Source organism: Cohnella kolymensis (assembly GCF_000829465.1).
GTDB lineage: Bacteria > Bacillota > Bacilli > Paenibacillales > Paenibacillaceae > Cohnella > Cohnella kolymensis.
Genome location: NZ_JXAL01000004.1, coordinates 1 through 105,035 on the forward strand (window position 1 = coordinate 1; position 105,035 = coordinate 105,035).

The following is a 105,035-nucleotide window of genomic DNA, read 5'->3' on the forward strand; positions in this document are numbered from 1 at the left end:
ACTGTTTATCCGGTCTTAGCATTCGTTTCCGAATGTTATCCCGATCTTGTGGGCAGGTTGCCTACGTGTTACTCACCCGTCCGCCGCTAAGCATCAGAGAAGCAAGCTTCTCATCAACTCCGCTCGACTTGCATGTATTAGGCACGCCGCCAGCGTTCGTCCTGAGCCAGGATCAAACTCTCCATAATAGAGAGCCATGAAGGCTCAAAATGCTGACTTAAAAAAGTAAATCGTTGTCTATCGTCCCAAAGGACGACAGGAACCGTATTACGCTCGATGTTCAGTTTTCAAAGAACAATGTTACTGCTTTTTATTACCGTGCCGCTCAAGAGGCGACTTGAATAATATATCACAACCGACTACCTAGATGCAACAACCAATTTATTCCTAATCGGTTGCCGCCTGTTGCTTTACTGCCTCCGCGTCCAACCTTGTTTTCAGCGGCGAGTAATAATTTATCACAGAAACAGAGCCTGAGTCAACGCCAATTTTCTACATATTATTAGCCAAAACTATAGTTGTTTCATCGATGTATAACACAGCTCCATAAGACCCTCGCCGCGATCGCGGGCGGACCTTGCTACCTCCCGGATGCAACCGCGCTTCACAAGCTTTTGCAGCAACAGCGGCAGATCCAACGATAACCCCGATAATTCCGGGTGCTGCCGCAGTTCCGCAACGCTCCAAAATTGCTCACGGCTTTCAATGATGCGAATAAGAAGTGAACAGCACGACTCCATCTTCGTTAACAGCGAAAACTCACAGGCCAGCAGCACCAGTTCAACCCGCTGTTCCAATGTTTCCGAGCTGGTCGTAAGTTCTTCAAACAGCTTGTACAGCCCCGGGTTAACGCGCCGCATTTGTTCCCAGACCGTAAGTTCAGGGTGCAGACCCTGCTCGACCAGCGCGATATCCGCCCAATAATGAAGAGAAGCCATTACGTGAGAGTACGCGTCGAGAGCCTGCCCATCCTTCAGATCCTGTCTGGCCCGCGAATAAGTGCCCACAAAGCGGGAGAATTCGCATAACAACCTTTGCTCGCGTAAAAGCGGTGACCACTCGATCAGCCGGCTGCGCAAATTTTCCAGATAGCCCGTATCATCAATGAGAATATCGCCTTCGAGCAGCCATTGTACGATTTTCCGATTCTCCCCGCTTACAATCCAACGCTCCAGTGTGTCAGGCGTCACCCTGTGGAGTTGTATGCGGGAATCATCCTTAAGCAAATGCTCGGTCTGCTTATCCGCGCTAACTTTCTTCATTACGACTACAGCTAAAAGATCAATACCGTCATTGAAAGGCCGGTAAGAAAATGGATTCGACATCACAAGCAGCCCGACGAGCCCCTGCTCCGCCTTCAACCAGCCGATGTCCATCGATTCCCGATTATCCACACGGACCACCCCATCACATGAAAGCTCGTTACCCGACAGGCCGCATCCCCTGTTGTGGAGTGGTCTGTCCGCCGATTGTAGGCTATAATGAATTTTACGAGTAAGGTCTAGTTCTACAAAAACATCCCATTTCCTGCCTTAGCTGAGAGATGGAATAAGGAGAGGCCGCAGATCGGCCTTACAGAATGATGGGAGAATAAACAAACATGAAATGGAAAGCCAGCAAAATCTCCACCATGCGCACCTGGGGGCTTCTGCTCGTACTGACGGGGATGGGCGTTATGGTGTTCGGTACGAGCGGTATTTTACTATTCGGCAACACCGGGAAAATTATCGCCGCCATTTTTATGGTTCTCGGTATGATCAGCTGTTTTGTCAGCATGGGCATCTACTTTTGGGTGGGAATGCTATCGACCAGCGCCCCTGTCATTGAATGTCCGCACTGCGGCAAACGCACCAAAATGCTTGGCACCACCGACCGATGCATGTATTGTCATACGATTCTGACCAACGACCCTGCGCTGGCCACTGAAAACTCCGAAGAACAACCGTCGGACAGCAGCTCCGCCACGATTCCAAGCGCAAAATGACAAAAACCTCCGCACAGTGACAATAACGTCAACTTGTCCGGAGGTTTTTTGTTAGTCGCTGCTCTGCAGCGTTTTGTCCAGTACGCCCCAAATATCCGATGATTCGAATCCCCGCCGCCAGCTCGCCACTCCGGCCAAATCGTACTTTTTAGCCAATGCGGCACGCGCTTTAATGGAGAAAGCATCCTCGATCCAGATTCTTTTGAGCGTTCCACTCTCGCGGTATTCGACGTAATTCTGTCCGCTTTCCGCTGAGTGTGACGGCTTGAGCTTCTTCTCTTTGATGATCTCATGAGCGGACTCCATACTGAGCGTTTTGGAGCTCACTTTCACACCGCCGTTCCCGTCCGGCTCCTCCGTCCACAAACGCATATATAGAGGTATCCCGAGCAGGAGCTTACCCGCAGGCACGTTATCTTCGCTCAAAATACGCTGTACCGATTTCTCCGCCCAGCCGAGCGAGGATACGGAGCCCGCAACCGGACTTGCCGCCCAATGTTCGTCGTAGGCCATCACCATCATGAAGTCCACGATCTGCCCAAGCCTCTGTCTATCCAGAAACACCGACCACATTTCAGTGGACGACTTCGGGGTGACGTCGATGGAGACGATCAGGTTCTGCTGGTGCAGCAGCGGCGTCATCTCCCGCACAAATTGCACAAGGTTCTCTTTATCATGCGTATACACATTTTCAAAATCGATATTGATGCCCTGAAGTCTGAATGTTTTGGCATAAACGAGCAATTGCTGAATCATCCTCAGGCGAGTCTCGTAAGACCCTAGCGCAGCATGCGTGCGGTCCGGCTCGAAGCCGTTGCTGAACAACCCCCAAACCTGCATTCCTTTCGCACGCGCCCACGCCGAGTAGCCGGCATCCGCATTGCTTTTAATATCGCCGTTACCGTTCAGAAGCTCGAACCACGTGGGACTCACGACATTCACACCAGGCAAATCCCCAATCTTACGCGTATCGGGGTTTGCGCCATACACGGCCTCCCAAGTAAGGTTAATCTTCTTGCCGGTTCCTTTCCATGCCACGAATGGGGCAGTTTCGCCTGCCGAGGAGGTTACCTTCTCGGTTTTCGCTGCATTCACACTTTCTTTAGGCACGTATCCGATATGGCCGGAAGAGGATTGAGCTTTATACCAGCCTTCGCTTTCCCCCCATACCCGCACACCGGCGCCGGAAGCCAAATCTTCGATGATAGCAAATGACTTGTCCGGCCCCTCACGGAGCTTGATTCCCTTTTTCTTATCGCTCGGCACAACGGCACGCGAAATGGAGTCTCCTGGCATCATCAATGTAATAATGCTTGTTGTTTTAGCGGTCTCCGCTTTCACTCCGAACAACTCGGTCAACGGCGCAATCGGTAAATACAGCTCTCCGTTCTTCTTCTCCGCAGCAAACCGCAGCGCGAACGGCTTACGATTCAAGCTTCCTTCCAATTCCCCGGTTTTAAAATGAAGCACTTTCGTGCTTGTGGTGAGAATGATCGATTCCGTCTTTTCCTCGTATCTGACTCCTTCCCCCATCAGCTTCTGAGCGACGGACAACGGAATGCGAAGCCCTTCGGCTTGTCCCAATGCGAACGTCTCGGTCCACTGGCCTTTGACCATGATCGGATGGGGCTTTGATACGTAGGAAGGAACAACATAGGAAGAGTTGGGCTGGCCCGCGATCCACCAGAAGGCGGCAGCACCGGCGATGCAAAATAATAATAAGGCGATGGAACTCCCTTTCCGTCGTCGACGACGGCGAGGTCCGGCTTTTGGAGCCGCACTCACAATTAACTCCCCATTTCAGTCATTCTGGATGTCCGCTGGCTGCGTCTTTCCTTAATCTACGAGCCGAACTCCACAAAAGTTGCGAACGAGCGGTCAAATAAAAAACGCGCCAAGGAATATCGATCCTAAGCGCGCTCATTGCATTAAAAAGAATTTAAGCTTTCATTGCTTTACATGCCGGACATATTCCGTAAATTTCCATGCGATGACCGTGTACGCTGAATCCCGTTGACGCAGCGGCAGCCTCCTCAACCTCTCGTACCGGCTCGTGATCGAAATCGACCATCGTGCCGCAGCTCGTGCATATCGCGTGATAGTGGTCCGACAGATCCGCATCGAATCGGCTCGAGTCATCCCCGTAAGTTAATTCACGCACCAAACCGGCGTCGACAAACACCTTCAGGTTGTTATAAACAGTAGCTACGCTAAGGCTCGGAAATTGCGGAGAGAGAGCCTGATATATATCGTCTGCCGTCGGGTGAACGTATGATTCAATGAGAAAACGAAGTATGGCATACCGTTGCGGAGTCATCCGGACACCGCCGGATTTGAGCTGGCCCACGGCATGCTCCACCCTGGAGTCCATGCTCTTCACAGCCTTTCCTGTATATAGAACCATTTTACGTTTCCACTCCGAACCTTGTCAATGGAGGTTCGGCGTGTCAGGGCTGACGCTTCTGCAGCGACAGATCACCGTGCGTATTCACACGAATACGGTGTGTGCCGTCTCCGAGCGTGCCGCTGACCTCATGATCGCGTACATCCAGCGCCCAATCCGTATTAATATCGCCGAACGAGGAGTTCCCATTCACCGTAACGTCTTCTCCATCAGGCCAGGTCAGAACCACGTCGCCGATCACGCTTGAAACATCCCACGAACCTCCGACCTCCGCACTCGTTACATGAATACGGCCGTTAGCCGTGTGCGCTTTGAGATCCGCATGAACATCGTTCAACGTAATGCTTCCGTTTTTCGTGTCCGCTGTCAGTGAACTGGCAACCTGATCTGCCCGGATACTGCCATTCATCGTTTCCAGCGTTGTTTCCCGTTCAAGCCCGGCAAACTGGATCTTGCCGTTAAATACAGTGACATCCAGCCTCGCATCCACACCGGAGCCCCTCGCGTCCCCATTTTTCACCTCGACAACAATGATCTGCTCGGAGCTCAGCTGCTGCAAATCCACCGCTCCGTTATCGACGGAAATGTCCAACTCGGGCAGCGGGCCCTGGGGCAAGGTAACGGTCAGATTGATTCTCGGTTTATGCATTTTAGCTGCGCCGTAGGGCTTTCCATTTGCAATAATCTGGGCGTGATCCCCGTCTCGAACCTCAACTGCGGACTGCCTCGCGATCTCCGCCGCCTCTTCTGCAGCCGCACCGCTCACATATACGGTTGAATGGATTTCAACTCCGTTCACCGGGCCTTGCTTCACAATAATTCGGCCGTTGCTGTTTTTAAGGCTGATCTTGCGGGTTCTATGATCGATGCCTGGGGTGATCGTACCTTGGTCAAAAGCAACTCCCGATTCGTCGGAGTATTGATGAACGATACCGTCAAACCATTGCGGCAGCCAAGTGAGCTTAAGTTGATTGCCGTTCACTGCGATCACGACGAAGCCGGTCAGAATCGCCGCAGCGATAAAGCCCCCGAAGTCAAAACGCATGCGCTGTGCCGGATCCCGATAAATAAGCTGCATGAACAGAAGCTCGATGCCGAACATTAACAGGAGAACCGGCCACCAAGCACCGATAATCGCCATGGAATCGAGAACCGCAAGATGATCCAATACCAATAGCTCGCCTGCCGCAATCATACCGAGCGCTGCCGTGTATCTGCCGATTCGTATCATGAAGGCACCCCGGTTATTGTTTTGGGCCATGGTGCCCGCGCATTTCCCAGAGCCATAAGCCGGCGCCGGCTGCGATCAGCAGAACCGCTCCGATGATGGAGCCTGAAGAGTTAAAAAGCCAACGGTTCCAACTGATGTCCGTCATCATAAGAACGATGATTGCGGCAGCGCCTAGGAACAGAATGCTTCCCGCGGTAATTCCTTTGGTCCCGCTGCGGACTGCTTCAGGAGGAGCTGCCGTCCAGCCGGATTGCGGCGTCCAACCGCCTGTCGCGGTGAACCGGTCATTCACGTTGTCCGTGCTTTGCAGTGCGTCGAACAAATTATAAAAATAGATGATCGGCAGCAGCAAGCTGAGCAGGACGATAGAAAGCACATTCTCACCTTCGATGGAAACGTACACGATCGCGGTGATATTCAAAGCGATTAACAGCATAAAGACAAGACCTTTAATCATCTGCCCTAAATAAAAATGCCCGATGCCCGGTATTAAGAAAGCGAGCAGACCAGCCAGCCATTTGCTCTTTTTACGCGAGTACCGGCCGGGATCATAAGGATGACCCTGCGGCATGCTGTATCCCGGATAACCGTGTTGCTGCTGTTCATGCGCATCCGGACCGGGAGGCGATTGATAGCTTTGACCGTTCATTCCTCGATCTTGCTCGTTCATCCTGACAACCTCCGATTTTTCATTGTACCGCCGTTACGGACCTGACACCTTCAATCCGATTGAATTCATCGGCGATTGTCAGCAAATATTCCTTCTGAGGCAGGGAAACCGTCAACAGAATATGCTGGTGTCCGACCTTTCCTTGGTCTTCCACCTCGTCCGCATCGAGGAACCGCACCTTCAACAATTTCGCTCCATGCTGCAATAACAGCTGCTGAAAGCTTTCGACAGGCGGCGTCTTCGAATCGGTCGTCACGGTGAAATAGCAATCGCGCCGCTGCTGCATGTATCGCCTTTCCACTATATTTAATCCCCACAGAATGAGCAGCACAAGTACTCCGGACAGCACCGCCGGCATGTAGAATCCCGCGCCGACCGCCAGCCCGACAGCCATGACCACCCAATGGAAGCTGCTGTCGTGAGGCCTTTAATTGATTTTCCCGTAAATAATATCGTTCCGGCTCCCAGAAAACCGACACCCGTTATCACCTGAGCCGCAAGACGGGCCGGATCCAATCGAACATTCGGTTCATGGGCAAATTCGGCGAAACCGTAAATAGAGAGGATCATGATAAGACAGGAGCCGAGGCAAACTAAAGTATGCGTACGCAAGCCTGCCGCATGATTGTTCCGTTCCCTTTCATAGCCGACCAAAGCGCCCAATAATACGGATAATAAAAGCCGGAGAACGATATGCGAGTTCTCGATTACCCATGGATCGCGCATATACATCCCCTTCTTTCAAATGATTTCCACCCATTGTATCATGGGTGATTTTGACCCGACAACGGTTTTCGGACGGAGTATCGACCTGGACTAAGGTCTGAATTGCATGCGAACCATAGTGATATCGAACACCGGCTGGAACGTTTCGGTTCGTATAAACCCGGCGCGCTCATAAAGCTTGATTGCCGGAACATTGCGGATTTCCGCAGTCACATTGCATATTGCCCCGGATGGCAGCTCGGACAGCAAGTGATTTACCAGCTGACTGCCGATTCCTTGGCGAAAATATGCCGGATGCACCATCAAGCGGCACAAAGTGTACTGCATTTCTCCTTCTTGTTCGAAGGAGACTGCGCCCGCGAGCTCCCCGTCCGGAACGCGATAGCCGAAAAAGGTTTCGCCGCAGACTTGCAGGGATTCAACCGTATCCTGCAGCGGCGGCAAATCCAATACGCCGATTAACGCCGCCTCCGCCCGATAAGCCGGGTGCTGAAGCGACCAAACTTCCTCGGCCGTATCCCTGTCCTTGATGTTTAACGTCACGATACCCATTAACGGAGCGATCCCTTCTTATTAGAATGAACAAAACGACACACCCGCCCTAAAGCGGATCTGCCGTTTCCCCATACTCCATTCAACCGTTCAGTCTATCGGTGAGCAGTTTGTTCACCAGACCCGGATTCGCCTTGCCCTTCGTTTCTTTCATGACCTGGCCGACCAGGAAACCGATCGCTTTATCTTTGCCGTTGCGGAAATCTTCAACCGACTGCGGATTGGCCGCGATAACTGCATCGACTATCGAGAGTATGGCACCTTCATCGCTGATCTGCACTAAGCCTTGTTCTTCAACGATCTGCTGAGGCGACTTTCCGGTTTCAACCATTCCCTTGAAGACGGTTTTCGCGATTTTACTGCTAATTGTACCCTTCTCGATCAGTTGAATCATTTCGCCGAGGCCTCGTCCTGTAATCCTCACGTCATCCAGGTCCAAGCCGTTCGCGTTCAAATAACCGAGAAGCTCGCCCATAATCCAATTGGCGGAGGCTTTGGCGTCTGCCGTGTGCTTCAGGCTTTCCTCGAAGAAATCGGCCAGCTTCATCGAGCCGGTAAGCACATCCGCGTCATAGGAGGATAATCCATACTCCTGCATATAACGGGCCTTGCGCGCATCCGGAAGTTCCGGAATCGACGTCTGTACACGGGCTTTCCATTCTGCGTCGATATGCAGACGGACCAGATCCGGATCCGGGAAGTAGCGATAGTCATGAGCTTCCTCTTTGCTTCTCATGCTGATCGTTTTTCCCTGCGCTTCATCCCAGCGCCGGGTTTCCTGAACGACGCGGCTGCCGCTGTCCAGCACTTCGGCCTGCCGTATCTCCTCATATTCCAAGCCGCGCTGCACGCCCCGGAAGGAGTTCATATTCTTCAGCTCGGTACGGGTTCCGAACGGCTCTTGCCCGTAAGGGCGAATGCTGATGTTCGCGTCGCAGCGGAGGCTGCCTTCCTCCATCTTGACATCGGACACGTCGCAATACTGCATGATCGCTCTCAGTTTCTCCAAATAAGCCTTGGCTTCTTCCGGAGAACGGATATCGGGCTCCGATACGATTTCGATCAGAGGTGTCCCTACACGGTTGAAATCGGCCAACGAACCGAAGCCGCCTTCGATATGAGTGAGCTTACCCGCATCTTCCTCCAGATGGAGACGGGTGATGCCGATGCGTTTGGTTTTCCCGTTTACTTCGATGTCGATCCAGCCGTTCAAGCCGATCGGCTGATCGAATTGCGAAATTTGATAAGCTTTCGGTGAATCGGGATAGAAATAGTTTTTACGGTCGAATTTACACCATTCGGCAATCTCGCAATTGAGAGCCATCGCCGCTTTCATGGCGTATTCTACCGCTTGCCTGTTCAATACAGGCAGCACTCCCGGATGCCCGAGACAAACCGGGCAAGTGTGCGTATTGGGCGGCGCGCCGAAAGATGTGGAGCAGCCGCAGAAGATTTTGGATTTCGTATGCAGCTCCACGTGCACTTCCAGCCCGACGACCGTTTCATATTTGGAAACGACAGACATATTATGCTCCTCCTAAGACAACGCCGGACGCGAGTTGTGATGCTCGGTATGGCTTTCATATGCGTGTGCGGCCCGCAGCACCGCCGGTTCGTCGAACGGCTTGCCGATGATTTGCAGGCCGACGGGCATTCCGTCAGCCAATCCGCATGGCACACTAATGGCCGGTAAGCCTGCCAAGCTGACAGGGATCGTACATATATCATTCAGGTACATCGTTAACGGATCATTAATCTGCTCGCCGAGCTTAAAAGCAGTAGTAGGCGCGGTAGGTCCGATGATCAAATCGAATTGTTCGAATACCTGGTCGAAGTCGCGTTTGATTAATGTTCTGGCCTGCTGCGCTTTTTTATAATAAGCATCATAATAACCCGAGCTAAGCGCATAAGTGCCGAGCATAATCCTGCGTTTCACTTCCGCACCGAAGCCTTCGCTGCGGGATCGCCGGTATAAATCCAGCAAGTTCGCCGGATTCTCGGCCCGCACTCCATAACGGACGCCGTCAAAACGCGCCAGATTGGAGGACGCTTCCGAAGACGCGAGCAAATAATAAGCCGCAACGGCATAGTCCGTATGAGGCAGGGATACTTCCTCCCATACGGCGCCCATGGACTCAAACACTTTTAAAGCTTCCAGCACCTTTTCCTTCACTTGAGGGTCGATTCCCTCGCCGAAGTATTCTTTGGGCACACCGATTCTAAGCCCTTTGACATCTCCGTTCAAAGCGGACAAGTAGTCGGGAATATTAACATCAGCGGAAGTGGAATCTCGCTCATCGTGTCCGGCGATCGCTTGCAGGACATAAGCGGTGTCCTCCACATTCTTCGTGATCGGGCCGATCTGATCCAGCGAGGAAGCGAAAGCAACCAGGCCGAAACGGGACACAAGCCCGTAGGTCGGCTTCAGCCCCACGACTCCGCAATAAGCTGCGGGCTGCCGGATCGAGCCGCCGGTATCGGAGCCAAGCGAGAAATAGACTTGTCCTGCTGCGACTGCCGCTGCGGAACCCCCGCTTGAGCCTCCCGGTACCCGTTCAAGATTCCAGGGGTTGCGGGCCGGACGATAGGCCGAGTTTTCGTTGGATCCGCCCATGGCGAACTCGTCCATATTATTCTTCCCGATCGTAACGGATTGCGCCTTGCGAAGTTTCTGCACGACCGTTGCATCATAAATCGGATCGTAATTCTCAAGAAAGCGGCTGCCGCATGTCGTCCGAAGCCCTTCCGTAACCATATTATCTTTAAGCCCGCCCGGCAAGCCGAACAACAAGCCTCGTTCCCCTCCGGAAGCCAGCTGCGCATCCAACTCGGCAGCCTGTTTTCGGGCTCCGTCTTCGTTCAAGGCAAGGAATGCCCCGACTTTATGATCCGTATCGGCAATCCGCCGGAATGAAGCCTCCGTAAGCTCGGAGACGGATAATTCTTTGTTTGCAAGACGGTTATGAATTTCTGATAACCGCATATCGAAAAGCGACATTGTTCAGAGGTCCTCCTTATCGTTATTCCAGAACAGCCGGCACCTTGAACTGGCCGTTTTCCTCATCCGGAGCGTTGCGAAGCACTTTTTCAATCGGCCACGACGGCCTTACCTGATCCTCCCTCATCACATTCGCCATGGGCATAACGTGGCTGGTCGGTTCAATCCCGTCCGTATCAAGTTCATTTAATTTCTCGGCATATTTAAGAATAGCGTTCAACTGTCCGGCGAACTGTTCTTTCTCCGTCTCCGTCAGTTCCAGGCGCGCCAAGTTCGCTACATGCTCGACGTCCTTCAAGTTGATGGTCATGCTTGTCAGGGGCCTCCTTACATCCGCTTATCCAGTCATTCTTTTCATTATATCGGACACGCCCTGGGAACTCAATCAATAGGATTCACATGCCGGATTTCTGGGTAATAATAGAAAATACTATAGTTTAGGAGGGGATGTTATGTCCCATTATCATATAAACAAGCCATCCGTTCCTTTGCGAGATTCCGGCTTTATCGAATTCAAAGTAGATTCGGACACTGCGCGCACCCTGGTGCGTAAAGGCATCAACGATGCTTCTCTATCGGAGGATGTTCCTTTGGGGCTCTATTACAGCGACCAGGAGAAATTATTGCGTCTGATCAGCAAGCTTCAAAAGCGGCTTTCCGAACGCGAAGCGCGCAATGTTCACTGCCGCATTATTTATAACAACGAGCAGCGCGTCGATCCCGAGTATATGGAAGCTTTGGAGCAGGCTTGGTTCCCTGTCGGTAACCTTTTCGGCAGCCTGGGAGGACGCAGCGTTGCGGATTATATTTTACACGGGCTGTACACCACTCATTTGCAGCCTATTGTACAGCCGAACAGCGCGATCGTAGGATATGAGTTTCTGATGCGGCCGCTGCCTGAGCTGTTACCTTTCCGCCCTGCCGAATTGTTCGAGACTGCGCGCACCATCGGGCAGCATTCCTTTCTCGATCGGGCCGCGAGACATTCGGCGATTCGAATGGCATCCTCCCATTTGCAGAACGGCACCAAACGGTTCATCAACTTCCTGCCCTCTTCCCTTCACAGTGAGGAGTGCCTGAAAAGCACTTTTGCCATGATCAGCGATACGGAGACGGATCCCGGCGATTATGTGTTCGAAGTCAATGAAACGGAGAAACTGGACGATCCGGCCTTCAAAAAAAATATTCGAAGTATACCGTGAACAAGGTGTACGCCTCGCGATGGACGATGTAGGCAGCGGCTATGCGACATTGGATGCGGTATCCTTACTGCAGCCTGATTATGTCAAAATGGACCGGCAATGGGTCGACAATTGTGACAGCGATGCGAATAGGCAGCGGTATATCGACGATCTGCTTGAGCGGGTCTCGCGGTTCAATGGCGTCGTTCTTGCCGAGGGTGTGCAACGCGAGGAAGAGTGGACTTATTTACGTAAGGCAGGTGTACCGCTATTCCAAGGCTATCTGTTCGGAAGAGCGGCACCCGTCCCAGCTGCGTCCGGGGTACGGGTTCGATAGTAACGACAAAGGTCCCGGGCCGGTCGCCCGTTATGTTGAAAAACTTATAGGTATGAAAGCAAATAGCGGGCCAAGGGCCCGCTATTTGCTTCATGCTATACTTATAGGCTTGTTAAATCCAGGCCTTTAAATTCACTTGCCGGATAAAATCCTCGCGGGTTTGTACTTCCTTGTTCACTTCTTCCATGACCGGCTCTTGATTTCCGTTCATGATGCGCTTGAACAGTTCCTCGTTGCGGGTAGCGAGCGCGAAGTCGATCAGCGCTTCCCTCTCGACTCGGTCCGCTTCCATCTCCAGCAGCGTCTCTTCCAATTCCACGTCGGAAGCCGGCACATAAAATTGCCGGTTGGCTTTCGGTACACGGATTATATAGTCAAACGCACTATCGTTATTACGATCGTATGCGATCACAAAACCGTATTCGCCCAAAGGCAAATTCTGCTCGAACCGGTCGTCAACGATGACGATTCTTTCCCCTAGCTTCAGCATCCCGATTCTCCCTTTCATGATGCGTATGTGATACTACTTCTATCCTACTAGAAAAGTTTCGCATTATGCAAATAGTTGCGTTCTTTACTATTACAGCTCAAAAATCTTCTCGGGCGAGAGAGTTAACGGGCGGCAGCCGGTGTCAGTGATGAGATATGTGTTCTCGACACCTACAACGCCCCACTCGGGAAAAGTGAATTTAGGCTCGACTGCGATGACCATCCCCGGCTCCAGCGGTTCCTTGAAGCCCTTGGCGAGCACCGGCCATTCGTCAATCTCGAGGCCTATGCCGTGTCCGAGAAATTTCACTTGATCTGGCCCAAAGCCCATGAAATGCTCGGATAGTCCTGCTCCCGCGGCTATTTGTAACGCTTCTGTATAAATGTCTTCGGGTTTGCTGCCCGGTTGAAGCAGTTCTTCGCTGCGTCTTAATATTTTATCGGCTGTCTCATATGCTTTTTTAAGTTCCGGCCGTAATTCTCCTATGACGGCAGTGCGGGTTTGATCGATTACATACCCGTCAATACAGCAGCCGATATCGATCAGAATAGGCTCATCGCGGCGGATCGGACGGTTGCTCACGCTTTGCGGCGCGGCAGGTGTCAGGCCTCGGCCTCCTGCAGGGCCGTCGAAATAAGTAGGTTCGGCGGCAGCTTCTCCGGCCGCGACCATCCCTGTCACCAACTCTTGATTGTAGCCTCTCATCCTCATCAATCCCACATGGCCTCGCCGGCGCATCACAGTCTCGATCACGGACATCAATTCCAGCTCCGTCATTCCTTCTCTAAGAACCGAGAGACCTTCTTGCAGCGCTGCTGCCGCCGCTTCGGCCGCTTTGGAAATACACGAGACTTCATATTCAGACTTGACGCTCCGCACCCGCCGAAGCAGCATGGAAGCGTCCGACCATTCCGCATGCGGGACGGCCCCGGTCAGCCGGAGGTACAATTGTGCAGGCATCACATCCAGATCGGCACCGATGCGAGGGTGTGTGTCGGCCGAGCCCTGACCGAACACATCCGGATAATCTTCGGCCAGCTGCTCGCCGAATTGTCTGAACGACCCGAGCTCTACGGTATGCACCTTGGACTCCTTCAGAGCACGCGTTAAGCTTCTTCGTACATAATAAGTCGGATCCCCTTGCGCGGGAACAAACAAATAACCGGTCTGCATCGAACCGGTCAAATAATAGATTCCTATGTTTTGCGAGATAAGACAGCCGTCCAGTCCTGCCTCTCTCATCAGTTGCTGTGTCCTGTCGCGGCGAATCAACCACTCTTCCGGCGGAGGAATGACTTCCATTGTCGCAGGCACCCCTTTGCTGATTCGCATTTGATACCATTACAGCAAAGTGACGGTTCGCCGTCAACTGTTGTTCACCTAATAAACCAATTCTGCAGATCCTTTCAAGTTCCATTCCACCGGAGCGAGAACGCCGAACAGCCGCGGATACTTCACATGGACGATGAGGACGACACCAGGCCGGTCGAGTGTAATTTCATACTGATATTGCGAGTTTCGATATGTATACGGGTACTCCAGGTTCTCATTCAGAATTTCGAACACCCGGACTTCAACCGGATCACGCAGGAAGCTGCCTGAAACCGGCTTCAGCCCAGCGTCCAGCGCCAGATTGCCTCGAAGGTACTGGGCTGCGGCATTTTCCGCCATTTCCGGATGAACTGACAGCACCCCCATCTCAAGCTTCTCTCTATCTATCTGCTGTGCGGCTGCATGCGCAGCCCGATCGACGGCTCGTTTCGCTTCATGTACCGTACCCATGGCTAACTCTTCATCCATCTGCAGCGCATGCAGCATCCACCAAATGACAATCATGAGCACACTGAGCACCAATTTGGCCATTCCCGCACCAATTCTCCTTAAGGGACATATTCGCTCATTTTCATTCCCCTGCCGGAAATACGCGCATTCGCCGAAGGCGGTTGTATACCGATCAAACGGTCGATGTTGAGCAAGTTTTCGTAAGGGTACGTAATCGACAACCGAATTCCGACACCTCTCGTAACAGGCGCTTGCGCATTGTCCCCTTCTGCGCCGGTGGTGGTCGCAATCTCATAGTTGAGTGAAGCGGCGTTGAAGCCATATTGGCCTAACCGATTCCGAGATTCCGCCACCATCGCCCCGTCGATATATCCGTATTTGCCGCTAGCCCCGATCTCCAGCAAATAGTCCGTCTCCTGCTGGAGCAGCGCTTGACGTATAACCAGTACATGCTTGTAAATAGGAGAAAACATAAGCCAGCAGAACATAGCCGCAAACAAGACAAACACTAACAGCTGTTTCACGGGCTGATCCGGGAAATTTGCTCAGCCATACGGTTTCCGGACGCGGTAATTTGCTCCTTCGTCCCGCCGTTACCCCCCGCAATCTGTGTATACAGGAGCACAACGGTCATGATCAGTAAAACGGTCATCAATATTTGCCGCAAGCAAATTCCTCCCCTAAGGCTGCATGCTGCCGAGTGTAGTGTTGGCCGTCGTGCCGTGCGCTTCAATCCGTGCGCGAGTGCCCGTATTGTCCTGGGCCACGATCGTGTTGAACATCAATGCCACGACGATCAGCATCATGACGGTAATCAAAATATTGCGCATGAAAACACCTCCTTCCTATGGATTAAGAGCATCAAACAGCTTCGCCGCTTCCTGTACCCAAGGGTAAAGAAAGATTTGAAAGGTATAGAGAATCGGAATTCCCGCCAGCACGAACAGCAGATAAGAAGTCGTCTCTTTGCGGCTGTCTTTCGCGAGGACGATTTTGGCTTTATAATCTCTCACCGATTCCCGCAGCAGATCATAAATATCTTCACTCTCATTAAGGCGCAGTGACCGCAAGCTCTCGGCGAAGCCGTACGCTTCATCTGTGCCCAGCCGGTCCTTGAACCGTTTCAGCGCATGGTCCGCATCATGGTACCACTCATTGAGAAGCAGCCCCATTTCACCTCGGATGTGACGAGTCAAATAGAGGCATTTCATCAGCTTTCCATGAAGGTGCAGCCTGGAGCCCGTGTAATAGAGCAGCTGGCTGCTCACCGCCACGATTTCACCCCGGATCCGGTCCGTACGGTAGCGCCGAAAGGATTGCAGCCATACCCGATCATACGCAGCGACAGCTGTAACAGCCAGCAAAAAAAAATAACAAGTTCCAACAGGTCAAAACCGGTATAGATCCGTTTAACCGTAATAAATAAATGACCGCTGCGGCTCCCGGCAGCAGCGCCAGCACAAAGCGCCGATAAGCCAAATAATCCTCTGGAAGAAGACGAATTCCGCAGCCTGCAAGCAGCACCCTGCGCTCTTGAAGAGTGATGCTTTCCTTATCTGTGCGCCACAGTTTGAGAAACCAGGACGGGGTCTGCCTGCGGCGCCAGCCTCTGAAGTTAATCCGCCATCGGTTACGGGGCATGAACAACAGCCTGACGACGACAGAAAATGAGATAAACAAGATCATAAATTGAATGAACCAGCTAACCCCGAACATCAAGCTGCGGCTGTAATCTGTCAAGGCATCGCACCTTCTTTGTGTTACATTTTTTTGCGGGATAAATAGAGACCCATGATCAACGAACCGAACAGCAAAACCACCGCGTTAAGCAACATGCTGCGACCTGCAGAATCCAATATGTAATACATGTAGCTGCCTTCCGGATTCAGTCTGAAGTTGATGCCCATAAACAACGACAAAAATAACACGGGAGTAAAGTTGGCCAGACGGATTTCCAGCAGCCTATGGCGCTCGACATGATTAGCCATCTGGGCTTTACGCATATCGGCTATGATTTCCTTCAGATTATCCGCTACATTATTGCCTTCTTCGAGCGCCACCTTCAGAATGCTGCCGAAATAATCGGCCCACACATGCCCGAAAGCTAGACTAAACCGGCGCAAGCTTCCTTCATCGTCTCCATTGACGGAGAGGCTGCGGTACAGCTGATCGAAAGCCGCCTGCACTTCCCCGGGAAGCCTCCGCTCCTCGACCGTCTTTTGCAAAGCGGTGCGCACGTGTCTGCAGCCGGTGACAAGATAACATTGATAGAACAGCTCCACGGCCGGCAGAAATTCCAGCCTTGTCGCCATCTGGCGGTTCACCAGCGACATTCTGAGCAGCAGATAGGGCAGACTGCCTAAAATAACAAGCAGCAGAAAAACCGATCGTAAAGACTGAAACACCATCACTCCCGCGGAACTTCCCAGCAATCCCAGGCAAAGGGATATTAACGCAAAGCCGTTTGGCGTCATGCGCCAGCCCAACGTCAAGAGCAAATCGGCTACATGCTCGTACGGCCTGCCCAGGCGGCTCATTTGCAATGATACGGCTTGATTCCATGCCGATTCTCTGTACGCATTCAGCCGCCGTTTGCGGGAACGGTTATCCGACCAGGCGGATAATGCAAAACGCAGGCTCACATACAGAAGCAGGAAGAGGAGTGTGATGAGAGATACGACGGCGAGCTTCAGCATGGGTTAATGGCTCCCAAAGCCTGCAGCGTCTGGCCTCCCTCCGGGTCGTGCCGGAATATCCTTTGCGATGCACGGCTTGAGAGCGGCTCGGCAAATATCCAACGGCCGAGAGAATCTTCATAGCGTACGACATCACGAACCTTGATCTCCCCATTCAGCCATTCGTATTCCCCGATCCGCACCAGCTTGCGGAAACCGCCGATCATCCGCATTTCAAAACCGATCTGGGTCACATGCTCGACAATGCGCCGGGTCATCCGGCCGGCATTCATGCCGCGGCCATCCAGCATGCACATGTCGGTAATGGTATCCGGCACATCTTCAAGAGTGTTGGCATGAACGGACGTGATGCTGCCCTCATGGCCTCTGGTGCAGGCTCTCACGTATATATTCGCGTCTTCATCGCGGATCTCCGCATGGCAAATACGCTGCGGCGATTGACGAAGCGCAAGCTTAAAAGCCTGCCTTGGCCCATGAAGGGGGTCGTCTTCATCCGATTCGTATTCGATCACATTCTTGCCCGGAAAGTCCCGTGCCAGCATCAGTTCGAACCGGCCCTCGATCGTTACGATTCTTTCCTCGTCCGGCATTGCCGCGATCAATGCTTTAATGAGGTGCGTCTTTCCGGTATTCGTTGCACCAATGACCACCATATTGAAACGACTTCGAACAATAACTAGAAGCAGCTTGAGCATATCCTCATCGATCGTCCGGTACTCCGGGCGCCAAAGCGTCTCAAGATTGAATCGCTTGACCGTATAGAACCGGATCGTCAACGTCGGCTGCGCGGTAAAACCGAATCCCGTCATCGTCACTCTTGAACCGTCCGATAAAAGCACTTCCGCCCATCTTTTTCGCGGGTTGATCCGATCATTATTGAATAACACCAAATTTTGCTGAATCCGCTCGACGTGGCTTATATCCTGGAATCGGTAAGGCGATGCGGCCGCCCTGCCGTCGCGCACTTCAAAGATCCCCGTACCGACGACCTGCACTTCCTCCAACCCCTCACGGTTGCGCAGCACAAGTTCAAGCACGTTCATGCCGATGACTTCCGCAAACAGCGCTTCCGCCAGACTGCCATAGGGAAGATTGCCGAAAGGCATATGCTGGAGCCTTTTTTTAATTAACCAGTCGGCTATGATCGCCAGCATCTCGGCCCGCTCCTGCGGAAATCCGATGACGGCCCGATTCAGCTTCTCGGCATATTGCCGCCGCTGCTCGTCGCTCCATCCGCGAGGCGTGGCAAGCATTTGTCGGACTTCCTCCGTATACGCTTGCAATGAGGATAATCCGCCGGATAGATGGCGGGCCGATTGAGGCGGTTCAGCTATCGACGCTTGAAGATCCGCCGCATAGGCGGAAGTTGAAAACCGTTTGGAGGCGCCGTCCGCTGTCATTTTTCCCTCCGGCGGTGAACCATAAGTCTTCTCATCCAAGGACGTTCCGTCTTTTGCAGCCTTTCTGCCCAATTCAGCTTCGTAAGCAGCGGTGAGGCGATCGCATCGAATGCAGCCGCATTGCGCTCCTCCGCAGCAAGCCATTCATCCAATCTGCCGCTGTCCAACTGCAGATGCACGCTCTCCATCAACCGCAGCTCTGTAAACTCGGAACATCCGGTTTCCTTGCGAATTTCTTTCACACGAAATCCCCCCGTCAGTCGATGAGTGCCCTGCAGCAGCACCAATTGAAATTGCTCCGGCATTATACCGAACATAGACCCAACCTGACCGGTCCAACGATGTACGTCCTCTTGAAAATGGCTCAGGTTGTCCGTTGTGACTAAAAATTTGTCGTCCGCTTCGCGCATCGCGCAGACAGTAGCCGCATTATCCCAATAAGCGCTGACATCCGCGATGGTGAGATCAAATGCCTCACGCGACGCCGCAAGCAGCTTAAGCATGTCTTCGGCTTCGTAATATTCCGCTTGCTCTCTGGCCATATTGCCGAACAGAACGTTCAGACCGCCAAGTTTGGGCGAACGAAACGCGTACTGACGCAATTTGTCAGCTGTCAGTGTGCCTGCCCGCAGTTCGGGCCTTAGCCCGTCCAGCGTAATATCCGGTTTGTCGACTCCCAAATACAGGTGCGTCTTAGCGCTCTTGAGATTAAGGCATAAATAGCCGACCCGGCGGCCGGTCAAAGCCGCAATGCGATAAGCCGTTCCGAACGCCGTCAATGATGTTCCGATATTCGGCGTTGAACCGGCAAAGGCGGCAAGTCTTCCGGACATTATTCCCCCTCCTTCTGTATTGCGGATGTTTGATAAGCGATAACGAGTTTCGCGGTTCCTCCTTTGCAAGCGGAATCCATTAACAGCCATTGCTCTTCCGTCAGATTTAAATTAATCGAATCAATCGTTCCGTTAGCATCGCGGCGGGATGCATACATTCCTTCCTTGTCATTGTTGGCCAGCGAAAGCAAATTCGGATTCTTCGGGTTGTCGATCTCGAGGTTAGCCGCCGTCTTCACCCCGGCCACCCGAATGGGGTCGGCGAACAGACGCTTGGAAGGAACCGCCTCATCCGACAGATAAACCGCAATCTCATCCCCCGCCCGGATCCCATTCGAAATGGACTTCACATACTCACGCGGAATTTGAAACGTGGACTCCCCGGTACGGGGAAGGAGTCTGTATTTATCCACTTTCCACTTAAGCAGCGGTTCATTGCCGCCGAGCGGGACCGATGTTTCCATACCTACGGTTTCCGTTAGATTCCTGACCATGTCCGGTGTTACCGCCCGGCCGGGAAGCTGAATCACCTTCAGGTGATCCTTGCTTAGAATGGTGCCGGTCTCGATAAACTGCTTCGGTGCGACAACATCGATTGTTTGCTGAAGCTTGATTTGCCGCAATTGCAGTAAATACACGCCATATACTAGCAATCCTGAAATAACCGCGGCCGATATGCTGATTGTGATCTGCCTGCGCCGATTCACCTCATCACCCTCTTTTCCGGAAAATAAAAAAAAACGCAAGCGAGGAGTTATCTCCTTCGCCTGCGTTCTTCGCAGTGAACATGAAGCCTATATTGCTTGTTAACGCCAACTATAGCAAATACTTGTCTGCGTGTAAAGTCCTTTTTTGACATTTTACTGCAGGTTTCGCTTATTCAACTTTACTTTTACGCCCAAAACTAATGTCCGTTCGTCAGGGGACGAATTAAGCCGCTGCCAGCGGTTTAAAGGGTGCAAAAAAGTCGTCAGGGGACGAATTAAGCCGCTGCCAGCGGTCTATTTGCCAATGAACAAGGAACAAGGTGGAACAGAAATATATAGAGACTTATGCGAGGAGTAGGGCAATTCACTTTCAGCTTTCAGCAAAGATAAATACAAAAAACGCAAGCGAGGAGTTTTCTCCATCACCTGCGCCTTTTCAGTTACTCTCAATTATCTTACAAAAGGGTTGCCCTTTTTTTCTTCGCCGATCGTCGTTTCCGGGCCATGGCCGGGCAGAACGATGACGGAATCCGGCAAAACATAGAGCTTCTCGCGAATCGACTTGAACAGCTGATCCTGGTTGCCGCCCGGCAAATCGGTCCGGCCGATCGATCGTTGGAAGAGTACGTCCCCCGAAAATAGTAAATCCCCGCACAACAAGCTGACGCTGCCCGGAGAATGCCCTGGGGTGTGCATCACTTTAAACGTTTCGCCTAAAAACTCCAACGATTGTCCGTCCTCAAAATAATGATCGGGCAAGCTTGTCGTAATCGGCGGAGTCACTTCTGCCCAGCGGGTGGAACCGTTCTTGCCGGCATCCGTCAGCCAATCCTTCTCCAAGGCATGAAGGTATACCGGGCAGCCATATCGCTTGCGAAGCTCATCCACACCGCCGATATGGTCGAAGTGCGCATGAGTCAGCCAGATGGCCTCTACCTTTAACCCTTCCAATTTGCGCATTAACGCCGGATCTGCAGTTCCCGGGTCAATAATGATGGCGTGCGTGCGATCGGAGTTAATGACGACGTAGGCGTTCGTCTGGAGCGCACCGAGTGAAAATCTTTGAAAAGTCAGCATGATATTAAGGCCTCACACCCGCGAAAGAAGATCGCGCAATTCTTTTAAAATAACCGTTTGATATCCGGTATCCTCACCGTAGCGGGCCATCATTTCTTTGCGGGCAGCCGCCAGATTGTCTTGATAATCCGCAGCTTCGCGGTCCGTGTTTCGCTGTTTGAATTCAATCATCACTTCTTGTACGTGTTTCGGCCGGGGACCCCATTGAGCCAGCAGGTGACCGCCGGTGTCGGTAATCAGCACAACCGGAATCGAGCGTCCGCCCATCGTCAGAAATTGATCGATGAAATCGAGATGCTCTTCCATGATGAACACTTCCGTCGGAATGCCCGCTTTCTCCATCGCCTGAAAAACGACCGGAACGTTGCGCACAACGTCTCCGCACCAATCCGCCGCGATGATCATACAACGCAGATCATCTCGATTGTTGAGAGACTCGTAAAACTCCTCCAGACCGGCGTCGTTCCACCGGAATTTTTCATGCCACGAAGCAAATGCCTCTTGATTCTTTGTCATGCCGTCCATGAATTGACGCGGTAAAATGCCCTGATTCACTTTATCCGCCAGCTGCCGGCTCATAGCTCCATCCCTCACTTTTCCTAGATATGTATCCACATTCTAAATGGTCTTGCCTCTCTTGCGCAAATACTGGTAAAGGAAAAAAACGATCAGCAGCGCAATAGCGCCCAGAATGATCGGCTGCACATAAGGTGCGGCTTTCTCACCGATCGTCTCCCAATTTTCTCCGAGTGTCGAACCCAGCCAGACAAACAGGATCGACCAAGGGATGGAAGCGAGTATAGTCAAATAAGTGAATTGCCATAAGTTCATGCGGGCCATTCCTGCCGGAATGGATACGACTTGACGCATGACCGGCACGAACCGCCCGGTGAACACGATGATCGGCCCGTATTTGTCGAACCACCTTTCGGCGATGTCGATATGCTTCGACTTCAGATGCAGGTATTTGCCGAATCTGTCCAGGAACGGACGACCCCCGAATCGGCCGATCGCATACAACAGCCACTGCTGCAGAACCGCGCCGATCGTACCGCACATGACCGCAATCGTAAAAGAAATGTCCCCTTTGGACACGAGGTAACCCGCATAGCCTAACACGATTTCGCTCGGAATGACCTCGATAGCAAGTCCGATAATAATGCCCCAATAACCCAGACTCTCGACCCATAGCAATACCTGGGCTAACCATTCATGCAGCGTATCCATCATGATAAGAACCTGCTCCCTTTGACGTTTTGACCGTATCTATTCTAGCACACGCCGACAGGCTTCTTCCACTTATGCAACAGGCGGCAGGCTTGTCATGACGGGACGGGCCGGCGCATACACTTCGGTAGATGGACAAAGTTGAAGAGGAGAGAGCGGCATGAGTAGAATCGTTGTGCTGAGCCGAAAAAAGATTCAATTTTACACGATTTTGGCGGTGGCTGTTATATTGACGGGTGCTTATATCGGCTGGCGGCAGTCCGATCCGGCAATGGCGCCGGCAGCTGCGGAGCAGAATGCGCGGGTGATCGAGCTTGTCACAGGGGAATTTAACGCAACCTCCGACGGCGGCAAAAAGCTGGAAGCCTATCTCTTCTATCCCGGAACGATCATCTTAGAAAAGGGCGAGCCGGTGGAATTACGGATTAAAGGGGTCAACGGACAGTCTCATCCGTTCGTGATCGAAGGCCTGAACATATCCGGTAAAGTGCTGAAAGGCAAAACGACGGTCGTCCGCTTTACTCCCCAGGAGGAAGGCGTCTACCGGATCGTCTGCACGACGCACACCGACATGAATTCCGGCGGTCCGATGGTCGGTTATCTGGTCGTGGACTAATGTGACGCACCCCCTCTCTTGCGCATAGGGTATGAGGAGAGAGGCACGGTGAACTGTATGAAAATGTTTCAGGAGAAGCATTCGGCACCGCTTCCCACCCCGCGGAGCATTCGCAGAACATGCAGCAACGAGCTGTACCGTACGGCGAAAAGATTGAAGCAGCACATCCCCCCTACGTTACTCGGGCAAGCGGAGGCGTTCTATGTCCGAAAGGTCATTGACAATCTGTCATGGATTGCGCAGAATCACAGCAACCGCAAGCTGCTGGCCGATTGGTGGGATGAGCAGATCAGCGAAGAGATCGCAGCGATGTGGAATGTGGATCGGGAGCGGTTGAAGAAGGCGTTCCGCGACGCATTCGGCGGATGAACGGGCTGGCTTAGGTCGTGACAACGACTGAAGGCCAGCCCCTTTTATTTTGCAACGGTGTCAATTTGACGAGCCGGTGTCGAGCAGCTTCTGTGCCTCTTCTTTCCATTGCCCTTCATCTTCCGCAATCACTTCCAGCAATAATACATGGGCTTCGTCCGTACGCGCCAATATCAGCAAGCATTTGGCGGCGTTGAACTTGGCTGAAGTCGTGAGCGCAAAGCTTTTGCCGTTGGCGGGACGGTCCATGGCCGTCACTTCAAGATCGAGCGCGCGGTATTGCCGGAAGAACGATACCGCAGCTTCCGCCGCCTCGCGTGCCCGCGGCTCATCGCCGGCGGATTGCCGGCTTTCGGCGAAACGGGCCATGCTCGCGATCGCGGCGGTCTGGTTGTCGCGGTTGAACCGCTCCAACCTCAAACCCTCGCGCAAGCCGCTGCGCGCTTGCGCAACATCGCCGAGCTCGGCATAAGCCATGCCGAGCTCGAACCATAGCGGCGGGGCCAGCGGCTCATACCGCAGCCCCGCCTCAAGCATGCTCGCCCGCTCCCGTGCCGGGAGCATCGGGGCGAGCTCCAGGCGAATCCGCGCCCACGCGGGATTCGCATCAAGCGCCGCGCGCAGCTGTGCTGCCCGCGCGGCAGGTGCCGCCGCTGCGCCGGCGGCGCTGCGGGCGCTGGCGGCGGCGTCACCGCGCCAAGCCGCCCAGAGCCCGACCGCAGCGCTGCCTAGCAGCAGCGCAGACAGGGCGGCGCGGCCAGCCGGCGCCGCAGTGCGCGCCGGAGCGCGATGCCCGCCATGCACTGCCGGCGGGACATGCAGCATGACCCATGCAATGAGCAGCAGCCATACGTAAGCATAGGACCAATCAAAGTCCACGGCCGCATGAACCAGTAAAACGGATGCCGGAGCAATCGCAGTCCGATCATAGCGCCACATTTTTACTATAAACACAACCAGCATGAACAGCAGCAGCGCCAACCCGGCCAGCCCCGTATCGAGCAGGATTTCAACATATCCGCTGTGCACTTCATTGCCCACGTAAGGCTGACGTTGATACAATCCGAACAGCATCCGCCAAGTCTCGCCGCCCCAGCCGAGCCACGGTGAATCCTTGAACATCTCCCAAGCATCCGCGTAAAAAAGCCGCCGCGAAGCGACCGTCCCATAATTTGCGGCCACCCGCTCCCCTGCCGCACCGAATACGAGCCAGCCGGCAATCAGTGCCCCAATAGCGGCAGCCAGCCACGGGACAATCCGCCGCACCCATGATCTGCGCCCAAACCATTCATACCGCCAATTACGGTCAAGCAAGATCAGCAGACCGGCAGCCGCTAGACAGCAAGCCGCCGCTGACCAGACGGCTCCGACCTGATGCTCAAGCAAGTAACTCCATGCTTGTTTAGCCGTAACAGCGGACAGTACCGATGCGACACCTGCGGATACGAGCAGCCTCGGGCGTGCCTGACGATCGAGCAGCAAGCAGCTGAGAGCAATTCCAAGCAGCAATGCGAGGATTGCGCCTCGCGATTCCGTTAGCAGCAGCGCAGCTCCGAAGGGAACGATGGAGAACGCGGCCACAAACCGCGCCGAGCCTGATCCCCGTCCCCAAGTCTGCAGCTGCATAAGCAGAAATGCGGCAAGAACGGCACCGTAGGCATTCGGATATTGCATAAAGCCCGCCAAGCGTGCCCCGGTTGCAGACAGCTCCGCATCGTTAAACCTGAGTACGATATCCGGGAACGAAAGCCACCCGAACCAGCCGGCCCAGCCCCCGGCAAGCAGGAGCAAACCGGAAGCCTGAATGGCTGCCCATCCCCATTTACGTCTGTCTTTGTTGTGCCATAATGCTGAGCACAGCACCGAGCAGCAAGCATAAGCCGTCCACCGAAGCGCTGAGTCCGTGCTCCCTTTCACCGACAACGGCTCCGCAGCAAGGTGTATTGCATACAGCAGCGCCATACACAGCGGAAGCAAGCTCCAAAGCGGCACATCCATTCTGCGCTCCCTGAGCAGTCGAACGGCCCACCACACACAGAAAGAGATAAATAGAACGATTTCCAACCGATAGAAATCGGTATCAAAAAACATTCCGCTGCGGTAAGCCGACCATCCTAATACGGACGCCGCGCCGACGAATCCGAGCATCGCCGGTAAATCCTTGCGCAGCCAACTCATGGACCGCTTCCCCCTCACCTATCAACGAGCCTGCCGCAAATAAAAAAAACAGGCCGCAGGTCGGCCTGAATCTACGCTATGTACACGAACGGCCTGAATCGCAATGGTTAGAACGACCGCTTAGTCTGAGCGGGGTTCTGGCGCTGCTGAGCGTGTTTTTCAACCTGCTGCCGTAAAATGAGCGCTCGAAGGGGACGAATCATTTCCGGATCCAGAACATTCATCTTCGCTCCGCAAAGCACCTGGTCTTCTTGTAAGTCCCGCCGCACGATTTGCAACTCGCAGTTAAAGCCGAAGCCAAGCTGCATATGGGCCGTCACACGTGTGTTTCTACTGAGATACGGCGAATCGGGTCCCATGAAACTGACACCTGCAAGGCTGATGTCGTTGATCGCAATTTCCAAAGGCTGCTCGAGCAGGGTCTCATTGCCTGCGTCATCAAGCACACCGAGTATATTCGCCGATCCGGACACCGGCACACGCGGATGCTCCCGTTTCTCCGTGAAACGCTTCTGGAACTCAGGCGGTTGGAGCAGCGCAATCGCACCTTCGTATTTGGCGAAAACAATAGATTGGATGGATTGTCTTCCCGCTGGAGAATAGATCGTTAACTTGACCGTCTCACCCAGCTCGAAAAGCTCAAATTCGGGGAGTTCGATTTCAATGAGCTCTCCCTCGACGTGAGTCAGGATGCCGGTGGATACGAAGTTCTGTTTCTCCACAACGGTTCGGCAGTGAAGCAGCAAACTTAGTGATAGAGGAGAATCCCGGTCTGTGTTGGCCATAGCTTCATGCCACCTCTCAAAACTGCAAAATTTCATAAAAAAAGCAGCTTCCGTTAGAAGCAGCCTGCGATCCGCCAACGCCCAGGTTTAGGACTTTTCGGCGGCCAGGCTGTCATCGTTCTTGCGAACATTAGACCCTATAGCTTTGCGCCCCTGCTTTTCAGCAGGTTTGCTATTATCGTGTCTGCATGACTGTCGGAAATAATTCTATCACAAAACAATAGAGATAGTATCCTAATTTTTCAAGTTATCGACTTTATTCGTCATTTAACGCGCAATTACGACACGATTGCGGCCATTGTTCTTCGCCATATACAAAGCGGTATCCGCGCGGGCGAACAATTCTCTTAAATACTCCTTCGTATCGTCGAATTGAAGACCTTCGCCGGACTCGGAAACAACGCCCATGCTGATCGTCACATTGACTTGTTCCGTACCCGTATCCACACGGTTATCGGCGATGGCGTGCATGATGCGATCGGCCAAAAGATGCGCTTGCTCGCGACTCGTATGAGGTAGGTAAATCGTAAATTCCTCTCCGCCGTAACGCGCGAGTATATCGGTCTGCGCAGTGTGTCACGGACGATATTCACCGTACTGCGAATGACTTCATCTCCGACAAGATGGCCGTAATGATCGTTAATCTGCTTGAAATGGTCGATGTCGAACAGCAGGATCGAGTAGGGGATACGATAGCGCATATTCAAAAGCACTTCATGTTCGAGCTGCTGCATAAGATAACGGCGGTTGAAGCACCCTGTCAACCCGTCGGTGATCGCCATCTGTTCGAGCTTCTGATTGACGCGGAACAATTCGTCCTGGATTGCGATCAATTCCATATTCCGTTCATGCAGCGCTTCATTTTTGCGGTTCATCTCGTCAACCAGCTTGCGCAGCTCCGTGACGTCATGAAATGTAATGATCCGGCCGAGCAGCGTTCGGCGGTCGTCGAGCACGGGAGAGATTTGAATCGAGACATGGCGGCCGTATTCTTGCAGCGAGAATTCCATTTGCATTCTCTCGTTCGGGTGGTGAAGGTACCTGTACAAAAACTCATAGGCTTCACCATGAGTCTGCAAAGGTTCCAGAAACTTGTCCATTTCAAAAGTGTCGCCCTTGTTGATCTGCAGGAACGGGGCAGCGCCGCGGTTAACCTCCAGCACTTTGCCGTTCTCTCTACGACAACGATTCCTGTAGCCATATGCTGAAAAATGTCTTTCTGAGCCAAGCTCAATATATCGAACATGCCGAACCTGGAAATCGCGACCACGAAACAGACATCGGATAATAAAATGCCTAGAGCGAGCAGCCCTGGAATGATCGGCAGGACCACTGGGCCAAAAGAACGTTCACGAGACAAATCGAGCAGGCCGAAGCCTGTGAGCACGAACATACCGATGAGAGCCGTTGCGAGCTGCCTCCGCTGATTCAGCGATTTGACGGTTTTGAGTGCGTGGAACATGCTCATTAAAGCGCTGAAGAAATAGGCGAACTGAACCAGCACAAGCACCCAGAACAAGGGTCCGTAGACGCGGTCGATATAACTGCCGCCGACCGGCGACATGAACAGGTGCTGGGGATTCCAGGCTGCGGCGATGATACAGAGTAAGGAAGGCGCAAAATAAGCGAGGATTTTTCTCGGTGTGAGCTCGTTGACGCGCCCTGTAAGAAAGAAGACAAAGATAAGCCATCCGGGACCCAGCATACCCATCGCCAAGAACGAAATATTGACGAAAAAAAGTTGAATGCCCGGATACTCGGTCAACACGACTGCAAACTGTCCGAGCGGCCAGAGCATCATAAGAAAATGGAAAACCAAATAAACTTTGTGCGTCTGCGTGATCCGATTGAATGCCATAACACATACAAACAAAATAAACAGGAGTGCGAACAACATTAAATCAGGCCAGAGCAATGCCAAAGCATTCACCTTTTCAGAAAAAGTAAAATAAAAGATAGGGACGAGCTATCTTCTAATTTTACCATAATGTTGCACTTTCTAACAGCATTTTAAGGACTTTTAGCTCTTAATATTTAAGACTTTTGACACATTTTCAGCGAGCCCTTGCTCCATAAAGGGCCGGATTCCTAAAAAATCGCGGAATACTTCATATTCACGGGCAGTGTCCTCTTCGCCTGTTTTACGTCCTTTTACCGCGCGGATCAGAATATTTTTGGCGGTATGCTCCATATCGATAAACTCCAGCAATTGGGTCCGGTAACCGGCGACTTCCAGCAAATTGGCCCGCACCGCGTCCGTTACGAGTGCTGTAAAGCGTTCCTTCAATATGCCGTGCTTGAGCAAGGGCTTCAGGGCGGGCTGCGAAATTTGTCTGAACAGCTCGTGCTGACAGCAAGGAACCGATAGGATGACACTCGCGTTCCAGCCGATTGCTTTCAACAGCGCCGCATCGGTTGCCGTATCGCAGGCGTGAAGCGTGACGACCATATCGACGTCCGTCCGCCCTTCATATTTCGAGATATCGCCGACCGAGAATTTCAGATCGTCCCATTGCAAATCTGCAGCGATGCGGGAACAGGTTTCGATGACGTCAGCCTTTAAATCCAGGCCGATAATCCGCACGGGGAACTTCTCTTTGATTGCAAGCAGATGATACAAGGCGAATGTCAGATAAGATTTGCCGCACCCGAAATCGACCACCGTCAGCTGCTTGCCGCGGGGCAGATCGTCAAGCACATCGGATACCATCTCGAGGAACCGGTTGATCTGGCGAAATTTATCGTATTTGGCTTTGACCACTCTGCCCTCTGATGTCATGACGCCAAGCCGAATCAGGAAAGGGACGGGTTCTCCTTCTGGGATGACATAGGCCTTGCTCCGGTTATGCGCCGTTGCCTGCCGGTCTGCCTTCGCGGTAGGAGAACCGCTGATCAGTGTGATTCCGCCTTTCTTATCTGCGAGCACCTGGATGTCCGCTTCGGGGGACTTGATGAGCGCTTGCTTATAAAGCTCCATGGCGTCCAGTAGCTTGCCGGCCGCCTCGTCCTCCGAGATATTTTCATGAAATGCTTTGTTGTCCTGAAGGCGCTCGAATTGATAATACATTCCGGTTTTAAGCGTCACAGGACGAACCGTTAATTTACGTGCGGTGTCCCCGTCCTTGCGCCGCGGTCCGCTGAACGTCGCTTGCAGCAGGCGGCCGTTCGATACGATTTCCTGCACGAAATCCCGCCATTGCTGCGAATCCATTTTACTGCTCATTACACCTTCTCCTTCTTGATGAAAAAGACCTTTCCCTTACCTGCTGCCCTTCCGGTCAAGGAACTCGAGAATCGCTTCGGCGAAAGCTTGCGGCGTTTCCATCATTCCCATATGTGCGGCGTCTTTCAGCGTGATTGCCGTAATGTTATCGTCAGATACCGGGAATCTGTTTTCCGGAGGAATGACGGCATCTTGTTCCCCTGCCAGCAAGAGAACCGGAAGGTCCGATCCTGACAACACCGCAGTTCGATCCGGCCGCTGCCTCATTCCGAGCGCGCAGCCGACCGCAGCTTGCGGTGACGTGGCGTAACCGATCTCCTTTGCCTGATCGACCTTGTGACTCTTGCTCTTCTTATGTTCCTCGCTGAACAATTTCGGGATCAGGCCGTCCACAAAGGCGTTGACCCCTTTGGTTTGAATCGTTTCTACAGCCTTCACGCGATTTTCCTTGGCGGTTTCACTGTCCGCCAGCGAAGTGGAATGCATCAGTCCGAAGCCGAGCAGCCGATCCGGGTACTGTTCCGCAAAGGCCAGCGAGATGTAGCCCCCTAAGGAGTGGCCTAACAGATAGACCTTTTGCAGTTTCAATTCATCCATAAGCTCCGCCGTATCGCCGGCTAACTGTTCCATTGTGTAAACGCCCTCGCTCGCCGAGGACGCGCCATGACCGCGCAAATCCGGAGCGATGACACGATAGCGTGCCGACAGCAAGGGAATCACATCATCCCAATAATGATGGCTCCCGCAATATCCATGCAGCAGAACAATCGGGGTACCGGTACCCGCTTCATCGTATGCAATCATTTTTCCGGTCGATAAATGTACTTTTTTCATCATACCCTCACAACCTTTCCTTTGATCGGGACGGCCATTGACGGACGATGGCTTCCGTAATTTCAGCCGCCATGCCCATTACCCGGTAAAGCGAAGTCGATTGCAAATTCCAATACGGTTTCGGACCCGAGACATTCACAACGCCTGCTATGCTGTACGTTCCGACAGGCGGGAATGCTTTACCGACGGAACGCGCCGGAGTTAGCGGGCCGGTCGCAACCAGATAAGCCCCTACAGCCTCGGGCCGGCCGAGACAAGCGTCCACTGCAACAATTGTACCCATTTGCGCAAGGGATGGAATCATTTGCGGCAGCCGAATCGAGTCGCAAGGCTCCGGCAGTGTGCCGATGACTCGGGTAAACCCGCGGTCCTTGAGCATCGTTCCGACCCAAGGCCCAAGACTGTCTCCGGTAGAACGATCGGTTCCGATGCATAGAAAAGTCAATTCATCCAAAGAGTGCGAAGCCGCCACTTGCGCCATGAAAGACGCCAAGCCCGCAGCATCCGTTCTCTGTGCCAAATACGGATTCCGGTCCGCCATGTATGTCCGCCTCAGCTTTCACACGGTGCGTTTTATTTTCAGGTTACCATTCCGTTAAGCGGAATGCCACCGAACGGAAGCAGGGAAGCTCGGCGCGCGTGCGGTTTTGTATGGTACAATATCGTCAAACCTATATCCGGAGAGGAAGTTTCGCCATGAACTTGAACGAGCCGACCCCGCAAAACATTGAATATATGATCGAAGCCATCAAAACCAAGCTGCGCATGGCTACAGGCGCCGCAATGCAGTCCTCAAGCTTTTCCGTGGACAAATACGAGGATATCAAAGATATTTACGACATGGTTGCCTCCAAACAAAATTTCAGCATCAGCGAAGTGGAAGCTCTCGTATCCGAGCTCGGCAGATTGAGAGCATAATTTCACGGCACGGACGCATGTTCGCGAGATAAGCTTGGCGACCTTATTAACGGGCCTCCGGGCCGTTATTCCGAGCTTGAGGCCCGTTAATGCGAGATTTCAGTTAGTTTCAACAGAATTAGCGGGCTGCAGGCCCGCTTTTTCTTTTGTACCTGCGCCTGAATACCATAGTAAGTGAGCCTGTCAGGCTTGGTGGCGTTTCCATCATTTATTTCGATTACAGTCATGAAAAAGGCTCGCTAACTGCTTCGCCCCCCTCGCTGTTATGATGAGCAAGTAAAATATTCGGGAGGCGAAAAAAGATGTTGATTCATGATTATTCTACCTATAAAATATGGGAAACCATCCAATTAGAGCAAAAACATCGGTTGGAAAAGGTACGCTTATTGAGATCCTTAAGGTTGGACCATGGCAGAGGACGTCCGCGCGGCGTTGCGGCAATTTTTCTAAAACTCATTCGGTGACGGTTACTAAGGACGGTGGTCCGGTGGATTTGCTTTACCTGAAGTCATTTCTGGAAGTGGCGCGCTGTCAAAGCTTTACGAAAGCGGCGGAAAATCTGGGGTACGTACAGTCCAGTGTAACCGCGCAAATCCAGAAGCTCGAAAATGAATATGGCGTCATGCTGTTCGAGCGTTACGGACGATCGATGCGTTTGACATCGGCCGGCGAGCAGCTGCGCGATACTTTCGAGCAAATCGTTAACATGTATGAAGACTCCAAGCGCCTCATATCCCGGCAGGTGAAGGGGCATCTGGAGATCGGCACAATCGAGTCGCTGATGGCTTTCTTTCTTCCTCCATTGTTTCACCGTTTCTTGCAATCCTTCCCGCAAATCAACCTCCAAGTAAATCCGCTCATACATGCAAACATCTTTCAATTGGTGAAAACGGGCGAACTGGATTTAGGCATCATTCTCGATCGGCCTGTCGAGGATGAAGATATCGAAGCGATTCCGATACGCAGAGAACCTCTTGTTCTGGTAGCTGAACCCGGCCACCGGCTGTGCTTGGCAGACCGGGTAGGATTCGCGGAGTTGGATGGCCAGTCGCTTATTGTGACGGAGCAGGGCTGCACTTATCGCGCAGCGTTTCAGCGCCTGCTCGGTGAGCATGGGGTAACTTATCATATTCACCATGAGTTCGGCAGCTTAGAAGCGATCAAGCAGTGTGTCGCATATGGACTGGGCATCGCTCTTGTGCCTCGCATTGCAGTAGCCCGCGAATTAGAGGATAAGCGGCTGGTCGCTCTCCCTTTCACCCATTCCGACATCACCTTCTATACACAAATCGTCCATCACAGGAAGAAATGGCTGAATCAGGCCGTGAGGCATATGATCAAGCTGCTGACGGATGCCGGAACCGGCGGCGAACAAGCGTACAACGAGAAATCCCGCTCCACGAAATCGTGAGGCGGGATTTTTGATCGTTATTTTTCAACATATGTCAGTATCTGCTCCACAGCTTGCTGTTCCGAACCGTTTTTCAAATCAAGCCCTTTAACCACATGCCAGGTTTCCGTATGGACAGCGGTAGACCCGGACTCGACCGTCTGCAGCTCGCCTAAGGTTTCCAACTCGAGCATCGAGCTGTTCGTGTAAAGTTCGAACGAAACGCCGTAATCCGGATAAACGCCTCCGGCAGCCGGTTCATACCGTTTGACAAAAGTATCACCATGATTGCTGTATGCCGCCCAACCCGCTTCGTTGTCACAACCGAATTTGTAAGGAGTCGGTCCCTCCCCTTGATTCACGACAATTGCCGATTCCGTAAAAACGACGCGCGGATCATTCAGACGATTGTATGGCCATAGGACGAAGCGGCGATTCGGAAGCAGCCCGGTGTCGTTCGCGGTCATCGGCACGACTGCCCGGCCTCCTGCACTCATCACGGACAGCGACCATGGTGCGAATGTAATCGGCCACGCTCCGTTGTTCGTAATCCGGTGAATGACTTTCACGTTCAGTCCTGCCGGATCCATCTGAATCTCGATTTCCTTGGTGAGCTGATTCCATCGCTCCGGAGTCGCTTTAAACACTACAGTAGTCTCGCCGTTCTGGTTCCAATCCACCGGCTCGTTATCCGGGTAGGCGTCCGCGGTACCCGCTCAGGGCTTGTCCATAGACGGTGTCCGCCATACAATTTGAAGTTTCCGCCGCCGACGGGATCGAAAACCGGATCTCGCTCTTTGCGGATGTCCTGTTTTTCTTCTTCAAAAAACAAGTTGCTGCCGGCTGCGGAGGAGAGATGAATAATGCGCGGTCCGAACTCCACTGTGACCAAGAGTTCAATGCTCCCGTTGTTGATGGATACGACGCGTCCCCATTTTTCATGATGGATCTCCTTGATAGCTATCGTTGCCATAAGTGCGATTTCTCCTTTCGCTAATGAAAGTACGTCGTCAGATGACAGCAGCCGCCTTCAAGAAACGGTGAAATGCTTCACGTCCTTGGGAATCTGTTTTGTAGACGCCGGCGTCCTGCAGCACAGCATAGAACTTGTCACCCACTGCAGCTTTTATTAACCGCTCTGCAGAAGCTTCAGATTGCGTAGTCCCATGATTATCGACAAGGCCGGCGATCCATGAGGCGTGCTTGTGAAGCGGATGATCTTGCGCAGCCAGTGCCTCCGGATCGTAAGCCGTTCGTCCTGCCAAAATTCCGGCGATCTGGCCGAGTTCCATCTGCAGCCTTCCCGGCAGCACAGCAAGACCCATGACCTCGATCAAACCGACATTCTCTTTCTTGATGTGATGCAGCTCTTGATGCGGATGAAAAATACCGTCCGGGTGACGCTCGCTCGTACGGTTGTTCCGCAGAACAAGGTCTAGCTCATACTCGCCGTTATCCTTCATTCGCGCGATGGGAGTGATTGTATTATGCTCGACATGTTCGTTTCCCTTCTCCGAGAAAGCCAGTATGTCGGCATCCGGATCGCTGTAGCTTCGCCACACGGTCAGAATGTGAGCCGCTGCTCTCAGCAGAGCGGACCGATCCGGAGAGGTTAATCGAATGACGGACATGGGCCACCGAACGATTCCTGCCGCTACGCCCGGCTCGCCGACAACTGTGTGCCAATCATTCACTGGAGCCTTCTCCATGGGGAAGACATGGCGTCCGGCTTGAAAATGATCATGATTCAATATCGATCCGCCCACGATCGGCAAATCGGCGTTGGAGCCTATAAAATAGTGCGGAAATTGCTCGATAAAATCGAAAAGCCGCGCAAAAGTGGCGGGCGAAATCTTCATCGGCGTGTGGCGGCCGCAGAAAACAATGCTGTGTTCATTGTAGTAGACGTAAGGCGAATACTGGAAATACCAGAGCTCCTCTTGCAGTGTCAAAGGCAGAATCCGCAAGTTTTGCCGCGCCGGATGATCGGGACGACCCGCATAGCCGACATTCTCTTTGCAGAGAAGACACTTAGGATAATTGCCTTGCGGCAGCGTTTTGAGCAAGGCGATTTCCTTCGGATCCAATTCCGGCTTGGACAGATTAACGGTGATCTCAAGCTCCCCATCCGGTGTCGCATGCTTCCAATAGCCGTTTCTCTTGATTCGATCCATCCGAATATAGTTGGCATCGATATTCAGCTGATAGAACCAATCGGTGGCGGCCGCAGCCCCGTCGTGCTGCACGAGCTCACGAAACTTACGGTTGGTTTCCGACGGCCGCGGCATCAACAAGCCCATGATGCGGGCGTCGAACAGATCCCGGCGGGTCGAGGTGTCGTCAGGCAGCAGGCCTCTTGCAGCCGCGGCGTCCAGCAGGGGCTCAAGCAGCGGTACCGGGCTATCCGGAAGTTGTTCAGCGTGCACATCAGGCGCCGGTTCCGTCAGCTCAAACAAGTCCAATAGAGCGTTCCGCGATGCGTCGACATCAAGCGGCTCGATCAGTTCATTGGCGAGCGCGAACGCAACGAGCCTTTCAATGTGCAGCGCCAGCTTTGCCCCGGAATCGTCGGCGGATGCGTAAGCTGCCTTATTCATTGTCATAACCTCCCCGCTAGCTCTTGAAACCTTCCGGATGGGTTCGATGCCAGTTCCATGAACTTGAGATGATATCCTCAAGCCTGCTGCGTGACGGACTCCAGCCGAGCTCATCGCGCGCCCGGGCCGATGAGGCCACCAGTACCGCAGGATCTCCGGCACGACGGTCGCGGGTGACCGCCGGAATCGCATGGCCGGTAACGTGCCTCGCCGTTTCTATCACCTGCTTGACGGAATAGCCCAGCCCGTTGCCCAAATTATAGACCGCGCTCTCACCGCCTTGGCGCAGGCGATCGAGCGCAAGCAGATGCGCATCCGCCAAATCGCTCACATGAACGTAATCGCGGATGCATGTGCCGTCTTCCGTCGGATAATCGTCGCCGAAGACGGTTATGTGCTCGCGTTGTCCCAGCGCCACTTCCAGCACGAGAGGAACAAGGTGGGTTTCGGGATGATGATCCTCCCCGATTTTCCCGGACTCGTGTGCGCCCGCCGCGTTAAAATAACGTAAGGAGATGGATTTGATGCCATGAGCCGTATCGAACCAGCGTATCATCTTTTCCATGGCCAGCTTGGTTTCTCCGTACGCATTGGTCGGCACCGTCCGGTCGTATTCGTCGATCGGCACCCGTTCCGGCTCCCCGTAAGCCGCCGCAGTCGAAGAAAAGACGATCCTTTTGACACCGGCTTTTTTCATCTGCTCAAGCAGGCATAATGTTCCATAAACGTTATTGTGGTAATACTTACCGGGGTCTTCCATGCTTTCGCCGACAAGAGAATTGGCCGCGAAGTGGATGACGCCGTCGATGTCGTTCTCCCCGAATACTTGAGCAAGGAATTGTTCGTCCCGCAGGTCGCCGATATAGAGCTTGCCGCCAAGAACCGCCTGTTCATGGCCTTGATAAAGGCTGTCTGCGATAACGACTTCTTCACCTTTTTCCAGTAACGCCGCCACCGCGTGCGAACCGATATATCCCGCTCCACCCGTTACAAGCACTGCCATATTTACGCCTCCCCCGTTAACTTTCGGACACCGTCGCCGATGTCGCAAACATAGAATGCCGGGCTTAATCCTGTCTCCCTTTTATATGTATTGCCTACATCCTGAATGAACCTCTCAACAGAATCCAGATGAACAAGGGATACCGTACATCCTCCGAAGCCTGCTCCGGTCATGCGGGAGCCCAGCACTCCAGGCACAAGCCGTGCGGCATTCACCATCGTATCCAGCTCGATGCCTGTCACTTCGTACAAGTCGCGAAGCGAATCATGAGAAGCATTCATCAGCCTGCCGAAAGCCGCGAGGTCGCCTTCGCCGAGCACCTGAATCGAGCGTGCTACGCGATCGATTTCTTCCACCACATGGCGCGCGCGCCGGCGAACGATATCGTCGGAAATCAAGTGCTCGTTCGCCACATACTGTTCCAAAGTCAACTGACCCAGCAGAGCAAGCTCCGGAAAAGCTTGCTGCAGCTCCTGCACCGCCTGCTCGCATTCGGATCTGCGCTCGTTATATTTCGAATCTACTAAGCCGCGCCGCTTATTGGTATTGCCGATGACCAGCTTGTAATCACCGGATTGAAACGGGACCAGTTTGTACGCCAGCGTATCGCAATTCAACATGATGGCATGATCTTTACGCCCGTTGGCGACTGCGAACTGATCCATGATGCCGCATTTTACCCCGACAAACTCATTCTCCGCATGCTGGCACCAGCGCGCAATTTCCACAGTGTCGGCCGGTTTTCCCTCCAAGCTGAGCAGCGCATAAGCGGTAACCACTTCAATGGACGCTGACGAGGACAAGCCGGCACCGTTCGGTATTTCCCCGTGAAACAGAAAATTGTATCCCCGGCTCAGCCGAATGCCTCTATGCCCGAGCTCCCAGACGATCCCTTTGGGGTAATTAATCCAATCGTCCTGCTCCGAAAAAGCAATCTGATCCATGGCGATCTCTTTGGTCAAGGCAAAATTGGTGGATGCGAATCCTAGCCGGCGGTCGGACCTCGGCGCTATCAGTAACGTCGTCCCGAAAGTGAGCGCGGCAGGAAAGACGGAGCCTCCGTTATAATCCGTATGTTCGCCGATCAGATTGACCCGTCCCGGCGCTTGGAATACGGAAATGTCATCCGCCTTGCCTCCGAACCTCCAGACAAACTCCTGTTTCAAATGAGCGAGCTGTTCCATTACCCTCATCTCTCCCCGGAAGGCCATGTTTCTCTTAAGTATATCGAAAAGGTTATAATCGCGAAATGGCGGAAAGTGCTTTTCATTTTTGCAAGTGAAAACCAAAAAAAGCCCAACCGCCGGATTGGGCCACAAGTCGACTATTTATTGCATCATGCGCGTTCGGTCGAATCGCTATGATCCCTCTGCGGCGCTTCGCCGGGACGGCTGCTGAAATTCAACTGATCGGACACGAGATACAGCGGCCGCCTTTTGGCTTCTTCGTAAATGCGTCCGATATACTCCCCCACTACCCCGAGCAGCGACAAAGTAATGCCGTGGAATAACAGGCTGATCGCGATCAACGAAGTCCAGCCCTGTGTCGTCGTCTCCGTGAAAAAATGCTGAAATAATACGACAATCAAATAAACGAAGCCGGCCGCGGATAAAAGAAAACCGAGAATGCCCGCCAGTTTGAGCGGTTTCGTCGAAAAAGATGTGACCGCGTCGAGCGACAGCCGGATCATTTTGCGCAGCGGGTATTTCGTTTCTCCCGCCGCCCTTTCATCGCGGACATATTCCACCGAGGTCTGACGGAATCCCGCCCAGCTCACCATGCCCCGAATAAAGCGGCTGCGTTCTCGCATCTCGGACAGCGCATCGCACACTTTGCGATCCATCAGCCTGAAATCGCCGGTGTCTACCGGAATATTCACCGAAGTCATAGAGCGCAGAAAACGGTAGAACAATGAGGCTGTCGTTTTCTTAAACCAGGATTCGCCTCTGCGTTCGACCCTCCGCCCGTAAACCACATCAAAGCCTTCCCGCCAGCGTGCAACCATCTCGATAATCAGCTCCGGCGGGTCCTGCAGATCGGCGTCGATCAGCACAACCGCCCGTCCGGCGGCATAATCCATACCTGCAGTGACCGCAATCTGATGCCCGAAGTTACGGGAAAATTCCACTAACTTCACACGCGAATCTTGCTCGCAAAAGCGTCGTACGATGGCGGATGTGCGGTCCCTGCTGCCGTCGTTCACGAATACGATCTCATAGGTTTCGTCGAACGTTTCCAATACCGCCGTCAATCTGCGATATGTAATTTCGATCACTTCTTCTTCGTTGTACATCGGCACGACAACGGAAAGAAAACAATGCTGTTTCAACTTGTAAACCCCTTTCAATGCAGCGCCGGCTCTCGCAGGAATGCTTATTAGAAACCCCAGCTTGGCAGCCAGCGGATGGCATCATTCATCCATGCCCGGGAAATTGTCATGCCGGTAAGCACCGGATAGAACCAGATCAACAGCACCGCCGCTGTGCAGACAACTCCAGCCGTCCACCGGTAGCCGTAACGGCTGCGCTGTTCAACCCAACGGAAATTCCACACAAGGAACAATATAAGCAAAGGTACCATCGGAAAATAGTGATACAAGAAAGTGATGCTTCGCGGCGCGACCATCCAAGGCACATAGAACGATAAAAAAGCGACACTCAGCGTGAGGACGATGCGATCCCTGCTTCGGAATCCGAACCACCAAGCGGTCAGCATGGCCAGAAGCCCGCCCCACCAGACGACCGGATTGCCGATCGCGGCAATGCTTTGAGCTTGTCCATTAGGCAGGTCCTTGCCGCCGTAATACCATACCGGCCGCAGCATCAAGGGCCAGGTGTACCATTTGGATGAATACGGATGCTTTTCTTTCACACCTTTATGATAATGGTACATATCTTTCTGATACTGCCATAAATCTGTATAGTTATCGTCCTTTGCGGTTGCCTCTATGTACGGTTTGTAAGATACGGTGTAGATCCCGACAGGAATCGCAATAAAGAAAATCATGCAGGCCATAAGCGTCAGCACGATCCGCCGGGCAGTTCCGCGCCGGCCATCCCTGCGCGCTTCCCGCCAGCGCCTGAACAGGGCGAAGCCCAGCAGAACGGCCAAGCCCGCGCCGCCGTACAGATAGTTCCATTTCACCGCAGCCGCGGCTCCGAAGAAAATGCCGCTGAGCGCCAGAGGCCCCAAGCTTCTGCGGAAACCCCCGCTTCGCCACTGCATCTCTCCGTATCGGTGCATCGCGTAGAACATGATAATGGTGAACGTAACTCCGAAAATATCAACGTTCGCCATGCGCGAATGAACGAGATGGAAGCCTTCCAGCACAAGCAGCAATGCCGCCAGAAAAGCGTATCTCGTACGCCCGAAATAGCCTTTGGCCACCGCATAAAAAACGGGCACCATCAACGTTCCGAACACCGCCGCCATGAAACGCCAGCCGTAAGGAGTCATTCCGAACAAGTCCACTCCAAGGGATAACAACAGTTTCCCGAGCGGAGGATGAGTGTTCTCGTAAGGCTCCATTTTTTCAATGAACTCATATGCGGTTCGGCCATGATATATTTCGTCAAAATACATGCTGTTGCGGTAATCCGGACGGTACGGAGCAAGCTCTTGCTCGTCAAATACGAATTGGCCGCCGTCGGCTCCGTTTCCTGTTTCCCTCAGCGGTTCAATTTGGGCCGCTGCGAGCGGAGCTGCGCTTTCCTTATTAAAAAAGGCGGCTTCATATAAGCGATACCCGGTTCGTTCGGTAATAAACCTCATGTAACGCGTCTCAACCGGCTTGTCCTCATGCTTCCACGTGAACACGCGGTTTGTGTGATGTTCTACCTTTAAATAGAGTTCCCAATTTTGCCCGTCAGCCGACGATTCGATTTTCGTTTCGCCTTTGGCGCCGGGTCCTTCGTACAGATTAATGCGATCGACATGCTGCAGCCGGCCGAAATCCACAATAAAGCCTTCCCCGGCCTTTTCGGGCTTCCAGAAGGTTTGCGGCGCCGTACGCTCTCCTAAATCGGCAAAAGCCATTAAGCCGGCAATCAGCGTCAACAGCAGCACCAATACAACATCCAGCGGTTTCCATCGCCGATCCCCGCTCTCACCTAAATAGCCGCTTCCCCAATGAATCGGCGATGATCTGTAGGAATCCCTGTAGTCCATATTTGTCCTCTCTCTCCACATGTTGCTGTCCCTATTGTAGACGAAAGCGCTGTCCTCGGAAAGACTACGTTTCATTTTAATAGGGGGGAGGGTAAAGGTAAACAAGGACGGCATAACAAGCCAGACGCCTTATACCGTTTGAAAAGGAGGTAGATCGGAATGTGGGGAATCATCATCAGCATTGTCATGGCCGTTCTGATCGGCATCATCGGTGATTCGCTGGTCCGACACGATATGCCCGGCGGTGTGCTGGGTTCCATGATTGCCGGATTTGCCGGCGCATGGGTCGGGGCTTACCTTTTCGGTTCCTGGGGCCCTGAAATTGCAGGTTTTGCTGTCATACCGGCAATCATCGGTACGATGCTGTTCGTCTTTGTGCTGGGTTTGCTTGGTTCCGTGCTCCGCAGAGCGGCGTGAATCGGCTGACTAAACTATTCTGAAAGACCGAAGGAGGACTTCCCATGGCTCAGACGAGTGAGAACAAAGGTGGAATGTTGAAAGGTGTTTTGATCGGAGGCGCGATCGGCGCAGCTGCCGGCATGCTTTTCGCCCCTAAACCGGGTCGTGAATTGCGCGGAGATATTAAGATGCGCTATATGGACGCACAGGATCGGACGAAACAAGCGCTGACTGATGCAGGCGCCAAGACCTCGGAGATGGTCCAGCAGGTTGGGCAGCAAGCGACGGATATTATGGCTAAAACCCGCTCCGCTGTAACTGCAGCCAAAGACGAAGTGCAGACCTGGAAAGAAGAGCAAAAAAACCCGAAAGACGGTTCAAGCTTTAATTAATCCGCAATTGTAAATCTCTCGGCAACAATAACAGGCCATACCCGGCGATTAATCGCCGGGATTTGGCCTATCTTGTTGACTATGAAAGGGGAAAAGCATATGAAAACGAAACAGTTGATGATGCTTAGCGGCCCGTCGTCCCACGTGAAGGAAGCTTTATCTCAGCTCGGATTCGTTCGGGATTCCGTTATCCATCACTCGACTTTCCGTGCGGAATTGGAATCCACCAAAGGCGCCTACGTTTTCCAACTGCCCTATCAAGAGCAAGACGGAACGATAACGCTGGATGGTGAAGCTTCCTATTTCGACGGGGTTTCCGATTCCGACGTCCCCGAAGAGGTTCGCAACGTTGCTCTTGAGAGATGGTACGCTCTCCGCTCGCGCATTGTCGGTTCGGAGGGTAAAAAAGCGTATTCCCCGGATCGCGGCGACCGCCGCCCATCCGGTCCTACCGCCGCGAAGCCGATTGAGACCGCGAAGAACGGATCGATGGTCCAGGACTTCGAGGATATGGAGCGAATGGGCCGCGACCTGAGCCGGTTGAAAACCGGGCAGCAGCTCAAAGAAGAAGGCCTGATCGACGATCCGATCCAACATTAAATAGATGTACGCAAAGTCCCGCCCGGAGGCCAAACGGCAGCCGGGCGGGACTTTGTCGTGCCCGAGCATACGAGAGGCATGGCATGGCAAGGACTCGGGAAACCCGCGCCCACACAAAAAAAGCCGATGCCCCGGTTGGGGCATCGGCGAGTGAATTTAGATGTACATAACGGCTTGTTCTTCATCCAGCATACTCCGCATCTGTTCGGCTGAAAGACGCGAGCTGAGCAATTCAGGTACATGGATGGGATCCTTGCCTTCTTTCTGAAGCTTTGAACTCTCCAGATGATACCCGTATTCCTTGGAAAGCGCATACATTTTGCAAAACTGCTCCGCCGCATCTACAGCTGCCCCGAGTGACTCGTACTCGGCGAGCTTGTTACCGAAACTCAGTGGGTTGACGCGGGCACCGATCGTCAAATGGTACCCTTCCTGCTTCTCCAATACGAAAATGTCACTTTCAGCGCACCGGATCCGATATTTTACCGTCATCATTTACAACTCCTTTACGGAAATTGGGGATTGCCGGTATAGAATATTACCCCCCACAGAAGGGATGAAACGGGATGCCGCAACATTAAAAAACCATTTGAGAAGCGGTTCGGCGCTGATTGATCGCTCGAGTGAATGCCGCTTATCAAATGGTTTTTATCTTTTTTATTCATCCTCATCGGCGTGTTCGGCCAGAAGCTGCTTGAGCTTGTCGATCGCTCTTTTTTGGATGCGTGAGATGCTCATCTGGGAGACGCCGAGTTCATCGGCAATGGACCGCTGCGACAGCCCACTCTCGAACACCATCAACAGTACTTGCCGTTCCTCCGGCTTCAGCTGCTCCATCGCTTCCTCAAGATCAAGCTTCCTCTCCAGCGCGCTGAAATCGTCGATTGGAGAACCTATCAATTCGCCTAACACGGCCGTATTCTCATCATCCGAGATGGGCGTGTCCAAGGATACATAATGGTATAAGTCCCTGCCCGCTAGAATCTCGAGCGTTTCTTCCGTTTCCAGTCCGAGATACGCCGCAATTTCTTCTACGTTAGGAGAGCGCTCGAGGGTGACCATCAACTCGTCTATGGCCTGCTGCACGACGAGCCCCTTCTCCTTAATCCGCCGAGGAACTTGCACATACCAGGACTTGTCCCTCAAGTAGTTTTTCATGTGGCCGATAATGCTTTTCATCGCATACGGTTCGAACGGCATTCCGAGCTCGGGGTCGAACTGCTTCAGAAGCCGGAACAACGACATTTGCCCTACTTGGAACAAATCGTCGAACAGATCAGGACGATTGCGCGACATTTTGTTTGCCGCCATTTTAACCATCGGTTCATAATTGCGGATCAGCCATTCGGCCAAATCGTTGGCAAGCGTCTTTTGATATTCCAGTAGTACCTTAATCGCGTCGTCGGGCATACGCGCGGATTGTGGTGAACTCATGCGGATTCTTCCGTCGACATCCTTTTCTTGGTCAGCACTACCGCCGTGCCCCCATTATGATGTACTTCAACCCGGTCCATTAGCGCTTGCATCAAATACAGACCCAATCCGCCCGACTGGATTTCGTCAATGGACTTGCCGTGAAGGGAAGGCGATTCTTTGGTATCGGCAGCGGTGAAGCTCATGCCGTTATCCCTTACCGTTATGGTCAATTCTTCGACGCCAACGACGAATTGTATCTCAATCTGCCCATCTTCTCCGCCGTAGGCATGAAGGACGGCATTATTACAAGCTTCGGAAACCGCTACTTTCATATCTTCGATTTCCTCGAACGTAAATCTCATCTTACTTGCGATTCCATACAAGGTAAGCCGGACCAAGTCGACGAACTGGGCTTGTGCCGGTACAGTCAGCGTAACATCTCTATCTTTTGTCATGGATGGGTCTCCTCATTCCTCTCTTTGTGATCGCTTATTCCGCCTTCGCAAGAAACGGAGTAATGCCTGTCATGTCGAACAGCTTGCGAATATTGTTCGGAACATGCTCTACGTCAAAAGGAGCGTTACGCGCGTGGCGTGCCTTTACAACGGATATGAGAATTCCGATCCCGGTGCTGTCGATATATTTCAAATCCCGAAGGTTAAGCGTCAACCTCCTGTCGGACAACTCCATCAAAGGTTCCATGGCTGCTCTCATTTGCGATGCGACCTCAAGATCGAGTTCTCCGCTTACAAAGACGATCGTCTGGCCCTCCCGATTTTCTGTGCGCAGCGAGAATTTATTAGATAACATGAAAATCTCCCTTCTTCCTTCTACATGGAACGGAATTTACTTGGTTTAAAAAAGTGCTCTAAGTTTGTTATAACCCGAATCTTTTCACTTTGAAACATAAAAAATTTATCATAATATGGAAGTTTGGTTTTTTCATGGAAGTGGTAAACGGTATTATTACCGAATTACAAGAAATTGCAGTCACATTTTAGATAGGAGGGGAGTATACCATGGTCGAACGCGATGTGGATATTGAAGAGCGCCGTGTAGAGCATAAGTCGGACTCCAGCTTAGTATTGTCCACTTTTATCAAGTATGCGGCCTACCTCATCATCTTTTTCGGGATTCTGTACTTTGTCGTCATGTATGTCTTTCCGTGGTTTAGGTAAAACAAAAGAGGGAGGCTTCCAGGTTTACTCCTGGGAGCCTTTTTTTGTTCCCTAAATTCCGCCCGGAGGACACACCATGACCTTGCATTTCGGAACGCTGTACTGGCCCACTACCCACCAATCCGCCGTTACCCCGCGCTGCGCGGCACTATAACGACTCATACCGTGATTATCGGCGGGGGAATGTCAGGTGCGGCATGCGGATACATGCTGTCCCGCAGCGGCATTCCGGCCGTCTTGATCGATCAGGGAAGAATCGCTTCCGGCAGTACTTTAGCGAATACCGGCCTGCTTCAATACTCGAACGATCTGACGTTGACCGACATGGCCGAACAATTGGGGGAAGCGGACGCGGTAAGCTTCTATAGAGCCTGTAAACACGCCGCAGAGCGTCTGGCCGATATAGCGGAGAACTTAAACAGGGACGTGCAGTTCAAACGCCGCTGCAGCTTGTATTACACAACCACGCCCGATGATCTGGATATGCTGCGGCGGGAATATGAAATGCTTCACACACATGGATTTGACGCGGAATGGTGGGATGAGAGCAAGATCAAAGCTCATTTCCCGTTCAGCCGCGCCGGCGCAATCGTTACACGCGGAGACGCTGAAGTAAATCCTTTCCGATTCGTGCATGCGATGGCGGAAGACGCTTGTCAGCACGGACTTCGAATATACGAGAATACTTCCATGCTCTCGGTGGAGCCGTCGGCGACGGGATACCGGGTCGTTACGCAGCAGGGCCAGATTGAAACGGAACATGTCATCTACGCAACGGGTTATGTGCCGGAAACTGCCGGCGGCCGCTGGATACGTCCCAAATTGACTCGTTCTTACGTAATCGTGACGGATCCGATCGACTCCTTGTCCGAGTGGCACGAGCGCTTCATGCTTTGGGAAACGGCCCGCCCTTACTTGTATATCCGCACGACACACGATAATCGTATCGTCGCCGGGGGGCTGGACGAAGACTTGCGTGAACCGCTCCTGTCCGAAGATCACCTGCACAATCGTTCAATGCGGCTGCTCGCCGACCTGCACGCTTTGTTTCCGAGCTTCTCCCCGCAGATTCGCTATCAATGGTGCGCCACATTCGGCGAGTCCGCTGACGGGCTGCCATGGCTCGGAGAAGATCCCGACAGGCGTAACCAGCATTATTGCTTGGGTTATGGGGGCAACGGAACGATATACAGCATGCTGGGCGCACACATTATCCGGGATCGGCTGCTCGGTGTCGACAACCCCGCTGCAGCCTTGGTCCGGCCCGATCGCCTGAAGCTGGGCGCCCTCAGCTGATCAAAGAAAAATCCCGGCCGCTGTAATCAGGGTCGGGATAATGATGCGGATCCGTTTAAGCGATGACTTGCCTGGCTCCCGCATGATGCAGCAAAGCTTCAGTATTCGTTCCGACACGGAGCGGCACAGAAGCAAGTACTGGCCCGCTTTCACCGCGTCGTCACCGATTTCTGCGAGCTGCGCAGGGATTCGGATGTCTTCAAGAACCGCTTCTGTCGTATCGTCATCATAAGTGTCATGGGTCACTTGCACAAATGCTGCCGCCGCTGCCCCGCTCCCTGCTTGTCCGTTTCCGCCGGTAAAGGTCGAGGCGAACGGGAAAGCGGCGGCCGGCACAGCGTCGATGCCTTTTCTATCCCCGGTTGTCTTAATCGCATTCAATTCCTCTATTGGAACATCCCTCTGCGTTGACAGCAGAGGGGCTTCTTCCAGATTACCCAGAATAATTCGCAATTCCTCCTGCTCGATGCCCGCTTCGCAGAGCATGCGAACGGCGTCCATCACTCGCTCTTCCTTGTCAAAAATACCTATAATGACCGACATGTCGATCCCCTTTCACGTATAGCCTTGTTCAAGTCTTCCATTAGCTATACCCGCGGCTGGAATATATGAACCCGGCACCCGGCCGGTGTTTCACATCAACCCGGTTCGAATACTTGTTCAGACGCAGGCAGATTTGCCGGCCACTCAAAGGGCGCGACGTTGACGGAGCATATGAAATGAGATCCGTTGCCGTGGTCATCCTCCAAACGGATCGAGCCTCCCATTGCTTTGGCCAGCGCCTGGCTCACTGCCAGGCCCAAGCCGATCCCCCCATACTTCCGGGTCATGGACGAGTCCATCTGGGAAAACGGCAGGAACAGCAAATCTTTTTTCTCTTCCGGTATACCGATTCCCGTGTCCTTCACCGAAGTTTCCAACGTCAACCGCCCGGCCTGATCGGAATAGCAGCGTACAAGGACGTGTACGCCGCCTTTCTCGGTAAACTTGACGGCATTGCCAATCAACCGCGCAAGAATTTTGCGATATCGCAGCGAGTCGCCCACGACAAGTTCCGGAACCTTCTGATCCAATTGCAGCGAGAACTTCAGGGATTTGCGACCCGCTTCCTCTTCGAACAAGCCCATCGCGTCACTCACCGCTTCACGGACACTGAACGGCATTTCATCCAATTCCAAACGGTCGGACTCCAATTGGGTGAATTCCAATATATCGTTCATAACGGACAGCAGGCGGTCCGAATTTTCCCTTATCGCTCGCGCGAAATCGGCTTGTTCTTCAGCCAGCTGCGTCTCCAGCAGCAAATCGCTGATCCCGATCAGACCGTTCATAGGCGTGCGAATTTCGTGGCTCATCACGGCCAGAAATTCACTCTTCGCCCGGGAAGCGCGTTCAGCGGCATTTTTGGCCTCCGTCAGCTGGCGGAGCGTGCCTTTACGCTCCGTAATATCCCGGACCGTACAAGCAAACAGTCTGTCCTGATTAATGACGGCTTCCCCCAATTGAATTTCCGCCTCAAAAGCCGCACCGTCCCGGCGGAGAGCTATCATTTCACTTACAAGTCCGGTCAGATAACGCGTCTCCCACCCGGCCGCCCCGTTGGCAACGGGCGCGGGCCTGCGCATTTCGGCTATGTTGGGCAGCACAATTTCCGCGCTTGCGCCGACCAATTGCTCGGCCGGATAACCGAACAGCCGCTCCATCGCGGGATTCACCGAGCGTATGATATCGTCACCGCCAAATAGGAACATACCGTCGATCGAGGTATCGAATATCATCCGCGACTTGGCTTCTTCCGTAGAAAGATCATAGGTTACGCGAAGCAGCTCTTTGTTGACCGCTTCCAGCTCGGTCTTCTGACGATGCATCATATTCCGCTGCGATTCCAATTCGCGATTGCTTTCATAGAGTCTGACAAAGGCAGCGATTTTCGCTTTTAGAATGGTGGTCGACACCGGTTTCACGAGATAATCGATAGCGCCTGCGGAATATCCTTCGAATTGGTGCACCGCTTCGCGGCTCGTCGCAGAGATAAAGAGGATCGGGGTGTCTTTTGTTTTTTCCCGAGCTTTGATCAGTCTTGCCGTCTCGAATCCGTCCATGCCGGGCATCTGGACATCCAGAACGATGACCGCAAATTCTTCGCGCAGCAAATGACGCAAGGCCGCTTCTCCCGAATCGGCCCGAACCAGGCGATAGCCTTCACCTGACAGAGAGGCCTCCAAAACAAGCAAATTTTCGGCATGATCGTCAACAATCAATAGCGACACTGGCTTGCCATCCCGCACCCCGTCCCCTCCTCTCTTATTCTATCGGGCTTTACGGAATATCCGATGCTGGTCGTTCAACGTTTCGTAACGGTCCGCCATCGGCGTAAAAGATAACGATTCTTTGCCGCCCAGGATCAGATAACCTTTCGGCGACAGGCTGTCATAGAACAGCTGATGCACCTGTTCCCGCAGCTCATTATTGAAATAAATCATCACATTGCGGCACATGATGACATGGAATTCATTAAAGGAACGATCCGTCACCAGATTGTGACGTGCGAACACAATGTTCCGGCTTAAAAACGGCTTTAACATCACAATTCCGTGGTCCGAGACATAGTAATCCGAAAATGTGTGCTGCCCGCCGGCCGCTTGATAATTTTTGGTATATAGCTTCATTCTGTCAATGGGTATGGTTCTTTCGTTCGCGCGCTTCAATGCCGCCTCGTTGATATCCGTAGCATAGATTCGGGATTTTTCGAGCAGCCCCTCTTCATGAAGCAGGATGGACATAGAGTACGCTTCTTCACCTGTCGAGCAGCCGGCATGCCAAATACGGATATACGGCAGCATGCGCAAAGCCGGAAGGACATCCCTTCGCAACGCGAGGTACATTTCAGGGTCGCGGAACATCTCGGTGACTGGAATGACCAGATCGTTCAGCAGCCTTTGAAAGGCCTCAAAATCATGCATTACCCGTTCCTGCAAAGATGAAACATTGGCCGCGCCTTCCAGATGAATCCGATGCCATATCCTGCGCCGGATAGAGGCGTACGAATAGTTGCGAAAGTCATAGCCGTACCTGCGGTATATTCCTTCAAGAAGAAGTGCGATTTCGATTTTCTCCAGTTCGCCGTCCATGAGTTCGTTATTGCTCATCTATAAAGCCACACTCTCATTAAGGACAATAGTTGATCGGTGTTAACCGGCTTTGTGATATAATCCGACGCTCCTGCTTCAATACATTTGTTGCGATCGTCTTTCATAGCTTTGGCAGTCAAAGCGATCACGGGAATTTTGCTCCACTCCGAATGATCCCGCATCCGTCTCATCGCTTCATAACCATCCATTTCCGGCATCATGATATCCATCAGCACCAAATCGATGTCAGGCTCCGCTTCAAGCCTTTTTAAAGCCTCCACACCGTTCTCGGCATACACGACGGTCATTTGCCGATGCTCAAGCACACTGGACAAAGCAAACACATTGCGTACGTCATCATCTACGAGCAGTATTTTTTTTGTTATCGAACGCGGCTTCCGGCCTATGCAGCTTCCTAAGCATGTTACGCTGCCCTTCCGGAAGATCCGCCTCCACGCGGTGCAGGAACAATGCGGTCTCCTCAAGCAGCCGTTCGGGCGATTTGACATCCTTGAGCACAATTCTGCTGGCAAGTTGACGGTACTTACGCATGGTCGCATCGTCTTCCGCGCCATCGTTCCCGCCAAGCAAAATAATCGGTATTCGCCGAAACTCTGCGGACCGCTGAATTTGTTCGAGGAACGCAAGCCCCGAGCCTTCCGGCAGGCTCGCATCCAGGACGATGCAATCGAAAACTTTTTCCTGCAGCTTGCTCCACGCTGAATCCGCATCCGCTGCGGCCGTGACCGCAACGTCATCATGGCCGATCAATTCGCTTAGGCCCCGGCGCTGCTCCTCGTCATGTTCTACTAACAGCAGATGCTTGGGAACGCGCTCCAATACTGCGCTGATATTCTCAAACACCTTTTCCAATTGTTCACCGGTAGCCGGCTTCTGCAGATGATCAATGGCACCCATTCGCAGTCCTTGGGGGCTTTCTTCGGTTACGGAGATCACATGCACCGGAATATGGCGGGTGTCGGGGTCGGTCTTCAATTCGTTCAGAACGGACCAGCCGTCCGTGACGGGAAGCTGGATGTCGAGTATAATCCCTTGCGGCTTCAGCGATCTCGCCAGATTCAAGCCTTCATCTCCCTGAAGAGCGACGACGGCTTTAAATCCGCGGGAATGAGCCATCTCGAGCAGCACCTTGGCAAAATTGACATCATCTTCGACGATGAGCAGCACCTGGTCGCCGTCGGCCAACCGTGCGCGGTCGTCCTGCGGCCGGTTTTCCGCCGATGTGTTCTCTTCCGCCGTTCCCGGCTGGGCACGATCCGGTTTATAGATAAACGGCATCGAGTTCAAGCCGAATGCGGCTTCTGACGAGGCGGCAGCCTGGTCGAAGCCCGTTTCCGGTGTATTGTCCTCAGGCAGTACCGGACGGTCCGCCATGCGCTCCGGAAGAACCAAAGTAAACGTACTTCCTTGGCCTGTCACCGTCTCCAAGTGAATCCAGCCGCCCATCAGGCGGGCCAGCTCCCGGCTGATCGTGAGGCCCAAGCCGGTTCCGCCGTATTTACGGCTCGTTGTTCCGTCAGCCTGGCGGAACGCTTCAAAGATAAGCTCGCTTTTGTCCGGAGCAATGCCGATGCCTGTATCCTTGACGGCAAATGCGACATAAGGCACTCCTTCTTGGCGCAAAGACGATTGCAATTCCTGTTCGTTCGGGCGCCTCAAAAACAGTTGTACGGAACCCGAGTGAGTAAATTTGACGGCATTGGACAACAGATTCCTTAAAATCTGTTTCAACCGGTGTCCGTCCGTCCAGACGACATCCGGGATTTCGTCATCGACCTCAATCGAGAAGGATAATTGTTTCTGAGCGGCGACCGGCGCATACATATGCTCCAAAAATGCCTTAATATCTCCGATCGCCATCCATTCAGGATGGATGTCCATTTTTCCCGCATCCACTTTTGACAAGTCCAGAATCTCATCGATCATCTTGAGCAAATCATTGCCTGAATAATGAATGGTCCGCATGTACTCCCGCTGCTTGTCAGTCAAATTGCCTTCCTTGTTCTCGGCGAGAAACTCGGAAAGAATAAGCAGGCTGTTAAGCGGTGTCCTTAATTCATGCGACATATTGGCCAGGAATTCGGATTTATATTTGCTCGTCATCGCGAGCTGCAACGCCTGCTTCTCGAGCTGCGTGTTCGCTTGCGCAATTTGCCGGTTCTGCGATTCGACCCGGTTGATCTGCTCCTCCAGCGCCAACGTTTTGATTTTGAGTTCCTGATTGGCGTGCTCAAGCTCTTCCTGCTGCACCTGCAGCCTTTGTTCCGAATGCTTCAAGCTGTTTGTTTGGCCTTCCAGCTTATCATTCGTCTGCCTCAGTTCTTCCTGCTGAGTAATCAGTTCCTCAGATTGGGCCTGCAGCTCTTCCGTCATCGCTTGGGATTCGCGGAGCAGCTCCTCAACCCGCTGGCGGGAACGGAGGTTATTAACCATCGTGGCGAATTTCCCGCTCAGCGACTCAAGCAGATCCAGGTCGTCTTTATGAAAGCTTTTGATGGAGGCAAGTTCCACAACACCCATCACTTCATCGTCGAAGAGGATCGGTTGAACGATAATCTGTTTAGGATCGGAGGCTCCGAGGCCTGAAGAAATTTTGATATACCCTTCCGGCACATCTTCAACGACGATTGATTTTCCTGTTATTGCGCACTGACCGACGAGTCCCTCTCCGTAACGAATGGAATTCTGCGTTTCAGGATCGCCGCCGTCCTGCCCGAAACCGGCATAGCTGCCGCACAGCTCCAATCGCCGTTCCTTGGAGTCCCGCACTAAATAGACCGCGGCATAAGAAGCGCCGAGAACCGGTGAGAATTCCGTAACGAAAGATTGCGCGAGGCTTTTCATATCCGACGTCAGCAATTCGGTAACCCGGGCCATTTGCGCATCGATCCTGCTTTGCCTTTGCTGCGCAGCGTACAACATGGATTCCCGTTCATTCTTCGCTTGCATGTCAAGCGCAATCTGCTTGAATAAACTTGCCAGAACGCCAAGCTCGTCTTGGGATTTGATATCGTATTTGGCAAAGCCCCGCAAGCGGCCTTTACTGAATAGTTCCGCCATTCGGCTCAGCAGGCTGAGACCTTTGTTGATGCTCGGGAACACCCAGAGCACAATGAGCAGTCCGAGCAGCAAACCTGCCAGCGTCAGCATCGCCACCATTTGCACGGATCTGTCGTACAGGGCTTTCGCATCCGTCATCTCTTGACTTAGCGCGGTCTGCTGAAATTTAACCAATCCGTCCATAGAGTCGATAACCGCTTGCTGATCCGCGCGCAGCGCATTGGAGTAAAGCGTTCCTGCCTCGTCCAATTTACCTGCATTCACCAGTTGGACGAAATTCCGAAGCGATTGACCGTAGTCGTCGCCGATCTTTATTACTCCGTCATAGATCTGCTGCTCGGCAGGCTCCATTCGCTGGCTGCCCAGCGCTTTGTATTGCTCTGAGGCACGGGTGAGCCTCTGCGTAATTTCTGCGACCCCCTGTTTCGGGTCCTTTTCATGAAGGAGCATGTCGCTGATTATGCGGGCGGAAGAATTGACTTCCGCTCGGACAGCAACGGCCGCTCTGACTTTTTCGAAGCGATTCTCATAGAAATGATTCATCGTATCGTTCATTTGGGTTAATCTTTCATAACCGAAAGATGTGATGCCTACCATTAATCCGAGAAGTAAAGCGAAGCCGATGATGAGCTTTGTTTTTATTTTCATTTACGCATTCTCCCCCGGCAGCACTTCTACACGTACGAGACAGCGGTCATCCGAACGGCCGTCCAAAGGCTTGCAGTCGATCAGCTGTTCCACGCTGTCTTCGTCTGCTTGCGCTTGATGCAGGAATGCGGTCAATTGCTCGATCTGGGCCTCGTCTTCCCCGTGGAAGGGTCCCAGAATCCCGTCCGTATACAAGTATAGCTGGTCACCCGGCGCAAAATTGATTGTCCGCGAGACGACCTCCAAGGTGTCGAACATCCCGAGCGGAGCGGAGCTTGCCGGCAGCTTCTCGGGCGGCAGCTGACCTCCCCGATACAGCAAACCCGGAGGATGCCCGGCGTTCGCATATTCCAGCTTACCGCGCTTCAAATCCATCGTCACATAAATACCGGTGCAATAATAATGAATAAGCTCGTCTTCAATCTGAAGACCCATCAGACGGCGGTTGAGCTCCCGGAAAACCCGTTCCGGCGACCATAATGTCCGCATCGACTCCTTGAGAATGGATGCGATAAACATGCTCACCAAAGAAGACGAGATTCCATGCCCCATCGCATCGATCACCGCGAACGCCCAACGGTTCTGGTCGATTCTGTGCCATGCGTACAAATCTCCCGCCAATTCCTCGGAAGCTTTGAAAAAAGCCCTCGCCCTTACATTGGATTCATCGACTCCGTCAGGCAACACGGATTCCTGCACCTGCCGTGCGAGCCGCAGCTCTTCGCGGACGCGGTGGTCCCGCTCCTTATGCCAGTCCAGCTCTCGCTTCAGTCTGAGGGCCGAGCGGATCCGCGCAAGCAGCTCCGTTTTGTTAATCGGCTTCGTCACGAAATCGATGGCGCCCGCATCCAGCGCTTCCGCGAGCTTACGGGAGTCCCCGATCGCCGTGACCATAATCACGGGTATATCTTTATATAAACTATCCGCTTGCAGCCTGCGGCAAGCCTCAATTCCATCCATTGCAGGCATCATCATATCGAGCAAAATGAGATCCACTCCAGGGTCGGCTATACCGTTAGCTCCGGACTTCAGCTGTTCAAACATCTGTTCGGCGGAATACGCGATGCTGATGTCGTTATAACCCGCTCTCTTCAACATTTCTTGAATGACCATTACATTCATGGCGTTATCATCTACGATCAAAACATTCATTTATTTTCTTCGTCCCCTCATAATTGAGTGTGCAGACAACGCCGGCAACAAACGCGAATAAGGAATGAGCGGCACAGCTGTGCCCTCATTCCTTATTCCCGTATGCTCCCGGTTCAATGCCGGGCCATTACCAATACTTTGCCGCTATCCAATTCCTCTTCGTACATGCTTGCTTCATGCCGATCGAATCCCATGGATTCGATTTTGCTCCGAAGAGCGTCTCCGCGAGTCCGGAAGAGATTGGCGATCGTATCGAACATCCCTTCTTCCGACATGCCGACCGTATTTGCGTCGGTGACGTCGGTTAGCCGGTTCTCCCGATCTTTCTCATGCGCCAATACATAAATCTCTTTCTCCGAATAGCCTTGGCGGTGCAGATCGTTAACGACTCCGACCGCCTCCAAGCCATTGTTGACGAGTTTCGCATAAGCTTTCACGCGTTCTCTCCTCCTATTCTCTTTGTCTATCTCTCTATATAACCTCAAAGGCTTCTATTGAAACGGTGATTTGTTAACAACATTAAACGCCGCAAGGGTCTGCGAACAGTTCTATGGAGAGGAGCTTCCCTCGGTTATCAACGAACACCTTCAGCGCTTCCTCGCCTTTTAATACACCCCAGCCGTCGTCGGCGACGAACGCGGGTTTCCCAAGCGCCTGCTTTAATTTGGATTGTACCATAGGAACGGATTTCCTGTTAATGACGGCGGATCCGGCCTCAGCGGTCACCTGCACGAAGGATACGACTCCGTCGCACATTCCGACACTTTTGCCTTCCCGGTACTTCCAGACTTTGCAGCCCGTCAGGTTGTCTTCCGCGACTTTGAAAGGATTGCCCCAGGCACCTTTCACGCGGGAGGCCTTATCGCCCAGCTGGATCCCGTCCAACTTCCACTGTTGGACGGCAGCGGGCGGTTCGGCCGCTTTTGCAGGCGTCGCTACATTAAAGATGGCCGCCAATACTATCATCACTGTGAGCCACATCAGATCTCACCGTGCTCGTAGGTTTCGGGCCGCTCCGTCTGTTTCCAAATCGGCCGATTCGGCTGTTCGGCCTGCTTCCATCCATACTTGAAGCCCATTGCGACCCGGGACCCTAGCGCGGCCCACTTCACCCAAGAAGGCGATTCCTTTGAGTTCGTATCGATGGCGGCAGCCTTCTGGCGGACAGCTTGCGAGATGTTGTGGGTTGCGACACGAGCCGTTCCCGTTACCTGGCTCAGAATCTGACCTACGTCCTGCACAACTTCGAATAACGGATCCGTTCTGCGCAGCTTGCCGGTTATATCAGTCGCTACGAAATTAACCGTTTCCGCCAGCTTCTTCACTTCACCTTGTAATCCTTCTACCGTTTCCTTCACTTCCTGCATTGCGGATTGCGCGGTGACCAGAGAGCGCTGCGCGGTCCTAAGAAGTGAAATCAAAAATGCGCACAACACCACGAACGCTACCGCTGCAATTGCAATACTCCATGTGACGACATCGTTGTTATCCAAGTGCAGCCCTCCTATTCATAACACGTTAATCGTTACGTGTATCGATACGTTACCCGCCGGCACAGTGCTGCGAAACAATTTGCCGGGAAAGATTCACTGTCGAAAATAGCGGGTAAGCAATCACCATCACGGAATTCAGGTCAGCGCAATTGGTGCGGCCGATCCAAATCAAAGGAGGAATTACCATGCTACACTGGGCTCTTGTGTTTCTAGTAGTCGCTATTATAGCTGCGATTTTTGGTTTCGGCGGTATTGTTAGTGCCGCAGCGGGTATCGCTAAAATTTTATTCTTCGTCTTCCTTATTCTCTTTATCGTTTCACTGTTTACCGGACGCCGCAGCAGAGTCTGACGGCGGAAAGCAGGCAATGGTACTGTCTATGTCTCCTCTTCCTCTATGACAACGAAGTAATTGCTGAATTTGGGAAAGAGACAAGGCTCACCTTCCTCTTTCCGGAAACCAAAAAAGTATTGCAAGATCGAGACGCTTCCCTGTGCTTTTCGCATAGGGGAGCGTCGTTTTTTTAAACCCCGGGTGATTGAAACATAGAGTTTTGCGGTTAAAAGGTAGTCAGTTGACCCTGCGGTTAACACCTAATTCGAACGGAGGTTGATCCATTCATGAAAGCATTATCCTTGCCGGAGGTTTAGGTACCAGACTACGCCCGTTGACGGAGCATCTTCCGAAACCGATGGCATTGGTGGGTAACCGCCCATGGTTGGAGCACTTGCTCCTACATTATAAAGAACAAGGCGTGAACGAATTCGTCATCGCCGTCAAACACTACCGTGAGCTGATCGAGAGTCATCTCGGCGACGGTTCCAAATATGGCGTACGCATTGATTATGCGGTTGAGAAGGAATTGCTCGGCACTGCCGGCGCAATCAAAAACGCGGAAGAGTTTCTGTCGGACCGCTTCATCGTTGTGAATGCGGATATCATCCATCAAATCGACCTCGCTTCGGCCATGAAATTTCACGAAAGTCATGGCGGAGCCGTAACGATATGCTTGACTGAAGTGGACGATCCTTCGCATTACGGGGTTGTGGAACAAACCGATGGCGGCCAAATCGTCAATTTCGTCGAAAAGCCGAAAAAAGAAGAGGCGCCGTCCAACCGGATCAACGCCGGTATTTATATCATGGAACGCAGAGCGCTTGACTTCGTTCCTGCAGGTAAGCCGGTATCCATCGAGAAAGAGACATTCCCTTTGCTGATCGAGAACGGCAGCGGAGTCTATGGCCACCCGATCGGCGGTTATTGGATGGATATGGGTACCAAAGAACGTTATCGCCAGCTGCACTGGGATTTGCTTGACCGACGCTTTCCCGTCAGGATTGACGGTAAAGAAATGGAAGATAAGGGAATCTGGCTTGGAGAAAATGTCCGTGTCGGACAAGGTGTGCTCTTCGTCCCTCCCGTTATGATCGGCGACGATGTCACGATCGGCGATCGCGCCATTGTCGGACCTTATGCTGTAGTCGGCAATGGAACCCGGATAGGCAATCAAGTCCGTTTGTCCAACTCCATTCTCTGGGATCGCTGCAAAATCCGCGCGGGAGCGCAGCTTAACGAATGCATCTTCGGATCCGGCATGCGGGTGGGACCGCATATTCTGCACGAAGCGGTATGTAACCGGACGCTGGAGGTGCAGCACCGATGAGTCGACTGCCTCAAATCGCTTATCTAAGCACCTTTGTTCCTAAAAAATGCGGACTTGCAACCTATACCCAACATTTGAGAGAAGCCATCAGCCACGCCAAAGGAAATCGGCCCCAGGATCCGGTAATCACCATGTGCAATCCGGAAGAACGCATGGATTATCGCGAGCCTTGGATGATGCCTCTTCTCAAACAGGATATAGAAGATTATAAGAGGCTGGCTGACACCATTAACCAAAGCTCGGTAGATATCGTTTCCCTGCAGCACGAATTCGGAATCTTCGGCGGGGATGCCGGCTCTCATATTATTGAATTCATGCGCCGCGTTACGAAGCCGATCGTCACGACATTCCACACCGTATTCGAGCACCCTGTGGAGCCGTACGCCTCGATTCAGAAGGAAATTGCCCGGCTCAGCGATCACCTGCTTGTCATGAACCGAAAAGGACTCGGTTATCTGAACGGCAATTTCGGCGTTCCTTTAGAGAAAATCTCCTTTATTCCTCACGGCACACCGGTGCCCAACAGCTCGGACCGCGATAATGTGCGCCGCCGGGAAGGATGGGAAAACAGAAACGTGCTGTTTACGTTCGGGCTGCTTGGGCGCAGCAAAGGAATAGAACTCATTCTCAAATCGCTTGCATCCGCCGTTCAGGCCGTTCCCGAACTGCTATATGTGGTCGCCGGTCAAACGCATCCCGAGGTGCGCAAGCAGGAAGGCGAATCGTATCGCGAGGAGCTCATGGCGATGGTTAAGGAGTTCGGCCTGGATCATCACGTGCAATGGATCGACCGTTATGTGCCTGAAGATGAGCTGGTCTCTCTGATCGCCGCCAGCGATCTGTATGTTACCCCTTATCCGGGTATGGGACAGATTACAAGCGGCACGCTCGCTTATGCGGCGGGTCTCGGACGGCCGATCCTTTCAACTCCGTATGTTTACGCGAAAGACTTGCTGCAAGACAACGAAGAAATGCTGTTGCCATATGGCGATGCGGACGCTTGGAGTGCGAAGCTTATCGAATTGTTCACCTATCCGGGAATGCTCGCCGAATGGGAAAGAAACATGGCGGAAATAGGGCGAAGCATGCACTGGCCGCAAGTGGGGGCGCAACATCTGCGGCTATTTCAGCAAATTGCATTCCATCAAAGGGGCACTATCGCCGATGTCGGCTAATTATGCGCAGCGTCCGGAGAGCCCCCCTTCATTCGCTCATCTGCGCCGCATGACGGATGATACCGGACTTTTGGAACACGCGCTCGGCCGTACTCCGAGGCGTGTCGAAGGCTACTGTGTAGACGATAATTGCCGAGCTCTGTGGACCGTTACCGAATGGCTTTCCCTTGACCGGAATACGTTATCGGAAGAGGACCGCGATGAACTTACGCGCATGGCGGATATTTATTTGGCGTTCTTACTGTGGACGCAGCCCGAGAACGGCTGGTGGCACAATAATATCGCGTACGACCGGTCGCCTGAAGACTTGCCGCCTTCGGACGATTGCCAAGGCCGCGCCATTTGGGCTTGCGCGGATGCTTGGATCCGGTTGGATGGTCCCCAGCTCATGACCGCACAACATTTGTGCGAGCGCGCGATACCGACGTTAACTCAGATCGAGTCCCAACGGGGCCAAGCTTGGGCTATGGCAACATGCGCTCATTTGCTGGAAGCGGCAGACACAGGTGTTATTGAACTTCAGGAAGCTGTGAAGAATGAGCTGAAGCTCAACTTGGAACGATTGGAAGCGATGTTCACCGGCGCATTCCGACACTTCTCGGATGACAATTGGCATTGGTTCGAGCCCGGCATGACTTACAGCAACGGAATATTTTCATGGGCTATGCTTAGAACCTACCGGTATACCCGCCGGCCGGACACATTGGATATCGGGCTGCAAAGCTTGTCGTTCCTGCTCGAAGTCATGACTGCCGAAGAAGGCTGGCTTCGCCCGATCGGCAATCAAGGCTGGGGCAGTGCGGACTCCGTAAGCCGCTGGGACCAGCAGCCGCTCGAAATGTTCAAGCTGGCGCTTGCTTTGGAAGAGGCTGCTGCTGCAGTTTCCCTTCCGGAAGAGAAGGATTCTTCCCAACTGGTAACCAGCTCGATCGGCACAGCCGGCAAGCAGTCGGTTGTCAGTGCCGCAAGTAATAAGGCTGGGGTAAACAAGCGCACGGAATTAACGAATCACTCTCATTATCGTGCGATGCGGGATCTTTGCCGAAATTGGTTCTACGGAGACAATGACCTGCAAGTGCCGATGGCGGATCCCACGGACGGCAGCTGCTGTGACGGCCTGCGCAAGAACGGTGCGAACCGGAACTGCGGTGCGGAATCCACTCTCTCCTATCTGATGACGGAAGCGTTATGCCGCAGAGCTTGATCCATCTGAAAAAAACCTTTCATTTAGCTGCCTCCAGGCTCTAAATGAAAGGTTTTTTTTGCTTTTATGCGCATGCCCGTCCTGTTTGACAGCAGGTATGCGAGCTCTTTTGCCGGTATCCCCTCGGCTCAGATACGGCTGAAGCTTGCAATTCTGAGCGAATGGGATATCGGCAAAAGGCCGCCGAGATGCTATCTATGGCGCAGCCTGTTCAGCGCCTGACTGATGTCATCCGGAAGAGGAGCCGTAACCTGCTGCTTCTCTCCTGTCCAGGGATGGCTCCACAGCAACTTTTGGCCATGCAAAGCTTGGCGGGAAATGACACCCCGCGATCCTCCGTAAAGACCGTCCCCGGCCAGCGGGTGGCCGATTGACGCCATATGTACGCGAATCTGGTGTGTGCGGCCGGTTTCCAGACGAAGATGTACGAGCGTATGATTAGGCAGCCGTTCAATAACTTCATAATGGGTCACCGCAGCATCACCGGTTTCACTTACCCTCCTGCGGGTGGAATGATGGCGGTCCTGCCCGATCGGCTTGTTGATCGTCCCTTTATTCTGTTCTAACATTCCTTCCGCCAATGCCACGTAGAGTCTCTCGATCTTTTTCTCCCGCATGGCCTTGTCGTATTGATAGTGCGCGAATTCGTTCTTGGCATAAAGCACCGGACCCGTCGTTTCCTTGTCGATCCGATGAATGTGGCGTACCCTCACATCCTGTCCGGTCATTTCATAGTAGGCGGCTACCGCATGAGCAAGCGTCCGGCGCTGACCTTTTTCACTGGGGTGCACCTCGATGCCCGCCGGCTTATTGACGATCAGCGTGAACTCGTCCTCATACAGAATGTTCAGCTCCATCCAGTCCGGGGGAAAATCTCTCTGTTCCCGCGGAAACAGATGCAGCCTCAAGTTCGGTCCTTGGAGCAGCAAACCGCGATTGTGCATCAGCTTCGAAAGGAGCTTCGGAGCCAGCGGCAGCTGTTTCGTGATCTTCCCCATCGGAGCCCCGAGCAGCTGATCGGGCAAACGAATTTCCATCCATTCGCCTCTCACGCGGCCCATCTTCAATACCGTTCCGGGGTTTGTGTCTCCGCGTTGATTTTGATGACTGTGAGGTTTCCCTCCCTTTTGGCCCGGCGGAACATTCCCCCTGCTGCGTCCTTGGCTATTTTGCCGATTTCTCCCGTCACGACTCATATCTTTAAACCTCCGAATGCAAGCGGCCCTGCTTAGATCATGCTTTGCCGAACAATATACGGGAACTTACGGCGGTTGTCAAACGCGTATGCTGTTGGATTTTTCTATACTTCCGCGTATTCCCCGAATTTTCCTCATAGGAACCTTTGTCGTTATTTACGGATTAGACTCGACTTGTCCCGCTTTCGATCAAACCCGTCTTTTTCCTTCAAAATAACACCGTTGCCATATTTTTACTTTAGATATAACTTTGATTCGAGGGGACTGACAATATCCCTAAACACTTCTCGGGAGGGTAATCTAAATGGAGTTGAATTCGGAAGAAGTAATTGCGCTCGAAGGTTCGGAAGAGAACGCTGAGGTAGCAGCAGCGGAAGAAGTGGAAGTTAACGCGGAAGCTCAGGAAGATGCTATTGAAAAATCCGCTGAAGAGGTAACGGCTGAAGCAGAAGAAGCTGCTGAAATCGCAGCTGTCGAAGCTGAGCCGGTTGAGGCTGAAGCTGAAGCTGTTGAAGAAGCGGAAGTTTCTGCCGAAGCGCAAGCGGAAGCGGACGAGCCTGCTCTGGCTGAAGTTGCAGCCGATGAAACGGAATCCTCCGAGTCGGAGTCCGTTGCGGACTAATTCAATTTAATCCCTGATCGGGCTTTCCTGTAGGTCGATGCCGGCCGTTGCGGGAAAGCCCTTTCGGTTGACACACGAAAACGGGGCTTAAGAGCGGCCGCGCCATAAGCTGCGTATGGCCCACTTGCGTTCATGGCGTTTCATATAACGCGGAAGCGCACGATAGAGCTTACGTGCTTCATGGAAAGCGGCAGCCGCCTCTTCACGATTTCCCATCGCCGAGTACGCCAATCCTAATCGGTAATAGGCCTCGACGGAAGAAGAATTGACCTCTTTAAATCGCTGCAAGTAAGCCAGCGCTTTGGCCGGATCCTTTTTCGCGAAAGATTCCGCCAATCGCAAATACGGCTGTCCGTACTTCACTCTCGGACTGATCGATATCGCATTGAGCATCTCACGCTCCCCGTCCTCCAAATGACCAAGCGCGAGATCGCAAGCGCCCAGGTCGCTCCAATACTCTGCAGAGTGATCCATTTGATTCTGAATGCCGAGCAGGATTTCACGCGCTTGGCGATATTTTTTACTTTCGATCAGCAGACGCGCCAGCTCCGATTTGGAGGATACGTCATGAGGACTCATTTGCAGCTGCCGCTTCCATTTGGCTATTGCGCTTCTCCTGCGAAAAGGACGAACAATGCTCGGCGACAAGCCGATAAACCGGCGTTCCAGCATGTATAGGACAATCAGCAGCACCAGTATCGCTACGAACGGGTTGCCGAATAACCACCACAATGCTCCGAACAGTAAAACTTTGACCATTTTTGAATGTCCCCTCCATTTCTCCCGATTGTACCTTTTTCGCTAAACCGTCTCCGATTCCTGCACCGCGATCTGCAGTCCCTCACAGCCCGGTTGCGGTAAAAGAATAATATCCGCTTGCATTTGACAACCTTTTACCAAAAAGGATTTCCAACAATGGTCAAGAAAAAGCGGCTGCTTGCAGCAGTAATCATTGCAGCCGGTATTGCAGCGGTGATTTCTCCCTTTCTCGGTCAGCCCAAATATGACGTCGTTGTGCTGGGAAGCGAACCCGAAGCTATCGCGGCTGCGATTGCCGCGGCAAGGGAAGGCCAACATACGCTTCTGCTCGATACGCACGCACACCTCGGCGGTGTTTTTACACGTTCCAAGCTGAATACGCTGGATATCAGCTATGCGCCTGATCGCAAGACGACTTTAACGAAAGGCATTTTCGAGGAGTTTTTTAACGGCGTGCATCGTAAAACCTCTTTTGACATTGAGGACGCGTCGCGGGTGCTGCGCCAGCTTGTAAAGAATGAGTCTCGACTGAAAGTACACCTCGGTGTGAAATCCATAGATTTAACAAAAGATCAAGGGCTCGTGCGGCAGCTCGCCTATACCGATTCGAGCGGAAAACAGAGGCTCGCAGCCTTAAGGCAGCTTATCGACAGCACGCCTGATGCAGACTATGCTGCGAGGCTAGGAGTGCCTTTTACTTACGGCCAGGAAGATTTTCGAGGGGCAGCGGACACGATGTGCGCCACCCTTATTTTTGAGCTGCGCGGCGTGAATTGGCACAAGGCGGCCATTCACCTGCGCAATGACGGGAATCCCGCGACCGATATCGATGCTCATTCTGCGTGGGGCTTCCCGGAAATGGCGGCTTACAGGGCGGCCAATGCGTACATCGGCGCAAGAGCTTTGAATTTGGGAAAGCAGTCGAATGGAAACGTGCTTGTGAACGGGCTGCAAATATTCGGCGTTAAGGGCACGGATCCAACTTCTGCAGCACTCGGGCGCAGACGAGCCAAGCAAGAGCTGCCGGCAATGATCGATTACATGCGGCGATTGCCTGGATTTGATCAGGCTGAGCTGGTATCGACCGCGCCTGAATTGTACATACGGGAGACGCGCCATCTGAAAGGATTATATCGTCTAACCATTCAGGATGTGCTTCACAACCGTGATTTTGAGGATCGCATCGCTTTCGGCTCGTACCCGGTCGATATCCAGAGAAGGAATAACCGCGAATCCGATCTGATGCTCGGCAAACCTCGTCAGTATGCCATACCGTTTCGCTGCATCGTTGCTCCGGATGTCACCAATCTGCTCATCGCCTCGCGCAGTGCGAGCTACGATTCTTTGGCTCACGGGAGCGCCAGAACGATACCTATCGGAATGGCGGTGGCGGAGGCTGCCGGCGTTGCGGCCGCTTACGCGAATAAACATCAGGTTACATTTGCTGAAATGGCATCGGTTCCCGATTTTTATCACATACATCGAATTCAGAAAATGTTGAACGATAAAGGCGCAAACCTTTACCCCTTCCGTTGATCTCTATTTGCCTAGGGGTTTGGCCCGCCGGGTCGGCTGCGCCTGCAGCGGATCGTCAGGCCAGTAGTGCTTGGGGTAGCGGCCTTTCAAATCTTTGCGGACTTCAAAATAAGTGTGACTCCAAAAGCTTGCGAGATCGCGGGTCACTTGTACAGGTCGCTGGGCGGGAGACAGCAGATGCAAAGTGAGAGCAACCTTGTCTCCGGCAATACGGGGAGTCGACGGCAGCCCGAACAGCTCCTGAAGGCGGACAGCCAGAACAGGCGATTCCGGATCGCTGTAATCGATGGGCAGCCGGGACCCGCTCGGCACCGTCCAATGCGTAGGTGCGCTGCTGTCCAGTTCACGCCGCTGCTCCCAAGTAAGCGTCGACTCCAAAGTTTCTTTCATATTCAGCCGCTGTAAGTCGGATCGGCTCTTGCATCCGTCGATGTAAGGCGTCAGCCACTCGCTTAACGAGCGGTTCAAAGCTCCATCGGTGACATCCGGCCAGGAAGAATCGTAGTTTCTCAGAAAAATGATCCGCTCCTGCAGCTGTCTGGCGGCGCGGCTCCAAGGCAAGATGTCCATCCCTTCCCTGCGTATACCCTCCAAAAGCGCAGCGCGCATCCGGTCTGCGGGCGGGCTTGTCATCGGCGCCTCCTCTAGCACAATAGCGCCCAGTCGTCTCCGCAGACGGCCTCTCACCGCTTGAGCTTCAGCATCCCAATAAATATCGGGTTCAGCCGTCATCTCATCCTTGAAATTCGCTGACAAAGCTTCGAATGAAACGGGCGCGGCCAAGCGAATCCGGCTATCGGTGCCGGTGTCGTCCAAATCCGCAGCGACCACCCATTCCTCCCGGGCAAGCGGCTGGTTCTCGTCAAATCTTGCCCCTCTCCCGCCGCTAAGCAAATACTTCCCATTGTCCCGTCGGCGGCCGATTCGATCCGGGTAAGCAAACGCGAGCAGTAAGCCGCATTGCTCGACATCGGATTGCTCCTCCGCTTTCACACCCATTTCCCGTTTAAGCCGGGCGGCTTCTTGCGTCATACGGCGGCGCGCGCCTTCGTCCACGTTAACATCAGCTGCGCCGTAAAGAGCTTCCAGCCGCGCTCGAAGATCCGGACTCGGAGCGCCGGAACCCGGCGCCGAGCGCACAAACTCCCTGTTCTCCAGCACGACAGCCAAATCACAGGCGAGCCCGCCTAAGCCGAGTGGAATTGCCCGAAGCAGCATGTGCGACAAACGGGGGTGCAGACCGTGCTCCGCCATTTCCTTGCCGTGCGGCGTAATCGCTCCGTGATCCGCAAGCGCACCCAGCCGCACCAACAGTTCACGGGCTTGCTGAATGCCGGCAGCGGGAGGTGCGTCCAGCCAATCCAGCTCCAAGGGATCCGTTACCCCCCACACCGTCAGTTCCAATAAAAGCGGCGCCAAATCGGCCTCCATCATTTCCGGACTGCTGCGCGGCGTCAGCCGGTGCTGCTCTTCCTGACTCCACAGCCGGTAACAAGTGCCCGGCTTCAATCTGCCAGCCCTGCCCCTCCGCTGGTCCGCGGAAGCTGCCGACACGGGCACCGTCTCGAGACGGGACATTCCCGTGCGCGGAGAAAACCGGGAAACACGCATCAAGCCGCTGTCGATGACGACAGTAACGCCTTCCACGGTTAAGCTCGTTTCCGCTACGGAAGTGGCCAGCACGACTTTTCGCCGGCCGGGCGGCGCCGGTGCGAGAGCTGCATCCTGCGCTTCGGAGGGTAAGCTTCCGTGAAGAGGACGAATATCCGTCGCCGGCGGCAGCTGAGCTTTAAGCTTCCTCTCTACGGCTCGAATTTCCGCCATCCCGGGCAAAAACACAAGCACATCGCCTTCATGGCTGTTCATCGCCGCTGTGATTGCTTCCGCCACTGCATGATCCAGGTATTGGCCGGACGTGCGAGGACGATATACCGTCTGAACCGGAAACACCCAGCCTTCACTTCGGACAACAGGCGCATCGCCGATCAGAGCAGACACCGGCCCCGCGTCCAACGTCGCACTCATGACCAACAGGCGCAGATCCTCCCGCAATAAGGCGCGCGACTGCAGGCAAAGCGCCAAGCCGAGGTCGGCTTGCAGGCTGCGCTCATGGAACTCGTCAAAGATGACAAGCCCTGCTTGCTCGAGTGCCGGGTCCGACTGCAGCATTCTCGTCAGCACACCTTCCGTGACGACTTCAATGCGAGTGGACGGCCCCGCTTTCGTATCCATTCTTACCCGGTAGCCGACCGTTTCACCGGCCTTTTCACCAAGCATGCCGGCCATATGGTTGGCGGCGGCGCGAGCGGCCAGGCGCCTTGGTTCAAGCATAATAATCTTGCGGCCGGACAGCCAAGGCTCATTCAATAATGCGAGCGGCACACGTGTCGTTTTGCCTGCACCCGGTTCCGCGACCAGCACCGCATTTCTCCCGCTCGATAAGGCTGCCTTCAGCTCCGGCAAGGACGATTCGACAGGCAGCTTCCGCGAGTTCATGTTGTAACGTTTCCTCCTCTACCCTATGCTCTCTGCCCAACAGCTTACCATTTTCCGCAAAGCAAATGAAGAGCCTGTCCCAGCCCGCACAGCCGTAGTGCAGGAGAAGAGACTGCCTTCTCAGGCAGCCTCTTGTTCATCAAGCCCCAGCCGCGCAAATGCCTCGCACGTAAGTCCCGAGAAGCTCGAGACCTTCGCCCAAAATGAGAAAATCGGCATCCTTCCCCGGTTCAAGCGTCCCCTTGCGGTCATCGACGCCTGCCTGCCTTGCCGGTACCGCCGTAAAAGACGGAAGCACCCGTTCCAACGGTCGTCCTGTGTACTGCATAACAAGATGAAGAGCTTTCAGCATCGTCAGGGAGCTGCCTGCCAGTGTGTTCGTGCCTTTGAGGTAAACTTCGCCGCCGGTGACGACGGAATGTCCGTACTCCCCGTCCGGCATGCCGGCATAGGCAATGGCGTCAGTGACCGCACAGACTTTATACTCGCCTTTGACGTCGAACAGAAAGCGCACCGCAGCCGGATGAACGTGAACACCGTCGGCGATCAGCTCGGTGGTTAGCTCCGGCATCATCAGACCCGCTCCGGCCGTGCCGGGGTCGCGATGATGAAACGGGCGCATCCCGTTGAAATGATGCGTCGTATGGCTCGCTCCCCAGCGTACCGCGTCGGCCATCTGCTCGTAAGAGGCGTCTGAATGGCCGACGGATACCCGGATGCCTCGGTCGACAAGCCCGCGGACGAAAGCTTCGCCGCCGGGCAGCTCCGGAGCCGTCGTGATCAGCCGGATCGTGTTGCCGGACGCCTCAATGTAACGGTCCATTTCTCGTATATCCGGAGGACGGAACATGGACTCGTTCATTGCCCCTTTTCGAAGCGGATTGAGAAACGGGCCTTCCAAATGCACGCCGATCACTTCAGCCCCGGCTTCGATCCCCTTCGACTGAGCTTTCCGGGCATTGTCAACAATCCGCACCGTCTCTGCTTCCGTATTGGGTCCGATTGTCGCGAGAAATGCGGTTGTGCCGTGAGCGGCATGAAAGCGGGCGGTCCCTTCGAAATCCTCGGGATTACCGCGAAGCAGATCCCATCCGCCTCCACCATGTATATGAACATCGATAAACCCGGGCACAACCGTTCTGCCGGCCAAATCCACAACTGGCGCATCACGGTTATCCGGGTCGCTGCCTTCTCTGGACCCGATATATGCGATCCTGCCGTCTGCATCGACTCGCATGCGCCCGTTCCGGATGACTTCGCTGCCGGTATAAAAAACACCGTTTATGAGTTCCAATGGTCGCCGTTTCATCGATTAGTCCGGAACACGGCGAATGCGGGGATCCGTGAAAATATCGGATTCGTCATGGCTTGTGCTCGAAAATTCTGAAATGACGGCCCCGTTCTCACCGGCTTGGAACCAATGCAGCGTATTCGGCGGAATCGTGTACTGCTCCCCCGGCTTCAATTCGATTTCGTGGAACACGGTATAATAGCGCTCGCTTCCTTCCGGAGGCCGGCCTTTCGGAGAAGCGGAGGGTTCTCCTTCAACGTATAATCTGACAAGGCCCGAGCGGCAGCGGAAAGTTTCCATTTTGCCCGGGTTATCCGGTGCAAGCGGCGGATGTTTGTGCTCGGGACAAGTCTGGTGTGGCAGCAGCATAAGATCTTTGGCGCAATACCGGGCGGTGTTGACGTAGGTGATCAATTGCAGCCCGCTTTTGAACAATTCTCCTAAGCCCATGTCTGCGACCTCTACTCTTGCTTTCTCGTCCTCGGTCAGTATGACGCCGATCTGTTCAAGCATCCGGATTGCGGTTTGTCTAGCTTCATCCCTTGACGTCGACATTCATGCTCACACCTTTCCGCATAGTCTTTCAAAAAGGTCATCCGTCAAAATATATTCCTCGTTCCATCTTTGTCATCTGCTTTTCGAGGCACTGTGCCGAATCTATCAAGCGAGAAAAGCGAAATATCAAATCCGGGAGATTCGTTCGCCGCAAGCTGAGAGAGTATTTCTCCTATGACGCTGGCAAACTTGAAACCATGGCCCGAGAAACCCGCGCCCAGCAGAATGTGGGAATAGTCAGGATGACGGTCAAGGATGAAATGTTCGTCCGGCGTCATCGTATAAGTGCAAGTCGAGCCCTTTTGTGCTTTAGGGGAAACGCCCGGCATGTAGCGCTGCACATACGCAGCCACATCCTCGCCATCATCCGCGTAACTGCCGAACGGTGGCAGCGGTCCTTCTGTCGGTGCCGGGCGGTGTTCACCGTCATGCCTCCCGGCCTTGACACCCGAACCTTCGATACTGGGAAATCCGTAATAAATGCCCTCGGGTAAATCAAAAAGGAAAGCAGGGAAGCGCCCCGCATCATATTGCCCGTTCTCGTCCGGGAACCAGGCTACCGTCTTGCGGATGGGCTGAAGCGGCGGCGCCAGTCCTACGCTTTGCAGCATAGGCCCTGCAAATTTGCCTGCCGTCACGATTGCAGCTTCCGCGCGATAAGATGCGCCGTCAGCAGTAGTCACGATGACGCCTTCCGGATCCGGCTCGATTGCCGTCACGCGGGTATTGACCTTTAGTTCGGCACCGCGAGCCAGAGCCGCATACCGGTAAGCGGCGATGCACTCTTCGCACAGCAGCACGCCGCTGTCTCTCTCATAACAGCCAATCGCCGAATCCGGCAGTGCAAGCGCGGGCCAGCGCCTGCGAATTTCCTCAATGACGAGGATCTCCATCGGAACGTTGTGCTCCGCCGCGCTGTCCATCATTTCAGTGAGCATCGCGGATCCAGGCTCGCCCGCTTGCAGGAATCCGGTCGGAATGAACAGCTTGCGATCCGTCTCTTTCTCCAGATCACGCCACAGCTTCTGAGCGCGCAAAGCCATCGGTGTATATTCGCGGCCCTCGCCGTAGGCATGCCGTATAATACGGGTTTCGCCATGGTGTGAGCCGCTTGTATGAGGCGGATCGTTAGCATCAATCAGGAGTGTCCTCAGCCCTTTTGCAGCCAAATGATACCCCGATGACATACCCATCGAGCCCGCACCCACGACTATTACGTCATAGTGTTCCATGCATGAACATCCCCTTGGTGTCGATAGTTTCGCTGATCTACATCGGGATAATCTGTTATACCGGCAATCAAAACGAATCCGGGTTGTTTGTGTAAGCGTTAACATTATTTCACCTTTCTGTCCGTCCCGTCAACATAAAACGCCCCTTTAGGGGGCGTCCTCACAGTATATGAACACAGTATCGCCGCTACATGGCGGCTCCCATTTTATTCGAGATCTGCAGCGCGGCGGCTTTCAAAGCTTCGATGATCGGCGCTCTGTTGTCCTCGTTCAATCGATGAATGGGACCGGCGACGGACAAGCTTGCGGCAATCCGGTGCTGCGTATCGAAAATAGGCGCCGCAATGGCAAACGCATCGATATCCACCTCGCCAAGCGTCAAGCAATACCCGGTGTCCCGGATTTCGGCCAGTTGTTTCTCCAGCGGACGCCTTTTACAATCGGGCTCGAGCGCGATGAGCAATTCTCCGGCCACCTTCTCATTCTCGAACGCCAGCAGCGTCTTGCCTGAGGCGCCGGAGTGAAGCGGCAGAACTCTGCCGTTCTCGATGGACATCCGGATGAGCCGGCGGCTCGTAACATGCTCGATGCAGATGGCTTTAGAGCCGGAGCGAATGAACAGTACGGTCGTTTCGTTCGTACGATTGGTCAGTTCCTCCATAACGGGCCTTGCGATCGCCAGCAATTCCCGTTCGATCTGCAAGGACAGGCTTCGCGCCAAATCGAAAATGCGGAGGCCGAGACCGATCCGGCCCCTGCCTTTGCGCTCGACAAATCCGTTCTTGATCAGCGTCTGGATGAAACGGTACGCCGTGCTTTCCGGAATGGATACTTTCTCGGCAATATCGCTTACCGTCAACGTTGTGCGGGACTCCGCCAAAACAAACAAGATATCGATGGCTCTGCCCAATGTCTGGGTTCCGTTCACGTCAACACCTCACGCCGTTTTCTCATGCCGCACGTTCCCCGCGCGCCCGTGACATCGCTGTTCTTTCCAAGTATAAGAGCAGTTGATTCACGATAATCGCCAGAGCCGATACGAACAAAGTGCCCCAGAAAATTTTCGGAGCGGAATTCTGGTACAAGCCTTCGAACAGCACAACGCCGAGACCGCCGGCATTCACCCACGCCGCGATAGTGGCGATGCCGATGACCGACACGGACGCTACCCGTAAGCCTCCAAGCACGATAGGGAGAGCTAGGGGGAACTCGATGCGCCGGAACAGCTGCCAGCGGCTCAGTCCCATACCCTTGCCTGCTTCGATGACCGACGGTTCGATGGATTGAAATCCGGAAATGACGCTGCGGACGAGAATAAGCTGGCTGTAGACGACCAGCGCGATTATGGCAGGCTTCATTCCGAGGCCGACCCATGGAATGAGCAAGGCGAACATGCCGAGACTGGGTACGGCATAAATAATGCCGAGCACGGACATGACCGGGATCGATACGCGGCGATACTTGGAAAGCAGGTAACCGACCGGAAGGGCAATGGCGAGCGCAATGACGAGCGAGATCAAGGTAAGCGTCAAATGTTCTCTGAGCATACGGAACAAATCGTCGTAATGCCGGTTCCAATAATTGATCATTTCACGCTCACCCCTGCCGGTCCATCTTGATCAAATCCAATGTAAGTTGGCCCACTGCCGTGCCCTGGGCGTTGTCAACGATTACACGGCGCGCATCTTGCCGCAGCAGCAGCTGGAGCGCCTCCCGTAAATTGTCGTCCGTGCAAATATGCGCTTCTTCTGCGCGCGCAGGCTCGGTCAACGCGGTCATTTTCTCTTCTGCCCGGATCAATTGCAGCCGCAGGAACAGATTGTCGGAACCGATCAGCTGCCGGACAAACTCGTTGGCCGGATTGGACACCATGCCAAGAGGGGTATCAAACTGCTGTATCGAGCCCTCGTTCATCACGACGATGCGATTCCCCAGCTTGAGCGCTTCATCCACGTCATGGGTTACGAAAAGGACCGTCTTGCCAAGCTGCCGCTGTATGTCCAGAAAATCATCCTGAAGCCTCGTTCGCGTAATCGCATCAATCGCTCCGAAGGGCTCGTCCATGAGCAGCACCTCCGGATCCCCTGCCATCGCCCTCGCGATACCTACTCGCTGCTGCTGTCCGCCGGAAAGCTGACGGGGATACCGCTGCCTGAAGTCCGCGGGTAAATGGACGAGATCCATCAAGTACTTGATCCGCCCGTTGGTCTTCTCGCGGTCCCAGCCCAGTATGTTCGGTACGGTCGCGATATTCTGCTCGATCGTCATATGCGGAAACAGTCCCACCTGCTGGATGACGTAGCCGATGCTCTGCCTGAGCTCGGTGAGCGGAAGCGCCCGCACGTCTTTACCGAACACCGAAATGGTTCCCGATGTAGGCTCGATGATGCGGTTGACCATTTTCAGCAATGTTGTTTTGCCGCTTCCCGAAGTTCCGAGAATCGTCACGAACATGCCTTTGTCAATCGTCAGGCTTGTCTCGTTAACAGAGGGCTTGGACGCTGCGGGAAACGTCTTCGTAACGCGATCGAACACGATCGCGTTGTCTGTTGTCATAGGTTGATTACTCCCCTCAGAGCAGGGAGCTTCTCCGTTAACGGAGAAGCCTTTGCATCGGAAACGAATTACTTCAGAAGACCTTCTTTTTTCAGGAAATCCTGGGCGACGTCTTCGTATTCTTTTTTGTTCACGTCCACTTCGGCGTTCAGTGCTTGAACCTTCTCGGTATCCAGTTTAGCGGATACTTCATTCAGCACTTTTGCGATGTTCGCGTCTTTGTCCAGCGTTTCACCGCGGATTACCGGCGCAACGTAGTATGGAGGCCAGAACTTCTTGTCGTCTTCCAGCAGCACGAGGTCTTTGTTGGTCAAATCCCCATCCGTCGTGAAACCGACTGTCGCGTCTGCTTCGCCGTCCAGAATAACGCGGTATTTGATGCCGTAGTCGTACAGCTTCATGCTTTTGAAATCGAATTGCCCATACGCTTTGTTCAAGCCTTTCAAGCCGTCTTCGCGCTCTTCAAATTCAGGAACGGCGGCCATGTTCAGCTCTTTTGCGTGCTTTTGCAGATCCGAAATGGTGTGGATGTTATATTTGTCGGACACTTTTTTCGTCGTAACGAGACCTTGCGAGTCATTGGCGTCGGTAGGCTCCAGCCAGATGAGGTTGAATTGTTCTTTGTAGCCTTTGGACACTTCATCATATACCGCTTGCGCATCCGACTTCGGAGCCGATTGCAGCACATTGATCAGACCGGTGCCGGTATATTCGGGGTACATGTCGATATCGCCTTTTTTCAAAGCTTCGTGGGCGACTAACGTTCCGCCGAGATTGAGCTTGCGAGTGATTTTGTAACCCGCGTTCTCCAAAGCAAGGGAATACATCTCTCCGAGAATGAGCGACTCCGTGAAGTTTTTCGAGCCGATCGTCAGCGCGGGCTTGTCCGCCGCAGGCTGGCCTTCGGCGCCGCCCTCTTTGTTACCGTTGTTTTGGGCTCCGCATGCAGCCAGGATCAAGCTTGTAATCAGAACGACACTCAGCAGCGAAAATAATTTTTTCATTGTGTTATCGACTCCCTCTATGCTCTTTGAAATTTTGTTGCTGTTCTTTCGATGACCGCGAAAACAATTTCAGAGAAAATCGCCAGCAGCGCTACAGGCACGGCTCCAACCAGCAGCAGTGAGTAATTGTACATGCCCAGCCCATTTATGATGAAGGTGCCGAGACCTCCGCCCCCGATGAAAGCCGCGAGCGTTGCGCTGGCTACCACTTCAACCGCCGCCGTCCTCACACCGGATAGAATGAGGGGCATCGCGAGAGGAAACTCGATTTTGCGCAGTATGCGGTTCGGCCCCATTCCCATACCTGATGCGGACTCAAGCACAAACGGATCTACCCCGCGAAAACCCAGATACGTGTTCACAAGAATAGGCGGGCACGCGAGTACTGTCAGCGCCACGAGGGCAGGTGCGAACCCTGTCCCGAGCAGCGGTAAAACCGCAACCAGAATCGCGAGGCTAGGTATGACCCGCAAGGAATTGAACGTTCCCATGATCGGGGCGGACAACCATTGCTTCTTGGCACATAAAATACCGAGCGGGACACAGATGACGATGGCTGCGAGCAGAGCGCACAAGCTGATTGAAACATGCACGCGGAGCGCTTCCCAAAAGCGATCTGTGTTCTCAAGGACATACGCATATGCGTCTGCCAGGACATCCACGCGAATCCCTCATTTCATCGTTGATCGCTGGTAATTATCATAATTCGATAACTTACTACCATTTTGATTCATTTTACGAATTAATACCCACTGCGTCAATAGGAATTAATCGAGCCGGCAGATTCGTCATATACAACCATTGCCCGGGCGAGCGCTTCAACACCTGCGGCCACTTGCGCAAGGTCCGTCCACTCTTCCGGATTGTGGCTTATACCGCCTTTGCTCGGGACAAAAAGCATTCCGATCGGTGCGATCGAAGCCAATTGGTTGGCGTCATGCCCGGCACCGCTCGGCAATTCCATCGTCGGTGCGACATCCGGGCATACATCCATTAGAAGACGACGTATTCCGCGCGGAACTTCAATCGCCTCGGATTTCGACAGCGGCTCGAAGCTGACGGTAAGCTCCCGGTCTTCGGCGATGCGATGCGATTCGCGCTCGAAAGCGTCGTAAATCGCCTGACACAGGTTCATGTCGAGGGAGCGAATTTCCATATCGAACTCCACCAGTCCCGGGATGACGTTCGAGGCGTTCGGATCGTTACGGATTCTCCCGATCGTCCCGACTACGTCGGTGAGATATTTTTCCCGGCACAGCCGTTCAAATGCCTGGCCGATTTCACAGAAGCCGGCCAACGCGTCAAAACGCATGTTCATCGGAGTCGTGCCGGCATGATTCGGTTGTCCGGCGATGCTCACCCGATAACGGTGGATGCCGACGATGCCGGTGACTACGCCAAGTGTTTTGCCGGTTTGCTCCAATACCGGGCCTTGCTCGATATGAAGCTCCAGGTACAGCGCCAGCTCGGCCGCGGTACGGATGTTCCGGTCGAGCTCGTCCGGACTGCCTCCCAGCGCGGAAATCGCCTCACGGAGCGTGCGGCCTGCCGGGTCGGTGCGCTCCAGCATCTCCGCGGACAGATTGCCGACCATTCCCCGGCTGCCGACCGTTGAAATGCCGAATTCGCTCGGTTCCTCCGCTGTAAAATCAACGATGTCAAGTGTATGCCGCAGTTGTGCGCCGGACTCATTGAGCATCCGGACGATTTCGATACCGGCAAGCACGCCGATAATACCGTCGAACCGGCCTCCGCCGTTCACCGTGTCAGTGTGGGAACCGATCATGATTGTTGGAAGCGTAGGATCAGCGCCCTGTCGTGTTCCGATCAGGTTGGATGCTGCGTCGACCCGGACCTCGAGTCCGGCTTCGGCCATCCGCTGCTTCAGCCAATCCCGTCCGCGATCATACCATTCGGTAAACGAGCGTCGGGTCCAACCCGCCTTAGTCGTATCGACAATCTGTGATAATGCTTTGAGATCCTCGGCCAGTCGATCCGTGTTCGGCTTCAAGGTGTGCGGAGGGGTACTCATTTGTTGTTCCTCCTGTCCGTCATGACCGATGCACCGCCGGGATAAATCGCCCATGCCCCGCTTCCGCGAATTTGTCGTTGTCCGCGTCATAGACCAGAGTTCCTCTGACAATGCTGTGCGTCACGCAGCCCCGCATTTCCAATCCGTCATAAGGGCTCCAACCGGCGCTGGAGTGCAGTTCACGCTCGTCCAGTATTCCGCTTGCAGCCGGATCAAGGACGACGAGATCCGCATCATAACCGGGCTGTATTTTACCTTTGCGGTGTCCGAGTCCGAACACCGATGCCGGTTTTTCGCACAGCAGCCGAACCAGATCGTTCATTGACAGCCGCCCCTTGGCAACCCCTTCGCTGTACAGAACCGGCAGGAGCTGTTCGACGCCGGGCGCTCCGGAAGCGTTGTTGAAAATGTTCGAATCGTCATTCTTTCTGTCCAGCGGCCACGGCGCGTGGTCGGAAGTAATGAGGTCGATCGAGCCTTTTTTCGCAAGTTCCCATAGTCCCTCTACATCTTCCGGGGAGCGGAGCGGCGGATTGATTTTGCCCCGCCCTTTCAGCCTCGGCATGTCTTCTTCACTGAACATCAAATAATGCGTACAGGTTTCGGCCGTCACTTGAACGCCTTGAGAACGGTAATAATCAACCAGCTCGAATACTCGTGGAAAAGTACAGTGGTACAAATGCAGCTTAACACCGGTGGCATGAGCGAGTTCCAGTACCGTAAGCGCAGCGGCCGATTCGCTTACCTTCGGCCGGCTCCAGGAATGGGCGCGGGGATCGCTCCCCTCATCCTTGAATTTGTCAATGTACCGGCGGACGATCTCGTCGATTTCCGCATGCACTCCCACAGGCACACCGGTCTCCGCGATTACCGCAAAGGAGTCGAACAGCTGCCCGTCATCAATGCGCGGGAATCGAAAGGAATCGGTGTTAAACATGGAAACCTTGAATCCGCAAGCTCCGGCGGCAGCCAAGCTGCGGATGTCGTCATATCCGTCCTGCTTGTGAATCGTAACGAGCATGGCCATATCGACCACCGATTCGGCTTCCAGCCGCTGCTTCTTTTCCTCGAATGCATCGAGAGTGCAGATCATGCCGGTTGCGTCGTAAGGCATTTCAATGATCGTCGTTACACCGCCCGCTGCCGCCGACCGGCTGGCGTTGAGAAAACCTTCGTTCAAGGCGCTGTAACAGTGGACATGGGCATCAATGGCACCCGGCATAACGTAACGGCCTTCCGCATGCATGACTTGTTCCGCATTCGCCAAATCTTCGGCCGTTACGGCTTCAGCCTTCGTGATGCGCTCGATTTTTCCGTGTTGCACCCACACGGCATGATCATATAAAACACCGTCCGGCAGGACTGCGTCTCCGAACACAATTAAATCGTATTTACTTTGCATATGATGTTCCCCCTTGCTGTTCCAATACAATGCGGGATAATGCTCCGCTTTCAAGAAGTGCGGCCGCCGCTTCGATGTCAGGCGTCAACGGCCGGTCTGCGGAAAGGAATGACACGGCTGACCGGATCGCGGAATAAGCATGCTGTGTTCCTTCGCCAAGCCTGAGCCCTTGACGCAAGTCGACAGCCTGCGCTGCATGCATCGCTTCCATGCCCAATATGTAATAGAGGAGACGGATAATTTCGCCTGTTTTTCTGACCACGAGCGGCGCATTGGTGGCGTGATCCTCCATGTCGCCGGAAAGCGAGTAAAAGTCGGCAGACACCGGATTAGAAAGATGACGGATCTCGGCATCCAGAGATGTAAAAGTTTTTTGGATCGTTCCGAAGCCGATCGCTTGATCGGGATCCGGAGTCAAAAACCGCGCCAGCCCGGTAAAAGCGGGCGTTCCAAGCTTGAGGCTCCGGTAGCACGAAATTCTGGACACGTGGCTGAGCGCAATGCCGAGCATCTCAAAAGCAACCGCCCATGTCGTCACATCGAAATTCGAGTTCGGCACGATGCGCCCCTCATCCTCGATAATACACGGATTATCGTCCGGGCTGTTCAGCTGGATCAGCATCAAGCGCTCGGCATAAGCGAGCGCATCTCTCGCAGCTCCGTGCACTTGGCACGCACTGCGAAAGCTCAGCGGATCTTGAATGCGCTCAGCCGTATCGGCGTCACTCAGCTGGCTGCCCTGCAGAAGCAGGCGGACCGCTCTCGCGCTGTCCGAGGCGCCTTCAAAAGGCCGAACCCTGTGGACGGCTTCATCCAATGGATCCGTGGAGCCTTGGAATGCTTCCAGCGACAGAGCAAAAACGGCATCTGCCGTCGCCAGCAGCTTGCGGCAATCTTGAAGCACGAGCGCCCCGGTTCCCGCCGATAAGGCGTTGGAGCTGACGATCGAAAGCGCGTCTTTTGGGCCCAGCGTCAACTTCTGAAGCCCAGCCTGCATGAGCGCTTTCTCTGCGCTCATCACTTCCCCGCCGTATCGGACGTCGCCTGCCCCAATCATGGCCAGTCCGATATGGGACAGCAGCGTGATATCCGCCGCTCCGACAGAGCCGCGAAGCGGCAAAACCGGATGCACCCCTTTATTCAGAAAATCCCGGTACATGCGAACGACAGCCGGCTGAATGCCGGCGCCGCCGCTTAGCAGCGTATTTAGCCGGACGGCCATAACCGCCCTCACCTGCTCGTCATCGGCCAGAGGCTGGGCACCCGAGCTGTGAGAGTAAATCAAATTACGATTGTAAGCTTCAAAGAAATCTGCCGATATTAATCGGTCCTTGTTCACGCCAACGCCTCGGTTCAAACCGTAAATCGGGATGTCCTTCGCCGCAAGATCGTTCAAGACCCGATGTGCCCGTTCTACGTGCTCCTCCGCACCGGGGTCGAACGAGACAAGCGCGCCATGCTTTGCGATCCGCTCGACCTTGTCCAGCGTTAAAGAACGGCCGTCCAATACCACCGACTCCATCATGCCCCCGTCCGTCTCCATCATGCCCCCGTCCGTCCCCTCCATTAGAATTCCAGAGCTGTCATCCCATCGAAAGCATATTTCGACAGCTCAATACCCATCGCCTTTTCCACTTCAGGATACACGGTCGGATCTTTCACGCTGGAGCTCAGCGGGATGTGCCGTTTGTCTATGGCGAACAAAGCGATTTCCATATCTTCTCGTACAAAACCAACGCTTATTGGAAGCCCCGTTTGCGTGTCGAACGTCGTAATCACATCCGGGAAAGTCGTTAACCGCTTGCCCTTTCCATCGTCGACCGCCATATACTCATTCATGACGTGCAGGACAAGAGTCCCGCCCTGGCCGTCCTCCATCGTGATCGTACCGATATCGAAAGCCCCGGAGTAGTTCACGTTTTTGTTCAAAACTTTACCTCGTCCGAGAATTCTGCCTTTTGTCTCGCGGCAAACCGTGTCCATAATCGCTTCAGGTCCGTCGGCTTCCGCTGCGATCATCGCTTTGCCGAGATCCAACGCGATCGAAATGCCGCCAATCGCGGCATGCTGCTTGATATACGAAGCAGGAATCGGATGTCGTGCCGACGCGATAAAACCGCCCGACATGTCGGAAGCGGTGCGCAAAATGTTGGAAGTCTTGCCGGGAGTGCCTTTGACAACCAGTTCGAGGTATGAGCCGGTGTCCCGTCTGCCCCCGACGACAACCTGGATCGTCTCATAATCGGTGCGGGAAGCAAGCCCCATCGAACCCATCTTGCCTGTCGGATGCGCCCGAATATCGCCTGTAGCGTCAACGACGACCAATCCAAGCGCGGCTGCGGGAAGCCAACCGTTCGTCGTACTGGACATGCCGTTCTGCGGAGTCATTACTCCCACGACTTTGCCTTCAAAACGCTCCATCAACAGTTGAACCGCCTTGATATAGTCGACGCCCCACATTTCCCATTCGGTTCCGGCAGGCGCGCCAATCGCGGTACATGTGATGATTATGGCATCGTCCGGCAGTTCATCTACCGACACAAGCTTCGGTCTTCCGACAGCGACGGCTGCACCTCCCATCTCCAAGCCATGATCCACCCAGCCTCCGCCGCCTGCTGCGAATACCGCGCCGCCTCTTACGGCGGCTTTTACATCTTCTATCGTTAATTCACGCATATAGATAAGCTCCTCTCATTACGCTCCTGTGCGCCATGTGTCTTAGCGAATCAGCGCTGCGCTTCCGTCGCAACGCGGCGAATTCCTTTTTCGCGGATTTCATCGAACGACTCTTCATAACCGGCATCCGCATAACGTAGCACGCCTATGCCCGTGTCGTTATCGAGCGTCGTTTTAAGCCGCAGATCGCTTTCCTCGCTGCCGTCCGCCACAATCGTCACACCTGCGCTCGTCATATAGCCGCTGTATCCGCCGCCCCCGGAGTGAATGGCAACCAGATCGGCCATAGACGAACAGTTCAGCATGGCGTTCAGCAAAGGCCAGTCCGCGATCGCATCGCTGCCGTCCTTCATATTTTCGGTCATAATGTTCGGATGGGTCATTGCGCCCGCATCCAGATGATCCCTGGAGAAAGCGATCGGACCGCTGAGCTCCCCTTTTCGCACCATTTCATTGACGGCCAGCGCAAGTTTCGTCCGGTCGCCATGGCCGAACCAGCCGATGCGCGCGGGAAGACCCTCCACCGGTATGTACTTATTCGCCAAATGGATCCAGTTCGTCACAATGTCATTGTCCTTGAACTCTTCAAGAATATAACGATCGATCTTGCGAATATCCTCCGCATCTCCGGTTAAGGAGACCCAACGGAACGGACCGATTGCACGGGCAAACAGCGGACGCAAAAACCCTTCGGTAAACACGACGATGTCAAACGCATCCTCGACGCCGTATTGCGCGGCTTGCGAGCGGATGTTGTTCCCGTTGTCGAACACGATTGCGCCTTGGCGCTGGAACTCCAGCATCGCCTTCACTTCTTCGGCAATGGAGGCTCCGGACATCGCTTGCAGCTGCCGCGCGTCGGTCTGGCGCAGCTCCACCGCCTGTTCAGATGTGAGTCCTGCCGGTATGTAGCCATACACAAGATCGTGCGCCGACGTTTGGTCCGTTACGATATCCGGAATAATTCCGCGCCGCAGCAGCTCGGGATACACTTCGGCCGCATTGCCTTTCAAACCGATCGATACGCTCTGTCGATTTTTTTTGGCATCCTCCACCCAGGTGAGCGCTTCGTCCAGACTGTCCGTTTTCTTCTGCAAATACCCGACTTCAATCCTCTTGTCGATGCGGGCCTCGGATACTTCGACGCAGAGGATTACCGCACCCGCCATTGTTCCGGCCAACGGCTGAGAGCCTCCCATACCGCCGAGCCCAGCCGTCAAAATAAACCTGCCGCGCAAATCCCCGCCAAAATGCATTCTGGCAATCGATTGAAAAATTTCGTATGTGCCTTGGATGACTCCCTGCGACCCTATGTACTGCCAAGCCGCCGCCGTTAAGCCGCCCCAAATGATAAGCCCCTGCTCCTGATATTTATAGAAGTTTTCGCTCGTTGCCCATCTTCCCACCATGTTGCAGTTTGCCATGATGACCATTGGGGCAAACTTATGGGTGCGCATCACACCGATCGGTTTGCCCGACTGGATGACGAGCGTTTCATTCTCTTCGAGGTTTTTTAACGTGTTCACGATCGCGTGGTATGCATCCCAGTTGCGGGCTGCTTTGGCCAACGCGGCGTATACGGTAAGCTCTTTTTGGTTTTCTCCGTTTTCCAGCACATTCTCCAGCATCCGCAGCAGAGCTCCTGTCTCCAGCCCTTGCAGCGAAGCTCGTTTCCCCTGGCAGCCGCTATTCGCTCCACAGCCAGTCCTCCTTTATTATCAAATTGCAATAACTAGTTTCTACTTAATAATAGCAAATTATCAAAAGCAGTTCACCGTCAACAACGGCCTGTCTGATTAAGTAACCTAATTGAGGCAGCCGGAAAACGGTGAGCAAGCATTCGCTTTCTCGCCCTTTTTGTCGATATCCCCGCCGCTCAGTAAGAAGGTAGCCTCATTTTCCAACCTTTTGACGGTATCCCCGTCGCTCAGCACCACATAGTCTCATTTCCAGTCTTTTGTCGATATCCCCGTCGTTCAGAACTTATTTTCGTTAATTAATGATAGGTGTTTTTGAAAATTGTTGACTTTAAATGGCCGAAATCGCTTTGCATCCAGTTGATCTGACGTGTCAAACTCCACCTGTCTACATCATTACTGCGTGCGTCTGTCGCTTGGGAGAATAAGTGCGAAATTACAACTATTTTCTCTGAATTCGTGCAACTTACCGGAATAATTGCAAAAATACAACTATTTCGTCTCTGTAGTCCAATAAACGCGAGAACTGACGGAATTAGCTGCATATCGTTGTTATTCCCAGCATTCACTGCAGTTCCGCTGTAATAAGTGTATTTTTGCAACCTATTCCTGGGATTGGCTGAGCGAAGGGGATATCGACAAAAGGGATCGAAACAACCACTCCGGTTGCTAAGCGAAGGGGATATCGACAAAAGGACCGAAACAACCACTCCGGTTGGCTGAGCAAAGGGGATATCGACAAAAGGGGAAAAAACAACGTCTCCTATCCGCTGGAAATGGAGACGTTGATGATGATTATGAAGCTTTCTCTGGGGAAATGAGTATGATTTTTCCGTCTGTGAGCTCCAGTTTGACCTTGTTCGTGTCCTTTACATCGATGGATTCGAGGTAGGTTGACGGGACTTGTTGGCGCCCCGCTTTGTCGGGGATGGCGTATTCCACATGCGAATTCTCTTCCGATTGGACAATAATTGTGCGGGTAAAATCTGTCAATTTGGGTTCGCGTGTGGTATAAATAAAATATGAAAATAATTACCTTCTTTAGGCATGAATATGAGAAACTAATTTTCGTCAAAAAGGGGTGTTAATGTGAGCATCCTGAATGCTTTACAGGAGAAAACGGACAGCTCGTATCCGAAGGAACGAACGCTTGCGGATATGATCCTGCAGCTGCCGCAGGATGTTGTGGCCATGACGATAACGGAGCTGGCCCAGCGTTCCGGAAGCAGCACGGCAACGATCTCCCGATTCTGCAAAACGCTCCACTGCCAGAACTTCCCCGAGTTCAAAAGGAAGCTGGCAGCCGAGCTCGCCCAGCAGACGGCCGCCGCCCCGACTCATTATCAGGACATTGTGGCGGGCAATCCTTTGCCGGATATCGTCGCCGCGATTACGGCGAACAATATGCGCTCGTTGACGGACACGACACAGCTTCTGGATCTGAACCAGCTTCGCTTGGCGATTACAATGCTCCATCAAGCCAAACGAATCGATCTGTACGGCTCCGGCACATCGGGAATGGTCGCGCAGGATCTGTTCCATAAGCTGATCCGCATCGGTAAAGCGGCGGCCGCATTTTCCGATCCGCATCTGCAGCTCACGTCTGCTTCTTCCTTAACTCCCGAAGATGTAGCCGTCGGAATCTCTTACTCGGGTGAAACGCCGGAGACGATCCACGCCCTGCGTTCTGCTGCCGAGCAAGGTGCCGTGACTCTATCAATCTCCCGGTTCGGGTCGAGTACGCTCACCAAGCATGCCTCCATCAGCCTCTTTACGTCTTCCTCGGAGGCCGGTATGCGCCGGGGGGATATGGCCTCGCGCATGGCGCAGCTGCATGTCGTGGATATTTTGTTCACCGGCCTGGTCAGCGAGCATTTCGACGAATACGTCCCGCGTCTCGAACGGTCCTTCCAAACCGTAAGACGATACACAGGAAAAAAGGAGCGGAAACTGCGATGAATATTCTTACCTTTGACTCGGATGACAAGCTGAACGAGGCGGCGGCGAACATTATCATCGGCCAAATTCAAACGACTCCGCGGGCGGTTCTCGGTTTGGCTACGGGAGGGACGCCTGTCGGAATCTATAAGGAAATCGTGCGCGAGTTCCAAAGAGACATGTTCAGCTTCCGCCGTGTAACTACTTTTAACCTGGATGAATATGTGGGACTGCCGGTCGACCATTCACAAAGCTATCATACTTATATGAGAAAGCATTTGTTCGATCATATCGACATTCCTTCCTCCCAATGCCATATTCCCGACGGCCATGCGCCCGATCTCCATGAGGAGTGCCGGCGCTACGACGCGTTGATCGAAAATGCGGGTCAAATCGACCTGCAGCTGCTCGGACTCGGCCATAACGGGCACATCGGCTTTAACGAGCCTGCCCATGCGCTTATCCGCGGTACGCATGTCGTGGATTTAGCTGAAGCGACTCGGGAAGCGAACGCCCGTTATTTCGACGCGATCGACGAGGTTCCCAGGCAGGCATTGACGATAGGAGTCGGTACGATTCTGAAGGCCAAGAAAATTCTGCTGGCCGTGAAAGGCGAAGATAAAGCGGAAATTGTGGAACGCGCTCTGAAAGGTCCCATCACGACGGATTGTCCGGCCTCCCTGCTTCAGACGCATCCGAATCTCATCGTGCTGCTGGATTCGGCAGCGGCAAGGAGAATGAAATGAGCGGACAACTATTGATTCATAACGGACGAATCGTAACTCCTAACGGCATGATCGAAAAAGGTTGGATTCGTTTTAACGACGGCATCATTGAGGAAATCGGCAGCAGCCCCGCACACGAAGACCGCGGGACTGCGCATGTGCTTGACGCTCAAGGCGGCTGGGTGCTGCCCGGCTTCATCGATGTCCACGTGCATGGCGGCGCAGGTCACGATTTCATGGATGCCGATGTGGAAGGCCTGAACGAAATCACCCGCTTCCATGCCGCCCACGGAACGACAGGCATTCTGGCGACGTCGCTTACCGCATCCAGAGACGATCTCACCGGGGTATTGGAACGGATCAGCTCCTACATGTCGGCTCCGATGCCATACGCTCAGGTACTCGGGGTACATTTTGAAGGCCCGTTCATCAGCGAAAAATGGAAGGGAGCGCAAAACCCTGCGCATATCGTGCCGCCTCAGCTCGATTGGTTGGAAGATTGGGCGGCCCGATTCCCCGGCATTATCAAAATACAGACGCTCGCGCCGGAAACGGATGGAGCGCTCGACTATATCGAAGGCCTTGCCCGTCATGGAATCGTTCCGAGCTGCGGCCATACCGACGCTACTTATGAGCAGATCACCGCGGCCGCGGACCGGGGCTTGCGGCATGCCGTACATGCTTTTAACGCGATGAAAATCTTCCATCACCGTGAACCCGGAACTGTCGGCGCAGTGTTGACCGATGACCGGATTATCGCAGAGGTTATCGCCGACGGGCACCATGTGCATCCTGCAGGCATCAAGCTGCTTCATTCCGCCAAAGGAACGGACAACCTCATTCTCGTCACCGATGCGATGGCTGCGGCGGGGATGCCGGATGGCGATTACAATCTCGGCGGTCTTCCGGTGCGAATGACTTGTGGCGTTGCCCGCCTGAAGGAAGGCGACAGCTTGGCCGGCAGCACGCTTAACATGATCAGCGCTGTGCGCTTCCTTGTTCGGGAGGTAGGTGTCCCGGTCGAACAGGCCAGCCGCATGGCCAGCAGCAACCCCGCTCGCCAGCTGGGCATCGCCCATCAGACCGGCACGCTGGAAGCGGGCAAAAGAGCGGACATTCTGCTCCTGAACGACGCTTTGGAATTGCAAAAAGTATGGATCGGCGGACGCGAGATTCAATCCTGACAGGGTGTGATTCGCCTCTTCTGAGCCAAAGGGATATCGACAAAAGGCTAGAAATACGACAAAAACCCGTCCTGCCTGCACAGGACGGGTTTTTATCATTTTATTATACCGCTTCGGATTGGGTCGTTTTATTCTTGGCCAGCTTGAGGTAGCCGTATACGTTCTGAAGCTCGCTGTCTTCGACGAAGCGAAGGCGCATACTGTCGGAAGCTTCCAGAATGTAAGACTTAAGAGCCGCAGCTCCGCCTCCGAGCACATAGAAGCACTGGATGTCGGGATACTTTTTCCAGCGTTTGCGAATCAGATCGACGATCTTCTGCGCGGCGCGGCTGAAATAGGTGTCCACGATCGGCCGAATGTCCGCCTGCCTTCGCCGACCCGCTGAATGATGAATTCGTTGCGGCGGATTCTCTGGATGAGCTTCGTCCGGCTCGGGAAGCGATAGCCGTACTGGTCCTCCACGTCCCGAATGATGGCATCGAGGTACGAAGCCAATCCCATCTGCTCTCCCGTGCTGAATTGATTGTCGATGCTCATCCGCTTCACGACCGGAAAATCGGTCGTCAAAGCTCCCATTTCACAAATGCCTATGCACCCGTAATAGAGCTCTTCATCGCGCACCTGCAAATTCTCGTGAGTCGCCATATTGAACAAAGCCGCCGCACCTTCAATGGATATGATCGCCCGGCGGATATTCACGCGGACGGTGCGCCCTTTCAGCTTGGGCGTCGACAAGAAGGTCACTTCGTGCTGCCCAACCAGCCTCTCTTCGAACAGTTGATGGAAACCGGCGTAGGTGCGAACCGGCAAACCGGTGCCGATAACATATTCCACCTCGTCGATCGATTGTCCGGGCTGCAGCGTATGAGCCACGTTCATCACGCTGGCATAAGCCAAAGCCGTAAGCGCAACGATCAGTGCCTGGTCGCTCGTCGCCTTGTTGTCCGTCTCCTCCAGCTCCGCGTTGTCTTGATCCTCCGAGGCGAGAAGCCCGACGAAGTAGCGCTGGCTCTTCTTTTTCAACTTAGGGCTGTAAACCATCACATCGAGCGCCTTCAAAGGAGAGTCTTCCTCCTGCAAAATATGGCGTTCATACCCCGGCGACACAATACTAGGAATAATCACAGGCTCGTTCGAACCGTTGACTACCAATTTAACGCTGTCGTTACCGATATCGATACCCGCTAACCTGATCATAGGGAACCTCCTGACTCTATCCTGCTTATTAGAATATTCTAATCTCTACTAGATACCGATTCGCTTTTATACGACAAATTCCTCTTTTTACTGTAAGCATTCTTGCAAATTTTCCCGAAAAAAAGGATTATGTACCCATTTTGTCGAATTACCTCGGGACGATAACGTGTATCAAGCAGGAGGAAAGTCATGAAATGGAAGCAAAAAAAGTTCACCTTCATGGTGATCCCGGATGCGAACAGCTCGGTGATGCGGTTTCAATTGTCAGCGAGCCTTATCGCGGCCGGAGCGGTAATATTGACGGTTTTGGCAGTCGGTGCGATAGCCGCAATCTTGTTCTATCAGAGCAATACCGGAGAAGTCGGCAAGCTGCAGCGCCAGCTCTCCGCAGCTGCTGACGAGTACGAACAAACCCTCAAAAACAAAAACGAGCATATTAACGAGCTCCAAACGGAAGTCGCCGGACTTTCCGAGCAAGCCAAAACGATCGGCAGTCGAATGAACGACATCAAGAAGCTGGAGTCGCAATTAAAGGATATGGTCGGCATTAAGGACGGCGACTCCTCCCCTTCCAAAGGCAAAGCCGGAGACACGGCAGATGTGTCCATGGACGGCGGCGGAACCGGCGGTGAAGAGCTTCCGGTTACGGATCCCGAAATGGCGATGCTGGTCGATCAAACGCGCCAAGACCTTCTCTCCATCGGGGAGCAGATTGAAGCGCTGCAGCCGGAGCTTGAGCGAACGAAACAAGCGGTAGCGAAGCATCAGAAGTTGCTGCGGATGACGCCCACCATCTGGCCGGCGGATTCCCGCAGGGTCACTTCCCTGTTCGGCGTTCGCACGGATCCGTTCACGGGCCGGGCTACCTTTCATGGCGGACTGGACCTTGGCGGCGACACCGGAGATCCGGTCTACGCCACTGCCGACGGCACGGTCGTTACGGCTGATCGTGAAACCGCTCACGGAAACCATGTCGTTATTGCCCATTCGAATGGAATCAAGACAGGGTACTCCCACTTAAGCAAAATATTGACCGAGGTCGGAGCCAAAGTGAGAAAAGGCGACATCATCGGCGAACTCGGCTCTACGGGCCGAAGCACCGGTCCCCATCTCCATTACGAGGTTTTCGTGAACGGCGAAAGGGTCGACCCGCAGCCATATCTCAAAGCAACCAGAAGGGACAGTTGACCATATGTTCAAAGGCAAAAAAACGAAATTCGATCCCAATATGACGGACACCTTGATCGGTGAAGGAAGCGTGTTCGAAGGGAAAATAAAATCCGAAGCCGGAATTCGCGTGGAAGGCCGGATTATCGGGGATATTGAATCGGCGGGAGATGTTACGGTCGGCGAGAACGGTGACGCCCGTTCCAACATCAAAGCGCGCAACGTTATTTTGGCGGGACGTATAACAGGCAATATAACGGCCAAAGGCAAACTGACGATCAAGGCTTCCGGACAACTGCACGGTAACTTGTCGGCCCTTGAATTGTCGATAGAAACAGGCGGAGTCTTCCAGGGCTCCAGCAAGATGGAAACCAAAGCTTCTTCCGCCGCTGCCGATTCGGCAAACGGACAAACGGATCTCGAGTCCGGGGCCGCTGCAACGTCGGATGACGGTACCGCATCTGTGCTGAAAACTTGGTAGCTTAGGGCCGCTCCGGTAATTGCCGCCGTTCTGCCGTTCGTGTATGATTCTTAAAAGGCAGACAGAATGGCACGCTAACTGGAGTGATGGAAATGGAAGAGTTGAAAAAAGCTTATGAAACACTTGGCTTATCCGAGAATGCGAGCAGAGAAGAAGTCGAGAACCGCTATTTTCTGCTCTTGAAAAAAGCCCGTGCCCAGCAGAATCGCAGCAATTCTAACGACGCGAGCGAAGGTGCCCCTGACCTTGGGGACATTAACCGGGCATATAAACTGATTATCGGCGTGGAAACGGAAAAGGGCAGCACGGAAGCCAAGCAAGGTAAAATCTCTCACTTTTTCTATTACTATAAATTTCATGTGATCGCGGTGATCCTGCTCATTCTGGTCGCAGGCTTTTTCACAAAACAAACAATCGACAAAAAAAACGAAGAAGCGAAGCTGCCGCCGGCCAATCTCTCCGTAACCGCGTTCGGCAGCTTCCTTGCGGCCGATCCGGCTGTGCTCGAGAAAAATATGCTGGCGCTTGTTCCGGAATGGAAAAGAATCAAAACGACCGTTTCTTACGTTCCCAAGGAAATATTGAGCCAGCAGGATATGGCGTTACAGCAGAAGAGCGTGTTAAACCTGATGACCGAAAAGTCGGAGCTCTATATTTTGGATGAAACGAGCTTTAAGTCACTGGTCAATCAGCATCTCTTTCAAAAGCTGGACACATTGGATGGATGGTCGTCCATTCAGGCGCCTCCGGATCGGATACGAGCGATCCGCACCGATGAAGACAGCAAAGAAGAGCCTTACGGAATAGATATTACAGGAAGCCCGGCATTGAAGAGCCTTCAAACGAACGGCGAGCGACAAATTCTTGCGGTACGGGCAGCGAATGAGAAATGGACGGAAACCCGCAAGCTGCTGGAAAAGCTCGTGCAATCCGTCAAACCGCAATAAGCAGCCAATACAGGCATATGCACTGAAGGACAAGAATCAGAGGAATACCGATGACAAACGAACGATGTTTCGTTTTGTGCCGCCAGATTCTCATACCCAGCAGGGTGCCTATTGCCCCGCCTATCACCGACAGAATGAACAGCGTGCGCTCGCGCACTCTTCTGCCGCCTTTGCGGGCTTGCGATTTGTCATGTGCCATCATAAACATGGCGATCGCGTTGATTACAACGGCATATCCGATATAAAAGCGCATCCTCTGCCTCCCGAACTCAAACTTAATCTTTCTATCTTAAAGTGTCGGGGATTGGCAGTCAACGCATCTACTCCATAAAAATAAGTCCTTCACCCGCGGTAACGGTGGAAGGACTTATTTTTATTATGGCTTGTGATGATTAAGGCTTAAAGTCAATATCAGTAGTCTGGAGATTGTTCCATCCTGCAGCGTCCCTTATGAATCCGGCCTTGAAAGTGATTTTATAGGTTTGGCCGACAGTAAGCGCGTCACGGAAATTTAGAGTAACTTCCTTGGCAGGGCCCGTTGCTCTATCCGGAACAACAGAGGTGATCGTTGCATCGTTGACAACAAATGCACCCGGTTGAATACTGACAAGCTCACTGAACTGGACTTTTACCGAGTTCCGAGATAACACCACCACATTCGAAACTGTTGGAACGGTGTTCGCTACCGCTGTGCCTGCGAAAGCTATTTCATCCTTGTCTCCGGCGGTCGTCAAGCCGACCACACCCGATACACGGGCGAGGTACACATGGCTCACCTGGAATAAATTCGGATTACTTTGGGTCGTACGGAACTGTATGGTGACCACATTGTTGGTTCCGGCTTTACGCTGTATAAACGCCTGCCAATTCGCCGTAGACACCGCTGTACCATTGTCTGTAAGGACGGTCAGGCGTAAAGCTCCGACATCGGTATCGCTGATCGCGCGGCTGAAAGTAACTTCCACTGTGTTCTGATCGATGGCACGAAGGCTCTGTAAGTCAACCGGAGTTTCCGGATTGGCAATGCCGCCGAACCAATGTGTGGAAGCATCCATGACATTGCCGGCCGTATCGCGAACATTGGCCACAGTCAGCGTGTACAAGGTGGCGTCCGCTTGAGCGGATGTTCTCAAGGTGACCGTGACACCGTCAGCGTCAAGTACAGCCTGGCGAACCGCGAGTCCTTTATCTATGCTGTAGTTTCCTGTTGAAGTCGCGCTTTGCGGATTTAATTTTTCGCTGAATCTTACGGTCAACGAGGCATCCGCATTGATTTTGAAGAACGTTACCTTCGGTTTGGCATGGTCGTTATTGCCGGTAAAATACAAATCGTTCCGCGTATCCATGGTATTGCCGGCCAGATCTTTAACGTTGCGGACGATCAGCTGATAGGTTTTGCCGTGTGTTTGCTCCGAAGTGGTGAAGGTAACCGTCCGATTGTCTGCAGAAAGCTGAAGATTACGAATGCTCAAGCCGTTGATTTGATAGTTGGCGGCCGTCGTCGCAGATCTCGAATCCACAGCTTCGGAGAATACGACGGTTATAACGCCGTTCGGTGAGCTGACAAACGATTGAACTTGCGGTTTCGTCGTATCTTCCGAGAAGGAGATGTAATTCCAAGCGGTTCCGTCAATAAACAAGGTGTGAGCGACTCCGCCGATTTGCCGGTCGGTCCATAACGTTACCGTCACTCTGTCGGCGCTTAACAGGATTTGTTGGATCGTGAGCCTGTTGCCATAGACATCCCTTAAGGTGAATTGGTTCTTATCCAGGTTATTTACCGGCGTGACCAGGTTCACTTTCAAGGCTGTGGAGGAGAGCGCCTCGACTGAACGGACACGGAGCGGTTCTGTATTGTTCTCTGAATAAATGGCATAAGCGGCTTCCACAAGCAGACCGCGGGTCGCGGCTTCGGTGTAATCATTCAGTCTGGGAATCAAGCCTTGCTCCAGTGCGGCGCTGACCGCGCTTCTGGCCCATTTGGACACTTTGCCGGAAACAAAAACCCCGCCGCTTTCGGATAAGCCGTACGCTCTTATGAGAATTACGGCGAGCTGCTCGACCGTCACCGTTCCCTCCGGATCGAACGCCCGGGTTTTAACCCCCATCATCAGCCGGGCGCGGGTCACGGCCTCAACTTCCTGGAACGACCAACGGGACCTGAGAACATCGTTGTAGCTCGGGAATGATGCCTGCTCCGGCAGCTCCATCAGCCGAAACAGAACGGCGGCGAGCTGCTCCCGCGACATGGACTCATACAAACGCGAGCTTCCGTCCGAGAATCCTGTGAAGATGTTCTTCTGCTTGAGAACCTCGAATTTTTGCTCTGTCGTAAGGTCCGTGGCAGCGGTGGCCGTGAATGGGATACTGAACAATAACAACAGCGCAAGCAGAAACAAGCCGGTCCTTCTCATTTTGATACCTCCTCATTATGATCCGCCTTGAGTATGTCCGTGCTCCGACCGGCGGGTTGCTATTCTTTTGACGTGGGGCAGATACGTTTTGTTTCGGTACTGGAAAAATATTTTAATTTGTGAGACAAGCTGTATCGTTGACAAAGTAAAAAGACCATTCTTGCGTCTCCGAAGAGTTGCCAAGAATGGCCTGACATGGAGTAACGAAAGTTAATCGCGTTCGAATATCCGCAGCAAGCGGCTTACCGGATTCCACGGCGAGTGCTTTCTTTGTTTGGCTATTTTTTTGCCGTTACCGAGCCGAAGCCAGGTCGTGAAGCGGCCGCTCTCTTTCTCTTGCAGACGAATTACCCGCGCGCCTCGGGGGTACAGCCACGGCGCGTACGCATTATAGCCGGTTGACCTTCCGTAACAAAGGCGGATTCCGTGAAGCTCTCCCCAGTAATCATTCGAATGATCATGACCGACAAACGTACCCATTATGCCGCCCTCTTCAATCATAGCCGCGAACATTCCCGAGTTGATCCGGGGCGAACCCTCTCTTTCAAGCCGATGCCCGTAGCAAACTTTGGTTCTCCACACTTCTTTGTATTCGGGAATGGAAATATGAAAGAACGCTAAAGCAGGCACCGGCAGCCCTTTATTCTTTTCCTTCAGCTTACGGGTTTGCTGCCTGAACCAGTCGATCTGATCCTTTCGGATCCAATCGTATCCTTTAACTTTGGGTATCTCGCAATAGCTCCCGCTGTCGAGAAAAAAAAAGCGCAGCCGCCGGCCGATTCCCGCCGCCCAGCAGGGGCACGACGAAATTTCCGGTTCCGTGATGCTCTGGAGGCCCCGTTTCGGCAATTGTGCCTTTATGCTCCAGCTGTACCTTCATCAGATCCGCTCTTGTGACTGCGCCTTCGGTATCGTGATTCCCGAACACAACCGCCCAGGGTATCCCGCTTCGCTCCGCTACGGCGACCGCCTCACGGAAAGACCGGCGGGGATCGCTGCAGTGCAGACTCTCTATTACGTCACCGGTGAATACGATGAGATCCGGCTGCTCAAGCTTCAATACTTTTTCCATCAAAGCCCTGGTTTTCAGATCGCGCCGTCCACCATCCTGCCAATGGAGATCTGTAAACTGCACGATCGTGAAGCTTCCATCCGCACGAAATCGCAAGCTTTTACTCATTGGGTTACCTCTCGATATGATAGCTTTTAGTCGGTTTTTAAGGGAACCCCCTGCGGCATCAAGTCCTCAATGACCTTCCGCAGCTTGGGCTGTTCATGAATTTCCTCGCTAAGAATGGCGATCATTCCGCGGTCTTCGCGGGTGCGAATCAACCGCCCTATTCCTTGCTGCAGCCGAAGCAGCATATAAGGCAGATCCACCTCTTCATACGGTGAGGCCGCCGCTTCACGTTTAGCCGTAAACACCGGATCTTGAGGAGGAAAAGGAAGCGACCAAATGATCACGTTCGATAGCGACGGACCCGGGATATCAAGACCCTCCCACAAGCTTACCGCACAAAGAACGCTGCTTTCATCGTTCTGGAAGGCGGCGATGAGGTGGCTGATTTCGCCGTCTCCTTCAAACAAGAAGCGCAAGTCCGCACATTCCGCAAAAGAAGAAATTGCTTCTTTAAATCCGCGCAGCTGCTCTTTCCCGGTAAATAAGATAAGCGCCCTGCCTTCCGTTCGTGCCAGCTGCCGTACGGCTGCTTTCATTTTCTCCGCGAACGATGCGCCGTAAGGCCATTCAGGTGCCGTAACTTCCATCCGGTTCCTATAATCATATGGAGAATCCACGCTGAAGGATACGTAGCGTTCGATGCCGAGGCTCTCGGCCAGATACGTGAATGATCCGTTCACGGATAATGTTGCCGATGAAAAGACGACCGGCATATTCAGCGCGAATACCCTTTCACGCAGAACCTCTTTAACGGCCCTCGGCATGATGACCAGAGTGAGCCCGTCATCGCTCTCGGCAGCCCAGCAGATCAACGTGTCCGAATTTTGAAACAGGCTGAGAGCCTTCTGAATCATTTCCAAGTGCTCTTCGACAATGCGAAGGTGATATTCGTTCAAGGTGTACAGTTCGCTCTCAAAAACGAGCTCTTCTTCGATCGCCTCAATGACCTGACGGAACAGGCGCACCTGTTCAAACAGCGCATCGTTCAAAATAATCTGTTTGCGATCGGAGCCGGGTATCGGCTTACTTTGGCGGGATAACGTCTCGAACAACAATTCGCTGCGTTCGATCGCCTCATCGATCCGCATGGCGAGCGACTCGCGTATTTCACCCCTTAACAAGCGGGTTATCAATTCTTCAAACACCGTATGCTTCAGCCGATACGTTAACGCCTTCTGAGCAGCGCCTTCCAGCAAGTGCCCTTCGTCGAATACGACCGCGCAATGATCGGGCAGCAGCGGAATCTGGCCTTCACGCTTGCGCCCCTCATATGTCCACACATGTTCCATATAAAAATCGTGCGAGCAAATGATCAGATCGCCGGATTTCCTGTAGTGTTCACGGGATAAAGTCTGACCGCAGCGGTGTCTTTGTTCGCAAGCGAAGCAATCCTGAAAAGGATCCCAGCTCACCTTGTTCCATTCATTATCGTTCAAATGCGGATATTGCTTGCGATCTCCGTAAGCGTAGAACGATTGCAGCCCTTGGTATTGATGGACAAAGTCCGGCAGTTCCTCGTGCAGCGTCCTGTAAAGGTCCGGATCCTCATCGCCCTGCGTTGCGCTGTCCAGCTTGACCAAGCATAGGTAACGATCCGCCGATTTCGCCGTTCTGGCGTCAATAGCCAGACTGAGATGTCGAGCCAGCTTGGCCAGATCTCCTTCCGGCTTGGCCAATTGTTCGATCAGCGATTCGTCCGCACAGGCGATTACGGCCGGTTTGCGGGTGTACCTGGCGTAACAGATCGCATACAACAAATAGACAAGCGTTTTACCCGTTCCCACTCCGGCTTCGGCGAAGATGGTCTGCTTCTCGGCAAACGCTCTCTCCAGCTGATAGGCCATATAGATCTGTTCGTCACGCACTTCGAAACCGGCTTCCGGCAATATATCGTAAAAAACATCGGCGACCCATTCTCCAACCTGCTGAAGAAAAGGCCGGGCATGATCGTATTCAAACGGATACCGGTTCATTATAATTTCTGCCTCCACTCTACTCACGCAATGCGTCCCTCAGCTTGCTGGACATGTTGGCGCTTGAGCCGTTCAAGTTCAACTGCAGCGCTTTTCTTGCTTTCCGGAGCTCGTCCTTGAGCTTTGCGTTCTCGGCTGTTAGGGCTTCGATTTCTCCATAGGTGCGAAAAGCGATTTCCATCTCGGGTATGCCCAGCGAGCGCAAATGACGGTCAATGCACTGAGCCGCTTGGTCCCGGATCGGGCGTCCCCGATCAAACCAGTTCACTTCCACAAAAGGGTAAGAGGCGACATACGCCCCATCGAATATGGCGGTTGTATGAAGGCACTCGAGCAAGATGTGATCCGAAGGGCATTCGAATACATTTGCGAGTTCCTCAATCAACGGCTTACTGATTGTAATGATTAGTTCCGGTGTAACTCCCCGGATCAGCAGGTGAGGCATGACAGTGACACTCCTTCGATGTTCGTCCGCTAGCACGCGGAGAACAGCGCCGAACGCAATGCCGCCGGAAAGGCAGCCGCGACGGCGCTGATTTTATTTTGGCCGGATAATGACGCTGACAGCCTATAAAACATACAACAAAATAGCGAAGAAATGCATCACCGAGCCGGCCAGCACGAACAGATGCCATACCGCATGATGATACGGAAATCCCCGCCATACATAGAACACCGCACCGCCCGTATAGAGAAGCCCTCCGATGATGAGCAGACGAATGCCTTCCGGCATCAGCAGCACTTGAAGCGGCTGCCACGCGAAGACGATCAGCCAGCCCATTGCCACGTAGAATAAGGTCGAGAGCACCAAAAACTTTTTGGTGAAAAAAGCTTTAAACACCACTCCGGCGATCGCCAACCCCCATACAATCCCGAACAACGTCCAGCCTAACGGACTCCGCAGCGTAACAAGCAGCAGCGGCGTGTAGGTTCCCGCAATAAACAAGTAAATACAGGAATGGTCGAATGTCTCGAACAAGTCCTTCACTTTGCCTTCCGGAAACGCGTGAACGAGAGTAGAGGCGGTATAGAGAAGCAGCATCGTCACTCCGTAGATTGTAAAACTGACGATGTGCCATACCGTGCCCTCCATGCTGGCAAACACGATCAACAACACTAACCCGGCGATACTGAGCAGAGTCCCGAGCCCATGCGTGATGGCGTTGGCGACTTCTTCTTTTCTCGTATAAACATGTGTATCCGCCATATTCACGCCCTCCTTTTGAGCAATTTCAAACTAAGCAGGAAACCGAACGCAGCGACAATCGCCATAATCCTGTACAGGGCGCTGCCTCCCCATTCCTCGATTAACCAGCCTCCGGCCGTTGAGCCGATAATGCCCGATACGCCGAAAAACATAACCGTAAGCATCGTCTGGCCGGTAGACTTCCACTGTTCCGGTACGATCGAATATAAATATTGCATACCCCCGACATAGAACAGCACGAAAGTTACGCCTTGAAAAACCTGCAGGGCGACAAGCTCGTAAGGATGCTGCGCAAATGACGACAGCAGGAAACGGAGCGCGTACATGCCCGCGGCGAACGCCATGAGCAATCCTTCCCTGCCCGGCTTGATCAATCGGGAGCTTATAGCGAAGAACAACGTTTCCGTAATGGTCATGACGAACCAGGATATACCGGTTAACCGCACATTGCCGCCGAGTTGCTCCATATATAAGCCCACAAAAGTGTCGTTCATCTTATGCGGGATGGCCACAATGAGCACGATCAGGAAGAATGTCAGCGTATGCGATTGCAGAAAAAATTCCTTCAGATGAGCGAACAGCGCCGGTTTGGCGGAAGCTTTCACGTCCGTGAGGCCCATACAGAGCAGCAGCGCTGTCGTACCGAATCCAAGGAAAATCCACGAGAGGCTTCCCATCCCGAAGTGCTGCATGCTATAACCGGCGAGCAGCGAAGTGACGGCAAAGCCCATCGCCCCGAACATCCGGACCGAGCCGAAGCTCACGCCTTCCCGCTGCGTGGTTTGAAAGTTCAGACTCTCCACCAAGGGGTCCGTCGGAAGATAGAAAATGTTCATAAGCGCTACCAGGACCACCAAGCTCCACAGGTGAGAGGTTTGATACATGACTGTCCCTATGATCACTGACGCTGCCAGAATGATCAGCAGAACTTTTTTGATCGTACGGTACTTGTCGCTGACCATTCCCCATAACGGCTGGGAGACGATGCTGATCAAGCTGCCCATGCCGAGCATGAAGCCGATGTGTGTCTCGGCAATGCCGACGTGAGAAGCGTAAATCGGCAGAAAAGAGATAAAAAGCGAGAATAGAGAGAAGTAGAAAAAATTAAAGCCCTTCAAACGCAAAATAATCGACACCATGCGACTCCTTCGACAATGAGACCTATCTTGTTATTCTAACGCAAACAAAAAATCTTTTCATCCGATGCGATCGGTTGAAAAGATTTTTGGCTTTTCCGGATAAGTTCAACGCTCCATTAAAGCGGGCTCGCTCTCACTTAATTTTTGCATTTCATCAAGCTTCTCCCACGTGTTTCCCGACCCGAGATAGGTTAGAGAAAGCGGACCCTTGAAGCCTGATTGCCTGCACAGCTCGATACACCGGCGGAAATCTTCCTCCGCGATAATACCATGTTTGTCGGCCGATGCTTTGGCATGAACGGTTTCCGCATATGGCATGATTTCGGCCAGTTGTTCATACTTGTTACGCTTGAAGTTGCCGAAATCCACAGTCAAGCCGATCTTGCCGTGGCACATGCCGAGCAGCTTCAGGCAGTTCTCTGATGTGGACAGAAGCTCTCCCAGATTTTCCGTCACGACGCGCACCCCCGCGTCTGCACCGTACTCCGCAAGCTCGCAAAGTCCGGCCGCGGCCTGCTTCAAGGCAGCTTCATCATGAGCCGCCGATTCGCCTGCCGGGATGCGGACACGTTGAAAGCCTGCTTTAGCGGCAATGTCGATCCACTGCTTGTAAAGCTGCAGATCGGCATGTGTGCGCAGCGGATCCGGCGTCGACAGGTCGCCGAAATCGAGCAGCAGCGACGCCGGCTGCACTCCTGAAATTTCCGCGACATTCTTAAGATCGCGCAGCGCATCTTCCGATATATCGCGAAGATGCACATACGCGAGCTCCAACGCTTGATAAGATTCCATACCCATTCTAACGATCAAGCCGAGCAGCGTTGTCGCTTCCGGTCTGTGTTCTATCTCCACATAGTTCCTCTTAGCCTCTGTATCCCATTCGATCAGCCGTAAAGGTCCAAGCTGCCGCTCGAACGACCAACTGTTTAACGATAGTTCCATTGCAATTTCCTCCTTGCCGTCATACACCCTTATGTTTGGGGAATTACCTGCCATGGCCATGGGCCGGCGTCCCAACCGGAAGTATGGCCGCTGTTATAAGGTTCGGCGGACTTGCTTAGACTGCCGAATCCCGCGTCCACCCGGTCTTTATATTCCTTGCGCTTCTCAGCCGTTTGCTTGAACTGCTTAAACCCTTTGGCATCGCCACGCTGCTTGTCCAGATACGGAGAGAGTTCGGTCTCTGCAAAATCAATCGGCCGGGGCTCCCGCAGTATTTTCAGCTGCTTTATATTCGTCATAGACATGCAGGTTATACCCCTTTCCCGGCGGAATCCCATGAATCAAACGGTTTATCGTATGCACCACATAGGTTAGACCAAGGCTTGCCGTCAGAGACAGCCTCCGCACTCGCATATTGTCGCTGCTCCGCGGACTGATATCCCATATTTGAATGAAGAAGAGTTTCGTAGGTTTTGTCATTTGACGGATTATAGATGTCATGCTTGCTTATGGTGGGCATGTACGGATTGTGACGGATGCTCATTCGGTACCAACTCCTTGACGAGATATCATTTTTTACACTGTACGAGGTAAATTCAATCAATAAATCTCGCTGATACAAAAGAAAAAGCCAGGCATTTGCCCGGCTTGCACATGAAACGAAGATGGGATTACAGGAATGGATGCGGGTGCGGATTGAGTTCATCGCTTGAAAGCAAATGCTGCGTAAATCCAAGTTTCATTGGAACTGTGAGCACCCTTCCCAAGCCTGCTAAGCGTTTAAGGTGATGCCCGAACGTCATCGGCAGCATTCCCGGGATAATGACTTTCACGCAATGCAATCCGTTTCTTTTCGTTTCCGCCGTTGTTTGATCGGCAACAATAACATCGAGATTTAAGCGGTGGAACAACTGAAGAAGCGACTTCAAGTCTTCCGTCAAATCCGAATTCCAGATTCGTTGTTCGAACTCGCCGGCGAATGTGCAAAGCGGCCGGTTTGGTTCCAGCAAAAATCGCAGCCGCTCCTCCGCTTCCGGCATCGTGTACAACAAGGCATGATCCGGCATCTCGCTTACAAGATACGGATCATCAAGCATTTGAACATATTCCTCGCGATTGCTCGCAGACATGTAGTCAAGGTACTTGGCGTGGGCGGCCAACTCGAAAATCGCGCCTTTGGCCGCTCGTATCGGATCCAGGTGAGCACCGGCGGCACAGATCAGGTTGGCACCCGTCAAATTCTTGTTTTTGGCCAATGCCAGATGCTTGGGATGCCGTTTTCCATCGTTGTGTTGAATAGAAACAATTCATATCCGGCGACTGCCTCCAGCCGCTGAATCATAAGGAGCAATTCCGAATCGTGAGCGGAATACGGGTCAAGCCTGGGAACCGGCAGCTGCGCATACCAGGTCAGCAAGAAGGAATCCCGCTCCACCACTTCCAGCATGCCGTAAAATATGGCTTCCTCCAAGCTACCGCCCAGCGCGCAGCCGTTCGAACCTTCGGCAACAAAACTGCCGCCGAAACCTGTGCTGTAATAAGCGAGCTGCTCCGGCACAAGTATGGGACGGTCCTGCATGAACGAGTAACCCCATACCCATTTCATGGGAGCACAAGCATCGAAAGGTTCGAACGGAAAATCAGGCAATGCATACTGTTCTGCAGAGTAAAGCCCGACCGTGACGGGGTTAAGCGCTTTGTCCGCAAGATTCTGATAAGAGTCGTAAATACCGGCCCTCTTTCCTCGGGGCGTCATTCCGCAGTATCGTTCGAGTCCTTCCAATACGGCGGTGAACTCACTATGTTTATAAGAATGCGAGCGACCTGCCGTCAGCTCATTGCCTAATACCGATGGCAAACTCACAAGAACATCACAAAATGGAGATAAGGGATCAGTCGTTTTGGTATTCAGCAGGCCGGTCCTGTCATCCCAGTAGTCTTTTAGCAATGTTTCCGCCAACCCTTCCATCGACCGGCAGCGATAGGTATCGGAACCGATCTTCGGGCTTGGGTTAAGCGAAATTCGGGCTGCTTCCGACGTATCGATGGGTATTCCTCCGCATATTTCGCATAACGGATCGGGCAGGAATGAATGCAGTGAGCTGTTCAACGAATTGAGGTCCACAAAATACATACGCCCTTCCGTATGAGTCGGAGCGCCTTGGAACACTCTCCGCACTTCAGCACAGATCAAGCAGCTCATCTGAATCAATCCCCAACGCGATGCCGCTCGATCTTGTTTAATGACCTCGTCATTCATTAGACTCATTTGCAGATCCACACTAATGTCCCGGTTTCGCTCTGCCATAAGGCGTCTCATATCCGCGCAGTGAGAGCAACCCGGATTGCCCGGCCGGACCAACGGACCGACTATGCCTTCATTGTTCACAACAGTACCGCTCAACCAAGGAATGCCGGCTTGCCGCAACACTTTTTCAGCTTCCAGATGATCTGACGGACGATACTCTTCATTCAGAACCAAACAAATTTTCGCCGCCCTAGGAATGCCAGATTTGATCCCCTTTCGGCGTATCAGCTGATATGAACCGGACAGCTCTGACAGCTCTGACAGCTCTGACAGCTCTTTATATACAAGGTCTGCTAGCCGTCCTTTACCGATAACCGCAACAACTTCATGCACACAGAATTCCTCCCCCCGCAAACGGATAACTACATCCATCATATGTAAAATAAACAAGATAAAGCCCGCCTCCCAATGGAGCAGCGGGCTAGTATCAGTATGGGGAATTTGCCGTCACGCTTCAGATGATGATACTTCTTGGCGGTTATGTCGATCGAGGCAGGCTTTGCAAATGCAAGATTTGTTAAGCAGTTCGGGCGGGACGAGAGCGAATAACTTCTCCGGGAAATTCTCTTGGGTGCACCAACATGGCTCCGTGTCGGCCGATAGATTTCCGCAGTTGTTCGTTTGGCCGCAGATCGGGCAATTCGTCACTTTTGCACCTCAGTTGCGGTCGTCAGCCGGGTATACGAGCCTGATTTGCCTGCGAGTCTCATCCATAATTGCCATTGCCTTGAGAGAGTTTGCCCAGGAGTTCGTTGAAGATTCCTTTTGTCCTCGTCCGATGAGATCGATAAACTCCTGAACCTCGTAAAACATACTGTCCTTGTCTTGCGTTCTCGTCAAATCCTCGATTGTTCCATCACGGTATTGGAGTTCTACTTTTGTCGGAATATTGATTCGATCAATCCGGATCGTTCCGTTCTCTCCTTGGATTTCAGCGGGCAAATAGGAATTCGCTATTTTCGAATAAAGGACAGCCGCGTCGAACTGTTCGTATTGAAGAAGTACGCTTCCTTGACCGTCAACACCGGAGTCAAGCATCACGGCGTTGGCCTGAATACGATGCGGCTCTCCCAGCAGGACGACAAGGGGGTAGATGCAATAGACGCCCAGGTCCATCAAAGCTCCGTTAGAAAACTTCGGATTGAAGGCGTTGAGAACAGTGCCTTCTTTATAAGCGTCATAGCGGGAAGAGTATTGGCAATAGCTTGCAAAATAACGCCGGATCGGTCCGATCTTGTGCAGGTTTTCCTGGATTGCGCGGAAATTGGGAAGCAGCGTGGACTTTAACGCTTCCATGAGCAGCACCCCGTTTCGTCGGGCCGCTTCAATCATTATCCGGAGCTCGTATGTATTGGAAGCGATCGGCTTCTCGCATAAGACGTGTTTACCGTGATCCATGAAGATGATCGCTTGCTCCGCGTGATAACAGTTCGGGCTGGCAATATATACGGCATCCAGCTCCGCGCTGGCCGCCATTTCCGTCAAATCCGTAAAAATATGCCGAATACCGTGCTTCGCCGCGAATTCCCGCGCCCGCTCCTCAGTACGTGAGTACACCGCCGTCAGGGCGAATTCGCCCGAGTCGCTAGCAGCTGCAATGAGGGCTTCAGTAATCCAATTTGTGCCAATAACTCCGAATCTGATAATCTGCATAATCTTCCTTTCCAACTGCTCATCGAAATATAGTCATGTACCCATTATAATCCACATTGCCTTTGATCCGCCTTTTGTCGATATCCCGTCGCTCAGACGCCAGCTCGTCGTCCAGTACCTTTTGCCGATATCCCGTCGCTCAGCAAGCGAGCTAGCTCGTTTCCGCCACCTTTTGTCGATATCCCGTAGGCTCAGACGCCAGCTAGCTGGTTTGAGATCAATCTGAGCGAGCGGGATATCGAGCAAAGGGCCTGAAATGCGCTGCCTGAGCGAATGGGATATCGAGCAAAGGGAAGTTAAGGACTAAACAAATCCAACTGCGTCGGCGGCGGTGCGATGTCCGGTGTTTCGAGCCCTAGCATGGTCATCAACTCTTTGGCATTGCAGGCGGCATGGCCGCCTGAATTATTGTTGAAAATTACACAGATTTGTTTGGTGTGCTGCTTCAATTGGTCGATGTGCGCGGTCCACTCGGTTAACTCCTGTTGGTTGTATTGATATAAATAGCGGACTTCACGCCAATTCGGTGCGCTGCTTTGATTCCAACCGGACACGTTGCGCCCGTGCATGCGAATGATTGTCACTTCAGGATCCGTTGCCTGCAGTACTGTCGGTACGGATCCGATTCCCGCCTGCGGTTCGTCGCAAATGCTGTGAATCCATCCCTCCTCCTGCATGAAAGCCAACGTCTTCTCCCTGTATTCGGGGGCAAACCAGCTTTGATGCCGGAATTCCAAAGCGCAGGGTATGCCGTCCATCCGCTCTTTCGTATCCCGAAGCGTTCGAACATTTTCCTTCGCGCAATCGAACCAGGGCGGGTATTGAAATAGCGCCGCGGTTAATTTACCTGTCCCGACAATCGGCCGTAACGATTCACGGAAAGCAGCGTACATTGCGTCAGCATTGTCAGCACTAACCGCACCTCTCTGATGACCCGTCATCCCCTGAAAAGCTTTGACGATAAAGCGGAAGCTGTCGGGTGTTTCCGCCGACCAGCGGGCAAATCTGTCCGGTGTTTGTATCGCGTAAAAGGTGCTGTCCACCTCCACAACCGGAAAATGGATGCTGTATTCGCGCAGCTTGTCCTTCGGGGATGTGCCCTGCGGATATAAAGAGTCATGATCGCCCCATCCCGCCAACCCGACGAGAATCATCATGGAGCCTCCTTCTACTATTCCTTTGTGTCCAATATACACCAACCCGCCGGTCAATGCCCATAACCCGGCTAAATGTGTATTCCTTAATCCCTTCACACGAGTACTCGCTGCACGTACGGGTAATAAAAAGTAAATCGTATGGAGGTGGAACATATAATGGAAAAACGCAGACTCGGAAAAACGGATATGGATGTATCGGTAGTCGGCTTCGGCGGTTATGAAATCGCAATGAAAGGCGAGAACAAAAACAACGAAGATGTGTCATGGCTGCTTAACACGGCTTTGGACCGCGGGATGAATGTTATTGATACGGCGTCGTCTTACCTGGCCAGCGAAGCCATGATCGGCGAAACCGTGTCTCACCGGAGGAAGGACTTTTATTTGTTCAGCAAATTGGGAGAAGGGCAAAGCCGCGGTCTTCCTTATCCGGACTGGGATGTGCGGAATGTACAGCCGAGTATAGAGCGATCTTTGAGAGATTTGAAAACGGACTATGTTGATCTCATGTTCATTCATAGCTGTTCGGAGGCGGTACTGCGGAAAGGTGAGTTGATTGAAGAATTAAAGAAACTGAAAGAACAAGGATTGACCCGTTATATCGGTTACAGCGGAGACAGTACGGATGCGCTTTATGCGATCGGGACGGGAGTATTCGATGTCCTGCAAACGTCTCTTAATCTGGCTGACCAAGAGTCGGCAGACTTGTTCTTGGACAAGGCCGCAGAGCGAAATATGGGCCTCGTGATCAAGCGCCCGCTCACGAATGTCGTCTGGGAGCGCCGCGGCGCGGAGAATGCTCCGGAAGATTATGTGAAAAGACTCGAGAAGCTTGACTATCCGTTCATGAATGAAGGCTCGGATAAGCTGATCGAAATCTCCCTTCGTTTTGTGCTCTCCTTCCCTCATGTTCACATGGCCTTAACGGGAACCGCCGACAAGGAGCATTTCCTGCAGAATATGGAGTACGCCGGCAAAGGCAAGCTTAGCGACAGCGATTTCCAAATGATCCGCAACCGCTGGAAAGTAATTCACGAGCCGGCTTGGGCTGGGTTGAAGTAAAAAATGATTGATAAGCGAAAGGCCGCTGATTCGAAAGCTGATCAGCGGCCTATTTGATATGCAAATTTAGATGATAAATTCTAACTTATAACCCGCTTCCTCCAACAAAGAGACCAATCCTTGTTCGCCCGGCATGTGCATGGCACCGACGGCTACCATATACGTGCCCGTTTCCCCATTCGATAAAAAGCCGTCGATTTTTTCGGCGATCTCTCGGTTGCGCCGGATGAGAAAGCTGTTGTCGAAATCTTTGAACAGCTTGCCCATCGTTTGCTTCCCTTGCTTCACATACTCCGCATGCAATTGATCCAGCTCCGCCGGTTCCCCCGCTGTCCACAAGTCCAGCAGCCGATCGAGCCCTTCGGCAGCCTGGTCTGCATTGCCGATGGATTGATGAAAATAAAGCTTCTGCAGCTCACTCGAGAAATGATCAAAGAGGCCGATCTGCTGTTCCACGCTCTCCAGCTCTATGACGGTTTTGCCGTGTTTGTGCGCCTGTTTGGCTATGTATTTGTCGATGCCGTCTGTATTCATATACTTCATTGCCGGCAAAGCTTCCAATGTCATCGCCGCATACCAAGGCTCGTATTTGTCGAATAGCGCTGTACCTGCGCCCATCCTCTCTTTGAGCACTTGACCGAACTTGACATAATCCTCAGACGATACATGATCTTCTAAAGAACTGCCGTCTGTCAATAGAGCAGCTTGATTTACAAGCTTCATAGCTTTGAATTGGTTAACCTTGGTCAAATCCAGTTCCAACGCGACATGATCCGATTCGGCGATCGCCCGCTGCAGATCGTAATCAAGAGGATACATCTCTTCTGTTGCCACATGAATCGTACCCAGCAAATACCCCGCATTGCGCCCGCCCGTTATTTTCCATAAAAACCCCTTTGAACCGGGCTTCTTTACCGCGACTGAAGCCATTTGGGATTTCGCTTGGGCATTGGAGACCGCGGCCTCCGCAGCTGCCGCCGGCAGCTGATGCCTGGGCTCGTTCCCGGGGCTGCATGCCGTCAATCCTGCTGCTAACAGCAGCAGCAATCCTGCTATCCGATGCAGGCGTTTTCTCACCTTGTCTACCCCTCCCAGAACGTATCCGTCTATTACAACACAAAACAGAGGCCGAAGTTATTTACCCAGCAGGCCTTTGTTTGAATCGGCGAAAATATGAGAATTAGATTATGATTTCCTAATAATCCACAATTAGGAAGGGTCCAGTCCTATAATTCATAACTATGTGCTACGTAACCACACGGTTACGAATTTACCCCCTGGGAGGACAAATGAAGAAATCGTTATTTGCAGTAATGTTATCCATGTCATTGGCCGCAGTCTTCACATCCGGTGGACAAGCTTCCGCCTCGACTCCTGCGATTCAAATCACAGCCGGCGTAAAAGTAAGCTCTCCAACGCAAACGTTGCAAAGTCAAACCACCTATGCCAAGCAGGTCGTCACTCTCGTCAACAGGAATCGTGCAAAAGCAGGTCTGAAGCCGGTAACCCTTTCCACTAAACTTTCCGCGGTGGCGAAAGCCAAAGCGATCGACTTATACACAAATGACTACTTTGACCATATATCGCCGATATACGGTTCCCCGTTCAAGATGATGAAAGCCTTCGGAATCACCTATAACTATGCCGGTGAGAATATCGCCAGAGGGCAAAAGACGCCCCAAGCGGTCGTTACGGCATGGATGAACAGTCCCGGTCATCGCGCTAACATCATGAACAAGCATTACAAATATATCGGAATGTCCTATTACAAAGGCGGCTGGGTACAGCAGTTTATCGGCTAATACAAAAGGGGCTGTCTCAAAAGGTCATAAACTGACCTGAGAGATAGCCCTTCTTTTTTTTGCGCATGAAAAACAAAAAGAAACCGCATTTTGGTAAAATGGAAGTACCAGCAACCATCCCCAAAGGAGCGATTTCTTTGTACATTCAATATACCATGGACCAACTTACCCTGCCAATGGATCTTGAGGAAGACATCCCCGAAAACCACCTCGTGCGAGTCGTCAATGCAGCAGTAAACAGGCTCAGCGACAATATCTTCGCTTCCGCTTACCCGGGCGGCGGCCGGGACAGCTATCATCCCAAAA

The 105,035-nt window shown here is 53.1% G+C and carries 108 protein-coding genes, 1 rRNA gene, 5 pseudogenes and 1 riboswitch; of the genes and pseudogenes, 27 read left to right on the forward strand and 87 right to left on the reverse strand.

The features are described 5' to 3' along the window. A 16S ribosomal RNA gene (locus tag SD71_RS05200) occupies window positions 1-188 on the reverse strand; the annotation flags it as partial. A 324-nt stretch (window positions 189-512) separates the two neighbouring features. Next, window positions 513-1,394 carry a nucleotidyltransferase-like protein gene (locus SD71_RS05205; RefSeq protein ID WP_235427008.1) on the reverse strand — a complete coding sequence of 294 codons (882 nt, stop codon included), beginning with the start codon at window positions 1,392-1,394 and terminating at the stop codon, window positions 513-515. 206 nt (window positions 1,395-1,600) lie between these two features. Between SD71_RS05205 and SD71_RS05210 the strand changes: the two genes are divergently transcribed. Next, window positions 1,601-1,984: a DUF2614 family zinc ribbon-containing protein gene (locus tag SD71_RS05210; protein WP_041060601.1), complete on the forward strand. Its 384-nt coding sequence runs from the start codon at window positions 1,601-1,603 to the stop codon at window positions 1,982-1,984. A 51-nt stretch (window positions 1,985-2,035) separates the two neighbouring features. On the opposite strand, the gene SD71_RS05215 is transcribed toward SD71_RS05210, so the two are convergent. From SD71_RS05215 to gatC, 9 genes and pseudogenes are all read right to left on the reverse strand, one after another. Beyond that, window positions 2,036-3,769 (reverse strand): glycosyl hydrolase family 18 protein, encoded by a 1,734-nt coding sequence (locus SD71_RS05215; protein WP_041060604.1) that lies wholly within the window; start codon window positions 3,767-3,769, stop codon window positions 2,036-2,038. Window positions 3,770-3,923: 154 nt separating this feature from the next. After that, complete coding sequence (locus tag SD71_RS05220) at window positions 3,924-4,355, reverse strand: Fur family transcriptional regulator (RefSeq protein ID WP_041060810.1); 432 nt, start codon at window positions 4,353-4,355, stop codon at window positions 3,924-3,926. A gap of 76 nt (window positions 4,356-4,431) precedes the next feature. Next, window positions 4,432-5,619 carry a DUF4097 family beta strand repeat-containing protein gene (locus SD71_RS05225; RefSeq protein ID WP_161793338.1) on the reverse strand — a complete coding sequence of 396 codons (1,188 nt, stop codon included), beginning with the start codon at window positions 5,617-5,619 and terminating at the stop codon, window positions 4,432-4,434. A 13-nt stretch (window positions 5,620-5,632) separates the two neighbouring features. Next, window positions 5,633-6,289: a DUF6677 family protein gene (locus SD71_RS05230; protein WP_052475983.1), complete on the reverse strand. Its 657-nt coding sequence runs from the start codon at window positions 6,287-6,289 to the stop codon at window positions 5,633-5,635. Between the two features lie 19 nt (window positions 6,290-6,308). Next, a pseudogene (locus SD71_RS05235) lies at window positions 6,309-7,015 on the reverse strand (MgtC/SapB family protein). A gap of 90 nt (window positions 7,016-7,105) precedes the next feature. Then, on the reverse strand, window positions 7,106-7,567 hold the full coding sequence (locus SD71_RS05240) for a GNAT family N-acetyltransferase (RefSeq protein ID WP_041060609.1): 462 nt from the start codon (window positions 7,565-7,567) through the stop codon (window positions 7,106-7,108). 82 nt (window positions 7,568-7,649) lie between these two features. Next, window positions 7,650-9,092, reverse strand: coding sequence for an Asp-tRNA(Asn)/Glu-tRNA(Gln) amidotransferase subunit GatB (gene gatB, locus SD71_RS05245; RefSeq protein ID WP_041060612.1), 1,443 nt, complete (start codon window positions 9,090-9,092; stop codon window positions 7,650-7,652). Between the two features lie 12 nt (window positions 9,093-9,104). Then, entirely contained in the window at window positions 9,105-10,565 is a 1,461-nt protein-coding gene (gene gatA, locus SD71_RS05250) for an Asp-tRNA(Asn)/Glu-tRNA(Gln) amidotransferase subunit GatA (RefSeq protein ID WP_041060613.1), read from the reverse strand. A 22-nt stretch (window positions 10,566-10,587) separates the two neighbouring features. Then, window positions 10,588-10,875, reverse strand: coding sequence for an Asp-tRNA(Asn)/Glu-tRNA(Gln) amidotransferase subunit GatC (gene gatC / locus SD71_RS05255; protein WP_041060616.1), 288 nt, complete (start codon window positions 10,873-10,875; stop codon window positions 10,588-10,590). A gap of 142 nt (window positions 10,876-11,017) precedes the next feature. Here gatC and SD71_RS25475 point away from each other — a divergent pair, with 142 nt between their 5' ends. Beyond that, complete coding sequence (locus SD71_RS25475; protein WP_052475984.1) at window positions 11,018-11,767, forward strand: EAL domain-containing protein; 750 nt, start codon at window positions 11,018-11,020, stop codon at window positions 11,765-11,767. 19 nt (window positions 11,768-11,786) lie between these two features. Next, window positions 11,787-12,083, forward strand: coding sequence for an EAL domain-containing protein (locus SD71_RS25480; RefSeq protein WP_052475985.1), 297 nt, complete (start codon window positions 11,787-11,789; stop codon window positions 12,081-12,083). Between the two features lie 112 nt (window positions 12,084-12,195). Here the strand turns inward: SD71_RS25480 and SD71_RS05265 are convergent, their stop codons facing one another. The 15 genes from SD71_RS05265 to SD71_RS05325 all read right to left on the reverse strand — a co-directional run bounded on the left by SD71_RS05265 (window position 12,196) and on the right by SD71_RS05325 (window position 22,298). Next, window positions 12,196-12,573 carry a hypothetical protein gene (locus SD71_RS05265; RefSeq protein ID WP_041060619.1) on the reverse strand — a complete coding sequence of 126 codons (378 nt, stop codon included), beginning with the start codon at window positions 12,571-12,573 and terminating at the stop codon, window positions 12,196-12,198. A gap of 90 nt (window positions 12,574-12,663) precedes the next feature. After that, window positions 12,664-13,875 (reverse strand): M24 family metallopeptidase, encoded by a 1,212-nt coding sequence (locus SD71_RS05270; protein ID WP_041060622.1) that lies wholly within the window; start codon window positions 13,873-13,875, stop codon window positions 12,664-12,666. A 78-nt stretch (window positions 13,876-13,953) separates the two neighbouring features. Continuing rightward, window positions 13,954-14,436 (reverse strand): hypothetical protein, encoded by a 483-nt coding sequence (locus SD71_RS05275; RefSeq protein ID WP_041060625.1) that lies wholly within the window; start codon window positions 14,434-14,436, stop codon window positions 13,954-13,956. Between the two features lie 17 nt (window positions 14,437-14,453). Further along, window positions 14,454-14,879: a hypothetical protein gene (locus SD71_RS05280; RefSeq protein ID WP_041060627.1), complete on the reverse strand. Its 426-nt coding sequence runs from the start codon at window positions 14,877-14,879 to the stop codon at window positions 14,454-14,456. Further along, window positions 14,876-15,022 carry a hypothetical protein gene (locus SD71_RS23860; protein WP_161793339.1) on the reverse strand — a complete coding sequence of 49 codons (147 nt, stop codon included), beginning with the start codon at window positions 15,020-15,022 and terminating at the stop codon, window positions 14,876-14,878. Before SD71_RS23860 ends, SD71_RS05280 begins: the two co-directional genes overlap by 4 nt. 13 nt (window positions 15,023-15,035) lie before the next feature. Further along, the gene (locus SD71_RS24160) at window positions 15,036-15,185 is read right to left on the reverse strand and encodes a hypothetical protein (protein WP_165418307.1); all 150 of its coding nucleotides are present in this window, start codon (window positions 15,183-15,185) and stop codon (window positions 15,036-15,038) included. A gap of 15 nt (window positions 15,186-15,200) precedes the next feature. Continuing rightward, a complete protein-coding gene (locus tag SD71_RS05285; RefSeq protein ID WP_041060630.1) occupies window positions 15,201-15,719 on the reverse strand; it encodes a hypothetical protein in 519 nt (172 codons plus the stop codon). Continuing rightward, entirely contained in the window at window positions 15,688-16,095 is a 408-nt protein-coding gene (locus SD71_RS05290; protein WP_041060634.1) for a hypothetical protein, read from the reverse strand. The genes SD71_RS05285 and SD71_RS05290 overlap by 32 nt, the downstream gene beginning before the upstream one ends. Before the next feature lie 20 nt (window positions 16,096-16,115). Then, window positions 16,116-17,051 (reverse strand): type II secretion system F family protein, encoded by a 936-nt coding sequence (locus tag SD71_RS05295; RefSeq protein WP_041060637.1) that lies wholly within the window; start codon window positions 17,049-17,051, stop codon window positions 16,116-16,118. Then, a complete protein-coding gene (locus SD71_RS05300; protein ID WP_041060640.1) occupies window positions 17,045-18,451 on the reverse strand; it encodes an ATPase, T2SS/T4P/T4SS family in 1,407 nt (468 codons plus the stop codon). The genes SD71_RS05295 and SD71_RS05300 overlap by 7 nt, the downstream gene beginning before the upstream one ends. Then, entirely contained in the window at window positions 18,448-19,284 is an 837-nt protein-coding gene (locus SD71_RS05305) for a P-loop NTPase family protein (protein ID WP_041060643.1), read from the reverse strand. The genes SD71_RS05300 and SD71_RS05305 overlap by 4 nt, the downstream gene beginning before the upstream one ends. Beyond that, window positions 19,284-19,991 carry a CpaB family protein gene (locus tag SD71_RS05310; protein ID WP_041060814.1) on the reverse strand — a complete coding sequence of 236 codons (708 nt, stop codon included), beginning with the start codon at window positions 19,989-19,991 and terminating at the stop codon, window positions 19,284-19,286. Before SD71_RS05310 ends, SD71_RS05305 begins: the two co-directional genes overlap by 1 nt. 450 nt (window positions 19,992-20,441) lie before the next feature. Next, window positions 20,442-21,071, reverse strand: a complete 630-nt coding sequence (locus SD71_RS05315) for an MBL fold metallo-hydrolase (RefSeq protein ID WP_041060646.1) — start codon at window positions 21,069-21,071, stop codon at window positions 20,442-20,444. A gap of 9 nt (window positions 21,072-21,080) precedes the next feature. Next, entirely contained in the window at window positions 21,081-21,647 is a 567-nt protein-coding gene (locus tag SD71_RS05320) for a thioredoxin family protein (RefSeq protein ID WP_041060649.1), read from the reverse strand. Window positions 21,648-21,686: 39 nt separating this feature from the next. Next, window positions 21,687-22,298, reverse strand: coding sequence for a DedA family protein (locus SD71_RS05325; RefSeq protein ID WP_041060651.1), 612 nt, complete (start codon window positions 22,296-22,298; stop codon window positions 21,687-21,689). A 157-nt stretch (window positions 22,299-22,455) separates the two neighbouring features. Here SD71_RS05325 and SD71_RS05330 point away from each other — a divergent pair, with 157 nt between their 5' ends. Both SD71_RS05330 and SD71_RS05335 read left to right on the forward strand, forming a co-directional pair. Beyond that, entirely contained in the window at window positions 22,456-22,911 is a 456-nt protein-coding gene (locus SD71_RS05330; protein WP_041060654.1) for a cupredoxin domain-containing protein, read from the forward strand. 57 nt (window positions 22,912-22,968) lie between these two features. Next, window positions 22,969-23,280 (forward strand): hypothetical protein, encoded by a 312-nt coding sequence (locus tag SD71_RS05335; protein WP_041060817.1) that lies wholly within the window; start codon window positions 22,969-22,971, stop codon window positions 23,278-23,280. Between the two features lie 60 nt (window positions 23,281-23,340). On the opposite strand, the gene SD71_RS05340 is transcribed toward SD71_RS05335, so the two are convergent. The 7 genes and pseudogenes from SD71_RS05340 to yyaC form a co-directional block, all read right to left on the reverse strand. After that, on the reverse strand, window positions 23,341-25,458 hold the full coding sequence (locus SD71_RS05340; protein WP_041060657.1) for an O-antigen ligase family protein: 2,118 nt from the start codon (window positions 25,456-25,458) through the stop codon (window positions 23,341-23,343). A 107-nt stretch (window positions 25,459-25,565) separates the two neighbouring features. Beyond that, entirely contained in the window at window positions 25,566-26,243 is a 678-nt protein-coding gene (locus SD71_RS05345; protein WP_041060661.1) for a PilZ domain-containing protein, read from the reverse strand. A 96-nt stretch (window positions 26,244-26,339) separates the two neighbouring features. Continuing rightward, window positions 26,340-26,427: riboswitch (cyclic di-GMP riboswitch) on the reverse strand. 83 nt (window positions 26,428-26,510) lie between these two features. Further along, window positions 26,511-27,118: pseudogene (locus SD71_RS25800) on the reverse strand (GGDEF domain-containing protein). Continuing rightward, window positions 27,115-28,164: a histidine kinase N-terminal 7TM domain-containing protein gene (locus SD71_RS22010; RefSeq protein ID WP_052475987.1), complete on the reverse strand. Its 1,050-nt coding sequence runs from the start codon at window positions 28,162-28,164 to the stop codon at window positions 27,115-27,117. The pseudogene SD71_RS25800 and the gene SD71_RS22010 overlap by 4 nt, the downstream one beginning before the upstream one ends. 99 nt (window positions 28,165-28,263) lie before the next feature. Beyond that, entirely contained in the window at window positions 28,264-29,466 is a 1,203-nt protein-coding gene (locus SD71_RS05355; RefSeq protein ID WP_041060664.1) for a class I SAM-dependent methyltransferase, read from the reverse strand. Between the two features lie 36 nt (window positions 29,467-29,502). Next, window positions 29,503-30,300 carry an alpha/beta fold hydrolase gene (locus SD71_RS05360; protein ID WP_041060820.1) on the reverse strand — a complete coding sequence of 266 codons (798 nt, stop codon included), beginning with the start codon at window positions 30,298-30,300 and terminating at the stop codon, window positions 29,503-29,505. Window positions 30,301-30,307: 7 nt separating this feature from the next. Beyond that, window positions 30,308-30,841: a spore protease YyaC gene (gene yyaC / locus SD71_RS05365; protein ID WP_041060667.1), complete on the reverse strand. Its 534-nt coding sequence runs from the start codon at window positions 30,839-30,841 to the stop codon at window positions 30,308-30,310. A 155-nt stretch (window positions 30,842-30,996) separates the two neighbouring features. Here yyaC and SD71_RS05370 point away from each other — a divergent pair, with 155 nt between their 5' ends. Together SD71_RS05370 and SD71_RS05375 are read left to right on the forward strand one after the other, a co-directional pair. Continuing rightward, a complete protein-coding gene (locus SD71_RS05370; protein WP_041060671.1) occupies window positions 30,997-31,218 on the forward strand; it encodes a DUF1128 domain-containing protein in 222 nt (73 codons plus the stop codon). 487 nt (window positions 31,219-31,705) lie between these two features. Continuing rightward, on the forward strand, window positions 31,706-32,629 hold the full coding sequence (locus SD71_RS05375) for a LysR family transcriptional regulator (RefSeq protein ID WP_052475988.1): 924 nt from the start codon (window positions 31,706-31,708) through the stop codon (window positions 32,627-32,629). 17 nt (window positions 32,630-32,646) lie between these two features. Here SD71_RS05375 and SD71_RS05380 read toward each other — a convergent pair whose 3' ends face one another. The 7 genes from SD71_RS05380 to SD71_RS05405 all read right to left on the reverse strand — a co-directional run bounded on the left by SD71_RS05380 (window position 32,647) and on the right by SD71_RS05405 (window position 40,375). After that, window positions 32,647-33,288, reverse strand: coding sequence for a hypothetical protein (locus SD71_RS05380; RefSeq protein ID WP_152619347.1), 642 nt, complete (start codon window positions 33,286-33,288; stop codon window positions 32,647-32,649). Beyond that, window positions 33,255-33,581: a hypothetical protein gene (locus SD71_RS22015; protein WP_052475990.1), complete on the reverse strand. Its 327-nt coding sequence runs from the start codon at window positions 33,579-33,581 to the stop codon at window positions 33,255-33,257. Before SD71_RS22015 ends, SD71_RS05380 begins: the two co-directional genes overlap by 34 nt. A 37-nt stretch (window positions 33,582-33,618) precedes the next feature. Further along, window positions 33,619-35,205 carry a UDP-glucose--hexose-1-phosphate uridylyltransferase gene (locus tag SD71_RS05385; protein ID WP_052475991.1) on the reverse strand — a complete coding sequence of 529 codons (1,587 nt, stop codon included), beginning with the start codon at window positions 35,203-35,205 and terminating at the stop codon, window positions 33,619-33,621. Window positions 35,206-35,221: 16 nt separating this feature from the next. Further along, on the reverse strand, window positions 35,222-36,208 hold the full coding sequence (galE, locus tag SD71_RS05390) for a UDP-glucose 4-epimerase GalE (protein WP_041060677.1): 987 nt from the start codon (window positions 36,206-36,208) through the stop codon (window positions 35,222-35,224). A gap of 2 nt (window positions 36,209-36,210) precedes the next feature. Continuing rightward, a complete protein-coding gene (locus tag SD71_RS05395; protein ID WP_041060679.1) occupies window positions 36,211-37,392 on the reverse strand; it encodes a galactokinase in 1,182 nt (393 codons plus the stop codon). A 152-nt stretch (window positions 37,393-37,544) separates the two neighbouring features. Beyond that, the gene (locus SD71_RS05400; RefSeq protein ID WP_041060682.1) at window positions 37,545-38,537 is read right to left on the reverse strand and encodes a glycosyltransferase family 2 protein; all 993 of its coding nucleotides are present in this window, start codon (window positions 38,535-38,537) and stop codon (window positions 37,545-37,547) included. Window positions 38,538-38,584: 47 nt separating this feature from the next. Beyond that, window positions 38,585-40,375, reverse strand: a complete 1,791-nt coding sequence (locus tag SD71_RS05405; RefSeq protein ID WP_041060685.1) for a phospholipid carrier-dependent glycosyltransferase — start codon at window positions 40,373-40,375, stop codon at window positions 38,585-38,587. A 159-nt stretch (window positions 40,376-40,534) separates the two neighbouring features. Here SD71_RS05405 and SD71_RS05410 point away from each other — a divergent pair, with 159 nt between their 5' ends. The 3 genes from SD71_RS05410 to SD71_RS05420 all read left to right on the forward strand — a co-directional run bounded on the left by SD71_RS05410 (window position 40,535) and on the right by SD71_RS05420 (window position 41,766). After that, entirely contained in the window at window positions 40,535-40,792 is a 258-nt protein-coding gene (locus SD71_RS05410; RefSeq protein ID WP_041060688.1) for a GlsB/YeaQ/YmgE family stress response membrane protein, read from the forward strand. Window positions 40,793-40,836: 44 nt separating this feature from the next. Beyond that, window positions 40,837-41,166 carry a YtxH domain-containing protein gene (locus SD71_RS05415; protein ID WP_052475992.1) on the forward strand — a complete coding sequence of 110 codons (330 nt, stop codon included), beginning with the start codon at window positions 40,837-40,839 and terminating at the stop codon, window positions 41,164-41,166. A 99-nt stretch (window positions 41,167-41,265) separates the two neighbouring features. Then, window positions 41,266-41,766, forward strand: a complete 501-nt coding sequence (locus SD71_RS05420) for a hypothetical protein (RefSeq protein WP_041060691.1) — start codon at window positions 41,266-41,268, stop codon at window positions 41,764-41,766. Between the two features lie 156 nt (window positions 41,767-41,922). Here the strand turns inward: SD71_RS05420 and SD71_RS22020 are convergent, their stop codons facing one another. The 4 genes from SD71_RS22020 to SD71_RS05440 all read right to left on the reverse strand — a co-directional run bounded on the left by SD71_RS22020 (window position 41,923) and on the right by SD71_RS05440 (window position 43,992). Further along, a complete protein-coding gene (locus tag SD71_RS22020; protein ID WP_152619348.1) occupies window positions 41,923-42,261 on the reverse strand; it encodes a hypothetical protein in 339 nt (112 codons plus the stop codon). Window positions 42,262-42,423: 162 nt separating this feature from the next. After that, on the reverse strand, window positions 42,424-43,200 hold the full coding sequence (locus tag SD71_RS05430) for a sigma-70 family RNA polymerase sigma factor (protein WP_041060694.1): 777 nt from the start codon (window positions 43,198-43,200) through the stop codon (window positions 42,424-42,426). Further along, window positions 43,197-43,637 (reverse strand): anti-sigma B factor RsbW, encoded by a 441-nt coding sequence (rsbW, locus tag SD71_RS05435; protein ID WP_041060697.1) that lies wholly within the window; start codon window positions 43,635-43,637, stop codon window positions 43,197-43,199. The genes SD71_RS05430 and rsbW overlap by 4 nt, the downstream gene beginning before the upstream one ends. Before the next feature lie 34 nt (window positions 43,638-43,671). Beyond that, complete coding sequence (locus tag SD71_RS05440; protein WP_041060700.1) at window positions 43,672-43,992, reverse strand: STAS domain-containing protein; 321 nt, start codon at window positions 43,990-43,992, stop codon at window positions 43,672-43,674. 209 nt (window positions 43,993-44,201) lie between these two features. Here SD71_RS05440 and SD71_RS24165 point away from each other — a divergent pair, with 209 nt between their 5' ends. Both SD71_RS24165 and SD71_RS05445 read left to right on the forward strand, forming a co-directional pair. Then, complete coding sequence (locus SD71_RS24165; protein WP_165418308.1) at window positions 44,202-44,360, forward strand: hypothetical protein; 159 nt, start codon at window positions 44,202-44,204, stop codon at window positions 44,358-44,360. Window positions 44,361-44,543: 183 nt separating this feature from the next. Beyond that, window positions 44,544-45,656: an NAD(P)/FAD-dependent oxidoreductase gene (locus SD71_RS05445; RefSeq protein ID WP_052475994.1), complete on the forward strand. Its 1,113-nt coding sequence runs from the start codon at window positions 44,544-44,546 to the stop codon at window positions 45,654-45,656. Here the strand turns inward: SD71_RS05445 and SD71_RS05450 are convergent, their stop codons facing one another. From SD71_RS05450 to SD71_RS05485, 8 genes and pseudogenes are all read right to left on the reverse strand, one after another. After that, window positions 45,657-46,199, reverse strand: a complete 543-nt coding sequence (locus SD71_RS05450) for a hypothetical protein (protein WP_041060706.1) — start codon at window positions 46,197-46,199, stop codon at window positions 45,657-45,659. A 95-nt stretch (window positions 46,200-46,294) separates the two neighbouring features. Next, the gene (locus SD71_RS05455) at window positions 46,295-47,944 is read right to left on the reverse strand and encodes a response regulator (RefSeq protein ID WP_052475995.1); all 1,650 of its coding nucleotides are present in this window, start codon (window positions 47,942-47,944) and stop codon (window positions 46,295-46,297) included. A 21-nt stretch (window positions 47,945-47,965) separates the two neighbouring features. Beyond that, a complete protein-coding gene (locus tag SD71_RS05460; RefSeq protein ID WP_041060710.1) occupies window positions 47,966-48,805 on the reverse strand; it encodes a CheR family methyltransferase in 840 nt (279 codons plus the stop codon). Then, window positions 48,802-52,516: pseudogene (locus tag SD71_RS05465) on the reverse strand (response regulator). Before SD71_RS05465 ends, SD71_RS05460 begins: the two are co-directional and overlap by 4 nt. After that, entirely contained in the window at window positions 52,517-53,668 is a 1,152-nt protein-coding gene (locus SD71_RS05470; RefSeq protein WP_041060713.1) for a PP2C family protein-serine/threonine phosphatase, read from the reverse strand. It abuts the pseudogene before it with no gap. Between the two features lie 113 nt (window positions 53,669-53,781). Next, window positions 53,782-54,105, reverse strand: coding sequence for a general stress protein (locus SD71_RS05475; RefSeq protein WP_041060716.1), 324 nt, complete (start codon window positions 54,103-54,105; stop codon window positions 53,782-53,784). 82 nt (window positions 54,106-54,187) lie between these two features. Further along, on the reverse strand, window positions 54,188-54,649 hold the full coding sequence (locus tag SD71_RS05480; protein WP_041060719.1) for a hypothetical protein: 462 nt from the start codon (window positions 54,647-54,649) through the stop codon (window positions 54,188-54,190). Continuing rightward, window positions 54,649-55,161: a DUF948 domain-containing protein gene (locus SD71_RS05485; RefSeq protein WP_041060722.1), complete on the reverse strand. Its 513-nt coding sequence runs from the start codon at window positions 55,159-55,161 to the stop codon at window positions 54,649-54,651. The genes SD71_RS05480 and SD71_RS05485 overlap by 1 nt, the downstream gene beginning before the upstream one ends. 185 nt (window positions 55,162-55,346) lie before the next feature. Between SD71_RS05485 and SD71_RS22895 the strand changes: the two genes are divergently transcribed. From SD71_RS22895 to SD71_RS05505, 4 genes are all read left to right on the forward strand, one after another. Beyond that, window positions 55,347-55,511: a DUF1328 domain-containing protein gene (locus tag SD71_RS22895; protein WP_041060725.1), complete on the forward strand. Its 165-nt coding sequence runs from the start codon at window positions 55,347-55,349 to the stop codon at window positions 55,509-55,511. A 265-nt stretch (window positions 55,512-55,776) separates the two neighbouring features. Then, on the forward strand, window positions 55,777-56,823 hold the full coding sequence (locus tag SD71_RS05495; protein ID WP_041060728.1) for a nucleotidyltransferase family protein: 1,047 nt from the start codon (window positions 55,777-55,779) through the stop codon (window positions 56,821-56,823). A 5-nt stretch (window positions 56,824-56,828) separates the two neighbouring features. Continuing rightward, on the forward strand, window positions 56,829-57,998 hold the full coding sequence (locus SD71_RS05500) for a glycosyltransferase family 4 protein (RefSeq protein ID WP_041060837.1): 1,170 nt from the start codon (window positions 56,829-56,831) through the stop codon (window positions 57,996-57,998). Then, complete coding sequence (locus SD71_RS05505) at window positions 57,988-59,202, forward strand: hypothetical protein (RefSeq protein WP_041060731.1); 1,215 nt, start codon at window positions 57,988-57,990, stop codon at window positions 59,200-59,202. Before SD71_RS05500 ends, SD71_RS05505 begins: the two co-directional genes overlap by 11 nt. Window positions 59,203-59,393: 191 nt before the next feature. Here SD71_RS05505 and SD71_RS05510 read toward each other — a convergent pair whose 3' ends face one another. Beyond that, on the reverse strand, window positions 59,394-60,239 hold the full coding sequence (locus tag SD71_RS05510; protein WP_235427009.1) for an RluA family pseudouridine synthase: 846 nt from the start codon (window positions 60,237-60,239) through the stop codon (window positions 59,394-59,396). A 463-nt stretch (window positions 60,240-60,702) separates the two neighbouring features. Here SD71_RS05510 and SD71_RS05515 point away from each other — a divergent pair, with 463 nt between their 5' ends. Beyond that, the gene (locus tag SD71_RS05515; protein ID WP_041060737.1) at window positions 60,703-61,020 is read left to right on the forward strand and encodes a hypothetical protein; all 318 of its coding nucleotides are present in this window, start codon (window positions 60,703-60,705) and stop codon (window positions 61,018-61,020) included. 87 nt (window positions 61,021-61,107) lie between these two features. On the opposite strand, the gene SD71_RS05520 is transcribed toward SD71_RS05515, so the two are convergent. Then, window positions 61,108-61,779, reverse strand: a complete 672-nt coding sequence (locus SD71_RS05520; protein ID WP_041060740.1) for a tetratricopeptide repeat protein — start codon at window positions 61,777-61,779, stop codon at window positions 61,108-61,110. 156 nt (window positions 61,780-61,935) lie between these two features. Between SD71_RS05520 and SD71_RS05525 the strand changes: the two genes are divergently transcribed. Beyond that, a complete protein-coding gene (locus tag SD71_RS05525; protein WP_052475996.1) occupies window positions 61,936-63,315 on the forward strand; it encodes an FAD-dependent oxidoreductase in 1,380 nt (459 codons plus the stop codon). 3 nt (window positions 63,316-63,318) lie between these two features. Here SD71_RS05525 and hrpB read toward each other — a convergent pair whose 3' ends face one another. The 15 genes from hrpB to SD71_RS23865 all read right to left on the reverse strand — a co-directional run bounded on the left by hrpB (window position 63,319) and on the right by SD71_RS23865 (window position 81,198). Next, window positions 63,319-65,811 (reverse strand): ATP-dependent helicase HrpB, encoded by a 2,493-nt coding sequence (gene hrpB / locus SD71_RS05530; protein ID WP_041060743.1) that lies wholly within the window; start codon window positions 65,809-65,811, stop codon window positions 63,319-63,321. A gap of 139 nt (window positions 65,812-65,950) precedes the next feature. Next, window positions 65,951-67,105 (reverse strand): N-acetylglucosamine-6-phosphate deacetylase, encoded by a 1,155-nt coding sequence (nagA, locus tag SD71_RS05535; protein WP_052475997.1) that lies wholly within the window; start codon window positions 67,103-67,105, stop codon window positions 65,951-65,953. A gap of 18 nt (window positions 67,106-67,123) precedes the next feature. Beyond that, complete coding sequence (locus tag SD71_RS05540) at window positions 67,124-67,657, reverse strand: D-lyxose/D-mannose family sugar isomerase (protein WP_041060746.1); 534 nt, start codon at window positions 67,655-67,657, stop codon at window positions 67,124-67,126. A 44-nt stretch (window positions 67,658-67,701) separates the two neighbouring features. Next, entirely contained in the window at window positions 67,702-68,889 is a 1,188-nt protein-coding gene (gene solA, locus SD71_RS05545; protein ID WP_052475998.1) for an N-methyl-L-tryptophan oxidase, read from the reverse strand. 187 nt (window positions 68,890-69,076) lie between these two features. Further along, a complete protein-coding gene (locus tag SD71_RS05550) occupies window positions 69,077-69,817 on the reverse strand; it encodes an IclR family transcriptional regulator (RefSeq protein ID WP_041060748.1) in 741 nt (246 codons plus the stop codon). A 22-nt stretch (window positions 69,818-69,839) separates the two neighbouring features. Beyond that, window positions 69,840-70,478, reverse strand: coding sequence for an ABC transporter permease (locus tag SD71_RS05555; RefSeq protein WP_041060750.1), 639 nt, complete (start codon window positions 70,476-70,478; stop codon window positions 69,840-69,842). 7 nt (window positions 70,479-70,485) lie between these two features. Next, window positions 70,486-71,445: an ABC transporter ATP-binding protein gene (locus SD71_RS05560; RefSeq protein WP_041060752.1), complete on the reverse strand. Its 960-nt coding sequence runs from the start codon at window positions 71,443-71,445 to the stop codon at window positions 70,486-70,488. A 68-nt stretch (window positions 71,446-71,513) separates the two neighbouring features. After that, window positions 71,514-72,449, reverse strand: coding sequence for an ABC transporter substrate-binding protein (locus SD71_RS05565; protein WP_041060754.1), 936 nt, complete (start codon window positions 72,447-72,449; stop codon window positions 71,514-71,516). A gap of 17 nt (window positions 72,450-72,466) precedes the next feature. Then, the gene (locus SD71_RS05570) at window positions 72,467-73,111 is read right to left on the reverse strand and encodes an ABC transporter permease (RefSeq protein ID WP_041060757.1); all 645 of its coding nucleotides are present in this window, start codon (window positions 73,109-73,111) and stop codon (window positions 72,467-72,469) included. A 95-nt stretch (window positions 73,112-73,206) separates the two neighbouring features. Beyond that, a complete protein-coding gene (locus tag SD71_RS05575; protein WP_041060759.1) occupies window positions 73,207-74,481 on the reverse strand; it encodes a Zn-dependent hydrolase in 1,275 nt (424 codons plus the stop codon). 19 nt (window positions 74,482-74,500) lie between these two features. Beyond that, on the reverse strand, window positions 74,501-75,883 hold the full coding sequence (locus tag SD71_RS05580; RefSeq protein ID WP_041060761.1) for a dihydroorotase: 1,383 nt from the start codon (window positions 75,881-75,883) through the stop codon (window positions 74,501-74,503). Then, window positions 75,873-77,429: an HAL/PAL/TAL family ammonia-lyase gene (locus SD71_RS05585; protein WP_235427010.1), complete on the reverse strand. Its 1,557-nt coding sequence runs from the start codon at window positions 77,427-77,429 to the stop codon at window positions 75,873-75,875. The genes SD71_RS05580 and SD71_RS05585 overlap by 11 nt, the downstream gene beginning before the upstream one ends. A gap of 20 nt (window positions 77,430-77,449) precedes the next feature. Further along, a complete protein-coding gene (locus SD71_RS05590) occupies window positions 77,450-78,559 on the reverse strand; it encodes a DUF917 domain-containing protein (protein WP_041060763.1) in 1,110 nt (369 codons plus the stop codon). 50 nt (window positions 78,560-78,609) lie between these two features. Then, a complete protein-coding gene (locus SD71_RS05595) occupies window positions 78,610-80,187 on the reverse strand; it encodes a urocanate hydratase (RefSeq protein WP_326998700.1) in 1,578 nt (525 codons plus the stop codon). 864 nt (window positions 80,188-81,051) lie between these two features. Next, on the reverse strand, window positions 81,052-81,198 hold the full coding sequence (locus SD71_RS23865; RefSeq protein ID WP_161793340.1) for a hypothetical protein: 147 nt from the start codon (window positions 81,196-81,198) through the stop codon (window positions 81,052-81,054). Between the two features lie 147 nt (window positions 81,199-81,345). Here SD71_RS23865 and SD71_RS05600 point away from each other — a divergent pair, with 147 nt between their 5' ends. From SD71_RS05600 to nagA (SD71_RS05610), 3 genes are read left to right on the forward strand one after another with little or no spacing between them, the layout of a single operon-like run. After that, window positions 81,346-82,215: a MurR/RpiR family transcriptional regulator gene (locus SD71_RS05600; protein WP_041060765.1), complete on the forward strand. Its 870-nt coding sequence runs from the start codon at window positions 81,346-81,348 to the stop codon at window positions 82,213-82,215. Beyond that, window positions 82,212-82,940 carry a glucosamine-6-phosphate deaminase gene (gene nagB / locus SD71_RS05605; RefSeq protein WP_041060767.1) on the forward strand — a complete coding sequence of 243 codons (729 nt, stop codon included), beginning with the start codon at window positions 82,212-82,214 and terminating at the stop codon, window positions 82,938-82,940. Before SD71_RS05600 ends, nagB begins: the two co-directional genes overlap by 4 nt. Then, window positions 82,937-84,103 carry an N-acetylglucosamine-6-phosphate deacetylase gene (gene nagA, locus SD71_RS05610; protein WP_041060769.1) on the forward strand — a complete coding sequence of 389 codons (1,167 nt, stop codon included), beginning with the start codon at window positions 82,937-82,939 and terminating at the stop codon, window positions 84,101-84,103. The genes nagB and nagA (SD71_RS05610) overlap by 4 nt, the downstream gene beginning before the upstream one ends. 103 nt (window positions 84,104-84,206) lie before the next feature. On the opposite strand, the gene SD71_RS24735 is transcribed toward nagA (SD71_RS05610), so the two are convergent. Both SD71_RS24735 and SD71_RS05615 read right to left on the reverse strand, forming a co-directional pair. Beyond that, the gene (locus tag SD71_RS24735; protein ID WP_235427011.1) at window positions 84,207-84,449 is read right to left on the reverse strand and encodes a hypothetical protein; all 243 of its coding nucleotides are present in this window, start codon (window positions 84,447-84,449) and stop codon (window positions 84,207-84,209) included. Then, complete coding sequence (locus SD71_RS05615; RefSeq protein ID WP_235427012.1) at window positions 84,404-85,300, reverse strand: ParM/StbA family protein; 897 nt, start codon at window positions 85,298-85,300, stop codon at window positions 84,404-84,406. Before SD71_RS05615 ends, SD71_RS24735 begins: the two co-directional genes overlap by 46 nt. Before the next feature lie 189 nt (window positions 85,301-85,489). On the opposite strand from SD71_RS05615, the gene SD71_RS05620 reads away from it, so the two are divergent. The 3 genes from SD71_RS05620 to SD71_RS05630 all read left to right on the forward strand — a co-directional run bounded on the left by SD71_RS05620 (window position 85,490) and on the right by SD71_RS05630 (window position 87,895). Then, the gene (locus SD71_RS05620) at window positions 85,490-86,488 is read left to right on the forward strand and encodes a peptidoglycan DD-metalloendopeptidase family protein (protein ID WP_041060772.1); all 999 of its coding nucleotides are present in this window, start codon (window positions 85,490-85,492) and stop codon (window positions 86,486-86,488) included. Window positions 86,489-86,492: 4 nt separating this feature from the next. Next, the gene (locus SD71_RS05625; RefSeq protein ID WP_041060774.1) at window positions 86,493-86,948 is read left to right on the forward strand and encodes a bactofilin family protein; all 456 of its coding nucleotides are present in this window, start codon (window positions 86,493-86,495) and stop codon (window positions 86,946-86,948) included. A gap of 92 nt (window positions 86,949-87,040) precedes the next feature. Then, complete coding sequence (locus tag SD71_RS05630) at window positions 87,041-87,895, forward strand: hypothetical protein (RefSeq protein ID WP_041060776.1); 855 nt, start codon at window positions 87,041-87,043, stop codon at window positions 87,893-87,895. Here SD71_RS05630 and SD71_RS05635 read toward each other — a convergent pair. From SD71_RS05635 to SD71_RS05695, 15 genes and pseudogenes are all read right to left on the reverse strand, one after another. Further along, window positions 87,882-88,148, reverse strand: coding sequence for a DUF1294 domain-containing protein (locus SD71_RS05635; protein ID WP_041060778.1), 267 nt, complete (start codon window positions 88,146-88,148; stop codon window positions 87,882-87,884). The two genes, SD71_RS05630 and SD71_RS05635, sit on opposite strands and share 14 nt — an antisense overlap. Window positions 88,149-88,287: 139 nt before the next feature. After that, on the reverse strand, window positions 88,288-90,309 hold the full coding sequence (locus SD71_RS05640; RefSeq protein ID WP_041060780.1) for an Ig-like domain-containing protein: 2,022 nt from the start codon (window positions 90,307-90,309) through the stop codon (window positions 88,288-88,290). Window positions 90,310-90,519: 210 nt separating this feature from the next. Further along, complete coding sequence (locus SD71_RS25810) at window positions 90,520-90,939, reverse strand: metallophosphoesterase family protein (protein WP_326998701.1); 420 nt, start codon at window positions 90,937-90,939, stop codon at window positions 90,520-90,522. Window positions 90,940-91,024: 85 nt separating this feature from the next. Beyond that, window positions 91,025-91,489, reverse strand: a complete 465-nt coding sequence (locus tag SD71_RS25815) for a metallophosphoesterase (RefSeq protein ID WP_326998702.1) — start codon at window positions 91,487-91,489, stop codon at window positions 91,025-91,027. A gap of 26 nt (window positions 91,490-91,515) precedes the next feature. Further along, entirely contained in the window at window positions 91,516-93,462 is a 1,947-nt protein-coding gene (locus SD71_RS05650; protein ID WP_041060781.1) for an ATP-dependent DNA helicase, read from the reverse strand. Between the two features lie 19 nt (window positions 93,463-93,481). After that, window positions 93,482-93,907 carry a DUF1904 family protein gene (locus SD71_RS05655; protein ID WP_082034068.1) on the reverse strand — a complete coding sequence of 142 codons (426 nt, stop codon included), beginning with the start codon at window positions 93,905-93,907 and terminating at the stop codon, window positions 93,482-93,484. Between the two features lie 123 nt (window positions 93,908-94,030). Beyond that, complete coding sequence (gene trhA, locus SD71_RS05660) at window positions 94,031-94,669, reverse strand: PAQR family membrane homeostasis protein TrhA (RefSeq protein WP_041060784.1); 639 nt, start codon at window positions 94,667-94,669, stop codon at window positions 94,031-94,033. 2 nt (window positions 94,670-94,671) lie between these two features. Beyond that, window positions 94,672-95,808: an MFS transporter gene (locus SD71_RS05665; protein WP_041060787.1), complete on the reverse strand. Its 1,137-nt coding sequence runs from the start codon at window positions 95,806-95,808 to the stop codon at window positions 94,672-94,674. 105 nt (window positions 95,809-95,913) lie between these two features. Further along, on the reverse strand, window positions 95,914-96,750 hold the full coding sequence (locus SD71_RS05670; RefSeq protein WP_052475999.1) for a sugar phosphate isomerase/epimerase family protein: 837 nt from the start codon (window positions 96,748-96,750) through the stop codon (window positions 95,914-95,916). Between the two features lie 29 nt (window positions 96,751-96,779). Continuing rightward, complete coding sequence (locus tag SD71_RS05675; RefSeq protein WP_041060789.1) at window positions 96,780-97,055, reverse strand: spore coat protein CotJB; 276 nt, start codon at window positions 97,053-97,055, stop codon at window positions 96,780-96,782. Window positions 97,056-97,060: 5 nt separating this feature from the next. Continuing rightward, the gene (locus SD71_RS23870; RefSeq protein ID WP_041060793.1) at window positions 97,061-97,294 is read right to left on the reverse strand and encodes a hypothetical protein; all 234 of its coding nucleotides are present in this window, start codon (window positions 97,292-97,294) and stop codon (window positions 97,061-97,063) included. A 127-nt stretch (window positions 97,295-97,421) separates the two neighbouring features. Further along, a pseudogene (locus SD71_RS05685) lies at window positions 97,422-99,430 on the reverse strand (TOMM precursor leader peptide-binding protein). A 75-nt stretch (window positions 99,431-99,505) separates the two neighbouring features. Beyond that, window positions 99,506-99,706 (reverse strand): cysteine-rich CWC family protein, encoded by a 201-nt coding sequence (locus SD71_RS22900; RefSeq protein ID WP_082034071.1) that lies wholly within the window; start codon window positions 99,704-99,706, stop codon window positions 99,506-99,508. Window positions 99,707-99,715: 9 nt separating this feature from the next. After that, window positions 99,716-100,705, reverse strand: a complete 990-nt coding sequence (locus tag SD71_RS05690) for a Gfo/Idh/MocA family protein (protein WP_041060853.1) — start codon at window positions 100,703-100,705, stop codon at window positions 99,716-99,718. A gap of 302 nt (window positions 100,706-101,007) precedes the next feature. Then, window positions 101,008-101,865 (reverse strand): DUF72 domain-containing protein, encoded by an 858-nt coding sequence (locus SD71_RS05695; protein WP_041060796.1) that lies wholly within the window; start codon window positions 101,863-101,865, stop codon window positions 101,008-101,010. A gap of 159 nt (window positions 101,866-102,024) precedes the next feature. On the opposite strand from SD71_RS05695, the gene SD71_RS05700 reads away from it, so the two are divergent. Further along, window positions 102,025-102,927, forward strand: a complete 903-nt coding sequence (locus SD71_RS05700; protein WP_041060799.1) for an aldo/keto reductase — start codon at window positions 102,025-102,027, stop codon at window positions 102,925-102,927. A gap of 66 nt (window positions 102,928-102,993) precedes the next feature. On the opposite strand, the gene SD71_RS05705 is transcribed toward SD71_RS05700, so the two are convergent. Beyond that, window positions 102,994-104,004 carry a TraB/GumN family protein gene (locus SD71_RS05705; protein WP_041060802.1) on the reverse strand — a complete coding sequence of 337 codons (1,011 nt, stop codon included), beginning with the start codon at window positions 104,002-104,004 and terminating at the stop codon, window positions 102,994-102,996. Between the two features lie 212 nt (window positions 104,005-104,216). Between SD71_RS05705 and SD71_RS05710 the strand changes: the two genes are divergently transcribed. Beyond that, the gene (locus SD71_RS05710) at window positions 104,217-104,729 is read left to right on the forward strand and encodes a CAP domain-containing protein (protein WP_052476000.1); all 513 of its coding nucleotides are present in this window, start codon (window positions 104,217-104,219) and stop codon (window positions 104,727-104,729) included. A 137-nt stretch (window positions 104,730-104,866) separates the two neighbouring features. Further along, window positions 104,867-105,035, forward strand: a pseudogene (locus tag SD71_RS25820) (IS1182 family transposase); the annotation flags it as partial.

Bases quoted from the DNA above. Each gene is read 5' to 3' on its own strand.
- SD71_RS05540 (WP_041060746.1), bottom strand. From the start codon at position 67,657: ATGTCGACGTCAAGGGATGAAGCTAGACAAACCGCAATCCGGATGCTT.
- SD71_RS05700 (WP_041060799.1), top strand. From the start codon at position 102,025: ATGGAAAAACGCAGACTCGGAAAAACGGATATGGATGTATCGGTAGTC.
- SD71_RS22020 (WP_152619348.1), bottom strand. From the start codon at position 42,261: ATGATGACGGTAAAATATCGGATCCGGTGCGCTGAAAGTGACATTTTC.
- SD71_RS05670 (WP_052475999.1), bottom strand. From the start codon at position 96,750: ATGGAACTATCGTTAAACAGTTGGTCGTTCGAGCGGCAGCTTGGACCT.
- SD71_RS05230 (WP_052475983.1), bottom strand. From the start codon at position 6,289: ATGAACGAGCAAGATCGAGGAATGAACGGTCAAAGCTATCAATCGCCT.
- SD71_RS05560 (WP_041060752.1), bottom strand. From the start codon at position 71,445: ATGACAACAGACAACGCGATCGTGTTCGATCGCGTTACGAAGACGTTT.
- SD71_RS05330 (WP_041060654.1), top strand. From the start codon at position 22,456: ATGAGTAGAATCGTTGTGCTGAGCCGAAAAAAGATTCAATTTTACACG.
- SD71_RS05220 (WP_041060810.1), bottom strand. From the start codon at position 4,355: ATGGACTCCAGGGTGGAGCATGCCGTGGGCCAGCTCAAATCCGGCGGT.
- SD71_RS05340 (WP_041060657.1), bottom strand. From the start codon at position 25,458: ATGAGTTGGCTGCGCAAGGATTTACCGGCGATGCTCGGATTCGTCGGC.
- galE (WP_041060677.1), bottom strand. From the start codon at position 36,208: ATGGCAGTGCTTGTAACGGGTGGAGCGGGATATATCGGTTCGCACGCG.
- SD71_RS05410 (WP_041060688.1), top strand. From the start codon at position 40,535: ATGTGGGGAATCATCATCAGCATTGTCATGGCCGTTCTGATCGGCATC.
- SD71_RS05525 (WP_052475996.1), top strand. From the start codon at position 61,936: ATGGTCAAGAAAAAGCGGCTGCTTGCAGCAGTAATCATTGCAGCCGGT.
- SD71_RS05565 (WP_041060754.1), bottom strand. From the start codon at position 72,449: ATGAAAAAATTATTTTCGCTGCTGAGTGTCGTTCTGATTACAAGCTTG.
- SD71_RS05655 (WP_082034068.1), bottom strand. From the start codon at position 93,907: ATGCCTCACCTGCTGATCCGGGGAGTTACACCGGAACTAATCATTACA.
- gatA (WP_041060613.1), bottom strand. From the start codon at position 10,565: ATGTCGCTTTTCGATATGCGGTTATCAGAAATTCATAACCGTCTTGCA.
- SD71_RS25475 (WP_052475984.1), top strand. From the start codon at position 11,018: ATGTCCCATTATCATATAAACAAGCCATCCGTTCCTTTGCGAGATTCC.
- SD71_RS05585 (WP_235427010.1), bottom strand. From the start codon at position 77,429: ATGATGGAGACGGACGGGGGCATGATGGAGTCGGTGGTATTGGACGGC.
- SD71_RS05415 (WP_052475992.1), top strand. From the start codon at position 40,837: ATGGCTCAGACGAGTGAGAACAAAGGTGGAATGTTGAAAGGTGTTTTG.
- SD71_RS05695 (WP_041060796.1), bottom strand. From the start codon at position 101,865: ATGATTCTCGTCGGGTTGGCGGGATGGGGCGATCATGACTCTTTATAT.
- SD71_RS05510 (WP_235427009.1), bottom strand. From the start codon at position 60,239: ATGGAAATTCGTTTGCCCGATCAGCTGCTCGGGGCTCCGATGGGGAAG.
- SD71_RS22895 (WP_041060725.1), top strand. From the start codon at position 55,347: ATGCTACACTGGGCTCTTGTGTTTCTAGTAGTCGCTATTATAGCTGCG.
- nagB (WP_041060767.1), top strand. From the start codon at position 82,212: ATGAATATTCTTACCTTTGACTCGGATGACAAGCTGAACGAGGCGGCG.
- hrpB (WP_041060743.1), bottom strand. From the start codon at position 65,811: ATGAACTCGCGGAAGCTGCCTGTCGAATCGTCCTTGCCGGAGCTGAAG.
- SD71_RS05635 (WP_041060778.1), bottom strand. From the start codon at position 88,148: ATGCGCTTTTATATCGGATATGCCGTTGTAATCAACGCGATCGCCATG.
- SD71_RS05440 (WP_041060700.1), bottom strand. From the start codon at position 43,992: ATGTTATCTAATAAATTCTCGCTGCGCACAGAAAATCGGGAGGGCCAG.
- SD71_RS24165 (WP_165418308.1), top strand. From the start codon at position 44,202: ATGGTCGAACGCGATGTGGATATTGAAGAGCGCCGTGTAGAGCATAAG.
- SD71_RS05590 (WP_041060763.1), bottom strand. From the start codon at position 78,559: ATGCGTGAATTAACGATAGAAGATGTAAAAGCCGCCGTAAGAGGCGGC.
- SD71_RS05650 (WP_041060781.1), bottom strand. From the start codon at position 93,462: ATGAACCGGTATCCGTTTGAATACGATCATGCCCGGCCTTTTCTTCAG.
- gatC (WP_041060616.1), bottom strand. From the start codon at position 10,875: ATGACCATCAACTTGAAGGACGTCGAGCATGTAGCGAACTTGGCGCGC.
- SD71_RS05300 (WP_041060640.1), bottom strand. From the start codon at position 18,451: ATGACAGCGGACGGCGCCTCCAAACGGTTTTCAACTTCCGCCTATGCG.
- SD71_RS05225 (WP_161793338.1), bottom strand. From the start codon at position 5,619: ATGATACGAATCGGCAGATACACGGCAGCGCTCGGTATGATTGCGGCA.
- SD71_RS25815 (WP_326998702.1), bottom strand. From the start codon at position 91,489: ATGAGTAAAAGCTTGCGATTTCGTGCGGATGGAAGCTTCACGATCGTG.
- SD71_RS05515 (WP_041060737.1), top strand. From the start codon at position 60,703: ATGGAGTTGAATTCGGAAGAAGTAATTGCGCTCGAAGGTTCGGAAGAG.
- SD71_RS05505 (WP_041060731.1), top strand. From the start codon at position 57,988: ATGTCGGCTAATTATGCGCAGCGTCCGGAGAGCCCCCCTTCATTCGCT.
- SD71_RS22015 (WP_052475990.1), bottom strand. From the start codon at position 33,581: ATGGCAACGATAGCTATCAAGGAGATCCATCATGAAAAATGGGGACGC.
- SD71_RS05470 (WP_041060713.1), bottom strand. From the start codon at position 53,668: ATGAATGTTTTGATCGTAGATGATAACGCCATGAATGTAATGGTCATT.
- gatB (WP_041060612.1), bottom strand. From the start codon at position 9,092: ATGTCTGTCGTTTCCAAATATGAAACGGTCGTCGGGCTGGAAGTGCAC.
- SD71_RS05325 (WP_041060651.1), bottom strand. From the start codon at position 22,298: ATGATGGATACGCTGCATGAATGGTTAGCCCAGGTATTGCTATGGGTC.
- SD71_RS05555 (WP_041060750.1), bottom strand. From the start codon at position 70,478: ATGATCAATTATTGGAACCGGCATTACGACGATTTGTTCCGTATGCTC.
- SD71_RS05335 (WP_041060817.1), top strand. From the start codon at position 22,969: ATGAAAATGTTTCAGGAGAAGCATTCGGCACCGCTTCCCACCCCGCGG.
- SD71_RS05305 (WP_041060643.1), bottom strand. From the start codon at position 19,284: ATGTCCGGAAGACTTGCCGCCTTTGCCGGTTCAACGCCGAATATCGGA.
- SD71_RS23870 (WP_041060793.1), bottom strand. From the start codon at position 97,294: ATGAGCATCCGTCACAATCCGTACATGCCCACCATAAGCAAGCATGAC.
- SD71_RS05450 (WP_041060706.1), bottom strand. From the start codon at position 46,199: ATGTCGGTCATTATAGGTATTTTTGACAAGGAAGAGCGAGTGATGGAC.
- SD71_RS05240 (WP_041060609.1), bottom strand. From the start codon at position 7,567: ATGGGTATCGTGACGTTAAACATCAAGGACAGGGATACGGCCGAGGAA.
- SD71_RS05405 (WP_041060685.1), bottom strand. From the start codon at position 40,375: ATGGACTACAGGGATTCCTACAGATCATCGCCGATTCATTGGGGAAGC.
- SD71_RS05275 (WP_041060625.1), bottom strand. From the start codon at position 14,436: ATGGCCAAATTGGTGCTCAGTGTGCTCATGATTGTCATTTGGTGGATG.
- SD71_RS05480 (WP_041060719.1), bottom strand. From the start codon at position 54,649: ATGTGGCTCACAGTGATGATAGTATTGGCGGCCATCTTTAATGTAGCG.
- SD71_RS05575 (WP_041060759.1), bottom strand. From the start codon at position 74,481: ATGAGTACCCCTCCGCACACCTTGAAGCCGAACACGGATCGACTGGCC.
- SD71_RS05345 (WP_041060661.1), bottom strand. From the start codon at position 26,243: ATGGCCAACACAGACCGGGATTCTCCTCTATCACTAAGTTTGCTGCTT.
- SD71_RS05320 (WP_041060649.1), bottom strand. From the start codon at position 21,647: ATGAGCCGGCAGCTGGCGGATAAAGTGAATCAGGGCATTTTACCGCGT.
- rsbW (WP_041060697.1), bottom strand. From the start codon at position 43,637: ATGACAAAAGATAGAGATGTTACGCTGACTGTACCGGCACAAGCCCAG.
- solA (WP_052475998.1), bottom strand. From the start codon at position 68,889: ATGGAACACTATGACGTAATAGTCGTGGGTGCGGGCTCGATGGGTATG.
- nagA (WP_041060769.1), top strand. From the start codon at position 82,937: ATGAGCGGACAACTATTGATTCATAACGGACGAATCGTAACTCCTAAC.
- SD71_RS05595 (WP_326998700.1), bottom strand. From the start codon at position 80,187: ATGCTGGAGAATGTGCTGGAAAACGGAGAAAACCAAAAAGAGCTTACC.
- SD71_RS05360 (WP_041060820.1), bottom strand. From the start codon at position 30,300: ATGAAAAAAGTACATTTATCGACCGGAAAAATGATTGCATACGATGAA.
- SD71_RS05395 (WP_041060679.1), bottom strand. From the start codon at position 37,392: ATGGAACAGCTCGCTCATTTGAAACAGGAGTTTGTCTGGAGGTTCGGA.
- SD71_RS05270 (WP_041060622.1), bottom strand. From the start codon at position 13,875: ATGGAAGTCATTCCTCCGCCGGAAGAGTGGTTGATTCGCCGCGACAGG.
- SD71_RS05630 (WP_041060776.1), top strand. From the start codon at position 87,041: ATGGAAGAGTTGAAAAAAGCTTATGAAACACTTGGCTTATCCGAGAAT.
- trhA (WP_041060784.1), bottom strand. From the start codon at position 94,669: ATGGCGGATACACATGTTTATACGAGAAAAGAAGAAGTCGCCAACGCC.
- SD71_RS05295 (WP_041060637.1), bottom strand. From the start codon at position 17,051: ATGCTGAAGCTCGCCGTCGTATCTCTCATCACACTCCTCTTCCTGCTT.
- SD71_RS05675 (WP_041060789.1), bottom strand. From the start codon at position 97,055: ATGTCTATGACGAATATAAAGCAGCTGAAAATACTGCGGGAGCCCCGG.
- SD71_RS05355 (WP_041060664.1), bottom strand. From the start codon at position 29,466: ATGAGCAGTAAAATGGATTCGCAGCAATGGCGGGATTTCGTGCAGGAA.
- SD71_RS05520 (WP_041060740.1), bottom strand. From the start codon at position 61,779: ATGGTCAAAGTTTTACTGTTCGGAGCATTGTGGTGGTTATTCGGCAAC.
- SD71_RS24160 (WP_165418307.1), bottom strand. From the start codon at position 15,185: ATGCGCAATATTTTGATTACCGTCATGATGCTGATCGTCGTGGCATTG.
- yyaC (WP_041060667.1), bottom strand. From the start codon at position 30,841: ATGGCGGACCGGAATCCGTATTTGGCACAGAGAACGGATGCTGCGGGC.
- SD71_RS05265 (WP_041060619.1), bottom strand. From the start codon at position 12,573: ATGCTGAAGCTAGGGGAAAGAATCGTCATCGTTGACGACCGGTTCGAG.
- SD71_RS05420 (WP_041060691.1), top strand. From the start codon at position 41,266: ATGAAAACGAAACAGTTGATGATGCTTAGCGGCCCGTCGTCCCACGTG.
- SD71_RS05710 (WP_052476000.1), top strand. From the start codon at position 104,217: ATGAAGAAATCGTTATTTGCAGTAATGTTATCCATGTCATTGGCCGCA.
- SD71_RS05370 (WP_041060671.1), top strand. From the start codon at position 30,997: ATGAACTTGAACGAGCCGACCCCGCAAAACATTGAATATATGATCGAA.
- SD71_RS05460 (WP_041060710.1), bottom strand. From the start codon at position 48,805: ATGAGCAATAACGAACTCATGGACGGCGAACTGGAGAAAATCGAAATC.
- SD71_RS05210 (WP_041060601.1), top strand. From the start codon at position 1,601: ATGAAATGGAAAGCCAGCAAAATCTCCACCATGCGCACCTGGGGGCTT.
- SD71_RS05615 (WP_235427012.1), bottom strand. From the start codon at position 85,300: ATGATCAGGTTAGCGGGTATCGATATCGGTAACGACAGCGTTAAATTG.
- SD71_RS05640 (WP_041060780.1), bottom strand. From the start codon at position 90,309: ATGAGAAGGACCGGCTTGTTTCTGCTTGCGCTGTTGTTATTGTTCAGT.
- SD71_RS05430 (WP_041060694.1), bottom strand. From the start codon at position 43,200: ATGAGTTCACCACAATCCGCGCGTATGCCCGACGACGCGATTAAGGTA.
- SD71_RS05580 (WP_041060761.1), bottom strand. From the start codon at position 75,883: ATGCAAAGTAAATACGATTTAATTGTGTTCGGAGACGCAGTCCTGCCG.
- SD71_RS05625 (WP_041060774.1), top strand. From the start codon at position 86,493: ATGTTCAAAGGCAAAAAAACGAAATTCGATCCCAATATGACGGACACC.
- SD71_RS05665 (WP_041060787.1), bottom strand. From the start codon at position 95,808: ATGGTGTCGATTATTTTGCGTTTGAAGGGCTTTAATTTTTTCTACTTC.
- SD71_RS05445 (WP_052475994.1), top strand. From the start codon at position 44,544: ATGTCAGGTGCGGCATGCGGATACATGCTGTCCCGCAGCGGCATTCCG.
- SD71_RS05620 (WP_041060772.1), top strand. From the start codon at position 85,490: ATGAAATGGAAGCAAAAAAAGTTCACCTTCATGGTGATCCCGGATGCG.
- SD71_RS25480 (WP_052475985.1), top strand. From the start codon at position 11,787: ATGGACGATGTAGGCAGCGGCTATGCGACATTGGATGCGGTATCCTTA.
- SD71_RS05385 (WP_052475991.1), bottom strand. From the start codon at position 35,205: ATGAATAAGGCAGCTTACGCATCCGCCGACGATTCCGGGGCAAAGCTG.